General features: G+C 68.4%; 97 protein-coding genes (2 of these 97 only partly in view). 61 read left to right on the top strand and 36 right to left on the bottom strand.

Going from position 1 to position 114956, the window contains the following annotated elements:
* The 3 genes from AC1RLW_RS24670 to AC1RLW_RS24660 form a co-directional block, all read right to left on the bottom strand.
* Positions 1-886 carry the 5' portion of a sugar ABC transporter ATP-binding protein gene (locus tag AC1RLW_RS24670; RefSeq protein ID WP_493195590.1) on the bottom strand. The gene continues 632 nt to the left of window position 1, outside the view, so 886 of the gene's 1518 nt are visible here — the first part of the coding sequence; the start codon lies at positions 884-886; the stop codon falls past the left edge of the window.
* A 49-nt stretch (positions 887-935) separates the two neighbouring features.
* Positions 936-1856, bottom strand: a complete 921-nt coding sequence (locus AC1RLW_RS24665) for an ABC transporter substrate-binding protein (RefSeq protein WP_493195487.1) — start codon at positions 1854-1856, stop codon at positions 936-938.
* Between the two features lie 119 nt (positions 1857-1975).
* Positions 1976-2869 (bottom strand): helix-turn-helix domain-containing protein, encoded by an 894-nt coding sequence (locus AC1RLW_RS24660; RefSeq protein ID WP_493195486.1) that lies wholly within the window; start codon positions 2867-2869, stop codon positions 1976-1978.
* 307 nt (positions 2870-3176) lie between these two features.
* On the opposite strand from AC1RLW_RS24660, the gene AC1RLW_RS24655 reads away from it, so the two are divergent.
* Positions 3177-4415 carry a CaiB/BaiF CoA transferase family protein gene (locus AC1RLW_RS24655; RefSeq protein WP_493195485.1) on the top strand — a complete coding sequence of 413 codons (1239 nt, stop codon included), beginning with the start codon at positions 3177-3179 and terminating at the stop codon, positions 4413-4415.
* Positions 4416-4419: 4 nt separating this feature from the next.
* Here AC1RLW_RS24655 and AC1RLW_RS24650 read toward each other — a convergent pair whose 3' ends face one another.
* Positions 4420-4677: an acyl-CoA-binding protein gene (locus AC1RLW_RS24650; RefSeq protein WP_062476104.1), complete on the bottom strand. Its 258-nt coding sequence runs from the start codon at positions 4675-4677 to the stop codon at positions 4420-4422.
* Positions 4678-4951: 274 nt separating this feature from the next.
* Between AC1RLW_RS24650 and AC1RLW_RS24645 the strand changes: the two genes are divergently transcribed.
* The 3 genes from AC1RLW_RS24645 (at position 4952) to AC1RLW_RS24635 (ending at position 13394) form a co-directional block, all read left to right on the top strand.
* A complete protein-coding gene (locus AC1RLW_RS24645) occupies positions 4952-8041 on the top strand; it encodes a type VI secretion system Vgr family protein (RefSeq protein ID WP_493195484.1) in 3090 nt (1029 codons plus the stop codon).
* 80 nt (positions 8042-8121) lie between these two features.
* Positions 8122-13152: an RHS repeat-associated core domain-containing protein gene (locus AC1RLW_RS24640; protein ID WP_493195483.1), complete on the top strand. Its 5031-nt coding sequence runs from the start codon at positions 8122-8124 to the stop codon at positions 13150-13152.
* Complete coding sequence (locus AC1RLW_RS24635) at positions 13149-13394, top strand: hypothetical protein (RefSeq protein WP_493195482.1); 246 nt, start codon at positions 13149-13151, stop codon at positions 13392-13394. Before AC1RLW_RS24640 ends, AC1RLW_RS24635 begins: the two co-directional genes overlap by 4 nt.
* A gap of 276 nt (positions 13395-13670) precedes the next feature.
* Here AC1RLW_RS24635 and AC1RLW_RS24630 read toward each other — a convergent pair whose 3' ends face one another.
* The 5 genes from AC1RLW_RS24630 to AC1RLW_RS24610 all read right to left on the bottom strand — a co-directional run bounded on the left by AC1RLW_RS24630 (position 13671) and on the right by AC1RLW_RS24610 (position 17369).
* Positions 13671-14519 (bottom strand): hypothetical protein, encoded by an 849-nt coding sequence (locus AC1RLW_RS24630; RefSeq protein ID WP_493195481.1) that lies wholly within the window; start codon positions 14517-14519, stop codon positions 13671-13673.
* Between the two features lie 7 nt (positions 14520-14526).
* Entirely contained in the window at positions 14527-15234 is a 708-nt protein-coding gene (locus tag AC1RLW_RS24625) for a TetR/AcrR family transcriptional regulator (protein ID WP_070063441.1), read from the bottom strand.
* Between the two features lie 126 nt (positions 15235-15360).
* Entirely contained in the window at positions 15361-15849 is a 489-nt protein-coding gene (locus AC1RLW_RS24620) for a phasin family protein (RefSeq protein ID WP_062476098.1), read from the bottom strand.
* Between the two features lie 88 nt (positions 15850-15937).
* Positions 15938-16387: an acyl-CoA thioesterase gene (locus tag AC1RLW_RS24615; protein WP_062476095.1), complete on the bottom strand. Its 450-nt coding sequence runs from the start codon at positions 16385-16387 to the stop codon at positions 15938-15940.
* Positions 16388-16472: 85 nt separating this feature from the next.
* Positions 16473-17369: a LysR family transcriptional regulator gene (locus tag AC1RLW_RS24610; RefSeq protein ID WP_062476092.1), complete on the bottom strand. Its 897-nt coding sequence runs from the start codon at positions 17367-17369 to the stop codon at positions 16473-16475.
* A gap of 131 nt (positions 17370-17500) precedes the next feature.
* On the opposite strand from AC1RLW_RS24610, the gene gtdA reads away from it, so the two are divergent.
* From gtdA to AC1RLW_RS24550, 12 genes are all read left to right on the top strand, one after another.
* Positions 17501-18583: a gentisate 1,2-dioxygenase gene (gene gtdA, locus AC1RLW_RS24605; protein WP_493195480.1), complete on the top strand. Its 1083-nt coding sequence runs from the start codon at positions 17501-17503 to the stop codon at positions 18581-18583.
* A 70-nt stretch (positions 18584-18653) separates the two neighbouring features.
* The gene (locus AC1RLW_RS24600) at positions 18654-19358 is read left to right on the top strand and encodes a fumarylacetoacetate hydrolase family protein (protein WP_492743139.1); all 705 of its coding nucleotides are present in this window, start codon (positions 18654-18656) and stop codon (positions 19356-19358) included.
* A gap of 16 nt (positions 19359-19374) precedes the next feature.
* Complete coding sequence (locus tag AC1RLW_RS24595) at positions 19375-20589, top strand: 3-hydroxybenzoate 6-monooxygenase (RefSeq protein WP_493195479.1); 1215 nt, start codon at positions 19375-19377, stop codon at positions 20587-20589.
* A 55-nt stretch (positions 20590-20644) separates the two neighbouring features.
* The gene (locus AC1RLW_RS24590) at positions 20645-21625 is read left to right on the top strand and encodes a Bug family tripartite tricarboxylate transporter substrate binding protein (protein WP_159278818.1); all 981 of its coding nucleotides are present in this window, start codon (positions 20645-20647) and stop codon (positions 21623-21625) included.
* An 85-nt stretch (positions 21626-21710) separates the two neighbouring features.
* Positions 21711-22688: a Bug family tripartite tricarboxylate transporter substrate binding protein gene (locus tag AC1RLW_RS24585; RefSeq protein WP_493195478.1), complete on the top strand. Its 978-nt coding sequence runs from the start codon at positions 21711-21713 to the stop codon at positions 22686-22688.
* A complete protein-coding gene (locus AC1RLW_RS24580) occupies positions 22688-24049 on the top strand; it encodes an FAD-dependent oxidoreductase (RefSeq protein ID WP_493195477.1) in 1362 nt (453 codons plus the stop codon). Before AC1RLW_RS24585 ends, AC1RLW_RS24580 begins: the two co-directional genes overlap by 1 nt.
* A gap of 54 nt (positions 24050-24103) precedes the next feature.
* A complete protein-coding gene (locus AC1RLW_RS24575) occupies positions 24104-24799 on the top strand; it encodes a hypothetical protein (protein ID WP_240531275.1) in 696 nt (231 codons plus the stop codon).
* A 95-nt stretch (positions 24800-24894) separates the two neighbouring features.
* Positions 24895-25809 (top strand): acyl-CoA thioesterase, encoded by a 915-nt coding sequence (locus AC1RLW_RS24570; RefSeq protein WP_062476073.1) that lies wholly within the window; start codon positions 24895-24897, stop codon positions 25807-25809.
* A gap of 43 nt (positions 25810-25852) precedes the next feature.
* Positions 25853-26461 carry a glutathione S-transferase gene (locus tag AC1RLW_RS24565; protein ID WP_493195476.1) on the top strand — a complete coding sequence of 203 codons (609 nt, stop codon included), beginning with the start codon at positions 25853-25855 and terminating at the stop codon, positions 26459-26461.
* 3 nt (positions 26462-26464) lie between these two features.
* The gene (locus tag AC1RLW_RS24560; RefSeq protein WP_493195475.1) at positions 26465-27103 is read left to right on the top strand and encodes an SMI1/KNR4 family protein; all 639 of its coding nucleotides are present in this window, start codon (positions 26465-26467) and stop codon (positions 27101-27103) included.
* A gap of 33 nt (positions 27104-27136) precedes the next feature.
* Entirely contained in the window at positions 27137-27841 is a 705-nt protein-coding gene (locus AC1RLW_RS24555; protein ID WP_493195474.1) for an SDR family oxidoreductase, read from the top strand.
* A 17-nt stretch (positions 27842-27858) separates the two neighbouring features.
* Positions 27859-28467: a class I SAM-dependent methyltransferase gene (locus AC1RLW_RS24550; protein WP_493195473.1), complete on the top strand. Its 609-nt coding sequence runs from the start codon at positions 27859-27861 to the stop codon at positions 28465-28467.
* 22 nt (positions 28468-28489) lie between these two features.
* On the opposite strand, the gene AC1RLW_RS24545 is transcribed toward AC1RLW_RS24550, so the two are convergent.
* From AC1RLW_RS24545 to AC1RLW_RS24490, 12 genes are all read right to left on the bottom strand, one after another.
* A complete protein-coding gene (locus AC1RLW_RS24545) occupies positions 28490-29218 on the bottom strand; it encodes an ABC transporter ATP-binding protein (protein ID WP_062476058.1) in 729 nt (242 codons plus the stop codon).
* Positions 29215-29970: an ABC transporter ATP-binding protein gene (locus AC1RLW_RS24540; protein WP_159273561.1), complete on the bottom strand. Its 756-nt coding sequence runs from the start codon at positions 29968-29970 to the stop codon at positions 29215-29217. Before AC1RLW_RS24540 ends, AC1RLW_RS24545 begins: the two co-directional genes overlap by 4 nt.
* Complete coding sequence (locus tag AC1RLW_RS24535; protein WP_493195472.1) at positions 29967-30956, bottom strand: branched-chain amino acid ABC transporter permease; 990 nt, start codon at positions 30954-30956, stop codon at positions 29967-29969. The genes AC1RLW_RS24540 and AC1RLW_RS24535 overlap by 4 nt, the downstream gene beginning before the upstream one ends.
* Positions 30953-31873 carry a branched-chain amino acid ABC transporter permease gene (locus AC1RLW_RS24530; protein ID WP_062476050.1) on the bottom strand — a complete coding sequence of 307 codons (921 nt, stop codon included), beginning with the start codon at positions 31871-31873 and terminating at the stop codon, positions 30953-30955. Before AC1RLW_RS24530 ends, AC1RLW_RS24535 begins: the two co-directional genes overlap by 4 nt.
* Positions 31874-32003: 130 nt before the next feature.
* Complete coding sequence (locus AC1RLW_RS24525) at positions 32004-33209, bottom strand: ABC transporter substrate-binding protein (RefSeq protein ID WP_493195471.1); 1206 nt, start codon at positions 33207-33209, stop codon at positions 32004-32006.
* 157 nt (positions 33210-33366) lie between these two features.
* Complete coding sequence (gene atpE / locus AC1RLW_RS24520; protein WP_062476044.1) at positions 33367-33606, bottom strand: F0F1 ATP synthase subunit C; 240 nt, start codon at positions 33604-33606, stop codon at positions 33367-33369.
* A 145-nt stretch (positions 33607-33751) separates the two neighbouring features.
* Positions 33752-38473: an Ig-like domain-containing protein gene (locus AC1RLW_RS24515; RefSeq protein WP_493195470.1), complete on the bottom strand. Its 4722-nt coding sequence runs from the start codon at positions 38471-38473 to the stop codon at positions 33752-33754.
* 211 nt (positions 38474-38684) lie between these two features.
* Positions 38685-39536, bottom strand: coding sequence for a class I fructose-bisphosphate aldolase (locus AC1RLW_RS24510; protein WP_095950695.1), 852 nt, complete (start codon positions 39534-39536; stop codon positions 38685-38687).
* Between the two features lie 50 nt (positions 39537-39586).
* The gene (locus AC1RLW_RS24505; RefSeq protein ID WP_172438467.1) at positions 39587-40567 is read right to left on the bottom strand and encodes an aldo/keto reductase; all 981 of its coding nucleotides are present in this window, start codon (positions 40565-40567) and stop codon (positions 39587-39589) included.
* Positions 40568-40581: 14 nt separating this feature from the next.
* Positions 40582-41622, bottom strand: coding sequence for an ABC transporter permease (locus AC1RLW_RS24500; RefSeq protein ID WP_070063424.1), 1041 nt, complete (start codon positions 41620-41622; stop codon positions 40582-40584).
* Positions 41619-43154, bottom strand: coding sequence for a sugar ABC transporter ATP-binding protein (locus AC1RLW_RS24495; RefSeq protein WP_493195469.1), 1536 nt, complete (start codon positions 43152-43154; stop codon positions 41619-41621). The genes AC1RLW_RS24500 and AC1RLW_RS24495 overlap by 4 nt, the downstream gene beginning before the upstream one ends.
* A complete protein-coding gene (locus AC1RLW_RS24490) occupies positions 43151-44197 on the bottom strand; it encodes a substrate-binding domain-containing protein (RefSeq protein WP_056584185.1) in 1047 nt (348 codons plus the stop codon). Before AC1RLW_RS24490 ends, AC1RLW_RS24495 begins: the two co-directional genes overlap by 4 nt.
* Positions 44198-44377: 180 nt before the next feature.
* Here AC1RLW_RS24490 and AC1RLW_RS24485 point away from each other — a divergent pair, with 180 nt between their 5' ends.
* The 3 genes from AC1RLW_RS24485 to AC1RLW_RS24475 are packed head-to-tail and all read left to right on the top strand — an operon-like array spanning position 44378 to position 48400.
* Positions 44378-45865 carry an FGGY family carbohydrate kinase gene (locus tag AC1RLW_RS24485; RefSeq protein ID WP_493195468.1) on the top strand — a complete coding sequence of 496 codons (1488 nt, stop codon included), beginning with the start codon at positions 44378-44380 and terminating at the stop codon, positions 45863-45865.
* Positions 45862-47631: a glycerol-3-phosphate dehydrogenase/oxidase gene (locus AC1RLW_RS24480; protein ID WP_493195467.1), complete on the top strand. Its 1770-nt coding sequence runs from the start codon at positions 45862-45864 to the stop codon at positions 47629-47631. Before AC1RLW_RS24485 ends, AC1RLW_RS24480 begins: the two co-directional genes overlap by 4 nt.
* A 1-nt stretch (position 47632) precedes the next feature.
* Positions 47633-48400: a GntR family transcriptional regulator gene (locus AC1RLW_RS24475; RefSeq protein WP_172438465.1), complete on the top strand. Its 768-nt coding sequence runs from the start codon at positions 47633-47635 to the stop codon at positions 48398-48400.
* A 2-nt stretch (positions 48401-48402) separates the two neighbouring features.
* On the opposite strand, the gene AC1RLW_RS24470 is transcribed toward AC1RLW_RS24475, so the two are convergent.
* Together AC1RLW_RS24470 and uvrA are read right to left on the bottom strand one after the other, a co-directional pair.
* Positions 48403-49302 carry a DMT family transporter gene (locus AC1RLW_RS24470; protein ID WP_493195466.1) on the bottom strand — a complete coding sequence of 300 codons (900 nt, stop codon included), beginning with the start codon at positions 49300-49302 and terminating at the stop codon, positions 48403-48405.
* Positions 49303-49348: 46 nt separating this feature from the next.
* Entirely contained in the window at positions 49349-52432 is a 3084-nt protein-coding gene (gene uvrA, locus AC1RLW_RS24465) for an excinuclease ABC subunit UvrA (RefSeq protein WP_447740396.1), read from the bottom strand.
* Between the two features lie 184 nt (positions 52433-52616).
* On the opposite strand from uvrA, the gene ssb reads away from it, so the two are divergent.
* The 16 genes from ssb (at position 52617) to AC1RLW_RS24385 (ending at position 68474) form a co-directional block, all read left to right on the top strand.
* Positions 52617-53168: a single-stranded DNA-binding protein gene (ssb, locus tag AC1RLW_RS24460; RefSeq protein ID WP_493195465.1), complete on the top strand. Its 552-nt coding sequence runs from the start codon at positions 52617-52619 to the stop codon at positions 53166-53168.
* Between the two features lie 396 nt (positions 53169-53564).
* Positions 53565-54764, top strand: coding sequence for a pyridoxal phosphate-dependent aminotransferase (locus AC1RLW_RS24455; protein ID WP_493195464.1), 1200 nt, complete (start codon positions 53565-53567; stop codon positions 54762-54764).
* 7 nt (positions 54765-54771) lie between these two features.
* Positions 54772-55542, top strand: coding sequence for a 2-keto-4-pentenoate hydratase (locus tag AC1RLW_RS24450; protein ID WP_493195463.1), 771 nt, complete (start codon positions 54772-54774; stop codon positions 55540-55542).
* Between the two features lie 14 nt (positions 55543-55556).
* On the top strand, positions 55557-56336 hold the full coding sequence (locus AC1RLW_RS24445) for an SDR family oxidoreductase (protein WP_493195462.1): 780 nt from the start codon (positions 55557-55559) through the stop codon (positions 56334-56336).
* Positions 56337-56369: 33 nt separating this feature from the next.
* A complete protein-coding gene (locus AC1RLW_RS24440) occupies positions 56370-57158 on the top strand; it encodes an ABC transporter ATP-binding protein (RefSeq protein ID WP_070063414.1) in 789 nt (262 codons plus the stop codon).
* Between the two features lie 33 nt (positions 57159-57191).
* Positions 57192-57980: a transporter substrate-binding domain-containing protein gene (locus tag AC1RLW_RS24435; RefSeq protein WP_095950686.1), complete on the top strand. Its 789-nt coding sequence runs from the start codon at positions 57192-57194 to the stop codon at positions 57978-57980.
* A 44-nt stretch (positions 57981-58024) separates the two neighbouring features.
* On the top strand, positions 58025-58717 hold the full coding sequence (locus tag AC1RLW_RS24430) for an ABC transporter permease (RefSeq protein ID WP_062480466.1): 693 nt from the start codon (positions 58025-58027) through the stop codon (positions 58715-58717).
* A 2-nt stretch (positions 58718-58719) separates the two neighbouring features.
* A complete protein-coding gene (locus tag AC1RLW_RS24425; RefSeq protein ID WP_062480468.1) occupies positions 58720-59439 on the top strand; it encodes an ABC transporter permease in 720 nt (239 codons plus the stop codon).
* 13 nt (positions 59440-59452) lie between these two features.
* Positions 59453-60253, top strand: coding sequence for an inositol monophosphatase family protein (locus AC1RLW_RS24420; protein ID WP_218005417.1), 801 nt, complete (start codon positions 59453-59455; stop codon positions 60251-60253).
* A gap of 70 nt (positions 60254-60323) precedes the next feature.
* Positions 60324-61808 carry a MocR-like pyridoxine biosynthesis transcription factor PdxR gene (gene pdxR / locus AC1RLW_RS24415; protein ID WP_493195461.1) on the top strand — a complete coding sequence of 495 codons (1485 nt, stop codon included), beginning with the start codon at positions 60324-60326 and terminating at the stop codon, positions 61806-61808.
* A 247-nt stretch (positions 61809-62055) separates the two neighbouring features.
* Positions 62056-62436, top strand: a complete 381-nt coding sequence (locus AC1RLW_RS24410; RefSeq protein WP_062480474.1) for a hypothetical protein — start codon at positions 62056-62058, stop codon at positions 62434-62436.
* A gap of 300 nt (positions 62437-62736) precedes the next feature.
* Positions 62737-63342 carry a DUF6891 domain-containing protein gene (locus AC1RLW_RS24405; protein WP_307696902.1) on the top strand — a complete coding sequence of 202 codons (606 nt, stop codon included), beginning with the start codon at positions 62737-62739 and terminating at the stop codon, positions 63340-63342.
* Positions 63339-65135, top strand: a complete 1797-nt coding sequence (locus AC1RLW_RS24400; protein ID WP_493195460.1) for a VanW family protein — start codon at positions 63339-63341, stop codon at positions 65133-65135. The genes AC1RLW_RS24405 and AC1RLW_RS24400 overlap by 4 nt, the downstream gene beginning before the upstream one ends.
* Positions 65136-65151: 16 nt before the next feature.
* Positions 65152-65757 (top strand): hypothetical protein, encoded by a 606-nt coding sequence (locus AC1RLW_RS24395; protein ID WP_493195459.1) that lies wholly within the window; start codon positions 65152-65154, stop codon positions 65755-65757.
* Positions 65758-65775: 18 nt separating this feature from the next.
* Positions 65776-67440, top strand: a complete 1665-nt coding sequence (locus tag AC1RLW_RS24390; RefSeq protein ID WP_493195458.1) for an FxLYD domain-containing protein — start codon at positions 65776-65778, stop codon at positions 67438-67440.
* Positions 67441-67484: 44 nt separating this feature from the next.
* Positions 67485-68474 carry an LLM class flavin-dependent oxidoreductase gene (locus tag AC1RLW_RS24385; RefSeq protein ID WP_307636121.1) on the top strand — a complete coding sequence of 330 codons (990 nt, stop codon included), beginning with the start codon at positions 67485-67487 and terminating at the stop codon, positions 68472-68474.
* Between the two features lie 9 nt (positions 68475-68483).
* On the opposite strand, the gene AC1RLW_RS24380 is transcribed toward AC1RLW_RS24385, so the two are convergent.
* A complete protein-coding gene (locus tag AC1RLW_RS24380) occupies positions 68484-70202 on the bottom strand; it encodes a long-chain-fatty-acid--CoA ligase (protein WP_493195457.1) in 1719 nt (572 codons plus the stop codon).
* Between the two features lie 145 nt (positions 70203-70347).
* On the opposite strand from AC1RLW_RS24380, the gene mnmA reads away from it, so the two are divergent.
* Positions 70348-71448: a tRNA 2-thiouridine(34) synthase MnmA gene (gene mnmA / locus AC1RLW_RS24375; RefSeq protein WP_493195456.1), complete on the top strand. Its 1101-nt coding sequence runs from the start codon at positions 70348-70350 to the stop codon at positions 71446-71448.
* A 7-nt stretch (positions 71449-71455) separates the two neighbouring features.
* Here mnmA and AC1RLW_RS24370 read toward each other — a convergent pair whose 3' ends face one another.
* From AC1RLW_RS24370 to AC1RLW_RS24360, 3 genes are all read right to left on the bottom strand, one after another.
* Entirely contained in the window at positions 71456-71929 is a 474-nt protein-coding gene (locus AC1RLW_RS24370; protein ID WP_493195455.1) for an NUDIX hydrolase, read from the bottom strand.
* Between the two features lie 28 nt (positions 71930-71957).
* On the bottom strand, positions 71958-72386 hold the full coding sequence (locus tag AC1RLW_RS24365) for a DUF4019 domain-containing protein (RefSeq protein WP_493195454.1): 429 nt from the start codon (positions 72384-72386) through the stop codon (positions 71958-71960).
* Between the two features lie 83 nt (positions 72387-72469).
* Complete coding sequence (locus AC1RLW_RS24360; protein WP_062481504.1) at positions 72470-73192, bottom strand: response regulator transcription factor; 723 nt, start codon at positions 73190-73192, stop codon at positions 72470-72472.
* 402 nt (positions 73193-73594) lie between these two features.
* Between AC1RLW_RS24360 and AC1RLW_RS24355 the strand changes: the two genes are divergently transcribed.
* From AC1RLW_RS24355 to AC1RLW_RS24305, 11 genes are all read left to right on the top strand, one after another.
* Positions 73595-74725 (top strand): Re/Si-specific NAD(P)(+) transhydrogenase subunit alpha, encoded by a 1131-nt coding sequence (locus tag AC1RLW_RS24355; protein ID WP_139702225.1) that lies wholly within the window; start codon positions 73595-73597, stop codon positions 74723-74725.
* A 16-nt stretch (positions 74726-74741) separates the two neighbouring features.
* Entirely contained in the window at positions 74742-75104 is a 363-nt protein-coding gene (panD, locus tag AC1RLW_RS24350; protein WP_062481508.1) for an aspartate 1-decarboxylase, read from the top strand.
* 49 nt (positions 75105-75153) lie between these two features.
* Positions 75154-75483 (top strand): NAD(P) transhydrogenase subunit alpha part 2, encoded by a 330-nt coding sequence (locus tag AC1RLW_RS24345; protein WP_062481510.1) that lies wholly within the window; start codon positions 75154-75156, stop codon positions 75481-75483.
* Entirely contained in the window at positions 75480-76979 is a 1500-nt protein-coding gene (locus AC1RLW_RS24340; RefSeq protein WP_307636118.1) for an NAD(P)(+) transhydrogenase (Re/Si-specific) subunit beta, read from the top strand. The genes AC1RLW_RS24345 and AC1RLW_RS24340 overlap by 4 nt, the downstream gene beginning before the upstream one ends.
* A 100-nt stretch (positions 76980-77079) precedes the next feature.
* Positions 77080-78759 carry a long-chain-fatty-acid--CoA ligase gene (locus AC1RLW_RS24335; protein WP_493195453.1) on the top strand — a complete coding sequence of 560 codons (1680 nt, stop codon included), beginning with the start codon at positions 77080-77082 and terminating at the stop codon, positions 78757-78759.
* A 54-nt stretch (positions 78760-78813) separates the two neighbouring features.
* Positions 78814-79818, top strand: coding sequence for an ABC transporter permease subunit (locus AC1RLW_RS24330; protein WP_070063398.1), 1005 nt, complete (start codon positions 78814-78816; stop codon positions 79816-79818).
* Between the two features lie 4 nt (positions 79819-79822).
* Positions 79823-80731: an ABC transporter permease subunit gene (locus AC1RLW_RS24325; protein ID WP_493195452.1), complete on the top strand. Its 909-nt coding sequence runs from the start codon at positions 79823-79825 to the stop codon at positions 80729-80731.
* 17 nt (positions 80732-80748) lie between these two features.
* A complete protein-coding gene (locus tag AC1RLW_RS24320; RefSeq protein WP_493195451.1) occupies positions 80749-81774 on the top strand; it encodes an ABC transporter ATP-binding protein in 1026 nt (341 codons plus the stop codon).
* Positions 81771-82793 carry a peptide ABC transporter ATP-binding protein gene (locus AC1RLW_RS24315; protein WP_493195450.1) on the top strand — a complete coding sequence of 341 codons (1023 nt, stop codon included), beginning with the start codon at positions 81771-81773 and terminating at the stop codon, positions 82791-82793. The genes AC1RLW_RS24320 and AC1RLW_RS24315 overlap by 4 nt, the downstream gene beginning before the upstream one ends.
* 39 nt (positions 82794-82832) lie before the next feature.
* The gene (locus tag AC1RLW_RS24310) at positions 82833-84464 is read left to right on the top strand and encodes an ABC transporter substrate-binding protein (protein WP_070063394.1); all 1632 of its coding nucleotides are present in this window, start codon (positions 82833-82835) and stop codon (positions 84462-84464) included.
* 3 nt (positions 84465-84467) lie between these two features.
* On the top strand, positions 84468-85343 hold the full coding sequence (locus AC1RLW_RS24305; RefSeq protein WP_493195449.1) for a 5'-methylthioadenosine/adenosylhomocysteine nucleosidase: 876 nt from the start codon (positions 84468-84470) through the stop codon (positions 85341-85343).
* Here AC1RLW_RS24305 and AC1RLW_RS24300 read toward each other — a convergent pair.
* Together AC1RLW_RS24300 and corA are read right to left on the bottom strand one after the other, a co-directional pair.
* Positions 85249-86001 (bottom strand): YoaK family protein, encoded by a 753-nt coding sequence (locus AC1RLW_RS24300; RefSeq protein ID WP_159273585.1) that lies wholly within the window; start codon positions 85999-86001, stop codon positions 85249-85251. The genes AC1RLW_RS24305 and AC1RLW_RS24300 overlap by 95 nt on opposite strands.
* Before the next feature lie 56 nt (positions 86002-86057).
* A complete protein-coding gene (corA, locus tag AC1RLW_RS24295) occupies positions 86058-87044 on the bottom strand; it encodes a magnesium/cobalt transporter CorA (protein WP_056584267.1) in 987 nt (328 codons plus the stop codon).
* A 225-nt stretch (positions 87045-87269) separates the two neighbouring features.
* On the opposite strand from corA, the gene AC1RLW_RS24290 reads away from it, so the two are divergent.
* The 4 genes from AC1RLW_RS24290 (at position 87270) to hprK (ending at position 91763) form a co-directional block, all read left to right on the top strand.
* A complete protein-coding gene (locus AC1RLW_RS24290; protein WP_493195448.1) occupies positions 87270-89387 on the top strand; it encodes an ATP-dependent helicase in 2118 nt (705 codons plus the stop codon).
* A gap of 322 nt (positions 89388-89709) precedes the next feature.
* Positions 89710-90039 carry a ribosome hibernation-promoting factor, HPF/YfiA family gene (gene hpf / locus AC1RLW_RS24285; protein WP_013538898.1) on the top strand — a complete coding sequence of 110 codons (330 nt, stop codon included), beginning with the start codon at positions 89710-89712 and terminating at the stop codon, positions 90037-90039.
* A gap of 192 nt (positions 90040-90231) precedes the next feature.
* Positions 90232-90699: a PTS sugar transporter subunit IIA gene (locus AC1RLW_RS24280; RefSeq protein ID WP_042581318.1), complete on the top strand. Its 468-nt coding sequence runs from the start codon at positions 90232-90234 to the stop codon at positions 90697-90699.
* A 104-nt stretch (positions 90700-90803) separates the two neighbouring features.
* Entirely contained in the window at positions 90804-91763 is a 960-nt protein-coding gene (gene hprK, locus AC1RLW_RS24275; protein WP_062481041.1) for an HPr(Ser) kinase/phosphatase, read from the top strand.
* 64 nt (positions 91764-91827) lie between these two features.
* Here the strand turns inward: hprK and fur are convergent, their stop codons facing one another.
* Complete coding sequence (gene fur / locus AC1RLW_RS24270) at positions 91828-92247, bottom strand: ferric iron uptake transcriptional regulator (RefSeq protein ID WP_062481042.1); 420 nt, start codon at positions 92245-92247, stop codon at positions 91828-91830.
* A gap of 85 nt (positions 92248-92332) precedes the next feature.
* Between fur and AC1RLW_RS24265 the strand changes: the two genes are divergently transcribed.
* The 4 genes from AC1RLW_RS24265 (at position 92333) to AC1RLW_RS24250 (ending at position 95082) form a co-directional block, all read left to right on the top strand.
* Positions 92333-92893 carry an outer membrane protein assembly factor BamE gene (locus tag AC1RLW_RS24265; protein WP_062481043.1) on the top strand — a complete coding sequence of 187 codons (561 nt, stop codon included), beginning with the start codon at positions 92333-92335 and terminating at the stop codon, positions 92891-92893.
* Positions 92894-93072: 179 nt separating this feature from the next.
* Positions 93073-93873, top strand: coding sequence for a 4-hydroxy-tetrahydrodipicolinate reductase (dapB, locus tag AC1RLW_RS24260; RefSeq protein WP_493195589.1), 801 nt, complete (start codon positions 93073-93075; stop codon positions 93871-93873).
* A 27-nt stretch (positions 93874-93900) separates the two neighbouring features.
* Positions 93901-94596 carry a MotA/TolQ/ExbB proton channel family protein gene (locus AC1RLW_RS24255; RefSeq protein ID WP_095743304.1) on the top strand — a complete coding sequence of 232 codons (696 nt, stop codon included), beginning with the start codon at positions 93901-93903 and terminating at the stop codon, positions 94594-94596.
* 15 nt (positions 94597-94611) lie between these two features.
* A complete protein-coding gene (locus AC1RLW_RS24250) occupies positions 94612-95082 on the top strand; it encodes an ExbD/TolR family protein (RefSeq protein WP_493195447.1) in 471 nt (156 codons plus the stop codon).
* Between the two features lie 24 nt (positions 95083-95106).
* Here the strand turns inward: AC1RLW_RS24250 and AC1RLW_RS24245 are convergent, their stop codons facing one another.
* The 6 genes from AC1RLW_RS24245 to AC1RLW_RS24220 form a co-directional block, all read right to left on the bottom strand.
* Positions 95107-97590 (bottom strand): glycogen/starch/alpha-glucan phosphorylase, encoded by a 2484-nt coding sequence (locus AC1RLW_RS24245; RefSeq protein ID WP_493195446.1) that lies wholly within the window; start codon positions 97588-97590, stop codon positions 95107-95109.
* A gap of 43 nt (positions 97591-97633) precedes the next feature.
* On the bottom strand, positions 97634-99103 hold the full coding sequence (gene glgA, locus AC1RLW_RS24240) for a glycogen synthase GlgA (protein ID WP_493195445.1): 1470 nt from the start codon (positions 99101-99103) through the stop codon (positions 97634-97636).
* 8 nt (positions 99104-99111) lie between these two features.
* Positions 99112-100449, bottom strand: coding sequence for a glucose-1-phosphate adenylyltransferase (glgC, locus tag AC1RLW_RS24235; protein ID WP_493195444.1), 1338 nt, complete (start codon positions 100447-100449; stop codon positions 99112-99114).
* 88 nt (positions 100450-100537) lie between these two features.
* On the bottom strand, positions 100538-102616 hold the full coding sequence (gene glgX / locus AC1RLW_RS24230; RefSeq protein WP_493195443.1) for a glycogen debranching protein GlgX: 2079 nt from the start codon (positions 102614-102616) through the stop codon (positions 100538-100540).
* A gap of 754 nt (positions 102617-103370) precedes the next feature.
* Positions 103371-105551 carry a 1,4-alpha-glucan branching protein GlgB gene (gene glgB / locus AC1RLW_RS24225; protein ID WP_493195442.1) on the bottom strand — a complete coding sequence of 727 codons (2181 nt, stop codon included), beginning with the start codon at positions 105549-105551 and terminating at the stop codon, positions 103371-103373.
* Between the two features lie 5 nt (positions 105552-105556).
* The gene (locus AC1RLW_RS24220) at positions 105557-107215 is read right to left on the bottom strand and encodes an alpha-amylase family glycosyl hydrolase (RefSeq protein WP_493195441.1); all 1659 of its coding nucleotides are present in this window, start codon (positions 107213-107215) and stop codon (positions 105557-105559) included.
* Positions 107216-107345: 130 nt separating this feature from the next.
* On the opposite strand from AC1RLW_RS24220, the gene AC1RLW_RS24215 reads away from it, so the two are divergent.
* From AC1RLW_RS24215 to gshA, 6 genes are all read left to right on the top strand, one after another.
* Complete coding sequence (locus AC1RLW_RS24215) at positions 107346-108821, top strand: FAD-dependent oxidoreductase (RefSeq protein WP_493195440.1); 1476 nt, start codon at positions 107346-107348, stop codon at positions 108819-108821.
* Between the two features lie 87 nt (positions 108822-108908).
* Positions 108909-111539 (top strand): leucine--tRNA ligase, encoded by a 2631-nt coding sequence (leuS, locus tag AC1RLW_RS24210; RefSeq protein ID WP_493195439.1) that lies wholly within the window; start codon positions 108909-108911, stop codon positions 111537-111539.
* Between the two features lie 35 nt (positions 111540-111574).
* On the top strand, positions 111575-112096 hold the full coding sequence (locus AC1RLW_RS24205; RefSeq protein WP_062477729.1) for an LPS-assembly lipoprotein LptE: 522 nt from the start codon (positions 111575-111577) through the stop codon (positions 112094-112096).
* Between the two features lie 23 nt (positions 112097-112119).
* Positions 112120-113190 (top strand): DNA polymerase III subunit delta, encoded by a 1071-nt coding sequence (gene holA / locus AC1RLW_RS24200; protein ID WP_062477727.1) that lies wholly within the window; start codon positions 112120-112122, stop codon positions 113188-113190.
* A gap of 73 nt (positions 113191-113263) precedes the next feature.
* The gene (locus tag AC1RLW_RS24195; RefSeq protein WP_493195438.1) at positions 113264-114556 is read left to right on the top strand and encodes a glutamate-5-semialdehyde dehydrogenase; all 1293 of its coding nucleotides are present in this window, start codon (positions 113264-113266) and stop codon (positions 114554-114556) included.
* Positions 114557-114740: 184 nt separating this feature from the next.
* Positions 114741-114956: the 5' portion of a glutamate--cysteine ligase gene (gene gshA / locus AC1RLW_RS24190; RefSeq protein WP_062477724.1), read on the top strand. The gene runs 1101 nt beyond the window's last position; 216 of the gene's 1317 nt are visible here — the first part of the coding sequence; it begins with the start codon at positions 114741-114743; its stop codon lies beyond the right edge, outside the window.

The following is a 114956-nucleotide window of genomic DNA, read 5'->3' as shown; positions in this document are numbered from 1 at the left end:
GCGCGAGTTCGGTGCGTCCCGAGCCCACCAGCCCCGCGAAGCCGAGGATCTCGCCCGCGTGCAGGTCGAAGCGGTTGACCGGGCCGTCCTTCACGAGCTGGATCTCGGGCACATCGAGCACCTTGCGGCCATTCGGTGCGGGCTGCGGCTTGGGCGGAAAGCTCTGTTCGATGCGCCGGCCCACCATCATCTCGACCAGCGCGTCGACGGTCGTGGCGGCCACCTCGACATGCCCGGCGTTGGCGCCGTCGCGCAGCACGCTGATGCGATCGCACACCTCGAAGATCTCATCGAGGTGGTGCGAGATGAAGATCATCGCCACGCCCTTGGCGCGCAGTGCGCGCATCACCTTGAACAGGTGCTCGGCCTCGTTGGGCGTGAGCGTGGCGGTGGGTTCGTCGAGCACCAGCAGCCGCGCCTTCAGCGACAGCGCCTTGCCGATCTCGACGAACTGCTGCTGCGCCACCGAGAGCTGGCAGATCGGCACGCCGAGGTCGATCTGCACGCCCAGTTCGTCGAACACCGCGCGGGCTTCGCGCTGCATCGCCGCCTGGTCCATGAGGCCGAAGCGGTTCGTGCGGTAGCGGCCCAGGAAGATGTTCTCCACCGCGTTCAGGTACGGCACCAGGCTGAACTCCTGGAAGATGATGCCGATGCCGGCCGCGATGGCGTCGCCGTAGCCGGCGAAGTGGCACTCGGTGCCGTCGATGACGATGCGGCCCTCGTCGGCCTGGTGGATGCCGCCGAGGATCTTCATCAGCGTCGACTTGCCCGCGCCGTTCTCGCCGAGCAGCGCGTGCACCTCGCCCTGGCGCACCGAGAGGTCGATGTTCGACAGGGCCTTCACGCCCGGGAAGCGCTTGGACACGCCTTCCAGCCGCAGCATCTCCCGGGGTGGTTCGTACGTGACGGTCACGGGCGGCGCGTCCGGCAACTTACCAGCTGAAGGTCTTGGCGCCTTCGGCGTCGATGAGCTTCACGTCGACCGGCACGGCCGCGGGCACGTTGGCGCCCCACTTCTTGGCCAGCGCGATGCCGATGGCCAGGCGGATCTGGTCGCGCGGGTACTGCGCGGTGGTGGCGATGAACTTCGAGCCCGCCTTCTGCATCGCCTTGATGGCCTCGGGTGCGCCGTCCACGCTGGTGAGCTTCACGTCCTTGCCGCTGGCTTCGATGGCGGAGAGGGCGCCCATCGAGCCGCCGTCGTTCACGCTGAACACGCCCTTGAGGTTCTTGTTGGCCTGCAGGATGTTCTCGGTCACGGTGAGCGCGGTGGCGCGTTCCTGCTTGCCGTTCTGCGTGCTCACGACCTTGATGCCGGGGTACTTGGCCAGCGCTTCGCGGCAGCCCTTCACGCGCTCCAGGATCGGCACGACCGGAATGCCGTCGAGGATGGCCACGTCGCCCTTCTCGCCGATGTTTTTCGCCAGGTACTCGCAGGCCAGGCGGCCCGCGTCGAGGTTCTTGGAACCCACGAACGAATCGACCGGGCCTTGCGCGTTGGCATCGACCGCCACCACGATCACGCCGGCCTTCTTGGCCGAGCGCACCGCGGACTGCACGCCGGCCGAGTCGGTCGGGTTCAGCAGCAGGATGTCGATCTTCTTCTGGATCATGTCTTCCACGTCGCCGATCTGCTTGGCCACGTCATGGCGCGCATCGGTGGTGACCACGGTGGCGCCGATGCTGGCGGCGGCTTCTTCCAATGCCTGCTTCATCGTCACGAAGTAGGGGTTGTTCAGTTCCTGGAAGGTCATGCCGATGCGCAGCGGCTGCTTGGGCGCCTGTGCCAGTGCGGCGGTGGTGCCGCAGGCGAGGGCGGCGACGAGGGCGGTGGCTTTGAGAAGGCTCTTCATTGGGTTGTCTCCTTGAGGTTGGTTGTGTGACGGTCTGCAAAAAAACGCGGGCAAAGGGTCGCCCCGCGCGGCGCGCAAGGCGCCGCGCCAGGAACGACGCGGGGAACACGGGGGGCGCGCTACGGCGGGCTGTTGGCGGCGCGCGATGCAGCGAGCTGCATGCGATGGAAATGGCGGAACTTGGTCGGCGGCATGCGCTTGTGCAGCAGGAACTGCCGGTTGAAGTTCGACACGTTGTTGAAGCCCACGTCCATGCAGACGTCGAGCACGGGCTTGTCGCTGTTGGCGAGCAGTTCGCAGGCGCGGCCGATGCGCAGCCGGTTCACGTAGCGCACGAACGACTGCCCCGTGTGCTTGCGGAACGAGCGCGAGAACGCGCTCGGGCTCTGGCCCACCAGCTCGGCCAGCATCGGCTCGCGCAGCTCGTCGCCCAGGTTGGCGGCGATGTGGGCCAGCACGTTGTTGATCGCGTGCGACATGAAGGCCTTGGGGTCGGGCGTGAACGCGGGGCTGGCCAGCCGCTGGCGGTCGTCGCTGGTCACCAGCAGCTCGAACAGCGACAGCAGCAGCACCACGCGGCGCAGCCCGCGCGCCTCGAGCAGCGCTTCCATGATCGGCTTGGCCGCGGCGGCGGTGGCGGCCGAGAAGAGCAGGCCCGAGGCCGACTCGGCCAGCAGCGGCTCGATGCGGCGGAACTCGGGGAAGGTGGCCGCCATGTTGCGCACCAGCGCGGCCGGGAACTGGATCACGATGCCGCGGCGCTCGACGCTCTGGCCGGCGGGCACGTCGCTGATCCAGTTGTGCGGCAGGTCGGGGCCCATGAACACGAGGTTGCCCGGCTCGAAATGGCCGACGTGGTCGCCCACGAAGTACACGCCCTGGGTCTCGACGATCAGCTGGATCTCGTACTCGGGGTGGAAGTGCCAGCGCACCGTGCGATACGGATAGCCGTGCGCCCAGGCGGTGAACGATTCGTCACCTTGGACTTCGACGATTTCCAGATCGGGTTGCATGGCCGGCGGTCTTTCCTCTGTGTATGGCCCCCGGGTTGGGGGTGAGGCGGACTGTACGAATCGCTCCGGATGCCAACAACCAGCGTTGGGGTGCGCAACTGATACTTTTTTGAGTCGCGGTCCTGCCTGGTAGCGAAGGGCGCGACGACGCGCTGCGCTGCAGCAAACCCCTTTCTCCTCGGGGCGTGGCGCATGCCGGAGCGCAATTGCTGCGGTGCAAAAGAGTCGCTTCGCGCCGTGTCAAGATTTCATAGGTGTTTTCCCGGCCCGACCCGGCATCCGGGGCGGCACGGCACACTCCCAAGCCATGACGCAAAGCTCTCTTTCCCCTCCGGCCGCGGGTCCGCTGGCCGGCCTCAAGGTCGTCGAACTCGGGCAACTGATCGCCGGCCCCTTCGCGGCGCGCACGCTGGCCGACTTCGGCGCCGACGTGGTCAAGATCGAACCGCCCGGCGCGGGCGACCCGTTGCGCACCTGGCGGCTGCTGAAGGACGGCACCTCCGTCTGGTGGCAGGTGCAGTCGCGCAACAAGCGCTCGCTGGCGCTGGACCTGCGCCAGCCCGAGGCGCAGGCCATCGTGCGCCAGCTCGCGGCCGAGGCCGACGTGCTGGTCGAGAACTTCCGTCCCGGCGCGATGGAAGGCTGGGGCCTGGGGCCCGACGAGCTGCTGGCCGTCAACCCCGCGCTCGTCATGCTGCGCATCAGCGGCTACGGCCAGACCGGCCCCTACCGCGACCGGCCCGGCTTCGGCGTGGTGGCCGAGGCCATGGGCGGGCTGCGCCACCTCACGGGGGAGCCGGGCCGCGTGCCGGTGCGCGTGGGCGTGTCGATCGGCGACACGCTGGCCTCGCTGCACGGCGTGATCGGCGTGCTGATGGCCATGCAGCACCGCCATGCCACCGTGAGCGCCGAATTCCCCAAAGGCCGGGGCCAGGTGGTCGACGTCGCGCTGTACGAAGCGGTCTTCAACTGCATGGAAAGCCTGCTGCCCGAGTACGCCGAATTCGGCGCGGTGCGCGAGGCCGCCGGCAGCGCGCTGCCGGGCATTGCGCCCACCAACGCCTACCGCTGCGCGGACGGCGGCTACGCCATCGTCGCGGGCAACGGCGACAGCATCTTCAAGCGGCTCATGGCCTGCATCGGCCGGCCGGACCTCGCGGCCGACCCGGCGCTGGCCGGCAACACGGGGCGGGTGGCGCAGGTCGGGATGCTCGACGCCGCCATCGGCGACTGGGCCGCGCAGCGCACGGTGACCGAGGTGCTGGCCGCGCTCGACGCGGCGCACGTGCCCGCCGGGCGCATCTACACCATCGCCGACATCGCGGCCGACCCGCACTACGCCGCGCGCGGCATGCTGCAGCAGGTGGAGATGCCCGACGGCAGCGCGCTCGCGGTGCCCGGCTTCGTGCCCAAGCTGTCGCTCACGCCGGCTGGCCACCGGCGCAATGCGCCGGCGCTGGGGGCGGACACGCAGGCGGTGCTGGAGGAGATCGGATTGAGCGCCGAGCAGATCGCCGCGTTGCAGGAGCGCGGAATCGTCGGCTGATCGGTCAGCCTCGGAGGGATTCGATCAGGTCGATGTACTTCTGCTTCGCCTCGTCGGCCGTGGCGCCCTTCTGGGCGGTCCACGCGTCCCACTTGGCGCGCGCGACGATGTCGCTGAAGCTGGGCTTCTTGGCGGTGTTGTCGCCTTCGGTCGCCTGCTTGAACAGGGCGTAGATCTTCAGCAGCGTCGGGTTGTCGGGGCGCTCGGCCAGCAGCTTGGAGTTGGCCTGGGCGGCTTCGAATTGGGCGTTGAGGTCGGACATGGCGGTCGGGAAGAAGGTCGGAAACCGCGCATCTTAAATGGATTGGTACCAAGTGGTACCAATCGTGAGCTTGCAGGCCCTTCAGTCCGTCAGGCCGGCGCGCGCCAGCTCCACGTCCAGTTGCTCGCGAGCGTCTTTCGCTTCGGCGTCGTGAATTTTTCGCGCTCCTTTGAGTTGCTTGGTGTGTCGACGTCGGATTGACCATTGTTTGCAACGGTGCGGCGCGGGTGTGCCACAGACTTTTTGGATCCCTGTTTTGCCAGAGGTCCACCACGTGTCTCACACCCTTGCGGTCACAAGCCCTGCACTGCCCGATGCCCTCGAACCCATGCGCCTGTCGGGCCACGAAGGCCTCAATGCCTTGTTCGAATACGAGCTGCTGCTCAAGACCCCCGATGCGCTCAACTTCAGTTTCAGCCAGGCGGCCGACATTGACCTGGACGCCCTCATCGGCTGCGAGATCAGTTGCTCGATCGAGCTCGATGGCGCAGGAGAGTTTGCGGCAAGCGCCGTGGGCGGCAATGCAGGTGGGCTGGGCGCCGGCACACGGCAGATCAATGCGCTCATTGCCGGCGCGCAGCTGTGGGGCGAAGAAGGCCGCCACATTCAATACAAGCTCACGTTGCGTCCCTGGCTGCATCTGGCGACCCTGAGCACCGACTGCAAGATCTATCAGAACAAGACAGTCGTCGACATCCTGGACGAACTGTTCGCCGACTACTCCTTTCCCGTCGACAAGCACTTCGTCGAGACCTACCCGGCTCGGGACTACCAGACGCAGTTCAACGAGAGCGACTTCGCATTCTTCGAGCGCTTGTGTCAAGAGTGGGGAATTTCTTATCACTTCCGCCACAGCGACGGCAAGCACCGCCTCGTACTCACCGACAACATGGGCGCGCACCCGCCCATGGAGAGCGCTGCCTATCAGCTGGTGGCGTACCACCCCCCGGGCTGGAAAGTCGATGCCGAATACATCAGCAGCTTCGTTCCGCATCATCAACTCACCAGCGGCCGCTACGTCAGCCGCGACTACGACTACACCCGGCCCAAAGCCGATCTGAGCACCGAACAGGCCGCACCTCGCCCGACCGGGCAAGCGGACCTGGAGGTCTACCAGTGGCACGACAGCCGGGCCGGCAGCCACTACGTGCAACCGCGCGCAGGAACAGGCACCAACGAACCCCTTGCAGAAGGCAACCGCATCGCCCTGCTGCGCATGCAGGCCCTGCGCACCCACGGTGCGAGGGCCAAGGCCAGCGGTCAACTGCGCGGCATGGTTCCCGGCGGCACCTTTCAGTTGCAGAAGCATCCACGCGAAGCCGCCAACGTCCAGTACCTGGTGCTCGACAGCCGGTTCCTCATCGAGAACGTCGCGCAAGAAAGCCAGGGCATCGAAGCGGCTTCCCATCGCAAGCAGCAATGGCGCGTCGAGGTCGACTTCACGGCCCACCCGATCACCGAACCCCTGCGTCCGGCGCTGCTGCGGCACAAGCCGCACACGCAGGGCCCGCAGGTCGCGGTGGTGGTCGGGCCCGAGGGAGAGAACCTGTGGACCGACGACCTGGGCCGCATCAAGGTGCAGTTTCCGTGGGACCGCCTGGGGCAGAAGAACCAGCACGCCACCTGCTGGCTGCGCGTGAGCTCTCCATCGGCCGGCAACCAACTGGGCGGCGTGCAGGTGCCGCGCATCGGCCAGGAGGTGATTGTCGATTTCATCGGCGGCGACCCCGACCTGCCCATCTGCACCGGCCGGGTCCACAACCAGATGAACCTGCCGCCCTGGGAGCTGCCCGGCCAAGCCGCGCTGTCGGGGTTCAGGAGTCGGGAACTCGTCAAGGAGGGCGGCAACAGCGCAGGCGGGCGCTCCAACCATTTGGTCCTTGACGACACCGACCAGAAGATCCAGGCGCAGCTCAAGAGCGATCACCAAAGCAGTTCACTGAGCCTGGGCCATGTCACGCGCATCGACAGCAACGCAGGCCGGCTGGATGCCCGTGGCGAAGGTTTTGAATTGCGCACCGACGCCCATGGCGCCATCCGGGCGACACAGGGCCTCCTCATCACGACCGAAGCACGCCCCAACGCAAAGGCCCATCTGCTCGACAGTGGCGAGACCCGCCAGCGCCTCGTTGAAGCCCGCGATCTGCACGAGGCCGGCGCGCAAGAAGCGCAGAAGAACAAAGCCCAGGAGGGCAATGACCAGGCCGAGGTCGCCAAGTCGCTGCAGGAGCAGAACGATGCGGTCAAGGGCGATGGTGCCGCCGATGTCGAAGCCGGCCGGTTCCCCGAGCTGGCACAGCCGCACCTGGTGCTGGCCAGCCCCGCCGGCATCGAAACCACCAGCCAGTTCAGCACCCACATCGCCAGTGTCGAGCACACGGCGATCACGAGCGGCAAGCACACGAGCATCACCAGCGGCGACAGCCTGCTGGGCGTGGCCCTGCAGGCCATCAAGCTCTTTGCAGCGCAAAAGGGCATCAAGGTCGTCGCGGCCCAGGCCGACATCGACATCCAGGCGTTGAAGACCTGCATCAATCTGCTGGCCAAGGACGAAATCACCCTGCGGGCCGACAAGATCACGATCGAGGCCAAGACGCAGCTGCTGGTCAGCGGGGGCGGCAGCTACACCCGCTACAAGGGCGGCAGCATCGAAAGCGGCACCACCGGCCCGCACGTGCAGCGCGCCAGCGTGCACAGCATGGTCGGCCCCAGCAGCACAAGCCGGCCGAGCCTGCCCGAGGGGCTGAAGCCCGGCAAGGGACAGCTCGAACTCACGCACCGTTATGCAAACGGCGAAGGCTTGAAGGGCGCGGACTACAAGGTCACGGACTCGGCTGGTCAGGTCAAGACGGGCACGCTCGACGGCAAGGGCTTTGCGGCCGTCTCGGGGCTGGCACCGGGTGGTGCACGCATCGAGTTGGGCAAGGACCCTGCGGATCCGTGGGACGAGGCCAGCTACATCGGAAAACCGAGTTGGCCCGCGCGCGAAGGCTCGGCCGCCGACACGGGCGTGGCGCCGCTGAACGACATGCTCGATGGGCTGATGGCCCAAGCCGCAGATGCGGCGAAGGGCAAGGATGCGTTGGCTGCGACGCTCAAGGCAGGCCTTGCGGGTGGGGCCACTTCGGCAATCGCAGGGGCCCTGGGCGGACCGATGGGCGGTGCCATCACCGGACTCGCCTCAACGGCTCTCGGGGTCAACGCGCTCCGCGCGGCGAACGTGGCCACGAGCACGCGAGATCAAGCCTCAGGCGCAGCCACCACTGCATTGAGCGGCATCGCCCAAGGCGTGCCAGGGCTTGGTGCGCCTGCCGCGCCGTCGCGCCTGTCACCGGGCATCTTGCCCATGCACACCACCGTCTGACCCGCAGATCGCACGCCGATCTGCGCCCCCATTGCAACGACATCAAAAAAGGAGCGAACAGCTCCAGGGAGTCTAGTCACATGAGCACTTCGCAAACGGAGATCGAGAAGAGATCCGAAGAAAAAGTCCTGGTCGTCAAGCCGCTGGCGGACGTTCAGCCATCGGAGGTCGCGCAGGCGGCCGGCGAAGTGGACCAGTGGCTGCGCAGCATCAGCGACGGTTACGTCAATCTGGAGCGCATCAGGACCGTTGCCGGGGCACTGCCGGTCATCGGCAACATCATGTCGCTGGTCGATGCGCTGTGCGACATCATTGCCATCATCACCAAGAAGGCCAGCAACGAGGTCGAGGCCTTCTTCAACTGGGTCAGCCTGGCGATCAATCTGATCGGTATCGTGCCGGGCGCGGGTGGTCCCGTGCGCATGGGCTTGCGGCCTTTGATGCAAGTGCTGCGCCAGAAGCTTAAGACATCGACGCACGACATTGGCGTAACTGTGCTCGTGCTGTTGCAGGAGCATGTGAATTCCCAAGTGAAAGGTGAACTTGAGAAGTTCGTCACTACCGCACAGGACGAGCTCAATGGTCTGCTGGCCAAAGCTGGAATCCTGGGGCGGGGAATCACCGCAAGCTGGAGCGAAGGGCTGCGCAGGCTTTCGCAGGGAAAGCTCTTTGTCATCGACCCGCCGCCCGAGAAGTCGCGCTACGACCCAGGCGAGAAGTCCGAATACAGCAACTTCTTTGCCGCAGCCCTTGGCGCACTCTCGAACAGCGCAGAGGCAGTAAGTCAGAAGGCAAAGCAAGTCGCCAAGGAGCAGGCCAACGCTGTGTTCAAGCAGTTCGTCGTCGGGACTGCCATTGGCAAGGCGCTCGAGCGCAACGCAGACCTCCTCGACGTCCTCGGCACGCAGATCGAGCAGAAACTCAAGGAGCAAGGCGACAAGGCCGCCGAGCGTTCCGTTGGCTGGCTGCTGTTCACGCTCAAGGAGATACTGAAAAAAGGCGGCTCCCAAAAACTGGCGGCTGCACTGAACGGCAAAATCACCGCGCGGCGCGATGCGCAGAAGGCAGAGAGGCCGCTCGGTGTCGTCAGCCACGAGAACACCCAGGTCAAGAAAGACGGCAACTGCTGCACGGCCACGGGCGCAAAGGCGCCTGCAGCGCGTGGCAGGTCACGCCGCTCGATCAACTATGCCACCGGCAGCGAGACCTTCGTGCACACCGACTTCGTGCTGCCCGGTCTCATGCCCATCGTGTGGAGCCGCACCTACCACTCGCGCCTGGGCGCCTATGACAGCCCCGTTCTGCAAGGCAGCCATGCGGTGCCGGCCTACCTTGGCGCGCGCTGGACCACCGCGTACACCACACGCATCGAACAAGCCCAGGACGGAAGCCTGCGCTACTTCGGTGCCGACGGTCGCACGCACGAATTCCCCCGGCTCGCGGGGCCGTCCGAAGATGAGGCGGGCCAGACCCACCACGATCCCATCGAAGACTTGACCCTGGGGCGTGGCAACGATGGCCTCCTGATCCTCAGCCACGGGCGCGACTACATCGAGACCTTCGAGCTGGCCCCCGTGTTCTGGCACGACGGCAAAGCCCGCACGCGCAACAAAACCGTCTGCTACCGGCTGGCCTCGCAGCGCACGCGCGAAGGCCACACCACCGAGCTGGCCTACCGCCATGAAAGCGGCCAGCTCTCGGACATCGTCAGCGGCCAGACGCATGTCAGCACCGCCCTTGATGAACAAGGCCGTATCCAGAGCCTGTGGCTGGTGCAGGAGGCCCGGGCCGTGCGCCAACTGGCCACCTACGTCTACCGGGACCACGCCGATGGCAGCAGCGACCTCGTCGCCGCGCACGACGAGAACCAGGACATCTGGCACTACGACTATCTGCGCCACGCGGACAACAGCAGCACCCACCTCATCAGCCGCTACACCGACCGCACCGGTCGCGGCACGCACCTGCAGTGGATGCATGAAGACGGTTTCGCGGTTGTCATTGACAGCACCAACAGCGAGCGAGCCAAGGCCTGGCACGAACGCGCCGACGATGGCAGCTTCGACACCACCCTCATCTGGAACAAGCATGTCCGCCTGACCACCGTCGTCGATGCGCTGGGGGGAGAAACCCTCTACCACTACGACGAGCTCGGCTACATCTACCGCATCGTCTACCCCGGCATCACAGGCGTCGACGGCAAGATCATCGAGCACGAGGAGTGGTTCTTCCGCGATGCGCGCCGCAAGATCACCTCCCACCTGCATCCCGACGGCACCCAGGACAACTACAGCTACGACGCACACGGCAACCTCGCAAGCCATACCCAGGCCGACGGCAGCGTCATCCATTTCGCCTATGACGAGATGGACAACCTCACCGGCATCCGGGATGCCGAAGGGCATGCCTGGAAGCGTACCTACGACGGCACCCACCTGGTGGAAGAGATCGATCCGCTGGGTCACAAGACCGCGTACGCCTACAACGAGGCCGGTCTGCCGGTGGAAATCACCGACGCCAAGGGCGGCAAGAAGCAACTGGCCTATGACGCGGCCGGCCAGCTGACGGCCTACACCGATTGCTCCGGCAAGACCAGCAGTTGGGCCTACGACGAGCGCGGTCGCCTGGTCAAAGAGAGCAATGCGGCAGGCGAGGCCACCCAGTACCACTATGCGCGCGGCCAGCTGGCAGGTGTCACCCATCCCGATGGCGCCCAAGAGTACTTCGATCACGATGCCGAAGGCCGCTTGCTCGCGCACCGCGATGCCTTGCAACGCGAGACCCGCTACCAGTACACCGTGGCCGGCCAGATCGCCCAGCGCATCGACGCCAACCACCACACGCTCGACTACCAGTGGGATCGCCTGGGCCGGCTGGTCACGCTGCGCAACGAGAACGGCAGAACCCACAGCCTGCGCTATGACCCCCTGGGCAAGCTGTTGGCCGAAGTTCACTTCGACAACGTCAAGACCAGCTACGGCTACACGGCATCGACGGGCGTGCTGCACCAGGTCAACGAAGGCGATGCGGTCACGCAGCTCGAATTCGATCCCATGGGGCGGCTCCTGCGGCGCAGCGCGGCGCTGTACATCGAGCCCATGGACAGCCAGGGCCAGCCGACCGGGCGCACCCTGGACCGCGAGCATGCCCAGGCCGACCACTATGCCTACGACGGCAACGGCCGGCTCGTCGATGCGAGGAACGCCGGCATCCAGTTGCAGTGGTTCTACGATGCCGCCGGCAACACGAGGACCGAGCACCATCACTACCTGATCGACGACCAGGGCAAGCCGAGCAGCCAGCCGATGACGGCCGTCTGGCAGCACCGCTACGACGAACTGGGCAACCGCATCCAGACCACGCGCCCCGACGGGCACACCACCACCTGGTTGACCTACGGCTCAGGCCATGTGCACGGCCTGATGCTCGACGACATGGAGGCCCTGCAGATCGAGCGGGACGACCTGCACCGCGAGGTCAAGCGCACGCAAGCCAACGAGGTGGCACAGGAGCAGCAATACGACCCCGTGGGGCGGCTGAAGGCCCAGATGCTCAGCCGCGCCGAGCGGTTGGGTCAAAGTCCTGGTGCGCCTGCCTCCAACACCTCGGCGCTCGGCATCCGTCGCCAGTACACCTACGACCGGGCTGGCCAGCTCACCGACATCGGTGACAGCCGCCGCGATGGCCTGAGCTATCGCTACGACCCGGTGGGGCGGTTGCTGCAGGCGCAAAGCCGACTGGGCACCGAGACCTTCGCCTTCGATCCGGCCAGCAACATCCTGGACCCGATGACGCCGGTGGCCAAGGAGGCCGGGACGATCCACAACATCCCTGCCATCCTGAACAACCTGGTGAAGGACTACGCCGGCACGCACTTCACGTACGACGTCAGGGGCAACATGGTCGAGCGCCTGCACCAAGGCCAGCGCACGCGCTTTGCATGGGATGCCCTGGGACGCCTGAGAGAGGCGCGCACGCAGGACACCCGCACCTCATTCCTGTACGACCCGCTGGGTCGGCGCATTGCCAAGCGCAGCGAGCCGATCGTCATGAGCTCCGGGATGGACGGCAGCCACTACCACGCAGCCGAATACCAGCGCCAGATGGACGAACGTGGGCTGGGCACGGTGCTCTTCGGGTGGGATGGCAATCAGATGGCTTGGGAGTCGGACTCGGCGCGAAACCGGACAGTGCACTACGTCTTCGAGCCCGATAGTTTCGTACCGGTGTTGCAGGCCAGCGTACAGGGGCCCATCACGCGGAGCTTTCTGAAGCGACCCGCCAAGGCGACGAACGCGTACACCAACCAGGAAGGCAGCTACGACCTGGACCTGGACCCGCTCTACAACGGGGACTACGCGCCGGGCATCGGCGATGACGGGGAGCCGTCGAAGTCGCTGGAGAACATCCACTACTACCAGTGTGACCACCTCGGCACGCCGATGGAGCTGACCGATGAGGGCGGCAACATCGCGTGGGAGGCGAACTACAAGGCGTGGGGTGAGGCGAGGCTCACGATCAGCGAGGCGGGCAGGAAGGCGGGGCTGAGGAATCCGATTCGGTTCCAGGGGCAGTATCTGGACGAGGAGACCGGGCTGCACTACAACAGGTATCGGTACTACGATCCCAGAACAGGGCGGTTCATATCGAAAGATCCTATTGGCCTAGCGGGCGGGATCAACGGACATCAATACACGCAGAACCCGGTTGCTTGGGTCGATCCGCTAGGACTGACGGGAACTACTCTTTTTCGAGGAATGACTGTTGATAGCGATGGTGGCCCTGTTGTTTATTCTGGCTCGACAGGAGGTGGATCAAACGCGGCAAATTCGCTCGGGGTCAGGCCTGGCGAGCTTGGAATGTCAACTGATCCTGTTATTGGAAATATCCCGCCTCATCGCCGCCCGGTAGATTTCGGTGGCACTCAAAAAAATGCCGGAATGTTCGGCATAGATAGCGATGAACTTGGTGCGCATGGATTGATAGCTCAGTCAGATGGCAAGGGTAGCCGCACTCACGTCAGTATCACAACCGTCCAGGGCGTATGTACATGCGAACTGGGAGATCGGCTCGCAAAAACGAAATCACTCTGGAAAAGGACTGCTCCATGAATTGCATTATTTTCAGCGAAATAGAAAAAGCGCTGTCGCAAGATTTTTCAGTAGAAGCGTTGAGGCAGCTTGCAATTGATCTGCGAGAAAATGGAGTAAGCAAGGCGGAAATTTTGGAAAATTTCCGTGAATTCGATCTTGCCCTAAAAAACAATGAAAGAAATGAGGCGAGCGACTATGTGGAAGAGGTAATAGACATGATGACTGGTTACTATGTCGGGCGGAATCTTGATTTGAAGTGAAAATAGATGTGATTCAACGAGCAATTTCAAAAGATGCTGCTTGTGAACGGGATGTGGTGACAGTTGACGTGGGGCGGGGCATTGAATGCGGAGCCCGGCAAAAAAGTGACGGCTGTTTGGCGACAACCTCAAAAGCCACTGTGTTTGGAGGACCAAACGGGGCCATCACTGCATGCCCAGGACTTGAGCATTGATGCCAACAAGATCTCAGCCGATGAACGGCGTCGATGTCGTCCGCGAAGGGTGACGAGTCGAGAGCTACCCAGAAAGAACCCCTCAGTCCGTCAGCCCCGCCCGCGCCAGCTCCACGTCCAGCCGCTCCCGCGCATCCGCCGGCGTCAGCGTCGCCGCCTTCTCGTACAGCCCGTTCGCCTCGCCGAGGCGCGACTCGCCGTGCAGCATCAGCAGCGCACGCGCGTACTCCATCATCCCGGCCGCCGACTGCGGGTGCAGCGCCAGTCCGCGCTCGAACAGCTCGATCGAGGTCTCGGCGCGCACGCCGTAGGTCATGCGCCCGACCAGCGCGCCGACCTTGTCGATCACCTCGGCGTGGAAGGCGGCCAGCGCGAGGTGCGCGTCGCCGTGGTCGGGCTGCAGTTCGATCACGTGCTCCAGCGCGCCCTTGAGCTTGGTGCCCAGGCCCTGCGCCAGGGCGCGCGCCACGCTGATGCCCTGGCTGTAGCGGCCCAGGGCGTAGGCCTGCCAGTACAGCGCCTGGCAGTTGTCGGGTTCGGCCGCGACTTGCGCGCCGGCGCGTTCGATCACCTGGCGGAACATGGCGAGCCGCACGGCCTCGCGCGGCTCCAGGTAGTTGGCGTAGATGGCGGTCGCCTGGTTGGCGAGCGCCAGTCCGTCGGGGCCGTGCCGCAGGCCGAGGGCGGCGGCGCGTTCGAACTCGCCGCTGTGGTACAGCGCCCAGCCTTCGGCCAGCGGCGCGTCGGGCGCGGGCGGCGGCAGTGCGTGGCCGGCGTGCAGGCGCTGCCAGTGGGCGAGCAGGCTGCGCGCGTCGTAGCGGGGCACGTCGGGGTAGGGAAGGGGCGTCCAGGGTTCGGTGCCGGCGGTGGCCGTGGCCGCGGCAGGGCCGGCGGACAGCAGCGAGAGCGGTTTGAAATCGGAGTGGGGCATGGATGTTCTAGGCCGCCATATCGACAGTCGGTGGCACGGGGCTGGGGTTGCTGGCGGCGCTTTCGCCGTTGTAGGCATTGCTCAGCGCCAGCAGGTGGCGGCGCTGGTCGCGTGCGAGGTAGGGCGCGAGCAGATGCAGCGTGTGGTGGCCGCCGCGCATCAGCGCGCCCTGCGCGTGCGCGGGCTCCAGCGCCTGGCGCGGGTTGCGCACGTACTCGTAGCTGAGCCAGTAGGTCAGCACGACGACCATGCTCTGGGCCAGCGTGTCGACCTCGTGCGCATCGATGTCCAGGTGGCCGGCGCGGCTCAGGCCGGCGATCAGCTGGCGGATGGCGCGCGCCTTGTTCTTGAGCACGAGCTGGAACTGGGTCTCCAGGTGCCGGTTCTTGCTCAGCAGGTCGTTGAGGTCGCGGTACAGGAAGCGGTAGCGCCAGATCAGCTCGAACAGGCTGTGCATGAAGAACCAGGCGTCCTCCACGTCGTGCACGCCCTCGCTGGCGTGCAGCAGCTCGTTGAGCTCGGCTTCGTAGCCTTCGTAGAGCTTGTTGATCAGCTCTTCCTTGGCGGGGTAGTGGTAGTAGAGATTGCCGGGGCTGATGTTCAGCTCGCCGGCCACCAGCGTGGTCGACACGTTCGGTTCCCCGAAGCGGTTGAACAAATCCAATGCGGCTTCGAGGATGCGTTGCGCAGTGCGGCGTGGCGCCTTCTTTGCCATGTCGGTGCCCCCGTGGTTTCTCTTGGTCTTGGGGGCACTCTAGCGCATGTGCGCTGCACCATGAACGGTGCGGGACATGTTTTGCGGCGCTGATTTTTTGTGCAGTGCCGCAATTACAGAACGATGTCAGCCGGCCTTGGTGCGGCGCAGGGTCTTCTTGGCGGCGGGGGCGGGCGCGGCCTTGCGCGCGGCGGACTTGCGGGGCGCCGTGGCGGCGGTCTTGGCATCGCGCTGCTTGAGCTGGGCCTCGAGCGCCTCGACGCGCGCCTGCAGCGCAGCCACGTCGGCGGCCGAGGGCACGCCGAGCTTTTCGAGCGCGCGCGCCACGCGGTCTTCGAAGATGTTCTCGAGCTTGCCCCACTGGCCGGCGGCCTTGGTGCCGAACTCGCTGGCGAAGCCGGCCATGCGCTGCTGGGCCTGGGCCAGGGTTTCCTCGGCGGCCTGCTGGGTCTTCTTCTGCATGCCGGCGCCGTCCTTGACCAGCGCCTCGAAGGCCTTGCTGCCTTCCTGCTGCATCTTGGCGAAGGCGCCGAGGCCGGCCAGCCAGATCTGCTGGGCCGAGTCCTTGATGCGGTCGGTCTTGTCGTTGCTGTCGTCGTCTCGGGAGGTGGCCATGCGGTGTGTTCCTTGGGATGCAATCACACGACTCTAGCCGCCCGGGCGCGCCGTGGTTAGGGCGCGCCGCCTATCCCCGCGCCCGTGATCAGGGCGTGCCGCCGGCGGCGCGGCTGGCGTCCAGGTGCGCCTTGGCGCGCTCGGCCAGCGCCATTTCGCCGGGGGTGCCGGGCACGAAGGCTTCCACCGGCAGCGGCCGGCCGTGCGAGTCGACCGAGACGAACACGATCAGGCATTCGGTGGTCTTTTCCATCACGCCGCCCTTCATGTCGCCGCTGCGCACCTCGACCGAGATGTTCATGCTGGTCTTGCCGGTGTAGGCCAGGCGGGCCTCGACCTCGACCAGGTCGCCGATCATGATCGGCCGGTGAAAGCGGATGCTGCCGATGAAGGCGGTGACGCAGTAGCGCTTGGCCCAGCTGGTGGCGCAGGCGTAGCCGGCCTCGTCGATCCACTTCATGACCGTGCCGCCGTGGACCTTGCCGCCGAAGTTGACGGTGCTGGGTTCGGCCAGGAATCGGAGGGTGATGGAAGACATGGGGCGCCTTTTTTCTGTGGGCTGTGGGTGGGGAGCCGCGATTATGCGAGCGCCCGGGCGTCCTTTGGCGCCCGCCCGCCGCTGTTCAGCTGCCGCTGAACAGCTGGGCCAGCGTGCGGCGCAGCCAGGCGTTGCCCGGGTCGGCATGAAAGCGCTCGTGCCAGTGCTGCTTGACGGCGTAGGCCGGCAGCGTGAAGGGCGGCGCCAGCACCTTCACCGGCTCCTGCGTGGCCAGCACGTTGCCCAGGATGCGCGGCACCACCACGATCAGCTCGGTGTGGGCCACGATGCGCGCCACGCTCAGGAAGCTGGACAACCGCACCACCACGTTGCGCTTGAGGCCCAGGCGCGCGATGGTGGTGTCGACGATGGCGTGCCCCGTGCCCGAGCTGGACACCACCGCGTGCGCTTCTTCCTCGAAGCGCTTGCGCGTGAGCTTGGCGCCGATGCGCGGATGATTCTGCGCCGCCAGGCAGACGAAGTTCTGCATGAACAGCACCTGCTGGTAGAAGCCCGCGTCCAGCTGCGGCATGAAGCCCACGGCCAGGTCGACGTCGCCGTCCTGCAGCCGGCGGCCGCTGTGGGTGGAGATGATCTCGGTCTCGATGTGCACGCCCGGCGCCGCATGGCGCAGGTGGTCGAGCAGGCCGGGCAGCAGCACCACCTCGCTGATGTCGGTCATGCAGATGCGAAAGCGCCGCTGCGCGCGCGCCGGCTCGAAGCTGCTGCGGTTGCCCTGCGCCTGCGCCAGCTGCGCCAGCGCCTCGCGCAGGTTCGGGTAGATGCGCTCGGCGTGGGGCGTGGGCTGCATGCCCTGCGCGGTGCGGGTGAACAGGCGGTCGTCGAAGTGTGCGCGCAGCTTGTTCAGCGCCGTGCTGGCCGCGGCCTGCGCCATGCCCAGGCGCTCGGCCGCCTTGGTGACGTTGCCGGTCTTGTAGACCTCGTCGAACACGGCGAGCCATTCGAGATCGAGCTTGGACATGGGGTGAGGCGGGACGGAGCCCTGAAGGCGAAAGGCACCATTATCGAAATTTCAAATTCCGTGTATTGGCACGCGGTCTTGAGGAAATAGTGGTGCGGGTCAACAATGCCGCCAACGGAGACACCGACCCCATGAACCCCGCTTCTTCCCATGCCGCCAGCGCGCCGGCCAACGCCGCCGAGCGCCGCGACTACTACGCCCGCATCCGCCCGCTGAACCTCTCGCCGCTGTGGGAGTCGCTGCACGTGCTGGTGCCGCGCGAGCCCGCGAGCCCCTGCGTGCCCGCGCTGTGGCGCTACGACGAGATCCGCCCGCTGCTCATGGAGTCGGCCGACCTCATCACCGCCGAAGAGGCCGTGCGCCGCGTGCTGGTGCTCGAGAACCCGGCGCTGCCCGGCAACGCGTCGATCACGCAGTCGATCTACGCCGGCCTGCAGCTCATCATGCCGGGCGAGGTGGCGCCGTCGCACCGCCATGTGCAGTCGGCGCTGCGCTTCATCGTGGACGGCAAGGGCGCCTACACCACCGTGGGCGGCGAGCGCACGACCATGCACCCCGGCGACTTCATCATCACGCCCTCGTGGGCCTGGCACGACCACGGCAACGAAGGCATCGGCGGCGTGACCGAGCCGGTGGTCTGGCTCGACGGGCTCGACATTCCCATGCTGCGCTTCTTCGACGCCGGCTTCGCCGAGAACGACGACGCCAAGGTGCAGCACGTGGCGCGGCCCGAAGGCCACAGCCTGGCGCGCTTCGGTCACAACATGGTGCCGGTGCGGCACGACCACACCTCGGCCACCTCGCCGATCTTCAACTACCCCTACCTGCGCAGCCGCGAGGCGCTGGCCCAGTTGCAGAAGCAGGAGGCGCCCGACGCCTGGCTCGGCCACAAGCTGCGCTACATCAACCCGCTGACGGGCGGCTCGCCGATGCCGACCATCTCGACCCAGCTGCAGCTGCTGCCCAAGGGCTTCGCCGGCCAGGCGCACCGCGCCACCGACGGCACCGTCTACAGCGTGGTCGAAGGCCACGGCACGGCCGAGATCGCCGGCCAGCGTTTCGACTTCGGCCCGCGCGACACCTTCGTCGTGCCCTCGTGGGCGCCGTTGCGCCTGTCGTCGCCGAACGAAGACACCGTGCTCTTCAGCTTTTCCGACCGCCCCGTGCAGCAGGCCATGGGCATCCTGCGCGAAGCCTTCCTCGAAGACGCCTGAAAGCGCGGCGACCTTCTTTCCTTCTTTTTCTTGTTTGTCTGATGTGCCGTCCCACGCGGCAGGAGCTTCCATGTCCTTCGTCTTCACACCCCCTTCCATCGTCGGCTTGCCCATCGTCGGCTCCGACCGGCAGTTCCCCGTGCGCCGCGTCTACTGCGTGGGCCGCAACTACGCGGCGCATGCGCGCGAGATGGGCTTCGACCCCGACCGCGAACCGCCGTTCTTCTTCTGCAAGCCCAACGACGACGCCTCGGTCGTGCCCGTGGCCGAAGGTGCCACCGGCGCCGTGCCGTACCCCTCGCTCACGAGCAACTACCACTACGAAGCCGAGCTGGTGGTCGCCATCGGCAAGGGCGGCAAGGACATTCCTGTCGACCAGGCCGCCAGCCACATCCACAGCTACGCCGTGGGCCTGGACATGACGCGCCGCGACCTGCAGATGAAGATGCGCGAAGCCGGCCGTCCCTGGGAGATCGGCAAGGCCTTCGACTTCTCGGCCCCCATCGCGCCGCTGCGCACGCTGGCCGACGTGGGCGAGATCAACGCCGGCGCCATCACGCTCGAGGTCGATGGCCAGGTGCGCCAGAACAGCGACATCACGCACCTGATCTGGTCGGTGAACGAGGTCATCGCCAACCTCTCGACGCTGTTCGCGCTGCAGCCCGGCGACCTGATCTTCACGGGCACGCCCGAAGGCGTGGGCGCGGTGAAGCCGGGCCAGACGATCAAGGTCAGCATCGAGCGACTGCCATCGCTCACGGTCCGCATCGACTGAGCGTCCCGGCCCGCGCATGACCCTCTCGAAGCAACCTCCTTCCGTGCTGCTCGTCGGCGGCGGCATCGGCGGCATGGCGGCCGCGCTCGCGCTCGCACGCCTGGGCGTGGCCATCGACCTGCTCGAACAGAGCGCCGTCATCGGCGAGATCGGCGCCGGCCTGCAGCTCGGCCCCAACGCCTTCGCCGCGCTCGACGCGCTGGGCGTGGGCGAGGCCGTGCGCCGCAGTTCGGTGTTCACCGACCGGCTCGTGATGATGGACGCGGTCGACTGCAGCGAAGTCGCCTCGGTGCCCGTCGGCGAGGCCTTCCGCGCGCGCTTCGGCAATCCGTATGCCGTGAGCCACCGCGCCGACCTGCACGGCGCGATCCACGAGGCAGTGAAGCAGCATCCGCTGATCCGCTTCCACACTTCGGCGCAGGTCGAGGCGATCGACATCGGCGCGCACGGTGTCACGGCCGTCACGCGCGACGGCCGCCGTTTCCAGGCCGACGCCATCGTCGGCTGCGACGGCGTGAAGTCGGTGGTGCGCGCCAAGCTCATCGGCGACGCGCCGCGCGTCTCGGGCCATGTGGTCTACCGCGCCGTCGTGCCCGCGGCCGACATGCCCGCCGACCTGCAATGGAACGCCCCCGTGGTCTGGGCCGGCCCGAACTGCCACCTGGTGCACTACCCGCTGCGCCACGGCGAGCAGTACAACCTGGTCGTCACCTTCCACAGCCGCGATGCCGAAGAATGGGGCGTCACCGACGGCAGCAAAGAAGAGGTGTTGTCGTACTTCGAAGGCGTGCACGCGCGCCCGCGCCAGCTGCTCGACCGCCCGACCTCGTGGCGCCGCTGGAGCACCGCCGACCGCGACCCCGTCGAGCGCTGGAGCGACGGCCCGGCCACGCTGCTGGGCGACGCGGCGCACCCCATGATGCAGTACCTCGCGCAGGGCGCCTGCATGGCGCTCGAAGACGCCGTGACGCTCGGCGAGGCCGTGAAGGCCTGCGACTTCGACATGACCGCCGCCTTCCAGCGCTACGAACAGGCCCGCATCGCACGCTGCGCGCGCGTCGTGCTGTCGGTGCGCGAGATGGGGCGCCTGTACCACGCCCAGGGCGTGGAGCGCCTGGTGCGCAACAGCCTGTGGACCGGGCGCACGCCCGAACGCTTCTACGATGCGGTCGAATGGCTGTACGCCTGGCGGCCCGAGCACTGCCTGGGCGACACGCCCGCGCCGCGCTGACACGGTTTTTTCACCCGATCCCTACCAACGAGGCCGAAGGCCCAGGAGACACCCCATGAACTTTCCGCGCGCATTGCTGACGACCGCCGTCCTGGCCCTGACCGCCGCCTCCGGCGCCTGGGCGCAGGGCAGCGACTACCCGAGCAAGCCGGTGACGCTGATCACCCCGTTCGCGGCCGGCAGCGGCCCCGACGCGGTGCTGCGGCTCGTGTCCGACAAGCTCTCTCGCCTGTGGAACCAGCGCGTGGTGGTCGACAACCGGCCCGGCGGCGGCGGCTTCATCGCCATCGACCAGGCGCGCCGCGCCGCGCCCGACGGCTACACGCTGCTGCAGCTGGACAGCGAGCACATCGCCGCGCTGCCGCACCTGTACAAGTCGCGCAACTTCGTGACCCTGCAGCACTTCGACCCGGTCGCCTCGCTGTTCCGCACGCCCTTCTTCGTGGCCGTGGGCACCGAGTCGAAGTGGAAGACCATGGGCGACCTGATCGCCGCCGCCAAGGCCAACCCCGAAGGCGTGGTCTACGGCTCGTGGGGCGTCGGCAGCCCGGGCCACCTGGGCGCGCAGCAGCTCGAAGCGCTCACGGGCATCCGCATGCGGCACGCGCCGTACCGCGAGGTGTCGCAGCTGTATTCCAACGTGGGCACCGGCGAGGTGCCGTGGGCCTTCGCGAGCATCCCGTCGAGCCAGGGCATCTACAAGGCGGGCAAGCTGCGCTACATCGCCGTGGCCGCGCCCAAGCGCATCCCGCAGATGCCCGACGTGCCCACCATGGCCGAGGCCGGCGGCCCGGCCTCGCTGGAGGTCAATTCCTTCGTGTCGCTGCTGGCGCCCAAGGGCGTGTCGGCGGCCGTCAAGGCCAAGATCAACGCCGACGTGGCCAAGGTCATCGCCGACCCCGACATCCGCGCCCGCTTCGACACCTTCGCCTTCGAGCCGCTGGCCTGGTCGCCCGAGGAGATCGAGCGCAACGCCGAGGCCAAGTCGAAGGTGTACGGGGAGCTGGTGCGCCGGGGCAACATCAGCCTCGACTGACGAGGGGGCGCCTTGCCCAGGGCTCGGCGCGCCAGTTAAGCTGGCTCTCTTTGCATTTTTGTTTACCTTTTAACTGTCTTTTCCCATGCAAGCCACCAAGAGAGCCCTCCTGATCGCCTGCGGCCTGGCCGCCACCGCGGCGCTGCCGCTGTCCGCCAGCGCCGACACCCCCGCGTGGCCGACCAAGCCGATCCGCCTGCTGGTGGGTTTCCCGGGCGGCTCCACGCCCGACATCGCGGCGCGCACCATCGCCGAGCCGCTGTCCCGCGCGCTGGGCCAGCCGGTCGTGGTGGACAACAAGGCCGGCGCCTCGGGCAACATCGCGGCCGACCAGGTGGCCAAGGCCACCGACGACCACACGCTGGGCATCGTCATCAACGGCAACCTCACGTCGTCGAAGATGCTGTACCCCAAGCTGCCGTACGACCCGGCGAAGGACTTCACGTACCTCTCGCTCATCGCCACCGCGCCGCTGGTGCTCGTGGCGCAGAACAGCCTGCCCTCGGGCACCGCCTTCTTCGACGCCGCGCGCCAGGCCGGCGACAAGTGGAACTACGGCTCGGTGGGCGTGGGCTCGGTCGGCCACCTGGGCATGGAACTGCTCAAGAGCCGCGTGAACGGCTTCAAGCCCGAGCACGTGCCCTATCAGGGCAACCCGCAGGTCGTCACCGGCATGCTGGGCGACCAGGTGCAGATGGGCCTGATCCCGCCGGGCGTGGCCATGCCGCAGATCCGCGCCGGCAAGCTCAAGGCCGTGGGCCTCACGGGTGGGCGCAGCGCGCTGGTGCCCGAGATCGCCCCGCTGGCCGAAGCCGGCGTGAAAGACTTCAACCTCGAGGTGTGGGTGGCGCTGCTCGGCCCGGCCAACCTGTCGAAGACCGCGCAGGCCCGCATCAGCCGCGAGATCGAGATCGTCATGAAAGACCCCGACGTGCGCCGCAAGCTCTTCGAGCAAGGCTGGCAGGCCGTGGGCACCTCGCCGGACGGCATGCGCACGCGCGTGAAGGAAGAGGCGGCGATCATGAGCAAGATCATCGCCACCCGCGGCATCAAGATCCAGTGATGACAACGACGACGCAGCAACCCACCCTGACCGAACCGGCGCGCGCGCTGCCGGTGTTCGGCGACTTCGACGTGGTCGTGGTCGGCGGCGGCCCCGCCGGCATTGCCGCCGCCGGGAGCGCCGCGCGCCACGGCGCGCGCACGCTGCTGGTGGAGCGCTACGGTTTTCTCGGCGGCATGGGCACCGCGGGCGGCGTGACCAACTTCGCGGGCCTGTACGGCAAGCGCCGCGGCGAGATGACGCAGCTGGTGCGTGGTGTGGTCGACGACCTCATCGACCGCATCGCCGGCTTCAACGGCATGAACGCGCCGCAGAACGGCATGGGCGGGCGCATCTGCGTGCGCTCGTACGACACCTCGGCCTACAAGCTGGCCGCCGACCAGCTGCTCGAAACGGCCGGCGTGCAGATGCTGTTCCACGCGTATGCGGCGGCGGTGCTGCACGATGGCGCGCGCCTTGCCGCGCTGGTGGTCGAAACGAAATCGGGCCGCCAGGCGATCCGCGCCAACGCCTTCATCGACGCCAGCGGCGACGCCGACGTGGCGGCCTTCGCGGGCGTGCCCTTCGAAGTGGGCGACGGCCACGGCAGCGGGCTGTTCCCGACCACCATGTTTCGCATCGGCCAGGTCGACGCGCCGGCCGCGCTGGAAGCGGTGGGCGAGTTCTCGGCCATCAACGGCTTCATGGCGCGCGCCGAGCAGCAGCACCCGGGCAAGTACAGCTTTCCGCGCGAAGGCGCGATCCTGCGGCCCAACAAGGACCCGCGCGAATGGCGCGCCAACGTCACGCAGATCCGCAACGCCGAAGGCCGCGCGATGAACGGCGTCGATGCGCGCGAGCTCAGCGACGGCGAGCTCGAAGGCCGGCGCCAGATCGCTGCGTACTTCAAGTTCCTGCAGGCCGAGGTGCCGGGCTTCGCGCCGTCGGCCATCGTGGAGATCGCGCCGCAGGTCGGCATCCGCGAGACGCGGCGCATCCAGGGCCTGTACGCGCTGGGCCGCGAGGACATCCTCGGCTCGGCCACCTTCGACGACACCATCGGCCTGAACGCCTGGCCGATGGAAATGCACGCCGACGGCCGCATCGAGTGGGCCTTCCCGCGCGACGAAGCCAACGCCTACAACCACCTGCCGTGGCGCATGCTGGTGCCGCAGACGCTCGACAACCTGCTGGTGGCCGGGCGCTGCGCCTCGATGACGCACGAAGGCCAGTCGGCCGCGCGTGCCAGCGGCGGCTGTTTCGTCATGGGGCAGGCGGCGGGCACGGCGGCGGCCTCGCTGGGCAGCGGGCGCTTCGCGGCGATCGACGTGGCGGCGCTGCAGAAAAAGCTGGCGGCCGACGGCGTCGACCTGGACCGTTGAGGGCGGCGCGGCGCTAGAGTCCGGGGCTGGATGAACTCGAACCCCGGACACACCGTGCCTCTTTCTTCTTCGCTGTCGACCCCCGCGCGTCGGCTCTTCCTGGCGCTGGCCTGCGCCGCCTTCGGCCTGCTGCAGGTGGGCTGCGCCAGCACCCCCGAGGGCGACCCCGTCCACGGCAAGGACCGCGTGCTGAGCTTCGTCGCGGCCAAGGACGGCCGCAAGGTCGCCATCGCCGGCGACAAGTACCACTACGTGTTCGACGGCGACCCGTCCGTGGCCGCGCTGCTGCGCTGGGACGGCCGCACCAAAGTCACGCCCGCGCTCATCGGCGAACTGAAGGTGGCGCGCAACCAGAGCTTCGAAGGCCAGTACGTGCTGATGGCCTTCGACGCCGACCTGACCCCCGAAGACCGCAACTTCCTCGTCCAGACCGGCTTCGCGAAGGCCGAGGTGAAGTACGGCGACCGCACCGGGCCGGTGCTGCGCTACTTCGGCACGGTCTACGGCAAGCGCTACGCGGCGGTGGCGCTGAAGTCGGCCGACACGGTCGATTTCTCGCGGCGCCAGTACCTGAAGTACGTCGAGCAGGAAACGCTCAGCGGCCCCTTCACCCAGGCCGCGCGTTCGCCGCTGGCGTACGGCGCCGACGGCGCGATGCTGCTGGGCGGCGTGCCGGTGCGCATGGTGGACGGCGGCACCGACCACGGCTGCAGCCTGCGCCTGATGCTGGACATCTGCTTCTTCAAGTAGGCCCGCCGGGCGCCGCTGACCGGGCCGCGACAGCGCGCGGGCCCGGCCTTTGCTATCGTCGTGGATTGCTTTTCTGCGCCGAATCCCTTCCCCCGATGACCCCCGAACCCGTCCTTGCCGCCCGCCTCGTTGCCGACCTCGTCGCCCTCATGCAGCTCGAACCCCTGGGCGGCGACCGCTTCCTGGCCCAGAGCGAGGACATCGGTACGCCCGCCGTCTTCGGCGGCCAGGTGCTCGGCCAGTCGCTCATGGCCGCCAGCCTCACGGTGGGCGCCGAGCGCCCGGTGCATTCGATGCACGCCTACTTCCTGCTGCCCGGCGAGCACGCGCCCATCGAGTACAGCGTCGACCGCGTGCGCGACGGCCGCAGCTTCACCACGCGCCATGTGGTGGCGCGCCAGCAGGACCGCATCATTTTCGAGATGTCGGCCTCGTTCCAGACCGTGGACGAGGGTGTCGAGCACCAGTTCCCCATGCCCGCGGTCGAAGGCCCCGAGGGCCTGACCAGCGAGCTCGACCAGCGCATCGCGCTCGGCGACCGCCTGCCCGAACCCTGGCGCTCCAAGGCCATCCAGCCGCACGGCATCGAGTACCGGCGCGTCGACCCCGAAGACCTGCTGCGGCCCGAGGTGCGCCCGACCGAGAACCAGAGCGCCATCTGGATGCGCGCCATCGCGCCTCTGCCCGACGACCTGACGGTGCACCGCGCGCTGCTGGCCTACGCCTCCGACCACGGCCTGCTGCGCGCCGCCATGCTGCCGCACGGCCTGAGCTTCATGAGCGGCCAGGTGCGCCCCGCCAGCCTGGACCACGCGATGTGGTTCCACCGCGATTTCCGTTTCGACGACTGGCTGCTCTACGTGGTCGATTCGCCCAGCGCGGGCGGCGCGCGCGGCCTGTGCCGCGGCAGCCTCTACACGCGCGACGGCCGCCTCGTGGCCTCGGCGGCGCAGGAGGGCATGCTGCGCATCCGCAAGCCGGGGTCGCCGCGCACGCCGATCACGGGCTGAACGGCCTGCCTCCTTTTTCAACACCTACTCGATCGCTCCGGCCATGAAGATCTTCTTCTCTCCCGCGTCTCCCTTCGTGCGCAAGTGCATGGTCGTGGCCCACGAGCTGGGCGTAGCCGATCGCATCGAGAAGCTCCCGAGCGCCGCCGGCCCGGTGAAGCGCGACGCTCGCATCCTGCCGACCAACCCGCTGGGCCAGGTGCCGACCTTCCTCACCGACGACGGCCAGGCGCTGTTCGACAGCCGCGTGATCTGCGAGTACCTCGACACCGCGTACGCCGGCAGCCTGTTCCCGGCCACCGGGCCCGCTCGCTGGGCGCGCCTGACCGAGCTGTCATTGGCCGACGGCATGACCGGCGCCGCGCTGCTCGCGCGCTACGAGACCATGCTGCGCCCCGAGGCGCTGCGCTGGAGCGACTGGACCGACGGCCAGCTCGACAAGGTGCGCACCGGCCTCGAATGGCTGGAAGCGGCGGCGCCATCGTTCGGCGATCGCGTCGACATCGGCACCATCGCCTTCGGCTGCGCGCTGGGCTACATGGATTTCCGCTTTCCCTCGGTGGACTGGCGTGCCCAGGCGCCGAACAGCGCGAAGTGGTTCGCCGTGTTCAGCCACCGGCCGTCGATGCAGGCCACGTTGCCGACGGCCTGAACGATGACGTTCGACGATCTCTCGCGCCGCACCGGCATCGAAATTCCCCCACTGCTGCAACAGCTCCTCGCCAGCGGGCCGCCCGATCTGGTCGGCTTCCCCGACTTCGAGTGGCTGGACGCCGAGCAGGCGGCCAACGACCTCGATGAGTGGCTCGACGCCAAGTGGCAGGACGGCCGCCGCTTCCTGCCCTTTGCGCAATCGGGCGCGGGCGACGCCTACTGCCTCGTGCCGCTGGACGGCGGCGCCGTGGGCGTGGCCTTCGTGTGGCACGACAACGAGGAAAGCAGCGTCGGCCACGGCTCGTTCGCCGATTTCGTCTGCGCGAAATTCCTGGAAGCCTTCGTCGACCTGAGCTACCTCGGCGACTGGGACCTGTCCGAGCCCGAGATGGCCGAGCGCATCGCGGCCGACGTGGCCACCGTCACGGCTTTCATGGACGACACGGAAACCGCCGCCTACCTGCAGGCGCTGAGCCGGCAGCCGCTGGTGTCGCGGCCTTTCAAGACGGGCCCGCGCGCCAGGCCCGAGCAGGTGCCCTCGCTGATGCCGCAGGCCGGGTTCGACGAAGACCTGAAGCGCTTCACCCTGCAGGACAGCGCGCCTTTCCCCGTGAAAGCGCGCTGGGACATCGAGGGGTAGGCTACGGGGTTTCATCCGAAGGAGGAACCCACCATGTCAGATCAGAAAGTAGCCATCGTCACCGCCGGCGGCAGCGGCATGGGCGCCGCCGCGGCGCGCAAGCTCGCGGACGACGGCTTTCGCGTCGCCATCCTGTCCTCGTCGGGCAAGGGCGAGGCGCTGGCGCAGGAACTCGGCGGCCTCGGCGTCACCGGCTCCAACCAGTCGAACGACGACATCCAGCGCCTCGTGGACAAGGTCGTCGGCGAATGGGGCCGCATCGACGTGCTCGTGAACAGCGCCGGCCACGGCCCGCGCGCGCCGATCCTGGAGATCAGCGACGACGACTGGCACCGCGGCATGGACGTCTACTTCCTGAGCGCCGTGCGCCCCGCGCGCCTCGTGGCGCCGCACATGGTGAAGCAGGGCGGCGGCGCGATCATCAACATCTCGACCTTCGCCGCCTTCGAGCCCGACCCGGTGTTCCCGACCTCGGGCGTGTTCCGCGCCGGCCTCGCGGCCTTCACCAAGCTCTTCGCCGACCAGTACGCCAAGCACAACGTGCGCATGAACAACGTGCTGCCCGGCTTCATCGACAGCTTGCCCGAGAAAGAAGTGTTCCGCGAACGCATCCCGATGGGCCGCTACGGCCGCAGCGCCGAGATCGCCGCCACCATCGGCTTCCTGGCCTCCGAGGGCGCGGGCTACATCACCGGGCAGAACCTGCGCGTGGACGGCGGCATCACGCGCTCGGTCTGAACCCGGCAGAGGCGCCCATGACCGCCCCCACCCCGGTGCACGAGCACATGGACCGCACCCTTGCGTCCTACGAAGCGTCCGCGCGCGACTACAACGCGATCGTGGCGGGCCACCGGCCGCCCGAGATCGAGGACGCGGTGCGCCGCATGATGCAGCGCGTGCCCGCCGGCGGCTCCGTGCTCGAGATCGGCTCCGGGTCGGGGCAGGACGCCGACTTCGTCGAATCCCTGGGCGGCGTCGTGAGGCGCACCGATGCGGTCCAGGCGTTTCTCGACCTGCAGGCCGAGCGCGGCAAGAAGGGCGAACTGCTCAATGTCGTCACGGATGCGCTGGGCGGTCCCTGCGACGCGGTCCTTGCGATGTGCGTGCTGATCCATGTCGATCGCGCGCAGATCGCGCCGGTGCTGCGCAAGGTGTTCGACGCGCTCGCGCCCGGCGGGGTTTTCCTCGCGGCCATGCGCATCGGCGAAGGCGAGACCCTCGGCGACTACCAGACCGTGTACTGGGCGAAAGACGCGTTCGCCGACGCGCTGGCCGCGGCGGGCCTTGACCTGCAATGGGACAGCCAGTGGATCGGCCGCGACGACGTGACGTGGGCCAATTTCCTGGCGTGCCGTCCGCGCTAGCAGCGGACGGACGAACGCCGGCTCACACGCCCAGGTAGCGCGTCCACAGCGACCGGTCGGCGTCGAGCGCGGCCGAGTCGCCCTGCCACACCACGCGCCCGCGTTCGAGGATCACGTGGCGGTCGGCCAGCGGCAGCAGGCGCTGCACGTACTTGTCGACCACCAGGATCGCCTCGCCTTCCGACTTCAGCGTGGCGATGCAGTGCCAGATCTCCTCGCGGATCACCGGCGCCAGGCCTTCGGTGGCTTCGTCCAGGATCAGCAGGCGCGGGTGCGTCGACAGCGCGCGCGCAATGGCCAGCATCTGCTGCTCGCCACCCGAGAGCTGGTTGCCCGCGTTGGCCTTGCGCTCCGACAGGCGCGGAAAAAGCTTGTACAGCGCCTCCACGGTCCAGCGCGGCGCGCTGCCGGGGCGGGGCCGTGCGAAGGCGCGCAGGTGCTCGTCCACGCTGAGGTTGGGGAACACATGGCGCCCCTCGGGCACGATGGCCATGCCGCGCCGCGCGATGGCGTCGGGCCGGTGGCCACCGATGGCCGCGCCGCAGAACTGCACGCCGCCGCGCATCGGCGCGATCGTGCCGGTCAGCACCTTCAGCAGCGTGCTCTTGCCCATGCCGTTGCGGCCCAGCAGCGCCATCACTTCGCCCGCGCCGACGCGCACGTCGATGCCGAACAGCACCTGGCTGGCGCCGTAGCCGGCTTCGATGGCGGTGGCCTCGAGCAGGGTGGATGTCGTGGTCGTCGTGCTCATGCGTGTCCTTCCGCTTCGGTGCCGAGGTACACGGCTTGCACATCGGGGTGGCCCCGCACTTCGTCGGCCGTGCCGCTCATCAGCACCTTGCCCTGCACCAGCACCGTGAGCCGGTTGGCGAGGCGGAACACGGCGTCCATGTCGTGCTCGATCAGCAGGATGGCCATCGATGCGCGCAGCGATTCGATGAGATCGACCATGCGCGCCGATTCGTCGGGGCCCATGCCGGCCATCGGCTCGTCGAGCAGCAGCAGCTTGGGCTCGGCGGCCAGTGCCAGCGCCACGTCGAGCGCGCGCTGCGCGCCGTGCGGCAGCGTGCCCGCGATGCGGTGGCGCTCGCTGCCCAGGCCCACGCGGTCGGCCAGCGCGTGGGCGCGGTCGACCAGGTCGCGTTCGTTCGCACGCGGCGCCAGGAAGCGCAGGCTGCTCCCTGCATGGGCCTGCGCCGCGAGCATCAGGTTGTCGTGCACCGTTTCCTTGGCGAACACGCGCGTCACCTGGAAGCAGCGCGACATGCCGGCGGCCACGCGCTGGTGGTCCTTGTAGGCCGTGATGTCCTGCCCGTCGAGCATCAGCCGGCCCGCGTCGGCCTCCAGCAGGCCGGTGATGAGGTTCACCAGCGTGGTCTTGCCCGCGCCGTTGGGACCGATGAGCGCATGCACTTCGCCGCGCTCCACCGTGAGGCTCACGTGGTCGGTCGCCAGCAGGCCGCCGAAGCGCTTGACCAACCCTTCGATTCTGAACAGGCTCATGGCTTGGTGCTCCCTGCGGCAGTTGCAGCGGAAGCCGCTGCTGCTGCGACCGTGCGGCGTTTCGTCGACAGTGCGGCGAGGCCGCGCGGGGCCCAGAGGGCGACGGCGATCAGCAGCAGGCCCAGCGGCATGTGCCAGTGTTCGGTGTGCTGCTTGAGCACTTCCTCCAGCACCAGCCAGACCACGGCGCCCACCGGCCCGCCCCAACTGCGGCCCAGGCCGCCGATGACGACCATCACCACCAGAGTGGCCGACTGCGTCCAGTGCATGGTCGCGGGGCTCACGAAGCCGTTGCCGCCGGCCAGCAGCGCGCCGGCCAGCCCGGCGATCGCGCCCGCGATGGCGAAGGCCACGAGCTGCAGCCGGAACACCGGGTAGCCCAGTGCGCGCATGCGCGTCTCGTTGTCGCGGATGCCCATCAGCGCATGGCCGAAGCGCGCCTGCGTGGCGCGGTGCAGCCACCACAGCGCGAGCGCCACCACCACGAGCACCACCCAGTAGAAGGTCGACTCGTTGCCCAGGTCCAGGCCCGGCAGCAGCGTGGGGCGCGACATGAGCGTGTAGCCGTCGTCGCCGCCGTACTTGCGCAGCGACACGACGACGAAGTACAGCATCTGCGCGAAGGCCAGCGTGGTCATGATGAAGTACACGCCGCGCGTGCGCAGCGCCACCGTGCCGATCAGCGCGGCCACCAGGCCCGCCACCAGCGCGGCCAGCGGCCACAGGATCCAGGCCGACATCACGCCGGCGTCGCTGAGCGCCACCACCGTGTAGGCGCCCATGCCGATGAAGCCCGCGTGCCCGAGCGCCACCATGCCGCCGAAGCCGAGGATGAAGTTCAGGCTCGCGGCGGCCAGCGCGACGACGAGCACGCGCCGCACGAAGCCGATGTAGAAGTCGAGCCCGAACAGCGGCGCGACCAGCGGAAAGGCCGCGAGCGCCACGAGGAGCAGCCCGAGGCCGAAGGTGCGTGACGAGGGTTTCATGCGCGGGCGGAGAAAAGGCCCGAGGGCCGGAAGATCAGGACGACGACCATGAGCGCGTACATCGCCACTTCGGCGAACAGCGGCCCCAGGTCGGCCGCCGTGGCGGGCGGCAGCGTGGCGCGCAGCAGCATCGGCACGAAGGCGCGGCCGATGGTGTCGACCACGCCGACCAGCAGCGCGGCCACGAAGGCGCCGCGCACCGAGCCGATGCCGCCGATCACCAGCACCACCAGCGCCGGGATCAGGATGGCTTCGCCCATGCCCACCTGCACCGCGACGATCGGGCCCATGAGCGCGCCGGCCAGCGCGGCCAGCGCCGCGCCGAGCAGGAACACGCCGTTGAAGATGCGGCCCACGCGCACGCCCATCAGCTCGGCCATCGGCCGGTCGGACGCGCCTGCGCGCACCCGCATGCCGATGCGCGTGTGGTTCACCAGCACGTACAGCGCCAGCGCCATCAGCAGGCCGCCCGCGAGCACCACGAGGCGGTACGAGGGGTAGGGCAGGCCGTCCATCAGCTCGACCGGGCCCGAGAGCGCGGCCGGCGTGGGGGCCATCACGGGCGAGGGGCCCCAGATCATCTTGACGATGTCGTCGGCCACCAGGATCACGCCGAAGGTGGCGAGCACCTGCGCCAGGTGGTCGCGCTTGTAGAGGCGGCGCATCAGCAGCACCTCGATGAGCAGCGCCACCACCACGGTGACGAGCACCGCCACCACGATGGCGGCGGCGAACGAGCCGGTGCGCGTGTGCGCCTCGGCCGCCACGTAGGCGCCGGCCATGAACAGCGAGCCGTGCGCCAGGTTCAGCACGTCCATGATGCCGAACACCAGCGTGAGGCCCGCCGCCAGAAGAAAGAGCATCAGGCCGTAGCCGATGCCGTTGAGCAATTGCTCGAGGACAAGAATTCCGCTCATAGCATCCAAGGAGTGCCCGTATTCATTTCGGGAAACACCGAGGAACCGGCTTTGCCGGGCCTCAGGTGTTGCCCCCGGAAGGGGGTTGGCGAAGCGACACGAAGTGCGCGAAGGCTGGGGGAGAGCCTATTTATTTCATTGCGCACTTGCTGGCGTAGCTGTCGCCGTAGCTTGTCAGCACGGTGTTGATCAGCTTGTTCGTCACCTTGCCTTGCGCGTCCTTGCCGATCACGCGCAGGTAGAAGTTCTCGATGGGGAAGTGGTTGTTGGCGTACTTGAAGGTGCCGCGCGTCGAGGCGTAGCTGGCCTTCTTCAGGGCGGCCACCACGGCCTCGCGGTTCTGCGCGTTGCCGCCCGATTGCTTCACGGCGGCGTCCATCGCGAGGATCGCGTCATAGGCCTGCGCGGCGTACACCGACGGGTAGCGGCCGTTGTATTCCTTGCGGAACGCGGCCACGAAGGCCTTGTTGGCGGCGTTGTCCAGGTCGTGCGCCCAGTGCGAGGTGTTGAACAGGCCGAGCATGGGTTCGCCCACGGCACCGATCACGTCCTCGTCGGCCGAGAAGCCGCTGGTGACGAGCGTGATGTCCTTGGACAGGCCCGCGCCCACGAACTGCTTGATGAAGTTGATGCCCATCGCGCCGGGCAGGAAGAAGTAGATCGAGTCGGGCTTGGCCGCGCGCAGCTGCGCGAGTTCGGCGGCGTAGTCGATCTGGCCCAGCTTGGTGTACAGCTCGTCGGCCACCTGGCCCTTGAACTGGCGCTTGAAGCCGCCCAGCGCATCCTTGCCGGCCGGGTAGTTGGGGGCGATGAGCACGATCTTCTTGAACGCGCGGTCTTGTGCGAACTTGCCGGCGGCCTCGTGGAACTGGTCGTTCTGGTAGGCGGTGCCGAAGAAGTAGGGGCTGCACTGCGCGCCGGCGAACTGGCTCGGGCCGGCGTTGGCCGACAGGTAGGGCACCTTGGCGTTGAACAGCGTCGGGCCCACGGCCAGCGCCACGTTGGAGCCGATGGGGCCGCTGAAGATGTCGATCTTGTCGCGCTGGATCATGCGGTCGACCAGCTGCTTGGCCTGGTCGGGGCTGCCGGCCATGTCGGCCTGCACGAACTCCACGTCCTGCCCGCCGAGCTTGCCGTTCAGCTGCTTGATGCCGAGCGCGAAGCCGTCACGCGCCTCGGCGCCCAACGCCGCGAAAGGCCCCGAGATGTCAAGGGCCAAACCCACCTTGACCGGTGCGGCCACGGCCGACACCGAGGCCCCGAGGGCGGCGCCGCACAGCAGCAGCGAGATCAGGGTGCGCGGCAGCGCGGGCGATTTCAGGAACGTGGGGCGCATCGGGTTCTCCGGCTAGGGAAGGGTTGAGACAACTGAACTGTTGATAGTTAAATACTTTAGCCGTAAACAATTCGGTGTCAACGGTACTAGCACGAATGGTGCCAGTGAACCGTGTCGCCTTCGCCGCGCCGGACCCTCGCGAAAGGTTACGAAAACGTCAACCGAACGGACTTGCGGTGGCGAACCAGAGGCCGATGCCGGTCGCGATGATGAAGGCGCCGTCGGTCACGCCCGCCACCAGGAAGAACTTGGTCTGCAGCGTGTCGACCAGCTCGGGCTGGCGCGTCGTCCCTTCGAGAAACTTCTGGCCCACCAGCGCGATGCCGATGCACGACCCCAGTGCGGCAATGCCGATCAGCAGGGCGACGGCGAGCGGGAGGATGTTGAAGCCGGTCATGGTTTTTTCTCCTGGTTGATGAATCGATGGACCCACTGTTCCAGAACGGGTGCATCGAATCCATGACGCGGGAGGTCATGCGCCAGACGAAAAAAAGGCCGACCGTCGAAACGGCCGGCCTGGGCTCAGGCGCGAAGCGCAGGGCTTAGGGCAGCTGTGTCCAGTTCTGGTTGTTGCCGCCGTTGCAGGTCCAGGTGATCAGCGCCGTGTCCTGCGTGGTCGAACCGTTCGGCACGTCCAGGCACGAGCCCGAGGCGCGGTTGCGCACCGTGCCGCCCACCAGGCTCCACTGCGCCGTGTTGCCCGTCGAGCAGGCCACCTGCACAACAGCCGCGTTCGTGGTCGCCGTGCCGTTCTGTGCCAGGCACAGGCCGCTGTGCTCGGCGATGAACTGCACGTAGCCGCCGGTGACGGGCGTCATCGTGAACTTCTCGTTGCCCGCGTTGCCGCACGGCCATTGCACCGCCGTCGCGCCGCTGGTGGTCGAGGCGCCCTTGATGTTCACGCACATCGTCGGGTTGAGGTCGGAGCGCAGCCGCGTGACCACCGCCGGGGCGGTGTCCTGCGAGCGCACGTACTCGCGCAGCGCCACCACGTCGTTCGCCGGCAGGCTGGAGGCGTTGCCGTGGCCGCCCGCGAGCAGGTCCTGCAGCGTGGCCGCCTGGCCGTTGTGGAAGAACGCGGTGGTGTTCCAGGTGCCCGACAGGGTCGGCGTGTCGAAGCCCACGCCCGCCAGCGGCTGGTTGCTGCCCTTGCCCGACGAGGCCTGGATGGTGCCCACGTCGTGCCGCAGGCCGTCGCGGAAGGTGGCGCCCGTGTGGCAGGTGGCGCACTGGGCCGTGTTGAACACGGTCTGTCCGCGCACCGCGTCCACGCTCAGGCTGCCGTCCGCGGCGCGCGCCGGGCTGCGCATGTACTTGTTGAGCGAACCCAGGTACACGGCCAGGTCGTCCAGCTGCGCGCTCTTGCCGGCCTTCGGGGCGCCCAGCGGGGCCTGCGTGGCGGTCCAGTCGGCATTGCTCAGGAAGCCGGTGCCGCCGAACTCGTTGCGGATGTCGTTCTCGAAGTCCTGCACTTCGTCGAAGTTGGCCGTCCAGTGCAGCTTGCCGTGGCTGGTGCCGCGCCGCCCCTGCAGGCTGATGGTGCGGCGCAGGCCTTCGCCGCGCTGGGTGAAGTCCCACACCATGCCGTCGTCGCCGCCGTCCGCGTGGCAGCTGGCGCAGGAGATGTAGTTGTCCTTGCTCATGCGCCGGTCGGCCGCGTTGTAGAACACCTGCTTGCCGCGCAGCGCCGCGGCCGCCATCGGCTCCTGCGCCACGGTGGCCACGTTCTGCAGGAAGATCGCCGCGTTGGTCTCGGCCGACAGCACCTTCGCCACGTCGTGCACCGACACCGAGCGCGCCAGGAAGTTGTTCACGAACAACCGCTTGCGCGCCGCGTCCAGGTACAGGCCATGCGGGGCACTGCTGGCGTTGATCTCGCCGCGAATCGCGCGGGTGTAACTGTCGACGATGGCGACGCGGTTGCCTTCCATCTGCGCGACGAACAGGTAGTCGCCGGCCGGCGAGTACAGCGCGGCGCGCGCGGGGGCGCGGTCGTCGAAGTCGATCTGCTCGGAGAACACCTCGGCGGCGTTTTGCAGGTTCACCTGCGACAGGATGGAACGCACCGTCTGGTCGTGCGGCAGGTCCTTGCCGTCACGGAAGCGGCCGCGCACGATGTTGTCCTTCTTCGAAGGCAGCACGGCACGCGAGCCGTCGGGCGAGATCACCACCTGGCTCAGGTAGTTGGCCACGCCGCGCGCGCGGCTCTCGGTGTCGACGGTGGTGGTGTCCACCGGCAGCGGGATGGTCTGCAGCGCGGTCAGCGACTGCAGGTTCACCTTGTGCAGCTGGCCGCCCGTCATCTTCGACTTGAAGCGCGTGACGTAGGCCACCTGCGAGTCGGCGCTCACGGCGATGCCGCGCACGCCGCCCTCGAGCGCCAGCGCGCCGGTGGTGGCGCCGTTGCTGGGGTCGAAGCTCATGAGCACCGACTTGCTTTCCAGCGTGAGCAGGCCCTTGGCGCCGTTGGGCGTGAAGGCCACGCCGTAGGGGCCGCTGCCGTAGGCCAGCGGGATCGACACCGACTGCGAGCCGTCGGCGGCGTTGAGCGCCACCAGCTTGTCCTCGCCCTGCACCGCGACCCAGATGCGGCCGTCGGGGCCCACGGCCAGCGTCTTGGCCTCGTCACCCACGCGCACTTCCCACAGCTTGGCAAGGGTCTGCGCGTCGATGGCGGCCACCGTGCCGCTGTCGGGGTTCACCGAGTACACCCGGCTCGCATCGCCCGCGATGTTGGTCGTGTGCGTGGGCGCGGTCGCGGTGACCGGCGCGATGACGGTCACGTTGTAGGTGTAGTAGGTCTCGCGGCCGCTGCTGTCCTTCACCGTCAGGGTCACCGTGTAGTGGCCGGGGGTGGTGTAGGTGTAGCTGGTGTTCGGCTGGTTCGAGAACGCCGTCTGCGTGCCGTTGCCGAAGTTCCAGCGGAACTGCACGCCGCTGGCGCCGAGCGTCGCGGGGTTGAAGCTCAGCTGGCCGTTGACCAGCTTGGGTCCGCCGCCCAGGCCCGGGTCGCCGATGATGGCCTGGCCGCGCAGCGTGTCCACCTCGGCCTGGCCGAGCACGCGGCCGTACACGCGCACCTCGGCCAGCGTGCCCTTGAAGAGCGCGGTGTTGCCCTGGATCTGGCCCATGACCTGGAACTTGGTCGACAGGCCCTTGGTGCCGGTCGGCCCGGTCGACGTGGTCTTCACGCCGTCGACGTACACCGCCTGCGCGCCCGAGGCCGCGTCGCGCGTGAGCACCACGTGGTGCCAGTTGCCGTCGTTCACGGCCGCGGTGGAGGTGGTGCCGCCGTCGTTGCCCACCGAGAGCTTGATGCGCCCGCCGGTGTCCAGCCAGCCCCAGAACACGTCGTCGGTGCCGCCCGACTGGTCACGACCGAAGATGCCGGGCGCGGTCCACGAGTTGGCGGCGCCGGCCTGCGTGGTCTTCATGTAGAAGCTCAGCGAGGCGGTGCCGCCCAGCGCGCTGGCCACGGTGTCGTTCTTCAGCGGCACGCCGGCAGTGCGGTTCGCGAAGTTCAGGCCGATGCTCTCGAACGCGTCGCCGGTGGCGGGCGTGCCGTTGTTGGCGCCGATCTGGTCGCCCAGGTTGCCCGTCAGCGGCCAGTGGTGCATCAGGTTGATGTCGCTGGCGTTGCCGGTGTTGAAGGTGGAGCGGTAGTCGGCGCCGATGGCGTTGCCCGCATAGTCCTTCACGCCGTTGGCCGGCAGGAACACCTCATAGCTCGTGCCCGGCAGCAGCGGCTGCGCGGGATGGAAGTTGACGATGCCCAGCTGCACGCTGTAGGTGCCCGCCAGCGTGTTGCCGCCCACCGGACGCACGATGAAGGTGTTGCTGTTCACGCTCTCCGGCAGGATGTTGTCGGTCATGCCCAGGCCGATGCGCGAGCTGAGGGCCTGCTGCTTCGCACCGTTGGCGGGCGAGACCTGCTTCACTTCGGGCTTGGTGGTGTCGGGGTCCACCGCATGCACGACGAAGCCGCTGCCCGAGCCGTGGTCGTTGCCCACGAAGACGAGGTTGCCGAACATCGCGACCTGGCCGTTGTCCGAATGCGAGAAGTTCGGGTCGTCCTCGCGCAGGATGCTGCCGCGGCCCACCTCCACGTGGTTGAGCGGGTTGCTCACGTCCACCTTGTGGATGCGGGTCTGCGCGCCCTGGATGACGTAGTTGTCCTGCGTGGCGCAGTACAGCTGCTCGTCGATGACGAGCCGGTTGTCCTCGGCCACGAAGCGCGAGCGGTCGCTCAGGTCGTAGCTGTACATCTTGGCGCCGCTGCCGCGTGCCGACGCGTGCACACTCTTGCCGTCGAAGCAGGTCGCGTAATAGAACGGCGTGGCGCCGGCGATGGAATCGAGCACCTTGGGGTTGAGCGGGTCGGAGATGTCCAGGCTCGCGAAACCGCCGTTGCTTTCCATCGCGGTCAGCACCATGTGGTTGCCCATCGTGAAGATCGGGCCGAGGCGGAAGCCGCCGAGTTCGCCGGTGGGCACCGGGTTGGGCTTGCCGGCGCCGCGGTTGGCGACCACCGCGTTCGCGGGGTCCGTCGCGTCGACGATGAACATGCCCCGGCCGGCCGAGGCCACGTACAGGTAGGGCGCCTGCCACCACAGCTGCCAGGACACGTTCTCGTAGTCGCCCGAGTTGACGCCGGGTAACACCAGCTTCTTCACCTGCTTGATGTCGTTGATGTCGGTGAAGTCCCAGAACTCGACGCCGTTGATGCTGGGCAGCACGACGTAGGTCTTGCCGCCGATCTTCGCGGTGCCGAAGGAATGCGTCTCGCGGAACTCCTTGGTGCGGCCGCCTGTCGCGTCATCGGGCTCGTAGATCTTCTTGACGAGCCTGATCTGGCGCGGGTTCGACACGTCGTACAGCAGGAAGCCGCCGGGGCCGAGGCCGCTGTCCGGCGCGAAGGAGGTGAGGAAGTAGCCGTTGACCATGATGCCGGCGTTCATGCCGTAGTCCTTGCGGCCCGGGTACGTGGCGGGCACGTCGCGCGCCTCGTAGGCGTCGCTGTGCGCCGGGTCGAGCGGGTGCGCGGCGCTGGTGATCATCGACACCGGCTTGAACAGTTCCGCCGAGGTGTAGGTGAGGTTGCCCAGGCCCGGCCCTTGCAGCGGGAGCGGGTCGGCCACGACAGCGGCAGCCGCCGTGGCCATCTTGTTCAGGGTCGTCATCGGACTGACCCCGGTGATTGCCGCATGCGTCAGCAATGTGACGCACGGCACCAGGAACGCCATCAGGAAATACCGGATCTTCATCGTCGCCTCCAGGTTGTTTGAAGTTCGCAGGGAACCCTCTTGTCCTTGGTTCTCTCGAGTCACTCGGTCGCTTGCAGGGAAAGCGCACGCGCAGGCGCGCCCCCGGCGGGCAACGCATGCGTTGTCCGCCGTCCACTTCTTCTTCTGTCTTGCTCTCCCGCTGGTTGGCGCCGGCGCCTTCCGCGTGGAAGGCACCGGCGCCTGGGCGCTGTTACTTCACGCCGCCCGATTCGTAGATAGCCCAGGCCGCTTCGGCGCTGGCACCGTCGTGGATCATGGCCATCAGTGCGCTCACCACCGCCGAGGGGTTGGCGTGCTGGTAGACGTTGCGGCCGTACACCATGCCGACGGCACCCTGGTCCAGGAGCACGCGCGAACGCGCGAACACCTGCTGCAGGTCTTCGCGTCCGCCGCCGCGCACGAGCACGGGGCAGCGCGCGGCCTGCACCACGCGGTGGAAGTCGGTGGCGTCGGTGGTCGGGTCGGCCTTGACGATGTCGGCGCCCATCTCGCGCGCCAGGCGCGTGAGCGTGACGATCTTCTCGGCGTCGCCGTCCACCATGTAGCGGCTGGTGGCGGTGGGCGCCTGCATCACCAGCGGCTCGATCATGAGCGGCATGCCGTAGCGGTCGCAGTCGGCGCGCACGCGGGCGATGTTCTGCACGCACTGGCGGAACAGGTCGGGTTCGTCGGGCAGCATGAACAGGTTGACGACCACGCAGGCCGCGTCCCGCTGCACGGCGGGCAGCACCGGGTCGTCCTGGTTCTGCAGCACGGCCCACATCACGCGGTGGTGCACGGCGTTGTAGGGGTTGCCCATGTCCAGGCGCATCACCAGCGCGGGGCGATCGCGCCCGGGCCGGTCCTGCAGCAGGTCGGACTGCCCGTAGTTCAGCTGGATCGCGTCGGGCTTTGCGGCCACGAGCTTGTCGATCACGCCGGGCATGTCCTCCAGGCCGTCCAGGAAGGTGGGTTCGTTGCACACGCCGTGGTCCAGGGCGATGTCCAGGCAGCGGCCGTTGTGCAGCAGGCGGTTGAGCCGCGCGGTCTTGTCTTTCGACATGAAGGAAGAACTCCGTGTTGAGGAAAAAGGAAGGGAAGAAATGCGCGCGCTCAGGCGAGCGCGTCCAGGTGGCGCTTGGCCGCGGCGTCGATCAGCTGCAGGGCCTCGCTGTCGAGCACGACCGCACCGGCGCCGGCGTTTTCAATGGCCTGCTGGCGCACGCGCGCACCGCACAGCGCCACCGAGACGGTGCCGCGGGCCACGGTCCACGCGATCATCATCTGGCCGAACGAGCAGCCCAGGTGCGTGCGCAGCGGCTCCAGCGTGTCGAAGAAGGCCTTCAGCTTCGCGCGGTTGGCCTCGCTGAAGCGCGGGTTGGTGGCGCGCTGGTCGTCGCCCTTGAACTCGCGCGCGGGGTCGATGGGGCCGGCGAGCAGGCCCAGCGCCAGCGACGAGTAGCCCAGCACCGCGACGTTGTGCTCGGCGCACAGCGGCGCCAGCGTGGTCTCGATGCCGCGGTCGATGAGGCTGTAGAGCTCCTGCGCCGCATCGACGGGGCCGTGCTTCAGGTACTCCGAAAGAATCTCGGGCGTCGCGTTGCTCACGCCGATGGCGCGGATCTTTCCCTGCTTCTTGAGCGCCAGCAGCGCGTCCATGGTCTCGGCCACGGGCGTCGTGTGGTCCTGCCAGTGCGTGATGTACAGGTCGATGTAGTCGGTCTGCAGGCGCTTCAGGCTCTCTTCGCATTCATGGAAGATCGAGTCGCGCCCGAGGTAGCGGTACACCGGGTGGCCGTCTTCCTCGAAGAAGTGCGTGCCCTGCTGCGTGTGCCACACCAGGCCGCACTTGGTGGCGATCACGGCCTCGTGGCGACGGCCCTTCAGAGCGGTGCCGACGATGCTCTCGGAGCGGCCCAGGCCGTAGGCCGGTGCGGTGTCGATCAGGTTCACGCCCGCATCGAGCGAGGCCTGGATGGCGATCACGGCAGCTGCGTTGTCGCCGCCGCCCCACATCCATCCGCCCATGGCCCAGGTGCCCAGGCCGATGGCCGAGCTTTCGATGCCCGAGGGGCCCAGGGTGGTTTTCTTCATCTGCGTTGCGCTGCTCATCGCTTGGTCTTTCGGGTGTTCAGGATGTGGTCGATGGTCACGGCCGCGAGCAGGATCAAGCCCTTGATCACGTCCTGCCAGTAAGGCGACACGTCGAGCAGGATCAGCGAGCTGGTCACCACCGACAGCAGCGCCAGGCCGAGCACGGCGCCGAGCACGGTGCCCGAGCCGCCCTTGAGGCTGGCGCCGCCGATCACGGCCGCGGCAATCACGTTGAGTTCCATGCCCATGCCGAAGGTCGGCGTGGCGGCGCCGAAGCGCGCCGTGTAGATCACGCCGGCCAGGCCCGCCGAGGCGGAGCACAGCACCGTGACCCAGAACTTCACGCGGCCCACGCGGATGCCGGCGTACAGCGCGGCCTTCTCGTTGCTGCCGGTGTAGAACACGCGGCGCAGCAGGGTGGAGCGGCGCAGCACGAAGTCGCTCACGATCACGATGGCCAGGAAGATCAGGATCACGGCCGGCACGCCGAACAGCGTGCCCTGGCCGATGAACTTGAACTCGGCTGGCAGCGAGAACAGCGACTGCGGCGTGCCCTGCGTGAGCGCCAGGCACAGGCCGCGCACGATCACCATGAAGGCCAGCGAGGCGATGAAGTGGTTCAGCCCGATGCGCGTGACGCAGCCGCCGATCATGGCGCCGATGAGGCCGCTCGCGCCGATGGCCACCAGGCTCGCGAGCCACGGGTCCATGCCCATGAGAAAGAGCTTGCCGGTCACCACCATCGCGAAGCACACCACCGAGCCCACCGACAGGTCGATGCCGCCGACGATGAGCAGGATGGTCATGCCCACCACCACGATGCCTTCGATGGAGAAGGACAGCAGCATCGCGCGCACGTTGTCCCAGGTGAGGAAGTAGGGCGATGCGAAGCTCATCGCGACGCACAGCGCCACGATGATCAGCACCAGCCCGGCCTCGCGCATGCTCGTGAGCTTGTTGGCCTGCTTCACGGGGTCTCCTGTTCGGCGGGGTTGCAGGGAGCCGGCCGTGGCCGTGGCCGCGGCGCCTGCGTCGATTCTGGTCGGAAAGTTCATGCCATTGCCTCTTCGGGTTCGCAAAGTCCGGAGGCCAGCCGCAGCAGGGCTTCCTCCGTCATCTCGTCATGGGCCAGTTCGCCCGCCAATCGCCCTTCGCGGATCACCAGTGCGCGGTCGCACAGGCCGATGATCTCGGGCAGTTCGGAAGAGATCACCACCACGCCCACGCCCTGGTCGGCCAGGTCGCGCAGGATGTGATGAATCTCGGATTTCGCGCCCACGTCCACGCCGCGCGTGGGCTCGTCCATCAGCAGCACCGCGGGTTGCGTGGCCAGCAGCTTGGCGATCGCCACCTTCTGCTGGTTGCCGCCCGACAGGCTCGACACCTCGATCGCCACGCCGTCCGACTTCAGGTTGAGCTTGGCGCCCAGCTGCACCGCGAGCCGGTGTTCGGTGGCGCGCTGCAGCAGGCCCAGGGCCGAGCTCACGCGGCGCAGCGCCATCGACGAGATGTTCTGCGCGATCGGCAGGTCGAGGAACACGCCGGCCGCCTTGCGGTCTTCGCTGAGGTAGGCGATGCCTTCGCGCAGCGCGTCGCTGTACTTGCGGATGGCGAGCGTCTTGCCGTTCAGGCGCACGGCGCCGCGCCGCGCGGGGCGCAGGCCGCACACGGTCTCGGCCAGCTCGCTGCGCCCGGCGCCCATGAGCCCGGCAATGCCGAGGATCTCGCCACGCTTCAGCGTGAAGGAGATGCCGTGCACGCGATCGTCGTCGGCGATGCCGTCGACTTCCAGCACGGGACCGGCGTTCGCGTCAGCGGCAGCGCCGGCTTGCTTGGGCGGGTAGTAGTTGCCCAGGTCGCGCCCGACCATGCGGCGCACCAGCTCGTCGGGCGTCATGCCTTCGAGCGGGCCGTTGTGCACGTTGCGCCCGTCGCGCAGCACGGTGGCGCGGTCGCAGTGCGTGAAGATCTCGGCCATGCGATGGCTGATGTAGATGATGCCGATGCCCTGCGCCTTGAGGTCGTGCAGCACCCGGAAGAGCGCGGCCGATTCGTTGTCGGTGAGGGCGGCGGTGGGCTCGTCGAGGATGAGCACCTTGCAGTCGAGCGTGAGCGCCTTGGCGATCTCCACCAGCTGCTGGCTCGAAATGCTCAGGTCGCGCACCAGCGCGGCCGGGTCGATGTCCTGGCCCAGGCGCGCCAGCACTGTCGCGGCGCGCGTGTTCAGCGCGGAGAAGTTCATCCACGCCTGCTTGCCGGCGTTGATTTCCGGCATGAAGATGTTCTCGGCCACGGTGGCGTCGGCGCACAGGGCGATTTCCTGGTGCACCAGGCCGATGCCCAGGCGCATGGCGTGGGCGGGGCCGTCGATGACGACCTTCTGGCCGCACAGCACGATCTCGCCTTCGTCGGGCTGGTGGATGCCGTCGATGATGTTCATCAGCGTCGACTTCCCCGCGCCGTTCTCGCCGCACAGGGCGTGGATCTCGCCGGCCTGCAGCGAGAAGTCCACGCCCGAGAGCGCGCGCGAAGCGCCGAAGCGCTTCGCGATGCCGCGCAGTTCAAGCAATGCGGCAGGGGTGCTCACTCGCCGATTCCCTTGGTGCCACGGCGGGCGAGGTACTTGTCCCAGTAGAAGTCGTCGGCGTTGGCCTTGCTGACCACGGCCAGGCCGTTGTCCAGGAAGGGCACCGACATCGGGTTCGTGCCGTTGCGCTTGGCGTCGTTCATCGGGTCGATGAGGCCGGGGTTCTTGGCCAGGAACAGCATCATCATGCCCATGTAGCCCTGCATGCCCTGGTTCGGGTTGATGGCACCGAACACGTCGCCCGACTTGATCATGTCCAGGATCTTGGCGTTGACGTCGCAGCACATCACCTTGATGTTCTTCTTGGTCTCGACCTTGGCCTGCGCCGCGCCGAGCGCCGAGTTGGCTTCGGGCATGAACAGCGCGCCCAGGTTCGGGTTGGCCTGCGCCAGGCTCAGCACGGCCTGGTAGGCCTTGTTCGGGTCCTGGTTGCTGGCGGCGCGACCGACCAGCTTCATGCCCGGGTGCTTGGCCTTCATGCGGTTGACGAAGGCGGCGATGCGGCGGTCGTGGTTGTCCTGGCCCGGGTTCTCGAGCACGGCGTACTCGCCCTTGCCGTTCAGCGATGCGGCGATGGCGTCGGCGGCCTGGTTGCCTTCGCGGTCGTTGTCGGAGGTGATGAACGAGGTGCGCTTGGAGTTGGGCGAGTCGGCCGCGAAGGTCACGACCGGGATGCCCATCGCGGCGGCGCGGTTGATGGGTTCGATGAACGGGTCGGGGTTCATCGGGTGCAGCAGGATGCCGGCGGGCTTGCGCGCCAGTTCCTGCTCGAACGAAGCGAGCTGCTTGTTCACGTCGTACTCCGGCGTGCCGGTGTAGCGGGTGCGAACGCCCAGCGTGCGGCCGAGCTGCTTCATCATTTCGTAGACCGGGAACCAGTACTCGACGCCCGAGACCATCACGTTCATCACGTAGACGTCGCTGGCATTGCCGCGCAGGCCGGCACCTGCCGCGGGGGCTGCGGCTTGCTGTTGCGCGAACGCGCTCGCACCGGCCAGGCCGATACCGGCGGCGGCCGCGGACTTCAGGAAATTACGCCTCATTCTTTGTCTCCTCACGTTGACTGGCAGAGCTTTCGGCCCGCCGTTGCGTGGCGGACCTGTGGACCGTGGTGTCACGACAGTTGTTATGACAGGCTAGAATGTAATGGCGGGCCGTTTCTCCCGATAACTAGGGGAAACGCTACTGGTGACAGCCTTTTTTTCCGCCGAAGCTGTTATGACATGAAGACCAAAATACTGATCGGCATCGACATGGGCTCGAGCAGCCTGAAGGCGCTGGCCCTGGACGCGGGGAGCGGGCGCAGCCTGGCCGTGTCGCGCCTGCCCCTGCGGCATGCGCGGCTGCCCGGCGGCGGGTGCGAGGTGAGCGCGGCGGCGATCCGCGCGGGGCTGACCCACGTGCTCGGCGACGTGGCGCGCCAACTCGGCCCGCGCGCCGCGGACGTGTGCGCCATCGGCTGCACCGGCCACGGCGCAGGCCTGTACGCCCTCGATGCACACAACGAACTCGTGGGCGGCCGCGCCGTCGCCTCCACCGACCAGCGTGCCGATGCGCGCGCGCTCGCCCTCTCGGCACGCCACGGCGACCGGCTGTTCGCCGACGTCGGCTGCCGCCCCTGGCCCGGCCAGCCCACGGTGATCGCGGCCGAGCTGCTGGGCGCCGACGCCGTGCAGCGCGGCGAACTGCACCGCCTGCTGTTTGCCAAGGACTACCTCGGCTTCCTGCTGACCGGCGAGATCGCCACCGACGCGAGCGATGCCAGCACCGCCGGCCTGCTCTCGCTGGCCACCGGCGACTGGTCGCCCCTGGCCTTCGAGGTCGCGGGCATCGACGGCCTCGGGCCGCGTGCCTTCGGCCCGCTGGTGCCCAGCGGCCAGACCATGGGCCGGCTGCGCGCGGCCGAGGCGGCGCTGTGCGGCCTGCCCGCCGGCATTCCGGTGGCGATGGGCGCCATCGACCTGCTCGCCTCGATGACCGCCATCGGCGCTGAAGACCGCGGCCGCGCCGTGTCGGTGCTGGGCACGTGGTGCGTCAACGCCGTCATCGGCCCGGTGATTGACCCGCAGCCCGAGGTCGCCGCGCTCGTCAACTTCGGCCGCACGCGCGAGCGCCTGTACATGGAGAACAGCCCCTCGTCGATGGCCAACATCGCATGGCTGGCCGGCGCGCTCGGGCTGCCCGATGCGCGCGCCGTGGTCGACCTGGCCATGGGCGTGCCGCTCGGTGCGAACGGCCTGCGCTTCCTGCCTTTCATCAATGGTGGGGGCGGCATCACGGCCGGCTTCGTCGGGCTCAAGAGCCACCACACGCCCGCCGACATGGCGCGCGCCGTGGTCGATGCCGTGGCCGCGCTGCATGCGCGCCACACCGCGCGCCTCGCGTCGCAGGGCCTGCCGGTGTCGGCCTCCAGCGTGCTGGGCGGCGGCGCCAGCGATGCGCGCCTGGTGCGCCTGCTCGCGGCGCTGCTGGGCCACCCGGTCGAGCGCTGCGCCGACGACGAAACCGGCGCGCGCGGCGCCGCCCTCTATGCCGCGATGTCGCAGGACCTCGACGACGCGGGGCCTGCCAGCCCGCTGCGCGCGCCCTGCGAACTCATCGAACCCGACGCGCGTGACGCGCGGGCCCATGCCGATTTCAACGCCGAATTCAACGAACTGATCGATCGCATGTCTCCTGTCTTCAACCATCTGTCGGGCGGTGCGTCATGAGCGCGTGGCAACTGCCTTTTGTCCGTCCGGCTTCGCTGGAGGGCCGCCATTTTTCGACGGTGATCGTCGGCGCCGGCATCAACGGCGTGGGCGTGTTCCGCGACCTGTCGCTGCAGCGCGTCGATTGCCTCATCGTCGACAAGGGCGACTTCGGCGCCGGCGCCAGCAGCGCGCCCTCGCGCATGATCCACGGCGGCCTGCGCTACCTGGAAAACGGCAGCTTCTCGCTGGTGGCCGAGGCCACGCGCGAGCGCAACCTGCTGCTGCGCAACGCGCCGCACCTGGTGCAGCCGCTGAAGACCGTGGTGCCGCTGTCGAGCTTCTTCGGCGGGCTGCTGAGCAGCGCGCTCAAGTTCTTCGGCCGCACGCCGCCGCAGCGCACGCGCGGCCTGCTGGCCGTGGCCGCGGGCCTGCGCCTGTACGACCTGCTGGGCCGCCGCCAGCGCGTGATGCCGGGCCACCGCATCAGCCGCGTGCCCACCAACGACCGCCGCCTGTTCCGCGCCGCCATCCGTTGGACCGCCACCTTCTTCGACGCCTGGATCAGCCATCCCGAGTGGCTGATCCTCGAACTCATCGGCGACGCCTGCCGCGACCAGCCGCGCTCGGCCGCGGCCAACTACTGCCGCGTCACGGGCTGCGCGGGCAACATCCTCACGCTGCGTGACGAGATCACCGGCGCGCTGGTGCGCGTCACGGCCGACACCGTGGTGAACGCCACCGGCGCCTGGCTCGACCGCAGCGCGGCCGTGCTCGGCGGCGCCGGCCCGCGCGTGATGGGCACCAAGGGCTCGCACCTCGTGCTCGACCACCCGGCACTGCGCGACGCGCTCGAAGGCCGCATGGCCTACTTCGAGGCGGTGGACGGGCGCGTGTGCATCGTCTACCCCTTCCTCGACCGCGTGCTGGTGGGCTCCACCGACATCCCGGTGGAAGACCCCGACCAGATCGTCACCGAGCCGGCAGAGATCGACTACCTCATCGACGTGCTGCGCGAGGTGTTCCCGAACATGGCCTTCGACCGCCAGCACGTGATCTACACCTACGTCGGCGTGCGCCCGCTCGCGCGCTCCGACGCCGACAAGCCGGGCCAGATCTCGCGCGACCACTCGGTGGTGGTCGACCCGCCGAGCGCCACGCGCGACGTGCCCATCGTCGGCCTCGTGGGCGGCAAGTGGACCACCTTCCGCGCCCTGGCCGAAGAAGCCACCGACCACGTGCTGCGCCACCTGGGCCGCTCGCGCACCGCCTCGACCGAGTCGCTGCCCATCGGCGGCGGCGCCGAGCTGCCGGCCGACGCGGCCGCCATCGAGCGCTTCATCGACAAGATGACGGCCGGCTCGGGCCTGGGCCGCGCGCGCGCGCTGGGCCTGCTGCGCCGCTACGGCTCCAAGGCGCTGCCGCTGGCGCAGCGCCTCGCGGCCTCGGGCGACACGCCGCTGCGCCACGCGCCCGAGTACTCGGCGGCCGAGCTCTCGTACCTGTGCATGGAGACCGGCGTCGTGCACCTGGACGACCTCGTGATCCGCCGCACGCTGCTGGCCATCCGTGGGCTGGTCACCGACGACGCGCTCGCCGAGATCGCCGGCGTGGCCGCCGAAGCCCTCGGCTGGGACGCGGCCCGCGCCCACCAGGAACTCAGCGCCTGCGCCGCCGCATTGCGCGAGCGGCATGGCGTGCGCCTGCAGCCGGTGGCGGCCAATGAGCCGGCGCCTTCCGCTTTCGATGCATCATTGATGGCCAGCCCCGTCCTCGGCCCGACCTAACGTGACCCTTTCCACCGCCCCCGACACCGTGTCGACGACCTCGCTCGACCGCAACTCCGAATCGCCGCTGTGGGCGCAGTTCCGCGACGCCATCCGGCTGCAGATCCTGCAGGGCGTGCTGCCCATCGGCGCCAAGCTGCCGTCCGAGGCCGAGCTGGGCGAGCAGTTCGGCATCTCGCGCATCGTGGTGCGCGAGGCGCTGGCCGACCTGGTGCGCAACAACCTCATCTACAAGATCAAAGGGCGCGGCGCCTTCGTGTCGGCGCGCGAGCGCGACGAAGATTTCGTGTCCACCGTGCTGGGCTTTTCCGACGAGATGGAACGCAAGGGCCGCTCGGTGCGCACGCAGATCCTCGTGCAGGAGTTGCGCGCCGCCACCGCGCAGGAAGCCGCCGCGCTCGGCCTCACCGAAGACGCGCAGGTGGTCGGCCTCAAGCGCCTGCGCAGCGTCGACGGCGAACTGCGCCTCCTGGTCGAGACGGCGGTGCCGGCCGACCTCGCGCCGGGCCTGCACCGCACGCGGCTGGACGACCGCTCGCTGTACGACGTGCTGCGCCGCCAGTACGGCGTGCGGCTGGTGCGCGCCGAGCGCTGGATCGACGCCGTGCTGCCCGATGCGGAAACCTGCCGCCTGCTCGACCTGCCGCAGCCCGAGCCGCTGCTGCGCATCGAATCGATCGCCTACGGTGCCAACGGCCGGCCGCTGGAGCACTACCGCGCGCTGCACCGCTGCAAGACCAGCCGCCTGCACGTGCAGACGACGACCTGAGCTCAGGCCTTCGCGCTGCTGCTGCTGCTGCGTGAAGGCAAGAGCACCGAGGCGATGGCGACCATCATCAGCGCCACCGCCACCCAGTCCTGCCAGTGCACGACCTCGCCGAGCCACACGGCGCCGCTGAACACGCCGAGCACGGGAATGAACATCACGCTCAGGGTCGAGGCCACCGGCGGCAGGCCGCGCGCCAGGTAGAACCAGGCTGCGTGCGCGAAGCCGAAGATCAGCACCGCGTTGTAGGCGATCGATCCCCAGGTCACGGCGCCCGGCGAGCGCCATTGGTCGCGTTCGAACAGCAGCGACAGCACCGTCATCACCACGGCCGTCATGGCCGTCATCCAGAACGAGAGCGTGAGCGTGGGCAGGCCGATGCGCGTGTGGCGCAGCAGCTGCGTGCCCAGCGCCCAGGTGGCGGCGGCCACCAGCGCCAATGCCACGTAGCCGGGGCGGCCGGCGAAGTCGGTGAGCTCGTGCCACAGCAGCAGCCCGACGCCGATGGCGCAGGCGCCCACGCCGGTCCATGCGCGGCGCGTGAGCACGGCCGAGAACAGCAGCGCGCCGATGACGGCGGAGAACACCGGCATCGTGTAGCCCAGGATCGCGGCGCGCCCGCCCGAGAGCGCCTTCACCGCCAGGATGATGCAGGCGTGCCAGACGAACATGTTGGTCGCGCCCAGCCACACCAGCTCGGGCCAGGCGCTGCGCGGCACGCGGAACGGCACCTTCATCACCACCAGCGCGATCGCCAGCACAGGCACGCCCAGCCAGATCGAAATCGCGCGGAAGGCCAGCGGCGGGTAGTCGGCTACGCCGAGCTTCATCACCGGCCAGTTGAAGCCCCACGCGAGGGTGAGGAGCACGAGAAGAACGAACTGGCGCGGGGTGAAGGAAGGCATGGGCCGCGATTGTGGCGCGGCCCGTGCATTCGTGCTGGCGGCGCGGCTACAGCAGGCGCTTCAGGTAGCGCCCCGTGTGGCTCGCCTCGTTCGCTGCGATGTCTTCCGGCGTGCCTTCGCCCACCACCGTGCCGCCGCCGGCACCGCCCTCGGGGCCCATGTCGATGAGCCAGTCGGCGGTCTTGATGACGTCCAGGTTGTGCTCGATGACGACGATGGTGTTGCCCGCGTCGCGCAGCTGGTGCAGCACCTTGAGCAGCAGCTCGATGTCCGCGAAGTGCAGGCCGGTGGTCGGTTCGTCGAGGATGTAGAGCGTGCGGCCCGTGTCGCGCTTGCTGAGTTCGAGCGCGAGCTTCACGCGCTGCGCCTCGCCGCCCGACAGCGTGGTGGCCGACTGGCCGAGCTTGATGTACGAGAGGCCCACGTCGAGCAGCGTGCGCAGCTTGCGCTCGATGGTCGGCACGGCTTTCAGGAACTCGTGCGCGGTCTCGACCGTCATCTCGAGGATTTGCGCGATGTTCCGGCCCTTGTACTGGACCTCGAGCGTCTCGCGGTTGTAGCGCTGGCCGTGGCAGACCTCGCAGGGCACGTACACGTCGGGCAGAAAGTGCATCTCGACCTTCACCACGCCGTCGCCCTGGCAGGCCTCGCAGCGGCCGCCGGCCACGTTGAAGCTGAAGCGGCCCGGGCCGTAGCCGCGCTCGCGCGCGGTGTTGGTCTCGGCCATCAGCTCGCGGATCGGCGTGAAGAGGCCCGTGTAGGTGGCCGGGTTGCTGCGCGGCGTGCGGCCGATGGGCGACTGGTCGACGTTGATGACCTTGTCGAAATACTCGATGCCCTCGACCGACTCGTGCGCGGCCGGCTCTTCGTGCGCGCGGTACAGCGTGCGCGCCACGGCGGTGTAGAGCGTGTCGTTCACCAGCGTCGACTTGCCCGAGCCCGACACGCCGGTCACACAGGTCAAGAGGCCCACGGGGAAGGCCACGCTCACGTTCTTCAGGTTGTTGCCGGTGGCGCCGACCACGCGGATCTCCTGCAGGTCGGTCTGCGAAGCCAGATGGGCCGCCTCACGCGCGGCGCGGCGTTCGGCCGCGGGGCTCTGCGGAAAGCGCGAGGGTTTCTTGCCTTCGTTGAAGGCCGGCTTCTTCACGGCCGGCAGCCAGGCGGTGCGGTGCTTGGGCACCTCGATCTTCTTCACGCCCGAGAGGTACTGGCCGGTGAGCGACTCGGGGTTGGCCGACACCTGGGCGTAGGTGCCCTGCGCCATCACGCGCCCGCCGTGCACGCCGGCACCGGGGCCCATGTCGATCACGTGGTCGGCGGCGTGGATCATGTCCTCGTCGTGCTCGACCACGATCACGCTGTTGCCGATGTCGCGCAGGTGCTTCAGCGTGCCGATGAGGCGGTCGTTGTCGCGCTGGTGCAGGCCGATGCTGGGCTCGTCGAGCACGTACATCACGCCCGTGAGGCCCGAGCCGATCTGCGACGCGAGGCGGATGCGCTGCGCCTCGCCGCCCGAGAGCGTCTCGGCGCTGCGGTCCAGGCTCAGGTAGTTCAGGCCCACGTCGTTCAGGAACTTGAGGCGCAGGCCGATCTCGCGCACCACCTTGTCGGCGATGTCGGCCTTGGCGCCGCGCAGCTTGAGCGTGCTGAACCAGGCGTAGGCGTCGCGCAGCGTGAGGTGGCTGAGCTCGAAGATCGCCATGCGCGGCGGCTCGCCGCCGTTCGCGCCCACGTGCCCGGCATCGTCCACCAGGAACACGTTGCGCGCCTCGCGCCGCAGCCGCGAGCCGCCGCAGTCGGGGCAGGGCTGCTGGTTGCGAAAGCGCGCGAGGTCTTCGCGCACCATCACCGAGTCGGTCTCGCGGTAGCGCCGCGTCATGTTCGGGATGATCCCCTCGAAGGGGTGCTTCTTCGTGAGCTTCTTGCCCGCGAAGTTGCCCGACTCCATGGTGTAGTTGAACTTGATCTCTTCGCCGCCCGAGCCGTGCAGCAGCGTCTGCTGCACCGAGGCCGGCAGCGACTCGAAGGGCGCGTCGACGTCGAACTTGTAGTGCTTGGCGACGCTCTCGACCATGCTGAAGTAGTAGCCGTTGCGGCGGTCCCAGCCCTTGATGGCGCCACTGGCGATCGACAGCGACGGAAACGCCACCACGCGCACCGGGTCGAACACCTCGCGGTGGCCCAGGCCGTCGCAGCTGGGGCAGGCGCCCACGGGCGAGTTGAACGAGAACAGGCGCGGCTCGAGCTCCGACAGCGAGTAGTGGCAGATCGGGCAGGCGAACTTGGCGTTGAACAGGTGCTCCTTGTCGGGCGCCCCCGCAGCGCCATCGGCGCTGCCTTCCGGCTTTGCGCCCAGCTCCAGCGCAATGGCGCGGCCCTCGGCCAGGCGCAGCGCGGCCTCGAAGCTCTCGGCCAGGCGCTGCTGCATGTCGGGGCGCGCACGCAGGCGGTCGATGACCACGTCGATGTCGTGCTTCTCGGTCTTCTTGAGCTTGGGCAGGTCGTTGTATTCGTAGGTCTGCCCGTCGACGCGAAAGCGCACGTAGCCGGCGGCCTGCATCTCGGTGAAGAGCTCGAGGAACTCGCCTTTTTTCTCGCGGGCCACGGGCGCCAGGATCATCAGCCGCGGCTCGTCGGGCAGGGCCAGCACCGCGTCGACCATCTGCGACACCGTCTGCGCCTGCAGCGGCAGGTGGTGGTCGGGGCAGAAGGGCGTGCCGGCGCGGGCGTACAGCAGGCGCAGGTAGTCGTGGATCTCGGTCACCGTGCCCACGGTCGAGCGCGGGTTGTGGCTGGTGGCCTTCTGCTCGATGCTGATGGCGGGCGACAGGCCCTCGATCACATCGACGTCGGGCTTGTCCATGAGCTGCAGGAACTGCCGCGCATAGGCCGAGAGGCTTTCCACGTAGCGCCGCTGCCCCTCGGCATACAGCGTGTCGAACGCCAGGCTCGATTTGCCCGAGCCCGACAGGCCGGTGATCACCACCAGCTTGTTGCGCGGGATGTCGAGATCGACGTTCTTCAGGTTGTGGGTGCGCGCGCCGCGGATGCTGATGCGCTGCTGGGCGAGCAGGGCGCCAAGGTAGGCGTCACGCTCCGGGGTGTCTTCAGTGGTGGGTGAATTCAAGGGGTGCGGTCGTCCGAGGGCAACCGGACATGATAGAGGGGCTGGCTCCGCCTGTCATGACCAGGGGATGGACGGCGGCGGACGCCCCCGCCCAGGCTGGCCGGCGCCGGGCCGATTTCGGCTCAGGCAGAATGGAGGGTTCCTCTCAACCTCCTCCTTCATCTACTTATCAGGGGCAGTGCATATGGCATCGGTCAATAAAGTCATCGTCGTCGGCAACCTGGGGCGCGACCCCGAAATGCGGACCTTCCCGAGCGGCGATCAGGTCGCAAACGTCACCGTGGCCACCACCGATCGCTGGAAAGACAAGCAAAGCGGTGAGATGCGCGAAGCCACCGAATGGCACCGCATCGTGTTCAACGGCCGCCTGGCCGAAATCGCCGGCCAGTACCTGCGCAAGGGCTCGCAGGTGTACGTCGAAGGCTCGCTGCGCACGCGCAAGTGGACCGACAAGGACGGCATCGAAAAGTACACCACCGAAATCCGCGCCGACCAGATGCAAATGCTGGGCAGCCGCCAGGGCCAGGGCGGCCCGTCGGGCGGTCCGGAAGACGACGGCGGCTACTCGCAAGGCGGCGGCGGTGGTTATTCGCAAGGTGGTGGTGGTGGCGGCGGTGGCGGCTACGCCCCGCGTGCTCCCGCAGCCGCACCGCGTGCCCCGGCACCGGCGCCGCGCCAGGCTCCGGCCAAGTCGTCGTCGGGCTTCGACGACATGGACGACGACATTCCGTTCTGAAACCGGCTCCTTGAGCTTTTCAATGAAGGCCTGCCTTTTCGAAGGCAGGCCTTTTTTTTGCCCTTTTTATTTCGAATTCTCTCCATGGGCGGTCGCGCCCGGGAAAGTGCTGTTTTGCCAAGGAAGTGCAGCCTCTGTGTTCGTCTGGCCGTTGAGCGCAGGGGAAGCGTTTGACGGGAGCCCCTTTTCGACGGCAATGACTGTGTTCAGAGGGGCAATTCCCGGCGGCAATCAACCCATTGGCTCCGGCCGTTCTGCTGAATAGCGCCGTTCAGCAGCGCATCGCCGTCGGCCGGTTCGCCGCGATTGGTCCGCCTCGGCGCGCGGAATTGGTCCTTGTCCCGCACCGTGCGGCGTCGGAGCATGCAGGCCATAGAACACCGAGACAAGCACGACATGCAGAGCGCCGCTTCCCATTGCCCGCCATCGACCGTCGCACGCGCCGAAGTCCAGGCCCTGCGATCCTCGAAGATCCGCGAGGTCGCCAATGCGGGCATGGACCGCAAGGACATCCTGCCTTTCTGGTTCGGCGAGCCCGACGAGGAGACGCCGGACGAGATCTGCGGCGCTGCGATCGCCGCCCTCGAGAACAGGCGCACCTTCTACGTCCAGACGCTGGGCGAGCCCGCGTTGCGCGAGGAGATCGCCCGGTACCTGTCGCGCTGGCATGGCCCGATCGGCGTTGAACGGGTGGCGGTGACGAGTTCGGGCACGCATGCGCTGATGCTGGCCCTGCAGGCGCTGCTGAACCCCGGCGACCGCGTCGTGGCCGTGACGCCGTTGTGGCCCAACCTGGTCGAGATGCCCAAGGTGCTGGGTGCGCACGTCGAGACCGTCGCATTGCAGTTCACCGCGGCGGGGTGGGTGCTCGACGAGCAGCGCCTTCTGGAAGCGCTTCGGCCGGGCACCCGCGCGCTGCTGCTGAACGCGCCCAACAACCCGACGGGCTGGACGCTCTCGCGCGAGATGCAGGAAGCCATCCTCGCGCACTGCCGGCGCCTGGGCATCTGGATCGTCAGCGACGATGTCTACCAGCGCATCAGCTTCGATGCGCCGTGCGCGCCGTCCTTCCTGGACATCGCGACGCCCGAGGACCGGGTCATCAGCTGCAACTCCTTCTCCAAGGCCTGGCGCATGACCGGATGGCGCCTGGGCTGGATCGTCGTGCCGCCGGCGATGCTGGGCGACATCGGCAAGCTGATCGAGTACAGCAGCACCTGCGCGCCGCCCTTCGTCCAGGCGGCGGGGGTGGTCGCCCTGGCGCGCGGGGAAGATGCCATTGCCCGGACGGTCGAGCGGTTGCGCCAGGGCAGGGACCATCTGGCGGCGCGCCTGGGGAGCGTGCCGGGGGTCGAGCTCGCCGCGCCCGCCCGCGGCGCGATGTACACCTTCTTCCGTGTCGAAGGCGTGACGGACAGCCTCGCGTTCTGCAAGCAGCTCGTGGCCGAGGCCGGGCTGGGGCTGGCGCCCGGCGTGGCCTTCGGCCCCGAGGGCGAAGGCTACCTGCGCTGGTGCTACGCCAGCGGCACGGCGCGCCTGGACGACGGCGTTCGCCGCCTGGCCGCCTACCTGGAACACCACCCAACCACACGATGAGGATGCGATGAACACCCAAGACATTGCGAGCGCCCTTTGGCAAGCCATGGAGGACGGACGCCACATGCCGTCGGAATGGGCCGGGAAGTTCTCCCTGCAGCAGGGCTACGAAGTGCAGCTGGCCCTGTTGCACAAGCGCCTGGCCAGGGGCGAGCGGCAGACGGGCTGGAAGGTCGGCCTCACCGCCGAGGCCATGCGCGTGCAGCAGCAGGTGCACGAGCCCTGCTTCGGCTATCTGCTGGAAAGCGGCCGGCATGCGAGCGGCCAGGCCTATCGCTTTTCCGAGCTGATCGCGCCGGGCTTCGAGAACGAGCTGTGCCTGACCATCGGCAAGACGCTGCGCGGACCCGGCGTGAGCCTGGAGGAGGTCGCTGCCGCCGTGACGCACGCGGCGCCGGCCCTGGAGATCGTGGAGGTCCGCGGTCCGTTTGCCGGCAACCTGGCGCTGGCCATGGCGGACAACGCGCAGCAAAAGGCCTATGTGACGGGGGCGGCCGTGCCGCTGACGGCAGACAACCGCGACCTCGCCGGCGCCAACGTGACGGTGCAGGTCGATGGCGCCGTCAGCGAGACGGCCTCCGGCTCGGCGGTCATGCAGGGCGGCGGGCTGCTCTCGGTGCTGTGGCTGGCGAACAAGCTGGCCGAATTCGGCCTGGCCCTCGAGGCGGGGATGCAGGTGATGTCCGGCTCCTTCACACGGCAGTACCGCGCCTCGCAGGGCATGCGGGTGCATTCCTCGTTCGACCGCTTCGGCACGGTCGCCGCGAACTTCATCTGAGGCAAGAGGTCGCCATGGATCTGGGTATCAAGGGCAAGACGGCGCTGGTCTGCGCCGCGAGCAAGGGGCTGGGCCGGGCATGCGCGTTCGCGCTGGCGGAAGACGGCGCATCGCTCACCATCGTGGCGCGCGGTGCGCAGGCGCTCGAGGCCACCGCCAACGACATCCGCGAGGCCACCGGCGTGCACGTGCGCACGGTGGCCGCCGACGTCACGACGGTGCAGGGGCGGGCGCTCGTCCTCGAGGCCTGCCCCGCGCCGGACATCCTGGTGACCAATGCCGCGGGGCCCAAGCCGGGCGACTTCCGTCAATGGACGTGCGACGACTGGATGGTGGCGCTCAACGCCAACATGCTGACACCTATCGAGCTGATCAAGGCGACGGTGGACGGCATGATGGATCGCGGCTTCGGCCGCATCGTCAACATCACCTCGTCCTCGGTGAAGGCGCCCATCGACATCCTGGGCCTGTCCAACGGCGCGCGCAGCGGGCTCACCGGTTTCGTGGCGGGCCTGGCGCGGCGCACGGCGCATCGCAACGTCACCATCAACAACCTGTTGCCCGGTTCGTTCGCCACCGACCGCCTGCGCGCCACGGTGGAGGCTGCCGCGGCCGGGTCGGGGCGCTCGTTCGAGGCGGAGCAGACCGAATGGCAGGGCCGCAGCCCGGCCGCGCGCTTCGGCGATCCGGTGGAGTTCGGCCGTGCCTGCGCCTTCCTGTGCAGCGCCCATGCCGGCTACATCAACGCACAGAATCTGCTGCTCGACGGCGGGGCCTATCCCGGGACCTTCTAGGCGAAGCGCCAGCACCGTTCAAAAGGAACTCACTTGAGCGACCCCCAACGACAACAGGGCAGGCAGATCGTGTCTGCCACCGGCATCGAGAAACGCTTCGGCGCGCTGGACGTGCTGCGCGGCATCGACCTGTGCGCCCACGAGCACGACGTGGTCACGCTGATCGGCGCCAGCGGCTCGGGCAAGAGCACCTTCCTGCGCTGCCTCAACCTGCTCGAAGTGCCCGACGCCGGCACCGTCGCCATCGATGGCGAAGAGATCCGCATGCGCCGTTCGTCGGCAGGGCAGGCGAGCCCTGCCAGCAAGAGCCAGGTGAACCGGTTGCGCGCGGGCATCGGCATGGTGTTCCAGAACTTCAACCTGTGGAGCCACATGACCGTGCTGGAGAACGTGGCCATGCCGCCCATGAAGGTGCTGGGGCTGTCGCGCCGCGAAGCGACGGAACGGGCCGAAGCACTGCTGGCGAAGGTCGGGCTCGGCGACCGGCTGCGGCACTACCCGGCCCACATCTCGGGCGGCCAGCAGCAGCGCTGCGCCATCGCCCGCGCGCTGGCCATGGAGCCCAAGCTGCTGCTGTTCGACGAGCCCACGTCGGCGCTCGACCCCGAGCTCGTGGGCGAGGTGCTGAAGGTGATCCGCCTGCTGGCCGAGGAGGGGCGCACCATGGTGATGGTCACCCACGAGATGGCGTTCGCACGCGAGGTCTCGACCGAGGTCGCCTTCCTGCACAAGGGAAAGATCGAGGAACGCGGGGCCCCGGCCGACGTGTTCGGCAACCCGCGCAGCGAGCGTTGCCGCAAGTTCCTCGACAGCGTTCTGTAGCCACGACATCACGAACCAAGAACTGGAGACGAAATGAAGAAATGGTTGTTCGCAGGCCTGCTGGCCGCGTGCTCCGTCGCCGCCATGGGCCGCGAGATCAAGGCCGGGGTGCAGTGCACCTATCCGCCCTTCAACTACCGCGATGCGTCGGGCGAGCTGAAGGGTTTCGAGATCGACATCGCCCGCGAGATCGGGCGGCGGATGAACGCCAACGTGCAGTTCGTCTGCCTGGGGTTCGACGGGCTGATTCCCGCGCTGCTTTCCAGGAAGATCGACATCGTCGCCTCGAGCCTGTCGATCACCGAGACGCGCAAGAAGAGCATCGACTTCTCCGTTCCCTACCGGGCCTCGACGGCGCGCTTCGTGGGCCGCAAGAACGGGGGGCTGCTCCCGATGAAGCCCGACAACACGCCCAACGCCGGCGCGCTCAAGGGCAAGGTGGTGGGCGTGCAGCGGGCCACCACGAACGACAGCTACCTTGCGGGCGAGTTCTCCGGCGTCGAGATCACGCGCTACGACTCGGCCGAGAACATGCTGCTGGACCTCGTGGCCGGCCGCATCGACCTCATGCTCGTGAGCCCCATGAAGGTTCGCACCGACTTCCTGGAGAAGCCGGAAGGGCGCAACTACGAGTTCGTCAGCCCCGAGATCGAGGCGCCCAAGTACCTGGGCGAAGGCGTGGCCGTCGGCTTGCCCAAGGGGGCCACGGCGCTGCGCGACGAGATCAACGCGGCGCTCAAGGGCATGTTTGCCGACGGGACCTTCAAGGCGATCAACCAGAAGTACTGGAGCTTCAGTGTGCTGCCTGCAGTCTGGCACTGACGCCGTCGTGCCGCCGAATCCGCTCATCGATTTCTGACGACACCATGGACATGTTCAACGGCTGGGGGCCGACCATCGCGCAGGGCGCCTGGACGACCGTGGAGGTGGCGCTGGTGTCGTCGGTGTTCGGCATCGCGCTGGGGCTTCTGGGCGCGGCGGCGTGCCTGTCCCGCTTCAAGGCGGTGCGCTGGCTGGCCGAGGCCTACATCACGGCGATACGGGGCATCCCGCAACTGCTGCTGATCCTGATGGTGTACTTCGGCAGCACGGTGGTCTTGAGCCGGCTGCTCGCGCTGGTCAGGCCCGACGCGGGCATGGTCGAGATCCCGCCGTATCCGGCGGGTGTGTTTGCACTGGCACTGATCTTCGGCGGCTACGCCTCGGAGGTGTTCCGCGGCGCGCTCACGGCCATTCCCCGCGGGCAGGTGGAGGCCGGCATGGCCGTGGGCATGGGCACCCTGCAGATCTTCTTCGTGATCCAGTGCCCGCAGATGCTGCGGCTGGCGCTGCCGGGCCTGGGCAACATCTGGATCTCGACGCTCAAGGACACCTCGCTGATCTCCATCGTGGGGCTGAGCGAGCTGATGAAGGCCTCCGAACTGGCCACCAGCGACACGCGCCGCGCCCTGTTCTTCTACCTCAGTGCCGGCGCCATCTACCTCACGCTGACCGTGCTGAGTTCGCTCGTGCTGCATCAGCTCGAGCGCCGCGGCGCCCGTGGTGAAAGGACGGCCTGACCATGGATGTCGAACTCATTGTCGAGAGCCTTCCGGTGCTCTGGCAGGGCGCGCTGCTCACGCTGGAACTCTTCGCGATCACGATGGTGCTCGCGACGCTGCTGGCCGTGCCGCTGGCCATCGTGCGCGTCCAGAAGGCCTGGTGGCTGCGCTGGCCCGTCGAGGTGTTCTCGCAGGTCTTCCGGGGAACGCCGCTGCTGGTGCAGATCTTCATCGTGTACTACGGCATTGCCCAGATCGATGCGGTGCGCGACAGCTGGGCCTGGCCCTACCTGCGCAAGCCCTATTGGTGCGCCGTCATCACCTTCGTGCTGAACACGACGGCCTACGCCGTGCACATCTTCCGCGGGGCGATCCAGGCGGTGCCGCACGGGGAGGTCGAGGCCGGGCAGGCTTTCGGACTGTCCTTCGGTGCGCTGTACCGCCACGTCATCCTTCCGCGGGCGATGCTGCTGGCGCTGCCGGCCTACGGCAACGAGGTGATCAAGACGATCAAGCGCACGTCGCTGGCCAGCGCCATCACGCTCTCGGAGCTGACGGGCGTGGCCAACACCCTGGTGGCGCGCACCTTCGCCCCCTACGAGATCTTCATTGCGGCCGGGTTGATCTACCTTGCCTTCGCGTTCGCCGCCAACCACCTGGTGCGGCGGCTGGAGCACCGCATGTCTCGCCATCTTCGCCACTTGCCGGCGCAGCACGGCACCGGGCCCATGCCCACTTGATCCAGGAGACCGCGTGTCCACTTCTTCCGTTCCCGAGTCGGCCATGGCCGAATTCCTCGCCTTCGCCCATGGCCTGGCCGACGCCAGCGGCGCCATCCTGCGCGAGAACCTGTACAGCCGCAGGGGCTTCGAGTCCAAGGAGGACGACAGCCCCGTCACCGTCGTGGACAAGCATGTCGAGCAGACGCTGCGCACGCTGATCCGCCACCGCTATCCCTCGCACGGCATCCTCGGTGAGGAGTTCGAGGGCCAGGACCTCGATGCCGAGTACGTCTGGGTGCTCGACCCGATCGACGGCACCAAGGCCTTCATCACGGGCATTCCCATCTACGGGACGCTGATTTCGCTGGCGCGCCACGGCACGCCGATCATCGGCGTGATCGACCATCCGATCACCAACGACCGATGGGCCGGGGCGCAGGGCCAGCCGTCCACCTTCAATGGCCAGCGCATCCGCAGCCGCGAGTGCCCGTCGCTGGCCGACGCGCTGGTGTCGTGCAGCAACCCGGAGCCCTTCGGGCCGCGCGAGCGCGAGGCGTTCGAGACGCTGCGCAGCGCCGCCAAATGGTGCGTGTACGGATCGAGCTGCTATGCGTACGGCTGTATCGCCAACGGAACGATCGACATCGGCATCGATTGCGGCCGCCACCGCGAGGTCGACTACTGCGCGCTGGTGCCGGTGATCGAAGGCGCCGGCGGCGTCATCACCGATTGGGAGGGGCGTCCGCTCACGATCCATTCCGGCAACCGGCTGGTCGCGTCGGGCAACCCCCGCCGCCACGAGGAGGTCCTGCGCATGCTTGCGGGCGCCTAGCGCGGGCGACCGGGCCGTATATTCGAAGGCCGCCGCAGCCTGTCCGGCACGGGCGGCATGGAGATCTCGTATGCCGCGGCACTTCAACTACCCGACCTGGAGTTCGCTCTCGCTGGACCGCAGCGGGTCCGATCCGCTGCACGTCCAGGTGTTCGAGCAGATCCGCCAGGCCATCGTGCAGGGCCGGATCTCCAAGAACTCGCGGCTGCCGCCCACCCGCCAGCTGGCCGCGGAACTCGGCGTGTCGCGCAACACCGTGGTCCTGGTCTACGAACGGCTGCTGGCCGAGGGCTATGTCAGCGGCCGCGTCGGGGCGGGCACCTACATTGCCGCCGTGCTGCCCGAGGAGTGCAGCGCGCCGGCCGGGGCACCGTCGAACGCACCTGTCGCCGCGCCGGCGCCCCGGCACATCTCGCGGCGCGCGCAGGCAATGTCCGAGCTGGCGCTGCCGCCCGAGCGCAATGCCACGTTCGACCTCAGCCCGACCGTGCCCGCGCTCGACCAGCTGCCGTTCGAGCAGTTCGCCAAGGTCTCGTCGCAGTACTGGCGCTCGGCGCCGGCTGCGGAGCTGGGCTACGGCTCGCCGATGGGGCTGCCCGAACTGCGCCAGCAGATCGCGGACTATGTGGGCGAGGCACACGGCATTTCCTGCCTGCCGGACCAGGTGCTCGTGGTCGACGGCACGACGCAGGGCTTCGTGCTGGCAGGCCAGGTGCTGACCGACCACGGCGATCGCATCATCGTGGAAGACCCGGGCTACATCACGCGGCTTGCCGCCTTGATGGGCTTCGGCGCGGACCTGGTGCCGGTGCCCATCGACCTGCAAGGCCTGGACAGCAGCCGGTTCGACAGCCATGCGCCCGACGCGCGGCTGATCGTGGCGTCACCCACCAACCAGTTCCCCTTCGGCAGCACGATGCCCCTGGAGCGGCGCCTCTCGCTCCTGCAGTGGGCGCACGAGCGCAATGCCTGGGTGATCGAGTACGACTTCAACAACGCCTTCCATTTCCGCGGCAGGCCGCTGCCTCCGCTGGCGGCGCTGGACCATGGGGGGCGGGTCATCTACATCGGGAACTTCAACCGTTCCATCTCGCCCGCGCTCAACCTGGCCTACCTGGTGGTCCCGCCCGACCTGGCGGACGCTTTTGCCTGCGCCACGCAGATCTTCTCGTTCAAGGCCTCCATGCCGACCCAGGGCGTGGTGGCCGACTTCATGGCGAGCGGGCAGTTGGCGGCCCACATCCGGCGCATGGGCGTGCGCTATCGCGAACGCGCGCAGCTCATGGAGCACTGCTTCAGGACGCTGGTGGGGCGCGATTTCGAGCTGTCGACCACCGGCTCGGGGCTGCACCTGTCGGCCATCTCGCGCACGCCGATCGACGATGCGGCGGTCTCCCAGGCGCTGCTGGCGCACCGCATCGATGTGCCCGCGATCTCCGCCTATTGCCTGAGCGAGCAGGTCCGCACGGGCTTCGTCTTCGGCTTCGGCAACACGCCCGCCGAGCGGATCGCCCCGGCGTTGGCGCTCTTTGGCAGTGCGGTCGCGAACGCCTGACGGCCACCCGCTTCCCCTCAATTGTTTCGAATCCGTGAACACCGCGGTTCGTTTTGCTACGGGTTTTTACCTAGATCGAGGCGCACAATTCATCTCACGGACCAGCCCTCAAAGCTGATCTGGGTGAACAGGGCCCCGAGCGAGGTGGCCGCCCTCCGAAAAAGAACAGAGGGGCGGTGACCCACCCAAGACCGGTTCGACATCCGAAGCAAGAACTTGAACTGAATTGAAGAAGGAAGAAATCCAAATGACCGCCTCGAAGATCCTCTCCGCCGTTGCTGTTGCCCTGATGGCCGTTGCCGGCGCCGCCCATGCCGAAAGCTATGAAGGCGTGCATCAACTGACCTCGGCCGCCAGCCGCGCCGATGTCGCCGCCCAAGCCGTCGTGGCCGCGCACAGCGCCAACCCCTACGCCACCGGCGCCAATGCAGGCCCCGCACAAGTGATCGTGTCGACCGCCAGCCGCGCCGCCGTGCGTGCCGACGCTGTCGCCGCCGCACACAGCGCCGACCCGTACGCCGAAGGCGCTTCGTCGGGCGTGGCCCCGATCGTCGCCAGCACCGTCGACCGCGCTGCGGTTCGCGCCGCAGCCCGCGCTGCCGCCCACGGCGACGCACTGCCGCTGTAAGCAACAGTCCGAACGCTTCGCCGACGGGATCGGCGAGCGTTCCAGGTCTTCATGAAAGCCGGCCCTGCCAACGCAGGGCCGGCTTTTTTCATGGGCCATGACCGTGAATTCTTGGCCGAAAGTCACATTGCCTTGGCCTTGCGCATCCCTCATGATTTGGGCGCGGGAGGGATGGCCGCCAGAGCGCATGCTTTCGCATTAACGCATCGCCGTGGTGCGGACACGCGAGAATCGAGCGTCGTTCCGACCGCGAAAAATGAAAGCACGATCCGTCGCCAACCAAGCGACGACCCACTACGCATGGCCCTCACTCTCGACCCCGAAGACACGCGCGGACGCATCCACGACCTGGTGTGGAGCGGCTTCCATGCCGATGCCGACATCGGCTGGATGATCACCGACGAGTACCTCGATCCGGATGAGCTCACGCCCGAGGACCGCGCCTGGATCAAGGCCGAAACCACGCGCGCCTGCGCCGCCAAGCGCGCCGCCGAGGCGCAGTGGCCCGCGCAGACCGAGTACGACCGGCTCGAGGCCGTGTTCGCGCAGCTGCGCAGCGAAAAGATCATCGCCCTGCACCGCGCCGGCAACACGCTGTCCGACGGGCACGACGACGTGCGCGAGCAGTGGCGTGCGGCGGGCCGGCTCGAGTCCGGCATCCGCGGCTGCTGCTTCTATCACGCACAGGACCTGGACGGCGCCGTGCGCAACGGCCGCCTGTACCTCGCCTTCAGCGGCGGCATGATCCCCGAGATCGCGCAGCGCGAAGCCAACACCGTCGTGGTCGGCCGCCGCATCGTCGAGCTGCTGCGCGACGCCGGCTTCGGCGCGCAATGGAGCGGCAACATCAACGAGCGCATCGAAGCCGACCTCGGCCAATGGCGCAAGCGAGGCCCCGCCGCGTGAGTGCGCAGGCCTGGCAGCCGCCGCGCCGCATCGACGCGATCGACTTCTGGCTGCGCTCGCGGCTGCTCGCCACGGCCCACGCCCTGCGCGAAACCCTGCGGCCCTCGGCCCGGCGCTGGCCCACAGGCCAACACGCACTGGCCGACGCGCCCGTGCTCGCGCAGCACCGAACCCCCTTGTGGTCCGACGGCCGGGCCGATGAATTCCCGCTGGTCGCCGGCAAGGTGCACAACCTGCGCGTGGCGCGGCCGGCCTTCGACGCCATCGAGGTGCCGGCCGGCGAGGTGCTGAGCTTCTGGCGCCAGCTGGGGCGACCGGGCGCCGGGCGCGGCTTCGTGGTCGGGCGCGAGGTGCGCGGCGGCTGCGTGGTGCCGACGCTGGCCGGCGGGCTGTGCCAGCTGTCGAACGCACTGGCCACCGTGGCCGTGCGCGCGGGCTTCGAGCTGGTCGAGCGCCACGGCCACACGGCGCGCATCGAGCAGGCCGGCGCGCCGGACGGCGACGCCGTCGATGCGACGGTGTTCTGGAACTACGTCGACGTGAAGCTGCGCGCCCGGCACGCCTGGCGGCTCGAAGTGGCATTGACCGACACCGAGCTCGTGGTGCGCATCCGCGCGCGCACGCCGCGGGCGGTGCCGGCCGAGCCCGTCACGCTGCGGCGCACGAACGACGACGCGCCCACCGCGCTGCCGCTGGCGCGCGGCTGCCTGAGCTGCGACCAGACGGCGTGCTTTCGCCACCGTCCGCCGGTCGATGTCGGCGCCGAAGGGCGCACCGCCGTGCTCGTCGATGGCTGGACGCCGGAGTTCGCACGCCACCTGCGCGAGGCGCATCCGCAGGCGCAGCGCATGCAGCCCGTGCCGCTGCGGCTTGCGTTCTGGCGCGTGCCTGCTGCCGGCTGGCATCGCGAGCCTGCGACGAACGCAGCGGTGACCACCGCGTGGGCCGCGAGCCTGCGCCGCGCCGTGTGGCAGCGGCTCTGGGCGCGGCAGGCAGGCCGGCGCCAGGCCAGCTTGATCGACGGCCAGCGCTGGCTCGCGCAGGCCTTTGCCGCGCGGCTGGCGCCTGCGCACACGCACCTGGTGGTCGAGCAGTCGCTGCTGCCGCACCTGCAGCGCCTCGGCGTGCTCGACGGGCGCCGCATCACCGTGCTGGCCAGTGCCTTGCCGATGGTCGACATTGAAAAGAAGCTCGATGCCGCCTCGCAGCGCTGGCCCGGCGACGCTACCTTGCGCGACTTCCGCGCCGGTGCCTCGCTGGTGCGCGATGAAGCGCTGGCGCTCGCGCGCGCGGCAGTCGTCGTCACGCCGCATGCCGCGGTGGCGCAGGCCATGGCGCAGTACACGCCGCAGGCCACGCTGCAGCGGATCGACTGGGCGCTGCCGCAGGTGAAGGCCACGCACGGCAAGCGCGAAGAACCGCCGCTCGTCGTGTTCGCCGCCAGCGCGCTGGCGCGCAAGGGCGCGCGTGAACTTGCTGCCGCGCTGCAAGGCTGGCCGTGCCGCCTGCGCGTGCTGGGCGCGCCATCGGACGACGCGCGGCTCTGGCGGGGCATCGAACCCATTGAACACATGAACTGGCAAGGCGACTGGCTGGCCGGTGCGAGCGTCGTCGTGCTGCCCGCGCACGTCGAGCACGCCCCGCGCGCATTGCTGCGCGCCGTGGCGGCCGGCGTGCCCGTGGTGGCATCGACGGCCTGCGGCCTGGCCGGCGTGCCGGGCGTGCACGAGGTCGCACCCGGCGACATCGACGCACTGCGCACCGCATTGCAGCAGGCCGCCCGCCTGACCTGAACGGAGAACAACCCCCGTGGCATCGATCGAACAGGCCCGCGCGGCCCTGGCTTCCCATGGCGCGCTGGCGCCGCAATCCGCCGCCGAGCACTGGCACGGCGAGCTGGCGCTGCCCGCCGCCCTCGCCACCTTCTACGAACAGGTCGGCCCGCTCGGCGAGTGGGTCAACGAGCGCGTGGGCTACGCGGGCCTCACGGTGCCGACCACCGGCAACCCGTTCAGCATTCCCGCGCTCTCGCGCCTGTGGCAGTTGCAGGCGGGCTACCGCTGGCACGGCATCACCGGCGAGCGCATCGCCGACTGGCCCGACCATTGGCTGGTGGTGGCCGACCAGGGCGCCGATCCGTTCATCTTGGACCTGCGCACCGGCGCGATCCAGTTCGCGATGCACGGCACGGGCGCCTGGGAGGAAGACGAACCGCTTTTCGCCGACATCTTCGAGATGGCCGCCTGCCTGGGCACCATCGGCCAGGTGTGGGACGAAGCGGGCGACGCCATCTTCACCGACGAGGACGACTGCGAGGTCGACCCGGTGCACCGCGCGCGCCTGGTCGAGCGCCTCGTGCCGCTGCTGGGCAGTGCCGCGGCGGCCGAAGGCATCGTCGACGTGTTCGGCTGGTAAGGGAAAAAAGAAAAACACATGAGCATCGACCTGCAGACCCTCAAATGCGGCGAGTGCGGCAGCAGCGCACTGCGCCGCACCGGCCTGAACGAATACACCTGTTCGCACTGCGGCTCGATGTCGCTGGTGGAAGACGACGTGTCCGACCGCCTGGAGCGCGTGCTTCAGCAGGTCAAGCACCACGCCGGCCAGCAGATCGCCGCTGAACAGGCGCTGCGCCAGAAGCAGATGCTGCGCACGGTCGGCTTCGTCGTGATCGGCTTTCTCGGCGTGGCAGTGGCCGTCCAGGTCGCGATGCTGCTGTTCGGCTCCGGCAAGCGCAGCGATACGCCTTCGGTGGCGCGCGCGATCGTCGATCGCACCATCGCGACCGACGGCCTGAAGCTCTCCGAGCCGCGCCAGGTGCTGGTCGGCGAGCGGCCGAAGCTGCTGGTGCTGGCGCGCAACGAGACCGGCCGGCCGCTCGAGCGGCCCGGCCTGAAGGTGGTGTTCCACGACGGCGACACGCGGCTGAACGAGCGCAACGAATCCCTGCCGATCGATGTGCTGATGCCCGGCGAGTCCGCGCCCGTGCTGGTCGACCTGCCCTTGGGCCAGAACGTCACGCGGCAGGACGTGACGGTCGAGAAGCTGTCCGAACCCCGCAGCGCTGCCGAAGGGCCGCGCCTGGCGTTCTCGCGCGTGCGGCTGGTGCAGCAGGGCGAGCGCGTGCGCCTGGTCGGGCGCCTCGTGCATGCGGGCGCCGCGGGTGCGCCGGCGTTCGGCAGCATCGAGGCGCTGGTCACGCTGTACGACGACGCGGGCCAGGTGATCGGCGTCGGGCGCGGCCATGCGCCGGGGTCCGAGCTGGCGCCCGGCGCACGCACGGCGATCGATGTCGATCTCAGCCGCTTCGGCCGCGGCGCCGCCATCGCGGCGTGGGACTACCGCATCGGCTACCGCACCGTCACGCCCTCGGGCGCGCGCACGACGGTGCTGAGCGCCGACCGCGTGATCCGCACGGCCGGCGCGCCGGAGGCCTTCCACCCCGACCTGCGGCTGGGCACCGAAGACCTGCTGGCCGACGACAGCGAGCGCTTCGACCCGCGGCAGCTCGAACTGCTGCCACTGGTGGCGGGGCGCAGCACGATCCAGCGGCCGCTGTTCATGACCGAGCTGGTGAACCGCAGCACCGACGCCATCGCCATCGCGCCCGGCGCCGTGATCTCGCGCTTCGGCGGCAGCACGGCCGACGGCACCACGCGCCTCGATGCGCTGGCCTCCCTGTACCCGGGCGAGCGCTTTCCGATCCTGCTGGAGCCCAAGGCCGTGGACCGCATCACGCAGACCCGCGTCGAGTGGAAGCCGATGCGCCGCGCCGCATTGCCCGGCCCGCGCAAGCCGCTGGAGGTGCAGGTGACGGGCACGCAGGCAGGCACCGGCAGCGTGCTGCTCAACTTCAGCCAGCGCTTCACCTACAAGAGCGTGGAGGTCACGGGCACGGTGAAGAACCCCGGCACGGCCATCGCGGCCAAGGTGCGCCTGTGGGTGAGCCTGCGCGACCGCAACGACCAGCTGACCGGCTTCAAGCTGATCGAGAACCTGCCGGCCATTGCGCCGGGCGAGAGCGTGCCCTTCCAGGTCCACGTGACGCAGCACGGGCGCGATTTCGCGAGCGTCGCGACGCTATACCAAACCGAATAGCCCCGCGCGCGACGGCATCGGGCGGTTCGCGCCATGATCGCGCCATGATTCCGCTTTCGATCCTCGACCTTTCCCCGATCACCGAAGGCAGCGATGCCGCGCAGTCGTTCCGCAACTCGCTGTCGCTGGCGCAGCACGGCGAGAAGCTGGGCTACACGCGCTACTGGCTGGCCGAGCACCACGGCATGCCGGGCATCGCGAGCGCGGCCACGGCCGTGCTGCTGTCGCACGTGGGCGCGGGCACCTCCACCATCCGCATCGGCGCCGGCGGCGTGATGCTGCCCAACCACTCGCCGCTGGTGATCGCCGAGCAGTTCGGCACGCTGGAGTCGCTGTACCCGGGGCGCGTCGACCTGGGCCTGGGCCGCGCGCCCGGCTCCGACCAGCGCACCGCGCGCGCCCTACGGCGCAACCTGGAGTCGGACGCCGACCAGTTCCCGCAGGACGTGATGGAGCTCATGGACTTCATGTCGAAGAACCCGCAGCAGGCCGTGCGCGCCGTGCCCGGTGCGGGGCTCGAGGTGCCGGTGTGGATCCTGGGCTCGAGCACCTTCGGCGCGCAGCTGGCGGCGCACCTGGGGCTGCCGTATGCCTTTGCCTCGCACTTCGCGCCGCAGCAGATCATGCAGGCCATCCAGATCTACCGCGAGACCTTCAAGCCCTCGGCGCAGCTGCAGAAACCGTACGTGATGCTGGGCTTCAACGTGTTCGCGGCCGACACCGACGCCGAGGCCGAGTTCCGCGCCACCTCGTGGCAGCAGGCCTTCGTGAACCTGCGCAGCGGCCGCCCGGGGCGCCTGCCGCCGCCGGTGGAGAACTACCGCCAGAAGGTCGGCCCGGCCGAGAACGCGCTGCTCGACTCGGTGCTGTCGTGCTCGGCGGTGGGCTCGGTCGAGACCGTGAAGCAGGGCGTGGAAGCGTTCGTGGCGCGCACCGGCGCCGACGAACTCATGATCACCTCGCAGGTGTTCGACCACGCAGCCCGGTTGCGCTCCTACGAGCTGCTGGCCGAAGCGTTCGGCCAGAAGAAGTAAGACGCTGTCCTAGGCCCGCTTGCGGGCTTCCTCGTCCACGAGGTCTTTCTTCGAGAGCTTGCCCACGGCGGTCTTGGGCAGCTCGGCGCGGATCTCGAGCGCGCCGATCATCTCGTGCTTGCCCAGGCGGTTCTTCAGGAAGGCCTTGAGCGCGTCGAGCGTGAGGTCGTCCGCGCCGTCCTTCAGTTTCACGAAGGCCTTCGGCGACTGGCCCCGGTACTCGTCCGGCACGCCGATCACGCAGACCTCGGCCACCGACGGGTGTTCGTACACCGCCTCCTCGAGCACGCGCGGGTACACGTTGTAGCCGCCGCACAGCAGCATGTCCTTGGTGCGGTCGACGATGTACAGGTAGCCGTCGGCGTCCATCTTCGCGACGTCGCCGCTGCGGAAGTAGCCGTCGGCGGTCATCGACTCGGCGGTGGCCTTCGGGTTGTTCCAGTAGCCCTTCATGACGTTCGGGCCCTGCACGCACAGCTCGCCGGGCTCGCCGAACGCGGTCACGTCCTTCGTCGGGTCGTCCAGGCTCACGAGCTTGATGCGCACGCGCGGCAGCGGCATGCCGCACGAGCCGGCCTTGCGCACGCCGCGCGCGGGCGTGAAGGTGCCCACGGGCGAGGTCTCGGTCATGCCCCAGCCTTCGTTGAGGTGGCAGCCGGTGAGTTCGAAGAAGCGCTGCTCCACCTCCACCGGCAGCGGCGCGCCGCCCGAGCCGCAGAACTTCAGCGAGCGCAGGTCCATTTCTTTCGCCTTGGGGTGCGCAAGGATGGCGGTGTACATGGTCGGCACGCCGGGGAACACGCTGATCCGGCTGGCCGCGAGCTCGTTCATCACCGCGTCGACATCGAAGCGCGTGTGCAGCACCAGCGCCGCGCCCAGGCGCACGCCCAGCAGCATCGCGGCGCTGAGCGCGAAGATGTGGAACAGCGGCAGCACGACCAGGAAGCGTTCCTTGCCTTCGTCGAGGATCGGCGGCTCGCCGCGCGTCGATTCGTAGTACTGCGCCGAGGCCGACGTGAGGTTGGCGTGCGTGAGCATCGCGCCCTTGGGCAGGCCGGTGGTGCCGCCGGTGTACTGCAGCACGACGATCTCTTCGGCCAGGTCGCCCAGCGGGTAGGTCTGGTGCGTGCCTTCGCTCTTGAGCAGGTCGGTGAAGCGCACGTGCCGGTCGTCGGTGGGCACCGGTGCGATCTGGCCGGCGGCCTGCAGCTGCGCCTGCACCTTGTCGCCCGCCGCGCCGTAGTCGCCGAGGCTGCCGACCACCAGCGTCTTCAGGCGCGAGCTGTCGAGCAGGCGCGCCATCAGCGGGTAGAGGTTCACGAGGTCGAGCGTGACGAGGATGTCGGTGCGGCTGTCCTCGATCTTGTGGGCCAGCACGCGCTCGGCGTCCAGCGGCGAGTAGTTCACCACCGTGCCGCCGGCCTTGAGCACGGCGAAGAAGGCGATCGGGTAGTGCGGCGTGTTCGGCAGGTACAGGCCGACATGCACGCCCGGCTTCACGCCCAGGTCCTGCAGGCCCTTGGCGGCGCGGTCGACCGCTGCGCCGAGCTGGGCGTAGGTGAGGACCTGGCCCATGAACTCCACGGCCGAATGGCCGGGCCAGCGCGCGACCGCTTCGTCGAGCATCTGCTGCACCGGCTTGACCGGCAGGTCGGCGTCCCAGCGCATGCCGGGCGGGTAGTTGCGCGTCCAGGGGGTGGGGTCGCCAGAAAGGGAAGGGGTCGCCATGCGTGTTGTCTCCGCTGTGTTTCGGGGCACTGTAGCGCCGGCCTTTCGCATCGTGGAGTGGCGGCTGACAAGCCGGCGACACGGGTTTTCCCGATTTCCCACACGCCGGATGCCCCTGTCGCCGGGCTGGGACAATGGCGGGCTTATGGCAAAACAACGGATCGTGGTCGGGCTGAGCGGCGGGGTGGACTCCGCGGTCACCGCGCACCTGCTCAAGCAGCAGGGGCACGAGGTGGTCGGCATCTTCATGAAGAACTGGGAAGACGACGACGACAGCGAATACTGCTCGTCGAACATCGACTTCGTGGACGCCGCCAGCGTGGCCGACGTGCTGGGCATCGAGATCGAGCACGTCAACTTCGCCGCCGACTACAAGGACCGCGTGTTCGCCGAGTTCCTGCGCGAATACAAGGCCGGCCGCACGCCCAACCCCGACGTGCTGTGCAACGCCGAGATCAAGTTCAAGGCCTTTCTCGACCACGCCATGCGGCTGGGCGCCGAGAAGATCGCCACCGGCCACTACGCCCGCGTGCGCCTGAACGAGGCCACGGGCCGGCACGAGCTGCTCAAGGGGCTGGACAACTCGAAGGACCAGAGCTACTTCCTGCACCGCCTGAACCAGGCGCAGCTGTCGAAGACGCTGTTCCCGGTCGGCGAGCTGCACAAGACCGAGGTGCGCCGCATCGCGGAAGAAATCGGCCTGCCCAACGCCAAGAAGAAGGACTCGACCGGCATCTGCTTCATCGGCGAGCGGCCGTTTCGCGACTTCCTGAACCGCTACATCTCCAAGGAGCCGGGCCCGATCAAGGACGACCGCGGCCGCAAGCTCGGCGAGCACCAGGGCCTGAGCTTCTACACGCTGGGCCAGCGCCAGGGGCTGGGCATCGGCGGCGTGAAGGAGAAGGGGGCACAGCGCGGCGCGGGCGACCATTCGCCCTGGTTCGTGGCGCGCAAAGACGTCGAGAAGAACACGCTGTGGGTGGTGCAGGGGCACGACCATCCGTGGCTGCTGTCGTCCGAACTGAAGGCGGACGATGCGAGCTGGGTCGCCGGCGAGGCGCCCGGCGCGGGCGCCTACGGTTCGAAGGCGCGCTACCGGCAGGCCGACGCGGCCTGCGAACTGGGCGAGGGCGCCAACGGCGCGTTCAGCCTGCGCTTCGGCGCGCCGCAATGGGCGGTCACGCCGGGGCAGTCGGCCGTGCTGTACGACGGCGAACGCTGCCTCGGGGGCGGCGTCATCGTCTGAACAGGCCTCAGCGGGGCTGCCGCACGCTGTCTTCGGTGTGGATCAGCGCGAGCGGATGGCGCTTGCCAGCGAGGTAGTCCTCGACACAGCGCAGCAGCAGCGGGCTGCGATGGCGCGCCGCGCTGGCACGGATCTCGTCCACGCTCATCCACAGCGTGCGCACGATGCCTTCATCGAGCGCACGACCTTCTTCGCGCGCGCCCAGTTCGCCGGTGAAGGCAAAGCGCATGTAGGTCACGTCGGGCTGCTCGGCCGAGCGCGCCATGTACACGCCCAGCAGCGCGGTCGGCGTGAAGGCGTGGGCCGTTTCCTCGAGCGTCTCGCGGATGCAGCCGTCCTCGGGCGACTCGCCGGGGTCGAGGTGGCCGGCCGGGTTGTTGAGCTTCAGGCCGTCGTCGGTCTGCTCTTCGACAAGCAGGAAGCGGCCGTCTTGCTCGATCACCGCGGCCACGGTGACATTGGGTTTCCAGCGTGTGGGCATCGTGGGCGCGAGTCTATCGGCATCTCGGCTATCGCACGACATAGCCGCTGAAGCGCCAGATGCGGTCGGCGTCGAGCCGGAAGCTCACCAACTCGCGCAGGGTGCGGTGGGGTTGATTGCCGAAGCGGGTCTCGTACTCGACGCTGACGTACTGGCCGGCCGCATCGGCGTCCGGGTCGGTCACGACCTGCCGGTGCACGGCCACCCAGGTGCGCTGCTGCGGTCCGCCGAGCGGGGCGCGGCTCCTGGCCACCTTGCTGGCGAAGTCGGTGCGGGTGATGCGCTTGCGGGTGGCGGGCGTGGCGCCGTCCCACAGTTCGCCGGCCTCGTTCCGGTCGATCATCTGGATCGCCTGCAGGCCGCCGCGCACCATGTCGCTGGCCTCGACGTCTTCAGCGAGGGCGGGGAACAGGCCGCTGCACAGCAGGAGCAGTGCGGCCAGGAGGAGCCGGGGCATGGGGAAGGGCACTTGTTCGGACGGAACAAGTTGGAGGCCGACGGGGAGGAGGGGTTCCCCGCCTGGCCTGCCGGGGCGTGCGCTCAGCGCGCGTTGGAAGCTGCAGCGGCGGGCCGCGTGTCGACCTCGATGGTTTCCAGTCGGTAGCCCAGACCGTACACGGCCAGCAGCAGGAAGCCGTTCGACGGACGCAACTCGAGCTTGGTGCGCAGGCGCGACACGTGGGTGTCGAGCGAGCGCGACAGCGCCTCGACCCCCAGCCCCCAGACCGCCTCGTGCAGGTGCTCGCGCGAGAGCAGGCGCCCCAGGTTCTGGAACAGGAAGAGCGCGAGTTCGTACTCGCGGTTCTTCAGCTCGACCAGCTCGCCGTGGACCCGGATGGTGCGCGAGGGCGGAAAGAAGTGGTACGGGCCGAACACCATTTCGGGCTCGTTGCGCGAGGGGTAGGCGCGGCGCAGCAGGGCGTTGATGCGGGCCTCGAACTCGATCGGGCGCAGCGGCTTGGCCATGAAGTCGTCGGCGCCGACATTGAGGCCTTCGACCATGTCGCTGTCGTCGTGGTGCTCGGTCACGAACAGGATCGGCATGCGGCTCTTGTAGTCCTGCCGGATCGTCTTGACGACGTCCGGGCCGTTCATGTCCGGCAGGCGCCAGTCGAGCACCAGCAGGTCGAAGGTCTCGCGGCGCATGGCGTGCAGCAGCGCCTTGCCGGCGGCGTACGTGTGGCACTCGTGACCGAGGCTCGCCATGGATTGGTTGATCAACCGGAGTTGGTCCGGCTCGGTGTCGAGTACTGCAATGCGCATTCCATTCCCTTGTTCCGCCCTGTGTGGACCTCTATGTGTCCGCAATATGAATCGAAGTGTATCTATCTGCGTCTGAAATCATTGCTGTGAATTGCTATTAATTCACGCAAATTGATTTTATGTATGTGGTTCAATTGCTAATTGAACCCAATTGGTGTTAGTTGATTGCAATCTAGAGCCAGAGCGAGCGAAGGCGCCACAAGCGCTTCTGCGGCGGTCACCCGTGTTTCCCCCGGGGTCGCACCGGTCGCCAATTTGCTATCAATTAAATAGCTACATGTGCAGTGCCTGCGGGCGTTGAGACGCAAAAAGAACGCGGCATTCTGGCGACAGGTGCGCTTGTAATCTTGCTGTAAGCTCTGCCCGCAATCCGTGCTGCCCCTTCCCCCTGAGGAGAACTCTATGTTGATAGGCGTGCCTGCCGAGACAGCGGCTGGCGAAACCCGAGTGGCCGTTACACCCGAAACGGTGAAGAAACTGGTGGCCTCCGGGCATACCGTGCGTGTGCAGGCCGGTGCCGGCATTGCAGCCAGCGTCACCGACGCGGCGTACCAGACGGCAGGCGCCGAGATCACCGATGCGGCCGGGGCGCTCTCCGCCGACATGGTGCTCAAGGTGCGCACGCCCAGCGACGCCGAAGCGGCGCAGCTGAAGGCCGGCGCGGTCGTCATCGGCATGCTCAATCCTTTCGACGCGGCCGGCCTGCAGCGCCTGGCCGCCGCGGGTGTCACGGGCTTCGCGCTCGAAGCCGCGCCGCGCACCACGCGCGCCCAGAGCATGGACGTGCTCAGCTCGCAGGCCAACATCGCCGGCTACAAGGCCGTGATGATCGCGGCCGACAGGTACCAGCGCTTCTTCCCCATGTTGATGACCGCCGCCGGCACCGTGAAGGCCGCGCGCGTCGTCATCCTGGGCGTCGGCGTGGCCGGCCTGCAGGCCATTGCCACGGCCAAGCGCCTGGGCGCCGTCATCGAGGCCTCGGACGTGCGTCCGAGCGTCAAGGAACAGATCGAGTCGCTGGGCGGCAAGTTCATCGACGTGCCCTACGAGACGCAGGAAGAGAAGGACGCGGCCGAAGGCGTCGGCGGCTACGCCCGCCCGATGCCCGCCAGCTGGCTCACGCGCCAGCAGGCCGAGGTCGCCAAGCGCGTCGCGCTGGCCGACGTGGTCATCAGCACCGCGCTCATCCCGGGCCGCGCCGCGCCCACCCTCGTCACCGAGGACATGGTCAAGTCGATGAAGCCGGGCTCGGTGATCGTCGACATCGCGGCCGGCAAGGGCGCCGACGGCATCGGCGGCAACTGCCCGCTGTCGGAGGCCGACAAGACCGTGGTCAAGCACGGCGTGACCATCGTCGGCGAGACCAACCTCGCGGCGCTGGTGGCGGCCGACGCGTCGGCGCTGTATGCGCGCAACGTGCTCGACTTCCTCAAGCTCGTCGTCACGAAGGAAGGCGCGCTCAAGATCGACCTCGAGGACGACATCGTCGCCGCCTGCCGCGTCACGCAGGACGGCCAGGTCACGCGCAAGTAAGAGCAGGCTGCCTTCCATGAATCGCACCATGCTCCGCGCGAAGCTGCATCGCGCCACCGTGACCGAAGCCGACCTGCACTACGAGGGCTCGTGCGGCATCGACGAAGACCTGCTCGACGCGGCCGACATGCGCGAGTACGAAAAGATCGAGCTGTACAACGTCAACAACGGCGAGCGCTTCTCGACCTACATCATCAAGGCGGCGCGCGGTTCGGGCGCCATCTCGCTCAACGGCGCGGCGGCGCGCAAGGCGCATGTGGGCGACCTGCTCATCATCTGCACCTACGCCCCCATGACCGAGGCCGAAGCCGCCGACTACAAGCCGAAGGTGGTGCTGCTTGGCGATGCCAACCGCATCAACGAAGTCAAGAAGCTCTGACAGAGCCCGGGACCAAGAGACAGAGACCGAACGAGGAGAACACAACACCATGGAAATCGTTTCGCACACCGTCATCAACCTGACCATCTTCGTGCTGGCCATCTACGTCGGCTACCACGTGGTCTGGACCGTCACGCCCGCGCTGCACACGCCGCTCATGGCCGTGACCAACGCCATCTCGGCCATCGTGATCGTGGGCGCCATGCTGGCCGCCGCGCTCACCACCACGCCGCTGGGCAAGACCATGGGCGTGCTCGCCGTGGCGCTGGCCGCGGTGAACGTCTTCGGCGGCTTCCTGGTCACGCGCCGGATGCTCGAGATGTTCAAGAAGAAAGACAAGAAGGCCGCCCCCAAGGCCGCTGAGGGAGCCGCCAAGTGAGCATGAACCTCGTCACGCTGCTGTACCTCGTTGCCAGCGTCTGCTTCATCCAGGCCCTGAAGGGCCTGTCCCATCCCACCACTTCGATCCGCGGCAACATCTTCGGCATGACCGGCATGGCGATCGCCGTGCTGACCACCATCGCGCTGGTTCACGGACAGGCGCGCGCCCTCAACGTCGACTTCACCACCGGCATCGCCTGGGTGCTGGCCGCCGTCGTGGTCGGTGGCGGCCTGGGCGCCTTCATGGCCAACAAGGTCGAGATGACCAAGATGCCCGAGCTGGTCGCCTTCATGCACAGCATGATCGGCCTGGCCGCGGTGTTCATCGGCGTGGCCGCGGTGGCCGAGCCCTGGGCCTTCGGCATCACGGCCGCACCCGTGGCGGCTGTCGTCGGTGCGCGCACGCCCGACGGCGCGGTCCTCTTCGAGGGCTTCGTGCGCCATGCCATTCCCTATGGCAACCGGCTCGAGCTGTTCCTGGGGGCGGCCATCGGCGCCATCACCTTCAGCGGCTCGGTCATCGCCTTCGGCAAGCTCTCGGGCAAGTACAAGTTCCGCCTGTTCCAGGGCGCGCCGGTGCAGTTCTCGGGCCAGCACATGCTGAACCTGGTGCTGGGCCTGGCGACCATCGCCCTGGGCCTGGTGTTCGTGGCCACCGAAAGCTGGCCGGCGTTCTTCGCCATGCTGGCGCTGGCCTTCGTGATGGGCGTGCTCATCATCATCCCGATCGGCGGCGCCGACATGCCGGTGGTGGTGTCGATGCTCAACAGCTACTCGGGCTGGGCGGCGGCCGGCATCGGCTTCAGCCTGAACAACGCGATGCTGATCGTGGCCGGTTCGCTGGTGGGCTCTTCGGGCGCGATCCTGAGCTACATCATGTGCAAGGCCATGAACCGCTCGTTCTTCAACGTGATCCTGGGCGGCTTCGGCGGCGAGGCGACCACGGCCTCCAGCGGCGACAAGGAGCAGCGCCCGGTCAAGAGCGGCAGCGCCGACGACGCGGCCTACATGCTGTCCAACGCCGAGACGGTGATCATCGTGCCGGGCTACGGCCTGGCCGTGGCGCGCGCCCAGCACGCCGTGAACGAACTGGCCGAGAAGCTCACGCACAAGGGCGTCAAGGTGAAGTACGCCATCCACCCCGTGGCCGGCCGCATGCCGGGCCACATGAACGTGCTGCTGGCCGAGGCCGAGGTGCCCTACGACCAGGTGTTCGAGATGGAGGACATCAATGGCGAGTTCGCGCAGGCCGACGTGGCGATCATCCTGGGCGCCAACGACGTGGTGAACCCGGCCGCGCTCACCAAGGGCACGCCGATCTACGGCATGCCGATCCTGGAAGCCTACAAGGCCAAGACCGTCATCGTGAACAAGCGCTCCATGGCCGCCGGCTACGCGGGCCTGGACAACGAGCTCTTCTACATGGACAAGACCATGATGGTCTTTGGCGATGCGAAAAAAGTAGTGGAAGATATGGGCAAGGCCATCGAATAGGCCGAAGGTCCGTGCCCGCGATGCGGGCCTGATCGTCGCGGCGCCTCACGTGCGCCGTTTTCGTTTTTAAAAACTCATCCGACTCCGAGGAGACACATCCATGACCGAACGCCCCTGGCTCAGCAGCTACCCGCAAGGCGTGCCCGCCGACATCGACGCGTCGCACTACCCGTCGCTGGTGGCGCTCATGGAGGAGAGCTTCACCAAGTACGCCGACCGCACGGCCTACAGCTTCATGGGCAAGGACGTGAGCTACGGCGAGACCGACAAGCTCAGCAAGGCCTTCGCGTCTTACCTGCAGGGTCTGGGCCTCGTGAAGGGCGACCGCGTCGCCGCGATGATGCCCAACTGCCCGCAGTACCCGATCGCGGTGGCGGCCATCCTGCGCGCCGGCCTGATCCTGGTGAACGTGAACCCGTTGTACACGCCGCGCGAGCTCGAGCACCAGCTCAAGGACTCGGGCGCCAAGGCGATCATCATCATGGAGAACTTCGGCACCACGCTGCAGCAGTGCATCGCGAGCACGCCGATCAAGCACATCGTGCTGGCCTCCATGGGCGACCGGCTCGGCTTCCTGAAGGGCGCGCTGGTCAACTACGTGGTGCGCAACGTCAAGAAGCTGGTGCCGCACTTCAGCCTGCCGGGCGCCGTGCGCTTCAACGATGCGCTCGACAAGGGCGCGGGCGGTTCGCTCAAGCCCGTGGCCACCGGCCCCGACGACGTGGCCGTGCTGCAGTACACCGGCGGCACCACCGGCGTGTCCAAGGGCGCGGTGCTGCTGCATCGCAACGTGATCGCCAACGTGCTGCAGTCCGAGGCCTGGAACGAGCCCGTCATGGCCAAGGTGCCGGCCAACGAGCAGCCCACCAGCGTGTGCGCGCTGCCGCTGTATCACATCTTCGCGTTCACGGTCGGCATGATGCTGAGCATGCGCACGGGCGGCAAGCTGATCCTGATCCCGAACCCGCGCGACATTCCCGGCGTGCTCAAGGAATTGTCGAAGCACACCATCCACAGCTTCCCGGCCGTCAACACGCTGTTCAACGGGCTGGCGAACCACCCCGACTTCAACACCGTCAACTGGAAGAACCTGAAGGTCTCGGTCGGCGGCGGCATGGCGGTACAGGCCGCAGTGGCCAAGCTCTGGCTCGAGAAAACCGGCTGCCCCATCTGCGAAGGCTACGGCCTCTCGGAAACCTCGCCCTCGACCACCTGCAACCCGACCAACAGCACGGCCTACACCGGCACCATCGGCCTGCCGCTGCCGAGCACCTGGCTCAAGCTGCTCGACGACGACGGCAACGAAGTGCCCACCGGCGAGCGCGGCGAGATCGCCATCAAGGGCCCGCAGGTCATGGCCGGCTACTGGCAGCGCCCAGACGAGACCGCCAAGGTCATGACGCCCGACGGCTACTTCAAGAGCGGCGACATCGGCGTGGTCGACGAGCGCGGCTACTTCAAGGTGGTCGACCGCAAGAAGGACATGATCCTGGTGTCGGGCTTCAACGTGTACCCGAACGAGATCGAGGACGTGGTGGCGATGCTGCCCGGCGTGCTCGAATGCGCCGCGGTCGGCGTGCCGGACGACAAGACCGGCGAGGCCGTGAAGCTCGTCATCGTCAAGAAGGACGAGTCGCTCACCGAAGCGCAGGTGCGCGAGTACTGCCGCGCCAACCTCACGGGCTACAAGCAGCCGCGCGTGATCGAGTTCCGCACCGACATGCCCAAGACCCCGGTGGGCAAGATCCTGCGGCGTGAACTGCGGGATAGCAAGAAGTAGTAAGGGTTCCGCCCGGGTGGGGCCGGGGCATCGATCTTGCATATTCGCGGGTCGATGCTCAGATTCATTTACGTTCGTCTAGGCTTGCTCGTGCCGACTTTCATCGGCATGACGCTGCTGGCCTTCTTTCTCATCCGGCTGGTGCCGGGTGACCCCATCGAGACGATGGCCGGCGAGCGCGGCATCGACCCCGCGCGCCACGCCGAGCTGCGCACCGCCATGGGCCTGGACAAGCCCCTGCTCGTGCAATACGGCATCTACATCGGCCGCGTGCTGCAGGGCGACCTGGGCAAGTCGCTCATCACGCAGGACACCGTGATGAGCGAGTTCCTCGCGCTCTTTCCGGCCACCGTCGAGCTCGGCGTGTGCGCGATTCTTTTCGCGCTGTTGCTCGGGCTGCCGGCCGGCATCGTCGCGGCGGTGCGGCGCAACTCCATCTTCGACCACGGCGTGATGGCCACGTCGCTCACCGGCTACTCGATGCCGATCTTCTGGTGGGGCCTGCTGCTGATCCTGTTCTTCTCGGTGCAGCTGGGCTGGACGCCGGTGTCGGGCCGCATCTCGGTGCAGTACTTCGTCGAGCCGCAGACCGGCTTTTTGCTGATCGACGCGCTGCGTGCCGGCGAGACCGAGGCCTTCTGGTCGGCGCTGCACCATCTCATTCTTCCGGCCATCGTGCTGGGCACCGTGCCGCTGGCCGTCATCGCGCGCATGACGCGCTCGGCCATGCTCGAGGTGCTGGGCGAGGACTACATCCGCACCGCGCGCGCCAAGGGCCTGTCGCGCTTTCGCGTGGTGGGCCTGCATGCGCTGCGCAACGCGCTGATTCCGGTCGTCACGGTGATCGGCCTGCAGATCGGCGTGCTCTTCACCGGCGCGATCCTCACCGAGACCATCTTCTCCTGGCCCGGCGTCGGCAAGTGGCTCATCGAGGCCATCGGCCGGCGCGACTACCCGGTGCTGCAGGGCGGCATGCTGCTGCTGGGCGGCATCGTGATGCTGCTCAACCTGCTGGTGGACATCGCCTACGGCGTCATCAACCCGCGGATCAGGCATTGAGTCGATGACGAGCAACACCCACGCAGTCCCCCCCAGCTCGCAGGCCTCGGCGCCTCCCGGTCCCTGGCGCGAGTTCTGGACCGCCTTCTCGGCGAACCGGGGCGCGGTCATCGGTCTGGTCACCATCGTGGTGCTGTTGCTGGTGGCGCTGTTCGCACCGTGGATCGCGCCGCATGCACCGAACGAAACCAACGCCGCCGCGTTCCTCAAGCCGCCGGCCTGGCAGGAGGGCGGCTCGTGGACCTACCTGCTGGGAACGGACGCCATCGGTCGCGACATCCTGTCGCGGCTCATGCATGGCGCGCGGCTGTCGCTGTCGATCGGCGTCGCGGTGGTGGCGCTGTCGGTGGTGGTGGGCGTGGTGCTCGGGCTCGTCGCCGGCTTCTTCCGCGGCGCGCTGGAGATCGCGATCATGCGGATGATGGACATCATCCTCACGATGCCCAGCCTGCTGATGGCCATCGTGATCGTCGCGATCCTCGGGCCGGGGCTCGTCAATGCCATGCTCGCGGTGGCCATCGTGGTGCTGCCGCACTACGTGCGCATCACGCGCGCCACGGTCATCGCCGAGGTCTCGCGCGACTACGTGACCGCGGCGCGCGTGAGCGGCGCCAGCACGCTGCGCCTGATGTTCCGCGAGGTGCTGCCCAACTGTTCGGCGCCGCTGATCGTGCAGGCCTCGCTGGGCGTCTCGACCGCCATCCTCGACGCGGCGGCGCTCGGCTTCATCGGCCTGGGCGCACAGCCGCCGTCGCCCGAGTGGGGCACGATGCTGGCGGATGCGCGCGAGTTCGTGCTGCGCGCATGGTGGGTCGTGACCTTCCCGGGGCTCGCCATCCTTGCGGCCGTGCTGGCCTTCAACCTGCTGGGCGACGGGCTGCGCGATGCGCTCGACCCCAAGCTCAAGCGCTGACGCAAAGGAGAGCACAGATGCCTTTGCTGGACATCAAGGACCTGCACGTCGAGTTCCCCACGCAAGGCGGCGTGCTGCACGCCGTCGACGGCGTGAGCCTCACGCTCGAAGAGGGCGAGGTGCTCGGCATCGTCGGCGAATCGGGTTCGGGCAAGAGCGTCACGATGATGGCGCTCATGGGCCTCGTCGGCTTTCCGGGCCGCGTGCGCGCCGATCACATGCGCTTTGCAGGCAAGGACTTGCTCGGCATCTCCGACAAGGCGCGCCGCACGCTGGTCGGCAAGGAGGTCGCGATGATCTTCCAGGAGCCGACCACCAGCCTCAACCCCTGCTTCACCATCGGCTTCCAGCTGATGGAAACGCTGCGCCTGCACCTGAAGCTCGACAAGCGCGAAGCGAAGAAGCGTGCGACCGAACTGCTCGAACAGGTCGGCATCCCCGCCGCCTCGTCGCGCCTGGGCAGCTACCCGCACCAGCTCTCGGGCGGCATGAACCAGCGCGTGATGATCGCGATGGCCATCGCCTGCAACCCGCGCCTGCTGATTGCCGACGAGCCGACCACCGCGCTCGACGTGACCATCCAGGCGCAGATCCTCGACCTGCTGCGCGACCTGCAGAAGGAGCGCGGCATGGCACTCGTGCTCATCACGCACAACATGGGCGTGGTCAGCGAGATGGCGCAGCGCATCGCCGTGATGTACGCGGGGCAGGTGATGGAGCACCAGCGCGTCGACCGCCTCTTCGCATCGCCGCAGCATCCCTACACCGAGGCGCTGCTCGCGGCGCTGCCCGAGCGTGCCGCGCCCGAGGGCCGGCTCGCCACCATCAGCGGCGTGGTGCCCGGCGTGCACGACCGGCCCGCGGGCTGCCTGTTCGCGCCGCGCTGCGGCTACGTCACCGAGCGCGCCTGCCAGGTGCGCCCGGCGTTGCGTGCGTGGCAGGGCGCCGAGGTGCGCTGCCACTTTCCGCTCGGCGAGCCGGGGCGCGCCGAAGCCATCGCGCACGACCCGTCGCGCGCGGCCATCGCGGAGGTGCTGCCATGAGCGACGCATCGCCACCGGAGATCGTCGCCGAGGCGCGCAACCTGCAGCGCACCTACGCCGTGCGGCGCGGGCTGTTCCGCGCGCCGGCGCAGCTGCGCGCCGTGGGCGACATCTCGTTCCGCCTCGAACGCGGGCGCACGCTCGCGGTGGTGGGCGAATCGGGCTGCGGCAAGTCGACGCTCGCGCGCATGGTCGCGCTGATCGAGAAGCCCACGGCCGGGCAGCTGACGCTGATCGGTGCCGATGCCGTGAGCCCGCCGCATGAACGCAGGCGCGAGCTGCGCCAGGCCGTGCAGCTGGTGTTCCAGAACCCGTACGGCTCGCTCAACCCGCGCAAGAAGATCTCGGCGGTGCTCGAAGACCCGCTGGCCATCAACACCACGCTGAGCAAGCCGGAGCGCGCCGAGCGCGCGCGCGAGATGCTGGCCCGCGTCGGCCTGCGCCCCGAGTACGCCAACCGCTACCCGCACATGTTCTCGGGCGGCCAGCGCCAGCGCATCGCCATCGCGCGCGCGCTCATGCTGTCGCCGCGCCTGCTGGTGGCCGACGAGCCGGTGTCGGCGCTCGACGTGTCGATCCAGGCGCAGGTGCTGAACCTGCTGGCCGACCTGCAGGCCGAGCTGGGCCTGGCCTACCTCTTCATCTCGCACGACCTGGGCGTGGTGCGCCACATCGCGCACGACGTGCTCGTGATGTACCTGGGCCACGCGGTGGAGCAGGGCCCCAAGTCGCGCATCTTCGCGCGGCCGCTGCATCCCTACACGCAGGCGCTGCTGGCCTCGACGCCAGGGCTGAGCAGCCAGCGCATCGTGCTCAAGGGCGAGCTGCCGTCGCCGCTGGACCCGCCTTCGGGCTGCGTCTTCAGCACGCGCTGCCCGCACGTGCAGCCGCGCTGCCGCGAAGAGCGCCCCGCGCTGCGCGCGCTCGACGAACGGCTGGTGGCCTGCCACTACGCCGAGCAGTTTCTCGATGGCGCGCCGGCCGTGCGCGCCGATGGTCCCGTGCTCGCCGCGTCCTGAGACGCTGCGAATTTTTCAACCCTGTCTCGAGGAGTCCCCATGAAGACCCAGTCCTCCGTTTCGCGCCGCTCACAAAAGCTGGCGCTCCTGGCACCGGCAGCGCTCACGGCCCTTACCCTGGCCTGCGGCGCCGTGTCAGCCAAGACGTTGGTGTACTGCTCCGAAGGAAGCCCGGAAAACTTCTATCCGGGCATGAACACCACCGGCACGTCCTTCGACGTGACCACGCAGGTCTACAACACCATCGTCGAGTTCGAGCGCGGCGGCACCAAGGTGATGCCGGGCCTGGCCGAAAAATGGGACATCTCGGCCGACGGCACCGTGTACACCTTCCACCTGCGCAAGGGCGTGAAGTGGCACACCACGAGCAAGAGCTTCAAGCCCACGCGCGACTTCAACGCCGACGACTTCATCTTCATGCTCGAGCGCCAGTGGAAGGAGAGCGACCCCTTCTTCAAGGTCACGAGCCAGAACCACTCCTACTTCAACGACATGGGCATGCCCAAGCTGCTGAAGTCGGTGGACCGCATCGACGACCACACGGTGAAGATCACGCTCAACCAGGCCGAGGCGCCGTTCCTGGCCAACCTGGCGATGCAGTACGCCGGCATCCAGTCGAAGGAATACGCCATCGCGATGCTGAAGGCCGGCACGCCCGAGAAGGTCGACCAGGACCCGGTCGGCACCGGCCCGTTCTACCTCGTGCAGTACCAGAAGGACGCGATCATCCGCTTCAAGGCCTTTCCGCAGTACTGGGGCGGCAAGGCCAAGATCGACGACCTCGTGTTCGCGATCACGCCCGATGCCTCGGTGCGCTGGGCCAAGCTGCAAAAGGGCGAGTGCCACGTCATGCCGTACCCGAACCCGGCCGACCTCGATGCGATCCGCAAGGACCCGAACGTGCAGGTGCTGGAGCAGCCCGGCCTGAACGTGGGCTACCTCTCGTACAACACGACGAAGAAGCCCTTCGACGACGTGCGCGTGCGCAAGGCCATCAACATGGCGATCAACAAGAAGGCCATCATCGACGGCGTGTACCTCACGACCGGCGTGGCGGCGAAGAACCCGATTCCGCCGACGCTGTGGTCCTACAACGATGCCGTCAAGGACGACCCGTACGACCCCGAAGCCGCCAAGAAGCTGCTGGCGCAGGCCGGCTTCCCCGACGGCTTCAGCACCGACCTGTGGGCCATGCCGGTGCAGCGCCCGTACAACCCGAACGCCAAGCGCATCGCCGAGCTGATGCAGGCCGACCTGGCCAAGATCAACGTCAAGGCCGAGATCAAGAGCTTCGAGTGGGGCGAGTACCGCAAGCGCCTGCAGGCCGGCGAGCACCAGATGGGCATGCTGGGCTGGACCGGCGACAACGGCGACCCGGACAACTTCATGTACACCCTGCTGGGCTGCGCCTCGGCCAAGTCGGCCAGCGGCAGCAACATCTCGAAGTTCTGCTACCAGCCGTATGAAGACCTCGTGGTGAAGGCCAAGAGCGCGACCAAGCAGTCGGAGCGCGATGCGCTCTACAAGAAGGCGCAGGTCATCTTCAAGGAGCAGGCGCCGTGGTTCACCATCGCGCATGCGGTGCAGCTGAAGCCGGTGCGCAAGGAGGTCGTCGACTTCAAATTGAGCCCGTTCGGCCGCCACACGTTCTACGGCGTGGACATCAAGTAAGCCATGGTCGCTGCGCCCATCGCCATCGTCGCGGCCATGCACGAGGAGCTCAGTGCGCTCCTCGCGCGCATGCCCGACGAGCAGCGCGTGCGCGTGGCTGGCCGCGACTTCTGGGTCGGCCACCTGCAGGGCCAGCCCGTGGTCGCGGTGCTGTCGCGCATCGGCAAGGTCGCGGCGGCGGTCACGGCCACGGTGCTGCTCGAGCGCTTCGGCGTGCGGGCGATCGTGTTCACCGGCGTGGCGGGCGGACTGGCGCCGGGCGTGAACGTCGGTGACGTGGTCGTGGCGACCGAGCTGCTGCAGCACGACATGGACGCCTCGCCGATCTTTCCGAAGTACGAGGTGCCGCTGATGGGGCGTTCGCGCTTCGCGGCCGATGCGGCCATCGGCGATGCGCTGGCGGCGGTGGCCGAGGGCACGCTGCGCGATCCGGTGGGCCTGGTGGGGCAGAAGGCGGTCGATGAATTCCATCTGCGTGCACCGAGGGTGCATCGCGGCCTGCTGATCAGCGGCGACCGCTTCGTGTCGACCACCGCGGAGTGCGGGGCCCTGCAGCGTTCGCTGCCCGACGCACTCGCCGTCGAGATGGAAGGCGCTGCGATGGCGCAGGCTTGCCACGACTACGGCGTGCCCTTCGGGGCGCTGCGGACCATCTCGGACCGCGCCGACGATGCCGCGCACGGCGACTTCACGCGCTTCGTGGCCGAGGTGGCGAGCCGCTACAGCCTCGCGCTCGTCGACGCCTGGCTCGCCTCCCTGCCGCGCCGCGGCCTGAAGAACCCGCCTACGGCGCGAGCCGGCGCAGCTGCGGCAGGTCGCGCAGCAGCGGCGGGATCGACAGCGCCAGCAGCAGCGCGGCCAGCGGCACGACGCAGATAAAGCCCACGTGCTTGAAGCCCAGCGCGCCCACGGCGCCGCCGAGCACGAACATGCCGACCAGCCCGCCGCAGCGGCGCAGTCGGCTGCGGTCGTGGCGCACCGGCAGCGGCGTGGACGGCGCGCGCCGGTTCCAGTAGAGCATCTTGCCCAGCTCGATCCCCACGTCGGTGATGTTGCCGGTCATGTGGGTGGTGCGGGTGCTGCCGCCCGAGGTCTTCGACGCCACGGCGTTCTGCAGGCCCATGATGAACGACAGCAGCAGCACCGTGAGCGGCACAGCGAACGGCGTGGCCCAGGTCAGCGTGATGGCGCCGGCGAGCCCGAACGGGAACATCAGCGCGGCCTCCAGCAGCAGCGGCAGCGCGTACACGCCATGCAGCCGGTGCTGCCGCGCCCAGTTCACCAGCACCGCGCAGACCGCGGCGCCGCTCACGAACGCCAGGATCGCGCCCAGCGCGTTCAGCAGCAGCGTGAGGTTGCCCAGCACCATGCCGTCCGCCAGCTGCGAGGCGAAGCCGGTCATGTGCGAGGTGTACATGTGCAGCACGAGGAAGCCGCCCGCATTGATGGCGCCGGCGTTGAAGGCCAGCAGCAGTCCGAGCGCGGTGTTCGTCGACGGCGCGCGGTGGCGGTTGGTGAGGAAACGAAGTCTGCGCACGGGGCTCTCCAGGTCAGCTGCCTGCCGACAGCCACTCTAGCACCCAGTGTGAAGAGCTACTTGAGCCAGCCGCGCCGGCGGAAGTACCACATCGGCACCAGCGCGCTCGCGGCCATCAGCGCGATGGCGTAGGGGTAGCCCATGGCCCAGTCGAGCTCGGGCATGAACTTGAAGTTCATGCCGTAGATGCTCGCGATCAGCGTGGGCGGCAGCAGCGCGACGCTGGCCACCGAGAAGATCTTGATGGTCTTGTTCTGGTTGATGTTGATGAAACCGACGGTCGCATCCATCAGGAAGTTGATCTTGTCGAAGAGGAAGGCCGTGTGGTTGTCCAGCGACTCGATGTCGCGCAGGATCTGCCGCGCCTCCTCGAACTGCTCGGCGTTGAGCATCTTGCTGCGCATCATGAAGCTCACGGCGCGGCGCGTGTCCATCACGTTGCGACGGATGCGGCCGTTCAAGTCTTCCTGGCGCGCGATGGCGCCGAGCACCTCGCCGGCCAGCTCGTCGCTGACGTTGCCCGACAGCACCTTCTTGCCCGCCACCTCGAGCTCGTCGTAGATGTTCTCCAGCGTGTCGGCCGAGTACTCGGCGTCGGCGTCGAAGAGCTTGAGCATCACTTCCTTGGCGTCTTCGATCAGCCCCGGCGCGCGGCGTGCGCGCATGCGCAGCAGGCGGAACACGGGCACGTCTTCGTCGTGGATCGAGAACAGCACGCCGCGGCTGCGCAGGTCGGTGTTGTGCTGGTTCAGGATGAAGGCGACGCGCACCGTGCGCGGGTCTTCGTCGTCGTCGATCAAGAAGTCGGAGCGGATGTGCAGTTCGCCGTTGTCTTCCTCGTAGAAGCGGGCCGATTCCTCGATGTCCTCGTCCATCGCGTCTTCGGGAATCGAGAGGCCGTAGTACTGCTTGATCCAGCGCTTTTCCTCGAGCGTGGGCGACTCGAGGTCGACCCAGATCGGCTGGAACTTGGAGAGCTCTTCGAGCGACTCGATCTCTTCCTGGACGAGGCGGCCGTTGGCGAGCGTAAAGATGTTGAGCATGGGCTCACTCCCGGGGGTGACTGAACGATGGGCGAGGGCGGGGCGCTTTCAATTCCCGCGAACCCGGCGTCAGTACATCACGCGCAGCGTCGCCAGGGAGTTGAAAGCTGCCGAGACGGGGCGGTTTCCATGGGGAGTCTCCGGTTGCAGCGAGGCGCGATTATGTCACCGGCCACAGGGCGACAAGGCACTCGAACTGGACGGACATACAGTAAAGTCGTGCCCATGCAGACCCCTGCGTCCCACGTTCTTTCCACCCCCCCGAAGACGCAAGCCGAGCGCCTGGCCGCGGCGCTCGCCGCGCTCAACGACGACCAGCGCGCGGCGGTCGAGCACGGCGTGGGCGCGGCGGTCGGCGCCGACCACCGGCCGCTGCTCGTGATCGCCGGTGCCGGTTCGGGCAAGACCAGCACGCTGGCGCACCGCGTGGCGCACCTGATCGCGGACGGGGTCGATCCGCAGCGCCTGCTGCTGCTCACCTTCTCGCGCCGCGCCGCGCAGGAAATGGAGCGCCGCGCGGGCCAGGTGCTGGCGCGCGTGCTGGGCCTGAAGTCGGAGCGCCCGCCCGCGCTGCCCTGGGCTGGCACCTTCCACGGCATCGGCGCGCGGCTGCTGCGCGAATACGCCGCGCAGATCGGGCTGGACGAGAACTTCACCATCCACGACCGCGGCGACGCCGAAGACCTCATGGGGCTGGTGCGGCACGAGCTGGGCCTGTCGTCCACGGTCAACCGCTTCCCGCGCAAGGGCACCTGCCTGTCGATCTACTCGCGCTGCGTGAACACGCGCGCGCCGCTGGCCGTTGTGCTGAAAGACAGCTTTCCCTGGTGCGCCGAGTGGGAGGCGCAGCTCAAGACGCTATTCGGCGCCTACGTCGAGGCCAAGCAGCAGCAGAACGTGCTCGACTACGACGATCTGCTGCTCTACTGGGCCGAGATGGTCGCCGAGCCCGCGCTGGCCGCGCACGTCGGCGCGCGCTTCGACCACGTGCTGGTCGACGAGTACCAGGACACCAACCTGCTGCAGGCCGAGATCCTGCGTGCGATGAAGCCCGACGGGCGCGGCGTGACGGTGGTGGGCGACGACGCGCAGTCGATCTACTCGTTCCGCGGCGCCACGGTGCGCAACATCCTCGACTTTCCCTCGCAGTTCTCGCAGGCCGCGCGCATCGTCACGCTGGAGCGCAACTACCGCTCGACGCAGCCGATCCTCGACGTGTCGAACCGCGTCATCGCGCAGGCCGCCGAGCGGCACGCCAAGACGCTGTGGACCGACAAGCCCTCGGCCGGCAAGCCGGTGCTGGTGCTCGTGCCCGACGAGGCCGGGCAGGCGCGCTGGGTGGCCGACAAGATCCTGTCGCATCGCGAGGGCGGGCTGGCGCTGAAGTCGCAGGCGGTGCTGTTTCGCACCTCGTCGCACAGCGCGGCGCTCGAACTGGAGCTGGCGCGGCGCAACATCCCGTTCGTGAAGTTCGGCGGGCTCAAGTTCCTCGAGGCCTCGCACGTGAAGGACCTGCTCGCCGTGCTGCGTTTCGCGCAGAACCCGCGCGGGCGCATGGCGGGTTTCCGGGTCACGCAGCTCATTCCCGGCGTGGGGCCGGCCACAGGCACGCGCCTGCTCGACGCGATGGACCAGGCGGGCGACCCGGCCGCGGCGGTGCGCGACTTCGTGCCGCCGTCGGCCGCGCGCGAGCAGTGGGCCGACTTCGCCCAGGCCTATGCCGCCTTGCGCGCGCCGTCGCTGCAGTGGCCGGCCGATGTGGAGGTGGCCATGCAGTGGTACCAGCCGCACCTGGAGCGGCTGTACGAAGACACCTCGGGCGTGCGCCGTGCCGACGTCGAACAGCTGGCGCGGCTGGCGGCCGGCTATGGCTCGCGCGAGCGCTTTCTCACCGAGCTCACGCTCGACCCGCCCGAAGCCACGAGCGACCGGCCTGGCCCGCCCTCGCTCGACGAGGACTACCTGATCCTGTCGACCATCCATTCGGCCAAGGGGCAGGAGTGGAACTCGGTGCATGTGATCAACGTGGTCGACGGCTGCATGCCGGCCGACGTGGCGCAGGGCGCGCACGAGCTGGAAGAAGAACGGCGCCTGCTCTACGTGGCGATGACGCGGGCCCGCGACCACCTGCACCTGGTGATGCCGCAGCGCTTCCACATCACGCAGCAGGCGGCGCGCGGCGACCGGCACCTGTACGCCAACCGCACCCGCTTCATCACGGAGTCCGATCTGGCGGGCTTCGAGCTGCAGACCTGGCCGCCGCCGCCGGTGCTGCCGCCCGCGGTGCCGCCGCCGGCCGCGGTGATCGACCTGCGCAACCGCATGCGCGCCGCCTGGCGCTGAACGGGCCGGCCCTTCGGGCGTGAGGGTCACTGCGCGCTGCACATGGAAACACTTGCTTCCAATGTGCCGCAACGGCATGCCACTGCACGGGGGCAGCTATGGAATCAATAGCGGATTAGGGCATGCAATACACCGGCCCGTCACTCGGGCAAGCCCCGGTATTGCAATACCGTGACAGCTTGGGCATAGTGAATCCGACCGCCCCCTTTCTTCATCTCCCTTCCTCTTCTCTCCCTCTCTCCCAACCTCACCTGTTTCGCCGGCCACGCTTCATCCCGGAGCGCGGTCATTTCCCCAACCGTCAATTCTCAGGAGGTCATTCATGAATTTGACGATCAGCGGTCATCACCTCGACGTCACACCTGCCTTGCGCACCTACGTCACGAGCAAGCTGGACCGGATCACGCGACATTTCGACCAGGTGGTCGATGTCAAGGTGATCCTCACGGTGGAAAAGCAGAAGGAAAAGGAACGCCGCCAAAGGGCGGAGTGCAACATTCACGTCAAGGGCAATGACATGTTCGCGGAATCGAGCCACGCTGATCTGTACGCCGCGGTTGATGAGCTGGTCGACAAGCTCGACCGCCAGGTGGTCCGCCACAAGGATCGCCTGCAGGACCACCATCACGTGGCGCCCAAGCGCGTGATGTAAACGCCGGGCCCCGCGCCCCGCATCTCAGGCCGCCTTCGGGCGGCCTTTTGTTTGTCCGACCACATTGGTGGGGCTTTGCAAGGGCCTCCAGAGGAAGCGACGCCTCACGGCAACACATGTAGACGAAAGTAATTAGGGGGACTGGGGGTTTTTACCGAGGAGGTGCATAATCGCCCCCGCTCTGACCCCACCATGAATCGCCTCGCGTCCATCCTGCCGCCCGCTCAAGTGCTCGTGAGCGTTGACGCCACCAGCAAGAAGCGTGCTTTCGAAGAAGCCGGCCTGCTGTTCGAGAGCCTTCACGGTCTGGGCCGTGCCCTCATCACCGACAGCCTGTTTGCGCGCGAGCGCCTCGGCTCCACCGGTCTGGGCCACGGCGTCGCCATTCCACATGGCCGCATCAAGGGCCTCAAGGCGCCGATGGCCGCGGTGTTCCAGCTGGCGAACCCCATCGGCTTCGACGCTCCCGACGAGCAGCCCGTGGCGCTGCTGATCTTCCTGCTGGTGCCCGAAGCGGCCACGCAGAAGCATCTTGAAATCCTGTCCGAAATTGCCGAGCTGCTGAGCGACGCCGGCCTGCGCGAGCAGATCAAGTCCAGCACCGATGCCGCCGCGCTGCACGGCCTCATCGCCGGCTGGCAGTCGACCCAGGTCGCCTGAGCGCCCGTGCCGGGCCTGCCGCTGCTGCTGATAAGCTGCGGCGACGCTTTTCTCTCCCTCCATCCTGACCAGAATGCCGGCGCCCCGCGCCGGCCGCCGCACGCATGAAGCCGACCGTCATCAGCGCCGATGCCATGTTCGAGGAGTTCCGCGGGTCGCTCCGCTGGGAATGGCTCGCGGGCCTGGGCGCCTCGGAGCGCCAGTTCGACCCCGACGTCATCAGCCGCGCGCAGTCGGCCGCCGACCTGGTCGGCTACCTGAACTACATCCACCCGTACCGCGTGCAGATCCTCGGCGCGCGCGAGGTGGCCTACCTCACGCGCGGCAGCAAGGAAGACTGCGTGCGCCGCATCGGGCGCATCGTCACGCTGGAGCCGCCGATGCTGGTGCTGGCCGACGGCCAGGCCGCGCCCGACGAGCTGCTGTCGATCTGCGAACGCGCCCAGCTGCCGCTGTTTGCCACGCGCGAGTCGTCGGCCTTCGTGATCGACCTGCTGCGCGCCTACCTGTCCAAGCACTTCGCCGAGCGCACCTCGATGCACGGCGTGTTCATGGACATCCTGGGCATGGGCGTGATGATCACGGGCGAGTCGGGCCTGGGCAAAAGCGAGCTCGGCCTGGAGCTGATCTCGCGCGGCAACGGCCTGGTGGCCGACGACGCGGTCGACCTGTACCGCATCAACCAGAACACCATCGAGGGCCGCTGCCCCGACCTGCTATTGAACCTGCTGGAGGTGCGCGGCATCGGCCTGCTGGACATCCGCGCGATCTTCGGCGAGACGGCCGTGCGCCGGAAGATGCGCCTGAAGCTCATCGTGCACCTCGTGCGGCGCGACAGCTTCGAGCGCGACTACGAGCGCATGCCCTCGGCGCCGCTCACGCAGGACGTGCTGGGCATCCCGGTGCGCAAGGTCATCATCCAGGTGGTGGCCGGACGCAACATCGCCGTGCTGGTGGAAGCCGCGGTGCGCAACTCGATCCTGCAGCTGCGCGGCATCGACACCTATGCCGACTTCGTGGCCCGCCACCACAAGGCGATGGAAAGCGGGCGCGATCCGGACTGAGACAGGCAAGAAAAAAGCCCTTCGAAACGAAGGGCTGCTTTCTGCTTTCGCGGGGTGGCTGGCGTCAGCGCTTCTTGACGCAGTCGCCGCACAGGCCGTACAGCGACATGGCGTGGTCCTGCAGGACCCAGCCCTTGTCCTTGGCGATCATCTGCTGGCGCCGTTCGATCTCGGCGTCGTAGAACTCCTCGACCTTGCCGCACGAGGTGCAGACCAGGTGGTCGTGGTGCGTGCCTTCGTTCAGTTCGTAGACTGCCTTGCCGCTTTCGAAGTGGCTGCGTTCCAGGATGCCGGCCTGCTCGAACTGCGTGAGCACGCGGTACACCGTGGCCAGGCCGATGTCGGAGTGTTCGTTGAGCAGCACGCGGAAGACGTCTTCCGCGGTCATGTGCCGCTGGCTGCCGGTCTGGAAGATCTCGAGGATCTTCAGTCGCGGCAAGGTGGCCTTGAGGCCGGTGTTCTTGAGTTCGTCGATGTTGGCCATGATGGTTCCTGCGCCCTGGGCTGAGGCCGGGCCTTCAGGCTCGGCCGCTACAATGTTCGATCATATCGCTACCCCCTCTTCTCCCATGCCTGCCATCCTCCAACGCCGGCCCTGGTTGCTGGTTGCTGCCATTGCGGCGACGCTCGCCCTCGGTGCCTGCAGCGGTTTCAGCGAACGCACGCGTGGCGCGCTGTCTGCCGTCACCCCCTACAAAGTCGAAGTGGTGCAGGGCAATTTCGTGTCGAAGGAACAGGTCGCGGCACTCAAGCCCGGCATGTCGCGCCAGCAGGTGCGCGAGATCCTCGGCACCTCGCTGCTGAACGACGTCTTCCACGCCAACCGCTGGGACTACGTCTTCACGATCCGCCGCCAGGGCGTCGATCCGCAGGAGCGCCGCCTGACCGTGTTCTTCAACGGTGAACTCATGGACCGCTTCGAGGGCGATGAAATGCCCAGCGAAGAAGAATTCGTCGCCACGCTCGACACCCGCCGCAAGAGCGGCAAGGTGCCGCAGCTCGAGGCCACCGAAGAAGAGCTCAAGAAATTCGCGCCCAAGGCCGACAAGAAAGCCGACACCACCGGCACCCCGGCAGCCCCCATGCCCGCGCTGCCGGCCGCCTACCCCCCGCTCGAAGCCGCGCGCTGAGCGTGCGCGGCACGGGCTCCGGCGGCGGCCACCCCTCCTGCGGGCGGTGCCCGCCGGACCGGTGGGGCGGCTTTCGTCGGTGTCCATGGCTCCCGTAGGGACTTTTCAACGACCGAATCCCCGTGACTGAACCGACCACCACCCCCACCTCCGTTTCCGATTCTTCCTCCGCTCCCGCGCTGCGCCGGGTGGCGATCGCCGGCGCCTCGGGCCGCATGGGCCACATGCTCATCGAAGCCGTGCGCAACGCGCCCGACTGCCGCCTGGCCGGCGCGCTCGACATCGCAGGCAGCGCCGCCCTCGGCGCCGATGCCGCGGCCTTCCTGGGTTTCACCAGCGGCGTGCCCATCGTGGCCGACCTGCGCACCGGCCTGCAGGACGCCCAGGTGATGATCGACTTCACCCGCCCCGAAGGCACGATGGCGCACCTGGCCGTGTGCCGCGAGCTGGGCGTGCAGGCCGTGATCGGCACCACCGGCTTCAGCGACGCGCAGAAGGCCGAGATCGCCGAGATCGCGAAAGACGTCGCCATCATGATGGCGCCCAACATGAGCGTGGGCGTCAACGTCACGCTCAAGCTGCTCGACATGGCCGCCCGCGCGATGGCCACCGGCTACGACATCGAGATCGTCGAGGCCCACCACCGCTTCAAGGTCGACGCGCCCTCGGGCACCGCGCTCAAGATGGGCGAGGTGATCGCCGATGCGCTGGGCCGCGACCTCAAGGACTGCGCCGTGTACGGCCGCGAAGGCATCACGGGCGAGCGCGACCCGTCGACCATCGGCTTCGCTACCATCCGCGGCGGCGACATCGTGGGCGACCACACCGTGCTGTTCGCGGGCATCGGCGAGCGCATCGAAATCTCCCACAAGTCGTCCAGCCGCGTGACCTACGCGCAGGGCGCGCTGCGTGCGGTGCGCTTCCTGAGCGGCCAGCGCAGCGGCCTGTTCGACATGTTCGACGTACTCGGCCTGCGTTAAGCCAGGCGCACAAAACCAAGGACGCGGATGAGCGTGCTCGAACTGCTGACCCACGGTGACGGCGTCAGCCGTTCGGTGGCCGCGCTGCTGCTCGCGATGTCGATCGCCAGCTGGGTCGTGATCCTCTGGAAAGCCTGGCTGCTGCGCGGCGGCACGCGCGACGTGCTGCGCAGCATCGCGGCGTTCTGGCAGTCGGCCACCCTGGTCGAGGCCGAGCAGAAGCTCCAGGCCTTCGACCGCGCCGAACTCGTGCGTCCCGCCGTGGCCGCGTTGCGCCAGGCCGCCACCGAAGCGCCCGGCGGCACGCTGGGCGCCACGGTCGACCGCAACCAGCGCCTCACGCGCGTGCTGCGTGGCGCGCTGCACGGCGCGCTGCGGCGCCTGCAAGCCGGGCAGATCCTGCTGGCCACCGTGGGCGCCACCGCGCCCTTCGTCGGCCTGCTCGGCACCGTCTGGGGCATCTACGGTGCCCTGGCGGGCATCGCGGGCCAGACCGGCGGTTTCACCATCGACAAGGTGGCCGGGCCGGTCGGCGAGGCGCTCGTCATGACGGCCTTCGGCCTCGCCGTCGCCATTCCGGCCGTGCTGGCCTACAACGTCTTCGGCCGTGTGGTGGGCCGCGTCGAAGCCGAGCTCGAAGGCTTCGCGCACGACCTGCTCGGCAGCTTCGGCGAAGCGCCGGCACCCGCCGCACCGCCGCCCGCGCGGCCGATGCCCGTCTAAGGCGCAGCACGCACCATGGCCTTCGGACGCATCTCACTGGGCAGCAGCGCCGCAGGCGGCGGGCGGGCCATGGGCGCGGGCGGGCAGCGGCCGCTGTCCGACATCAACGTCACGCCGCTGGTCGACGTGATGCTGGTGCTGCTGGTGATCTTCATCATCACTGCGCCGCTGATGGCCAGCTCGATCAAGCTCGACCTGCCGCAGACCGACGCGGGCCAGCCCAACGACACGCCGAAGTTCGTGAGCCTGTCGGTCGATGCCTCGGGCAAGGTCTTCCTGAACGACAAGCCCGTGACCGACGACGAGCTGACCGCCCAGCTCGAAAAGGCCGCCGCCGACAGCAAGGACACCGAGGTGCAGTTGCGCGCCGACCAGACCGTGCCCTACGGCAAGGTGGTGGCGCTCATGGGCATCGCGAACAAGGCCGGGCTGAGCCGCATCGGCTTTGTCACCGAGGCCGAGGCGGCCCCCGCCAAACCGCGCTGATCTTGCGGGCCCGGCCCGCCCGCCTCAGCCGAGCATCACCGGCTTGGTGTGCCAGATCTCGTGGGCGTACTCCGCGATCGTCCGGTCCGACGAGAACGCCCCCATCCCCGCCACGTTGAGGATCGCCATGCGCGTCCACGCCTCCGCGTCGCGGTACAGCGCATCGACCTCGGCCTGCTTCGCGACATAGCTCGCGTAGTCGGCCAGCAGCAGGTAGTGGTCGCCCCAGTTCACGAGCGCGTCGTAGATGCCCTGGTAGCGCGCCGGCTCGCCCGGCGAGAACGCGCCGTCGCGGACCGCGTCGAGCACGCGCTTGAGTTCGGCGTTCTCTTCGTAGATCTCGCGTGGCTGGTAGCCGCGGGCGCGGATGTCGGCCACCTCGGGCGTGGTGTGGCCGAAGATGAAGATGTTCTCGGGACCGACGTTCTCGCGCATCTCGACATTGGCGCCGTCGAGCGTGCCGATGGTGAGCGCGCCGTTGAGCGCGAACTTCATGTTGCCGGTGCCTGACGCTTCCGTGCCCGCGGTGGAAATCTGCTCCGACAGGTCGGCCGCCGGCATGATGATCTCGGCCAGGCTCACGCTGTAGTTCGGCAGGAACACCACCTTCAGCAGCTTGCCCACGCGCGCGTCGGCGTTCACGGTGGCCGCCACGTCGTTGATGAGCCGGATCACCTGCTTGGCCATCGCATAGGCCGAGGCCGCCTTGCCCGCGAACACGACCACGCGCGGCACGATGTCGACCGGCGCGCCGTTGGCCTGCGCATCGAGGATGCGGTGATACCGCGCGATCACGTGCAGCACGTTGAGCAGCTGCCGCTTGTACTCGTGGATGCGCTTGACCTGCACGTCGAACATCGCGTCGGTGTCCAGGTCGAGCTTCAGGTGCTCGCCGACCCAGTTGGCCAGCCGCAGCTTGTTTTCGCGCTTGGCATGGCGAAAGGCGCGCACGAAGGCGGGCTGCGCGACCATCGGGCGCAATGCCTCGAGCTGCGACAGGTCGCGCCGCCAGCCCTTGCCGATGCGCTGGTCGAGCAGCGCGGCCAGCGGCGGGTTGGCCTGGGCGAGCCAGCGGCGCGGCGTGACGCCGTTGGTCTTGTTGTTGAAGCGCTCGGGAAAGATCTTCGCGAAGTCGGCAAAGATCGACTGCTTCATCAGCTCCGAGTGCAGCCCCGACACGCCGTTCACCGAATGACTCGCGAGCACCGCCACGTAGGCCATGCGCACGCGGCGCTCGCCGGTCTCGTCGATCAGCGAGAGGCGGCGCACCAGCTCGACGTCCTGGCCGTGCGTCTGCGTCACGGCGGCCAGGAACTTCGCGTTGATGTCGTACAGGATCTGCAGGTGGCGCGGCAGGATGCGCCCCAGCATCTCGACCGGCCAGGTTTCCAGGGCCTCGTGCATCAGCGTGTGGTTGGTGTAGCTGAACACCTTCTGCGTGTGGCCCCAGGCCACGTCCCACGCCAGGCCGTGCTCGTCGAGCAGCAGGCGCATGAGCTCGGGCACGGCCAGCACCGGGTGCGTGTCGTTCAGGTGGATGCTGACCTTGTCGGACAGCTGGTCGAAGCTCGTGTGGTTGCGCAAGTAGCGGCGCAGCAAATCCTGCACGCTGGCGCTGCAGAAGAAGTATTCCTGGTGCAGCCGCAGCTCGCGGCCCGAGGGCGTGGAGTCGTCGGGGTAGAGCACGCGCGAGACGTTCTCGGAGTGGTTCTTGCTCTCCACCGCCGCCATGTAGTTGCCGCGGTTGAAGGCCGACAGGTCGATCTCCTCGGTGGCGCGCGCCGACCACAGCCGCAAGGTGTTGGTGGCCTGCGTGCCGTAGCCGGGAATGATGGTGTCGTAGGCCACGGCCAGCACGTCGTGCGTGTCGACCCAGTCGGCCGCGCCGTAGGGCGCGTTCTTGCCTTCGCGCTTTTGCACGTGGCCGCCGAAGCGCACGCGGTAGTTCACCTCGGGCCGCTGGAACTCCCACGGGTTGCCGCGCGTGAGCCAGTAGTCGGGCGTTTCGACCTGCTGGCCGTCGACGATGCGCTGGCGGAACATGCCGTACTCGTAGCGGATGCCGTAGCCCATGCCGGGCACGCCGAGCGTGGCCATCGAATCGAGAAAGCAGGCCGCGAGTCGCCCCAGGCCACCGTTGCCGAGCGCCGCATCGGGCTCGCGCTCGGCCAGCGCCGCCATGTCGACGCCGAAGTCGGCCAGCGCCTCGCGCACGGTGCCGTACAGGTCGACGGCGAGCAGCGCGTTGGTGAAGGTGCGCCCGATGAGGAACTCCATCGAGAGGTAGTACACGCGCTTGAGGTCCTGCGCGTAGTTGGCGCGCGTGGTCGTCATCCAGCGCTCGACGAGCTGGTCGCGCACGGCCAGCGCGGTGGCGTGCAGCCAGTCGTCGGGGCTGGCGGCCACGGGGTCCTTGCCGACGGCGTAGATCAGCTTGTTGGCCACCGCGCGCTTGAAGGCGGCAACGTCGCGGTCGGGGTGGTCGTAGGCGAAGTCCTTGATCGTCATGGGGGCGTTCCCGGAGTGGGTGGTGGGGTGTGGGGCGGGGGCTTCAGGCCAGCGCCCGTTGGTACACATCGATGTACTGCGCCGCTGCCGTGCCCCAGTCGGCGGGGCGCCGCATGGCGTTGCCGCGCACGCGGCGCCAGTCGGGGGCGCGCTCGTACAGCGCGAAGGCGCGGCGCAGGGCGCGGTCGTAGTCGGCGTCCTCGAAGCGGTCGAACACGAAACCGGTGGCGGCGCCGCTGGCCATGTCTTCCAGCGTGCAGTCGACGACGGTGTCGGCCAGCCCGCCCACGCGACGCACCAGCGGCAGGCTGCCGTACTTCAGGCCGTACATCTGCGTGAGGCCGCAGGGCTCGAACAGCGAAGGCACGATCGTCACGTCGCCCGCGCCGAAGAGCTGGTGCGCCAGCGTCTCGTCGTAGCCGATGGTGACGCTCACCGAGGCGGGCGCCGCCGCCGCGCGCTGGCGGAAGGCCTCTTCGAGCCAGCCTTCGCCGCTGCCCAGCAGCGCGAGCTGGCCGCCCTGCGCGAGCAGCGTGTCGAGGCCACCGAGCACGAGGTGCAGGCCCTTCTGCTCGGTGAGCCGGCTCACCACGATGAACAGCGGCGCGTCGGGGCGCTCGGCCAGCCCCAGCTGGCGCTGCAGCACCGACTTGCAACGCGCCTTGCCGGCCATGTGGCGGCCCTCGGGCGCCTGGTAGCCCTGCACCAGCGCGGCGTCGGTGGCCGGGTTCCAGACCTGGTCGTCCACCGCGTTGAGGATGCCGCGGAGCACGCCGGCGCGCTGGCGCAGCAGGCCGTCGAGGCCGCAGCCCTGCTCGGGTGTCTGGATCTCGAGCGCGTAGGTCGGACTCACGGTGGTGAGCTGGTCGGCGAAGTAGAGGCCGCCCTTCATGAAGGAGATCTGGCCGTGGTACTCCAGCCCGTTCATGTGGAAGGCCGGCGCCGGCAGCCCGAGTTCGGCGAAGTGCCAGGGCGCGAACACGCCCTGGTAGGCCAGGTTGTGCACCGTGAACACGCTGCCCGTGCGCGGGCCGCCCGCGCGCCGCGCGAAGGCCAGGTAGGCGGGCGCGAGCGCCGCGTGCCAGTCGTGCGCGTGCACGATGTCGGGCCGCCAGCCGGGGTCGAGCCCCTGCGCGAGCTGCGCCGCCGCCCAACCCAGCAGCGCGAAGCGCCGGTGGTTGTCGCTGTAAGGCTGGCGCGTCGTGTCTTCGTACGGATTGCCGGGCCGGTCGTAGAGCGCGGGCGCGTCGATCACGTAGGTGGGAATCGGCGGCGCGCCGGCGATGGCGACGTGCCCGGCGCGCAGGCCGAAGCGCTCGCCCCAGGGCGCGGTGAACTCGGCCACCGGCACCAGGTCGCGCACGCCGGCCACGATGGCGGGAAAGCCCGGCAGCAGCGCGCGCGCCTCCTGCCCCGCGGCCATGAGCGCCAGGGGCAGGGCGCCGGCGATGTCCGCCAGGCCGCCGGTCTTCAGGAGGGGAAACAGCTCGGCGCTGACCTGGAGGATGCGCATGGTGTGGATCAGGAAGCGGCCGTGGGAACAGGGTCGGGCGCCAGCCGGCGCAGCATTTCGCGCGTGACCAGCACCACGCCCGTTTCCGTGCGCTCGAAGCGCGCGGCATCAGCCTCGGCGTCTTCGCCGATGACCGTGTCGTCGGGGATCACGCAGCCGCGGTCGATCACCACGCGGTTCAGCCGGCAGCCGCGGCCCACTTCCACATCGGGCAGCAGCACGGCTTCGTTGATCTCGCAGAAGGAGTGGATGCGCACGCCCGAGAACAGCACCGCGCTGCTGATCTTCGAGCCCGAAACGATGCAGCCGCCCGAGACGATGGTGTTGACCGTCATGCCATGCTTGCCCTCGCGGTCGAGCACGAACTTGGCCGGCGGCAGCTGCCGCTGGTAGGTCCAGATGGGCCAGTCCGTGTCATAGATGTCGAGCTCCGGGGTGATCGAGGCCAGGTCGAGGTTGGCTGCCCAGAATGCATCAATCGTGCCCACGTCGCGCCAGTAGGCCCTGGCGTCGGGCCCGCGCGAGGCGCGCGTGACGCAGGACATGCTGAACGGATGCGCCAGCGCGCGGCCCTCGGCCACGGCGCGCGGGATGATGTCCTTGCCGAAGTCGTGGCTCGAGTCGGGGTTGGCGTTGTCTTCCTCGAGCAGCCGGTACAGGTAGGCCGAGTCGAAGATGTAGATGCCCATGCTGGCCAGCGCCAGGTCGGGGTGGCCGGGCATGGCGGGCGGATCGGCCGGCTTCTCCAGGAAGCTGGTGATCTGCCGGCCGTCGTCCACCGCCATCACGCCGAAGGCCGTGGCCTCGTGGCGCGGCACCTCGATGCAGCCGACCGTGCAGCCCAGGCCGCGCTCGGCGTGGTCCTTGAGCATGATGGAGTAGTCCATCTTGTAGATGTGGTCGCCGGCCAGCACCACCACGTAGTCGTGCGGCGTGGAGCGGGTGCTGATGATGTCCAGGTTCTGGAACACCGCGTCGGCCGTGCCGCGGTACCAGTGCTCGTCGCCCATGCGCTGCTGCGCGGGCAGCACGTCGACCATCTCGTTGAGCTCGGCGCGCAAGAAGCTCCAGCCGCGCTGCAGGTGGCGCATGAGCGAGTGCGACTTGTACTGCGTGACCACCGCCATGCGCCGGATGCCGGAGTTCAGGCAGTTGGACAGTGCGAAATCGATGATGCGGAACTTGCCGCCGAAGTACACGGCCGGCTTGGCGCGCCGGTCGGTGAGCTGCTTGAGGCGAGAGCCCCGGCCGCCGGCCAGCACCAGCGCGATGGTGCGGCGGACCAGTTGATGGGCCTGCAGGGGCGCTTGCGGGGCTTGTGCGCCCTGGGTGTTGAGCTTGTCCATCTGTGTCTCCGTTCGTTCGTTCGCTTGTTGAGTTCGTCGTCGTCAGAGTGTCCGCACCGAGTCTGGCACTGCGCCGTGGGCTTGGCTCCTACGTTCTTGCAAGCCAGAGGCTCGAAACCGGCACCTGCGCCGTGCGGCCCAGCGGGCGGGGCGCGGTGCGCAGGGCGTCGGGGTCTTCGGCATCGGTCGCCAGGCAGCAGCGCCAGTCTCCATTCGGCAGCGTGAAGGTGACGGGGCTCGGGCCCGCATTCACCAGCACCAGCCAAGCGCCTTCGGCATCCCCGAACAGGATCGCAAGGGCCGTGCCCGCGTGCCAGTCGGCCGGCGCCATCGGCTGGCCGTCGGGGCGCAGCCAGCGCAGGCCCGGCGGTGCGCCGTCGGCCGGCGGCTCGGCCGGCCACCAGCGCGTGCTGCGCAGCGCCGGCGCCTCGCGCCGCAGCGCGGTGAGCCGCGCGACGAAGGCTGTCAGGCGCGCGCGTTCGCTGGCCGGGTCGGACAGCCCGATCCAGCCGAGCCAGGTGGTCTCGTTGTCCTGGCAGTAGGCGTTGTTGTTGCCGTCCTGGCTGTGGCCGAGTTCGTCGCCGGCCAGCAGCATCGGTGTGCCTTGGGACAGCAGCAGCGTGGCGAGCAGCGTGCGCTGCAGGCGCGCGCGCATCGTGCGCACGGCGGGGTCGTCGCTCGGGCCTTCGACGCCGCAGTTGGTGCTCAGGTTGTGCGCATGGCCGTCGCGGTTGTCTTCGCCGTTGGCGAGGTTGTGGCGCTGTTCGTAGCTCACGAGGTCGCGCAGCGTGAAGCCGTCGTGCGCGGTGATGAAGTTGACGCTCGCGGTCGGTGCGCGGCCATCGTGCGCGAAGCTCGCGCTGGACGCGGTGAAGCGGTGCGCGAAGTCGCCCAGGCCGGCGGCGCCCTCGCGTCCCTGGCGCAGCCAGAAGCCGCGTTGCGTGTCGCGGAAGCGGTCGTTCCATTCGAGCCAGCCGGGAGGAAACTCGCCGAGCCGGTAGCCGCCGGGGCCGAGGTCCCAGGGCTCGGCGATGCGCAGCGTGCGCGACAGCACCGGGTCTTGCGCAATGGCCGCGAAGAAGGGCGCGCGCGCCTCGAAGCCGCGCTGCGTGTCGCGGCCCAGCACCGGGGCGAGGTCGAAGCGGAAGCCGTCGACGCCCATCTCGCAGGCCCAGAAGCGCAGGCTGTCCATCACCAGTTGCAGTACGCGCGGCTCGCCGAGGTTCAGGCAATTGCCCGTGCCGGCCCAGTTCTCGTACAGGGCGCGGTCGTCCGGGCGCAGGTGGTAGTACAGGGCGTTGTCGATGCCGCGCAGCGAGAGCGTGGGGCCGAGTTCGTCGCTTTCGGCGCTGTGGTTGTAGACCACGTCGATCACCAGCTCCATGCCGCGCGCATGCACCGCATCGGCCATGGCGCGGAACTCGCTGGCAGGCGTGGTGCCGGGGCGGGCGCTCCAGAAGCGCGCCTCGGGGGCGAACCAGCCGATGGTGTTGTAGCCCCAGTGGTTGGTCAGGCCCTTGGCGAGCAGGCGCTGTTCGTCGGCGCGGTGCTGCACGGGCATGAGGCTGAGGGTGGTGATGCCCAGGCGTTGCAGGTGGTCGAGGAGGGCGGGTTCTGCGAGGCCTGCGTAGGTGCCTCTGAGCGGTTCGGGAACGCCGGGGTGCTGGTGGGTGAGGCTGCGGATGTGGAGTTCGTAGAGGACGCGGTCGGTGGGGGGGATGTGAGCCTGGCCTGCTGTTCTTGGGGCGTTGGCGGGTGCTGTGACGCGGGCCTTGAGGGCGATGGGGGCGTTGTCCCTGTGGTCGCGTTGGGTCGGGTCTGTGGGGGCGTGGCCCAGGAAGAGGTCGCTGCCGTTGTAGTGGCCGAGGATTTCTCGGGCGTAAGGGTCGAGGAGGAGCTTGGCGGGGTTGAAGCGCTTCCCCTCATGGGGTGCCCACGGGCCGTGGACTCGGTAGCCGTAGATCAGGCCGGCTCTTGCGTTGGGAAGCAGGCCGTGCCAGATGCCGTCGGTGCATTCTGGGAGTGGAAGGCGCTGTTGTTCGCTCTTGCCTGTGCTGTCGAAGAGGCAGAGTTCTACTTTGCTGGCTGATGGCGCTGTGAGGGCGAAGTTGACGCCTTGCTGCGTGAGTGTTGCGCCTAGGGGGTGGGGGTGGCCTGGGCTCAGCATGTTGTGGGCCTCCCCGTGGGTTTGTTTTCCGAGGCCGGGACTCGCCCCGGCGGGCGACTCACTTTCTTTGCTTCGCCAAAGAAAGTAAGCAAAGAAAGGCGACCCCACTGTCTGCGACCCTCCGCTTCGCTACGGGCAACCTGCGGTGCTCGCGTTTCGCGGGGTCTCGCAGAACTCGCTTCGCTCAAACAGCTGCGAGCCCTGATCCGCGAAACGCTGCGCTCCTCGGCGCAGCCAGAGGGGCTTTGATACCGGGAGGGCCGTCGCTTCGCTCGGCCCGGGAATTTCCAACGGCCAAATCCCGTGCTCGTGCTCGTGCTCGTGCTGGTGCTGGTGCTGGTGCTGGTGCTGGTGCTGGTGCTGGTGCTGGTGCTCGTAGGTACATCTGCACCCGCGCCTGCGCCCGCGTTCATGCTCCAACCAACGCCGCGACCAATCCCAGCCGCAGCAGGCGCGCAGCGCCTGCTGCGGCCCACTGGCCGAGCGAAGCGATGGCCCGTTGGTATCCCAACCCCTTCTGTATGCGCCGAGGAGCGCAGCGTTTCGCGGATCAGGGCTCGCCCTTGTTTGAGCGAAGCGAGTTTGGGCGAGACCCCGCGAAACGTGAGCACCGCAGGTTGCCCGTAGCGAAGCGAAGGGACGCAGACAGCAGGGTCGCCTTTCTTTTGCCTACGTTTCTTTGGCGAAGCAAAGAAAAGTAGGTCGGCCGCCGGGCCGAGACCCGGCCTCGGGAAGCAAACCAGCCCAGAGCGTTTCAAGCCACCACCCACATCAAAGTAGCAAGTGGCGGCACGCTGATCACGATCGAATCGCTCTTCCCATGCCATCCCACCGGAGAACTCTCAACCACCCCATTCCCCACACCACTCCCACCGTAAACCACCCCATCGGTATTGATGACCTCCCGGTAAGAACCAGCCACAGGCACCCCCAACCGATACCCAAGCCGAGGCACAGGCGTGAAGTTGCAAACCACCACAACAACCCCTCCATCCCGAGCCCGCCGAACAAACGCAAACACCGACTGCGCCACATCGTCATGCACCAACCACTCGAACCCGGACCCTTCATGGTCCAGCTCATGCAAAGCAGGAAAGTGCCGATACACGTTGTTCAGGTCGCGCACCAACCGCCGCACCCCTTGATGCGCCGCATGCTCGAGCAAGTGCCAGTCCAACCCGCGGTCCGCATTCCATTCCGCGTACTGCGCAAACTCCCCGCCCATGAACAGCAGCTTCTTCCCCGGATAAGCCCAGAGGTACCCATACAGGTTGCGCAACCCCGCGAACTTCTGCCATTCATCGCCGGGCATGCGCCCGATCATCGACCCCTTGCCATGCACCACTTCGTCATGCGACAACGGCAACACGAAGTTCTCGCTGTGCGCGTACATCAGCCCGAAGGTGATCTGCTGGTGATGGTGCTTGCGGTAGACCGGATCGGTCCCGGCATACGCCAGCGTGTCGTTCATCCACCCCATGTTCCACTTGTAGTGAAACCCCAGCCCGCCGTCTTCCGGCGGTCGCGTCACACCAGGAAAGCTCGTCGACTCTTCAGCGATCGTCACTGCGCCCGGACGCTCCACGCCCACCACGCGGTTCATGCGGCGCAGGAAATCGATGGCCTCCAGGTTCTCGCGCCCGCCCTGCGCATTCGGCACCCACTCGCCGGCCTTGCGGCTGTAGTCGCGGTACAGCATCGAGGCCACCGCATCCACGCGCAGGCCGTCCACGCCGTAGCGCTCCAGCCAGTACAGCGCATTGCCCACGAGGTAGTTGCGCACCTCCGTGCGGGCGTAGTTGAAGATCAGCGTCTGCCAGTCGTTGTGAAAGCCTTCGCGCGGGTCGGCGTACTCGTACAGCGCGGTGCCGTCGAAGTTGCCCAGGCCGTGCGCGTCGGTCGGGAAGTGCGCGGGCACCCAGTCGAGGATCACGCCCAGCCCCGCGGCATGCGCGGCTTCGACGAAATGGCGGAAGTCGCCGGGCGTGCCGAAGCGCGAGGTCGGCGCATACAGGCCGATGGGCTGGTAGCCCCACGAGCCGTCGAAGGGGTGCTCGGTGATGGGCAGCAACTCTATGTGCGTGAAGCCCATGTCGCGCACATAGGGCACGAGCGTGTCGGCCAGCTCGCGGTAGTCCAGCCATTCCTGCCCATGGTGCTTGCGGCGCCACGAGCCCAGGTGCACTTCGTAGATGCTGATCGGCGCCTGGTGCGCGTTGGCCTCGGCGCGCCCGGCGGGCATCGGCACGGGCGCGGGCAGCGGTGCCACGACACAGGCGGTGCCGGGGCGCAACTGCGACGAGAACGCGAAGGGGTCGGCCTTGCGCAGCACCTTGCCCTGCGCCGACAGAATCTCGAATTCGTAGCTGTCGCCGGTCGCCACGTGCGGCGCGAAGATCTCCCACACGCCGCACTCGCGGCGCAGCCGCATCATGTGGCGCCGGCCGTCCCAGTTGTTGAAGTCGCCGACCACCGACACGCGCCGCGCATTCGGCGCCCACACGGCAAAGGCCACGCCCTTCACGCCGTCGATTTCGCGCAGGTGCGCGCCCAGCCGCTCCCACGGCCGCAGGTGCGTGCCCTCGGCCAGCAGCCAGACGTCGGTCTCGCCGAGCACGAACGGAAAGCGGTACGGGTCTTCGAGCCGCGAGGCGTGCCCGTTCTCCCAGTCGACCTGGAACGAGTAGCCCATGCGCGCCTCGGCCGCGGGCACGAGGCCGCTGAACAGGTCGGAGCCCTCGTGCCGCGCAAGGATCGACAGTGGCCAGCCGGTGCGCGAATGCACCACGGCCACCTGCCGCGCGCCGGGCATCAGCGCGCGCACCTCGAGGCCGTCGGCGGTCTCGTGGGGGCCGAGCACGGCGAACGGGTCACCGTGTTCGGCGCGCATCAGCGCATGGATGTCGGCAGCTTGGAGGAAGGGAGAAGGGGGCATGGGGTTCAGCGTCCTCCTGCTTCGGCAGGCGTGCCGAAGCACACGCCATAAGGCGCCAATGTCAGCAGGGGCTTTGGAGCGGCGGTGACCGTTGCGGTCGGCGCGAGCGGGTGGCCGGCCAGCGGCACCAGCGGCTCGGGCAGCGGAATCGACACCGGTTCGCTCCCCGTATTGAAGATCGCATGCAGCACCGTGTCCCCGTCGCTGCGCACGATGTGCAGCAGCGGCGCGGGCGCATCGACGAACGCCAGCGCGCCCGTGCGCAGCAGCGGCTGGGTGCGGCGCCAGTGCAGCAGCGCGCGGCTGAAGGCGAGCATCGAGCCGGGGTCGGCCTCCTGCTGCGCGACGGCCAGCGGCAGGTGGGCGCCGTCCACCGGCAGCCAGGGCGTGCCGGTGCTGAAGCCGGCGTGGGGCGCGTCGGTGGTCCAGGGCATCGGCGTGCGGCAGCCGTCGCGGCCCTTGAACTCGGGCCAGAAGGCGCGGCCGTAGGGGTCCTGCAGCAGTTCGAAGGGCACGTCGGCCTCGGGCAGGCCGAGCTCTTCGCCCTGGTAGAGGCTGGCGCTGCCGCGCAGCGCGAGCAGCAGCGCGAGCCAGAGCCGATCGCGGCGGGTGTCGGGCGCGGCGCCGTCGCTCCAGCGCGTGGCGACGCGCGGCACGTCGTGGTTCGACACCGCCCAGCAGCCCCAGCCGCCCGTCACGGCCAGTGCGGTGTCGAGCGATTCGACCTGGTGGCGCAGGTGCTTCGGGCTGTGGTCGGCCGTGAGCAGGCTGAAGCTGTAGGCCAGGTGCAGGCGCTTGCCGAGTTCGGTGTACTGCGCCATGACCGGCGGCGCGTTCTCGTCGCCGACCTCGCCCAGTGCGACCGCGCCGTAGCCGTCGAGCAGCCGGCGCAGGCGTTCGAGGAACACGAGGTTCTCGGGCTGGCTCTTGTCGTATAGGTGCTGCTGCATCGCATACGGGTTGTCGGCGCGCACGGTGCTGACCTCGTCGATCGACGCAGTCGTGGCCGGCGGGTTGTCGCGCAGCAGCGCGTCGTGGAACTGGTGGTTGCAGGCGTCGAAGCGAAAGCCGTCCACGCCGCGCTCGCACCAGAAGCGCACCTCGCCGAGCAGCGCGTCCTGCACGTCGGCGCAATGGAAGTTGAGATCGGGCTGCTCGGCCAGGAAGCTGTGCAGGTAGTACTGCCGCCGGCGCGAGTCCCACTGCCAGGCCGAGCCGCCGAAGACCGAGAGCCAGTTGGTGGGCGGCGTGCCGTCGGGCTGGGGATCGGCCCAGACGTACCAGTCGGCCTTCGGGTTGTCGCGCGAGCTGCGGCTTTCGGCGAACCAGGCGTGCTGGTCGGAGGTGTGCGAGAGCACCTGGTCGATGATGAGCTTCAGGCCCAGTGCGTGCATGCGTGCGCGCATCGCGTCGAAGTCGGCCAGCGTGCCGAACAGCGGATCGACCGCGCGGTAGTCGGCCACGTCGTAGCCGAAGTCCTTCATGGGGGAGCGGAAGAAGGGCGAGACCCAGACCGCGTCGACGCCCAGGCGGGCGACGTGGTCGAGCTTCGACGTGATGCCGGGCAGGTCGCCGACGCCGTCGCCGTTGCTGTCCATGAAGCTGCGCGGGTAGATCTGGTAGATCACCGCGCCCCGCCACCATTCGCCGTTGCTGCCGCTCATGCCTGCCCCTGTGGTCGAAATTCATTGTGGCATGCGAAATCCGGGCCAGCGGTACGCTGTGGCAGGCGGGCGCCGCGCGGAAGTGGGTAAATTCAGCAGGGCGGGGCGCTGCCGCCCCGACCCCCGACCGATGACCACCGACGACACCGCCTTCTCCCCCTCCGCCCCACCCATCGGCCTCGCCGCGCTCGAGCGCCGGCTCGCCCAGGACCTCGACTACCTCGGCTGGCCCGCCCGCGCCTGGGTACCGCCGCGCCAGGTCGACGGCGAGCCCGTGCTCGACGTGGCCATCATCGGCGGCGGCCAGGCCGGGCTGGCCGCGGCGGGCGCGCTGGCGCAGCAGGGCATCCGCGCGGTGGTCTTCGACCGCGCGCCGGCCGGGCGCGAAGGCCCCTGGGCCACCACGGCGCGCATGGAAACCCTGCGCTCGCCCAAGGAGCTCACGGGCCCGGCGCTGGGGCTGCCCTCGCTGACCTTCCGCGCCTGGTTCGAGGCTCAGTTCGGCACCGAGGCCTGGGCCGCGATGGACAAGATCCCGCGCCTGCAATGGATGGACTACCTGGTCTGGTACCGCCGCGTGATGGGCGTGGATGTGCGGAACGACACCGCTGTGACTGGCTTGCAACCGCTGCCCGACGCCAGCGCCGTGCGCCTGGACCTGCGCACGCCGGACGGCGAACGCCGCGTGCTGGCGCGCCGCGTCGTGCTGGCCACCGGTCGCGACGGCCTGGGCGGCCCGGCCGTGCCCGCCTTTGTCGACGGCCTGCCGCGTGCCAAGTGGGCGCATTCCTCCGACGAGATGGACTACGGGCGCCTGAAGGGCCTGCGCGTGGGCGTGGTCGGCGCGGGCTCCTCGGCGATGGACAGCGCCGCCACCGCGCTCGAGGCCGGCGCGCACAGCGTCGAGCTGCTGATCCGCCGGCCCGACCTGCCGCGCGTCAACAAGGGCAAGGGCGCCGGCGTGCCGGGGCTCACGCAGGGGCACTACGACCTGTCCGACGAACTGAAATGGCGCATCCGCCACTACATCAACGTGCTGAACGTGCCGCCGCCGCACGGCAGCACGCTGCGGGTGTCGCGGCACGCCAACGCTTTCTTCAACTTCGGCTGCCCCATCCTAGCCGTGGCGCCGCGGGGCGAGGCGCTGCGGGTGACCACGCCCAAGGGCGACTTCGAATTCGACTTCCTGATCGTGTCGACAGGTTTCCAGGTCGACTGGGCCGCCCGCCCCGAATTCGCGGGCATTGCCGCGCACATTCGTACCTGGAAAGACCGTTTCACGCCCGCGCCCGGTGATGAAGACCGCGAGCTGACCGATTCGCCCGACCTCGGGCCGGCCTTCGAATTCCAGGAAAACGCGCCCGGCGCCTGTCCGGGGCTGGACCGCATCCACTGCTTCTGCTACCCGGCGGCGCTGTCGCACGGCACGGTGTCGGGCGACATTCCGGCCATCAGCGACGGCGCGCGGCGCCTGGCGGCGGGGCTCGCCAGCCTGTTCTACCGGGAAGACGCGGCCCACCACTGGGCGAATCTGGAGGCCTACAGCGAGCCGGAACTGTTCGGCGACGAGTGGACGCCCGCCCCGCCGCCGCAGGAAAGGGCCTGATTCCGGCATGGAGCCCGGGGGACGATCACGCACGGCGCGATAATCCGCCTTCCCGGCCGCCGTCGAGCCGGGCCCTGCCGAGATGTCATGAACCCCAGCTACAAACCCAGCGACGTCGAGTCCGCTGCCCAGGCGCAATGGCGCGCCGCCGATGTCTACCGTGTCACCGAGGACGCGAGCCGCAAGAAGTACTACGCCTGCTCGATGCTGCCGTACCCCAGCGGCAAGCTGCACATGGGCCACGTGCGCAACTACACGATCAACGACATGCTCACGCGCTACCTGCGCATGAGCGGCTACAACGTGCTGATGCCCATGGGCTGGGACGCCTTCGGCCTGCCGGCCGAGAACGCGGCGCTGAAGAACGGCGTGCCGCCGGCCAAGTGGACCTACGAGAACATCGCCTACATGAAGGGCCAGCTCCAGGCCATGGGCCTGGCCATCGACTGGAGCCGCGAGATCGCCACCTGCGATCCGAGCTACTACAAGTGGAACCAGTGGCTGTTCCTGAAGATGCTCGAAAAGGGCATCGCCTACCGCAAGACCCAGGTCGTGAACTGGGACCCAGTCGACCAGACCGTGCTGGCCAACGAGCAGGTGATCGACGGCAAGGGCTGGCGCACCGGCGCCACGGTCGAGCGCCGCGAGATCCCCGGCTACTACCTGAAGATCAGCGACTACGCCGAAGAACTGCTCGAGCACACGCAGCACAAGCTGCCGGGCTGGCCCGAGCGCGTCAAGCTGATGCAGGAAAACTGGATCGGCAAGAGCGAAGGTCTGCGCTTCGCCTTCACCCATGACATCCGGGACGCGAGCGGCAAGCTCATCCAGGACGGCCGCATGTACGTGTTCACCACGCGTGCCGACACCATCATGGGTGTCACCTTCTGCGCCGTCGCGCCCGAGCACCCGCTCGCCGCGCACGCCGCCACGCTCGATCCCAAGGTCGCGGCCTTCATCGAGGAATGCAAGGGCGGCGGCACGACCGAAGCCGAGCTCGCCACGCAGGAGAAGAAGGGCGTGCCCACGGGCCTGACCGTCAAGCACCCGATCACCGAGGAGCAGGTGCCGGTGTGGGTGGGCAACTACGTGCTCATCGGCTACGGCGACGGCGCCGTGATGGGCGTGCCCGCGCACGACGAACGCGACTTCGCCTTCGCCAACAAGTACGGCATCGAGATCATCCAGGTCGTGCTGGTCGACGACGAGCCGCACTTCGACTATCACAAGTGGCAGGACTGGTACGGCGACAAGCAGCGCGGCGTGACCATCAACTCCGACAACTTCAGCGGCATGACCTACAAGGAGGCCGTGGCCGCCGTGGCGCATGCGCTGGGCCAGAAGGACCTGGGCGAGCTGCAGACCACCTGGCGCCTGCGCGACTGGGGCGTGAGCCGCCAGCGCTACTGGGGCACGCCGATCCCGATCATCCATTGCGAAGAACACGGCGCGGTGCCGGTCCCCGAAAAGGACCTGCCCGTGGTGCTGCCCACCGACTGCGTGCCCGACGGCTCGGGCAACCCGCTGGCCAAGCACGAAGGCTTCCACGCCGGCGTGGTGTGCCCCGTGTGCGGCAAGGCCGCGCGGCGCGAAACCGACACGATGGACACCTTCGTCGATTCGTCGTGGTACTTCATGCGCTACTGCGACCCGACCAACGACAAGGCCATGGTCGCCGAGGGCGCGGACTACTGGATGCCGATGGACCAGTACATCGGCGGCATCGAGCACGCGATCCTTCACCTGCTGTACGCGCGCTTCTGGACCAAGGTCATGCGCGACCTGGGCCTGGTGAAGGCCGACGAGCCCTTCGCCAAGCTGCTCACGCAGGGCATGGTGCTCAACCACATCTTCTACAAGCGCAACGAGAAGGGCGGCAAGGACTACTTCCCGCCGCTCGAAGTCACGGCGGTGCTCGACGCGCAGGGCCGCATCACTGGCGGCACGCTGGCCGACGGCACCAAGGTCGAGTACGGCGGCGTGGGCAAGATGGGCAAGAGCGAACGCAACGGCGTCGATCCGCAGGACCTGATCGAGAAGTACGGCGCCGACACCGCGCGCCTGTACACCATGTTCACCGCGCCGCCCGAAGCCACGCTCGAGTGGAACGACGCGGCCGTCGAAGGCAGTTACCGCTTCCTGCGCCGCGTGTGGAGCTACGGCGTGGCCCAGGCCGACGTGGCGCCCGTGGCGCTCGCCGGCCAGAGCTTCGGCAAGCCCGCCCAGGCCCTGCGCCGCGAGGTGCACACCGTGCTGCGCCAGATCGACTACGACTACCAGCGCATGCAATACAACACGGTGGTGTCGGGCGCGATGAAGCTGCTCAACGCGCTCGAGGGCTTCAAGTCCGACGGCAGCGCGGGCGACGCGGCCGCCGCGCGCGAGGGCTTCGGCATCCTGCTGCGCTGCCTCTACCCGGCCACGCCGCACATCGCGCATCAGCTGTGGCAGCAGCTCGGCTACGACAAGGCATCGGGCGACCTGCTCGACGCCCCCTGGCCCGTGGTCGACGTGGCCGCGCTGGCGCAGGACGAGGTCGAGCTCATGCTGCAGGTCAACGGCAAGCTGCGCGGCAAGCTGCTGGTGCCCGCCGGTGCCTCGAAGGACGAGATCGAGCGGCTGGCGCTCGCCTGCGACGACTTCGTCAACTTTGCCGAAGGCGCGCCGGCCAAGCGCGTGATCGTGGTGCCCGGGCGCCTGGTCAACGTGGTCATCTGAACCCGACACTGCAGAACGACGGAAACGACAGACGCATGAACATTCGCAATGCCTCGCAGCCGCGCCGCGGCTTTCTCCTGGGCCTCGGCGTGGCAGGCGCTTCGCTGGCCCTGTCCGGCTGCGGCTTCGCGCTGCGCAAGGCGCCGAACTTCGCGTTCAAGACGCTGTCGCTCGAAGGCAATACGGCGCTCATCAATCAGCTGCGGCGCGAGCTGCGCGCGGCCGGCAACGTGACGCTGGTCCCCAAGGAAGAAGCCAGCACCGCCGACGCCGTGCTGGTCGTGCTGGGCGAGGACCGCGACCGCTTCGTGATCTCGACCAACTCCGCCGGCCTGCTGCGCGAATTGCAGCTGCGCCTGCGCGTGCGCTTCAGCCTGCGCACGCCGGGCGGCAAGGAATTGCTGCCCGCGTCCGAGGTCTCGCAGACGCGCGACCTGAGCTTCAACGAGACCAACGCGCTGGCCAAGGAAGGCGAGGCCGACCTGCTGTTCCGCGACATGCAGGCCGACATCGCGCAGCAGCTGATGCGCCGGCTGGCCGCGGTGCAGTCCCTGTAAGCGTCGCTTCCGTTCTTTTTTCAATGCAACTTGCCAGTGCCCAGCTCGGCGCCCACCTGCAAAAGGGCCTGAAGCCGCTTTACACGATCCACGGCGACGAGCCGCTGCTCGCGCAGGAGGCGGCCGACGCCATCCGCGCCGCCGCGCGCGCCCAGGGCCACACCGAGCGCAGCTCGTACACCGTGGCCGGCGCGCACTTCGACTGGAGCGCGGTGCTGGCGGCCGGGGGCTCGCTCTCGCTGTTCGCCGACAAGCAGATCGTCGAGATCCGCATTCCCTCGGGCAAGCCCGGCAAGGACGGCAGCGTCGCGCTGCAGCAGCTGGCCGAGGGCGCGCCCGGCAACGACAGCACGCTCACGCTGGTGATGCTGCCGCGCCTGGACAAGGCCACGCGCACCGGCGCGTGGTTCTCGGCGCTCGAGAACAACGGCGTGAGCATCCAGGTCGACCCGATCGAGCGCGCCGCGCTGCCGCAATGGATCGCCCAGCGCCTGGGGCTGCAGAACCAGCGCGTGATGCCCGGCGACGAAGGCCAGCGCACGCTGCAGTTCTTTGCCGACCGCGTCGAAGGCAACCTGCTCGCCGCGCACCAGGAAATCCAGAAGCTCGCACTGCTGCATCCGGCGGGCGAGCTGAGCTGGGAGCAGGTCGAGGGCGCCGTCAACAACGTGGCGCGCTACGACGTGTTCAAGCTCTCCGAGGCCGTGCTGGCCGGCAACCCGCAGCGCGTGGCGCGCATGCTCGACGGCCTGCAGGCCGAGGGCGAGGCCGAGGTGCTGGTGCACTACACGATCGCCGAGGACATCCGCGCCCTCAAGCGCGTGAAGGACGCCATGGCCGCCGGCCGCCCGCTGCCGATGGCGCTGCGCGAGAACCGCATCTGGGGCCCGCGCGAGCGCGCCTTCGAACGCGTGCTGCCGCGCCTGGACGACCGCATGCTGACCCGGCTGCTGCGCGCAGCCCACCTGGTCGACGGCATCTGCAAGGGCCTGAAGCAGCCCGACTGGCCCGCCAGCGGCTGGCAGGCGCTGCAGCGGCTGGCGCTGATGCTGTGCCGCGCCTGCAGCACGGCCGCGGCGCCGCGCCGGGCCTGACGCTCCCGCCGTCGATCGCCATCAAAAGGCCCGCGTCAGCCGGGCCGAAGGTCCGCGTGGGAAAATGCGCGCCATGAACGCGTTCAACGTCAGCGAGCACATGCAGACCCTCGGTCTGCAAGCCAAAGCCGCTGCATTCCTCATGGCCCGTGCGGATGCAGCTACCAAAAACAGAGCACTGAAGGCGCTGGCCCGGCGCCTGCGCGAAGCCGGCCCCGCGCTGGCTGTCGCCAATCAAAAGGACCTGGAGCGCGCCACGGCCGCCGGCCTGTCGGCCCCGATGGTCGACCGGCTCAAGCTCACGCCCAAGGTCCTCGACACTGTGGCCGAAGGCTGCGAGCAGCTGGCCGGCATGGCCGACGTGATCGGCGAGATCATCGGCATGAAGCAGCAGCCCAGCGGCATCCGCGTGGGCCAGATGCGCGTGCCGATCGGCGTCTTCGGCATGATCTACGAGAGCCGTCCCAACGTGACCATCGAGGCCGCGAGCCTGGCGATCAAGAGCGGCAACGCCGCCATCCTGCGCGGCGGCTCGGAAGCCATCGACTCGAACAAGGCGCTGGCGCTCCTGGTGTCCGAGGCGCTGGCCGAAGCCGGCCTGCCGGTCGATGCGGTGCAGCTGGTGCAGACCACCGACCGCGAGGCCGTGGGCCAGCTGATCGCCATGCCCGAATTCGTCGACGTGATCATTCCGCGCGGCGGCAAGGGCCTGATCGAGCGCATCAGCCGCGACGCCAAGGTGCCCGTCATCAAGCACCTGGACGGCAACTGCCACGTCTACGTGGACGACACGGCCGAGTTCGACATGGCGCTGCGCATCGTCGACAACGCCAAGACCCAGAAGTACAGCCCCTGCAACGCCGCCGAAGGCCTGCTGGTGGCGGCCTCGGTGGCCGACCACTTCCTGCCCGAGATCGCCGCCATCTTCGCCGCCAAGGGCGTCGAGATGCGCTGCGACCCGGCCGCCGCCGCGATCCTGCGCGCCAGCGAGGCGCACCATCCGCAGGCGAAGGTGATCGATGCGGTCGAGTCCGATTGGTCCGAGGAGTACCTGGCCGCCGTCATCAGCATCAAGGTGGTGGCGGGGCTGGACGAGGCCATTGCGCACATCAACCGCTACTCGAGCCACCACACCGACGCCATCGTCACGCGCGACCACATCAACGCCCAGCGTTTCCTGCGCGAGGTCGATTCGGCCAGCGTGATGGTGAATGCGAGCACGCGCTTCGCAGACGGCTTCGAGTACGGGCTGGGCGCCGAAATCGGCATCAGCACCGACAAGTTCCACGCGCGCGGCCCGGTCGGCATCGAAGGCCTGACCTCGCTCAAGTACGTGGTGCTGGGGCAGGGCGAAGTCCGCGGTTAATCGGGGTCCGAAGGGCCGGGGCCATCGGGCCGGCGGCGCGGCGAGGCCCGTGCCGCGGTGTTCTTGCAACGTGTGTTGTGGATTGGGGTGCTTTGTTCTCTTTGGCTGCTTGTCATCGGGCGCGCCATCCCCAAATCCTACAATTCCACTCCACCTTTAAGCACAAAACCAACAAGGCCGCTGCATGGTTCCGCATCTCGTCACTGCCCTGACCGGCCCGATCAACGAACTGGAGCAGCGGGTGCTCGACTCGATGCCCGCCATCGAGCGCTGGTTCCGCCTCGAGTGGATGGAGCACACGCCGCCGTTCTACAGCGCCGTCGACATCCGCAACGCGGGCTTCAAGCTCGCTCCGGTCGACACCAACCTGTTCCCGGGCGGCTGGAACAACCTCACCAAG

It is taken from the genome of Variovorax sp. GW822-FHT04A09, assembly GCF_058801005.1.
The sequence above is the reverse complement of the archived record's forward strand: the minus strand, read 5'-3'. Positions and strand labels throughout refer to the sequence as shown.

Bases quoted from the DNA above. Each gene is read 5' to 3' on its own strand.
- AC1RLW_RS24290 (WP_493195448.1), top strand. From the start codon at position 87,270: ATGCAGACCCCTGCGTCCCACGTTCTTTCCACCCCCCCGAAGACGCAA.
- AC1RLW_RS24600 (WP_492743139.1), top strand. From the start codon at position 18,654: ATGTCCTTCGTCTTCACACCCCCTTCCATCGTCGGCTTGCCCATCGTC.
- glgB (WP_493195442.1), bottom strand. From the start codon at position 105,551: ATGCCCCCTTCTCCCTTCCTCCAAGCTGCCGACATCCATGCGCTGATG.
- AC1RLW_RS24315 (WP_493195450.1), top strand. From the start codon at position 81,771: ATGAGCGACGCATCGCCACCGGAGATCGTCGCCGAGGCGCGCAACCTG.
- AC1RLW_RS24450 (WP_493195463.1), top strand. From the start codon at position 54,772: ATGAACACCCAAGACATTGCGAGCGCCCTTTGGCAAGCCATGGAGGAC.
- AC1RLW_RS24195 (WP_493195438.1), top strand. From the start codon at position 113,264: ATGAACGCGTTCAACGTCAGCGAGCACATGCAGACCCTCGGTCTGCAA.
- AC1RLW_RS24525 (WP_493195471.1), bottom strand. From the start codon at position 33,209: ATGCGCCCCACGTTCCTGAAATCGCCCGCGCTGCCGCGCACCCTGATC.
- AC1RLW_RS24250 (WP_493195447.1), top strand. From the start codon at position 94,612: ATGGCCTTCGGACGCATCTCACTGGGCAGCAGCGCCGCAGGCGGCGGG.
- AC1RLW_RS24220 (WP_493195441.1), bottom strand. From the start codon at position 107,215: ATGAGCGGCAGCAACGGCGAATGGTGGCGGGGCGCGGTGATCTACCAG.
- AC1RLW_RS24385 (WP_307636121.1), top strand. From the start codon at position 67,485: ATGATTCCGCTTTCGATCCTCGACCTTTCCCCGATCACCGAAGGCAGC.
- AC1RLW_RS24510 (WP_095950695.1), bottom strand. From the start codon at position 39,536: ATGTCGAAAGACAAGACCGCGCGGCTCAACCGCCTGCTGCACAACGGC.
- AC1RLW_RS24565 (WP_493195476.1), top strand. From the start codon at position 25,853: ATGAAGATCTTCTTCTCTCCCGCGTCTCCCTTCGTGCGCAAGTGCATG.
- AC1RLW_RS24650 (WP_062476104.1), bottom strand. From the start codon at position 4,677: ATGTCCGACCTCAACGCCCAATTCGAAGCCGCCCAGGCCAACTCCAAG.
- AC1RLW_RS24540 (WP_159273561.1), bottom strand. From the start codon at position 29,970: ATGAGCCTGTTCAGAATCGAAGGGTTGGTCAAGCGCTTCGGCGGCCTG.
- glgX (WP_493195443.1), bottom strand. From the start codon at position 102,616: ATGCTGAGCCCAGGCCACCCCCACCCCCTAGGCGCAACACTCACGCAG.
- AC1RLW_RS24365 (WP_493195454.1), bottom strand. From the start codon at position 72,386: ATGCCCCGGCTCCTCCTGGCCGCACTGCTCCTGCTGTGCAGCGGCCTG.
- atpE (WP_062476044.1), bottom strand. From the start codon at position 33,606: ATGACCGGCTTCAACATCCTCCCGCTCGCCGTCGCCCTGCTGATCGGC.
- gtdA (WP_493195480.1), top strand. From the start codon at position 17,501: ATGAACCCCGCTTCTTCCCATGCCGCCAGCGCGCCGGCCAACGCCGCC.
- AC1RLW_RS24660 (WP_493195486.1), bottom strand. From the start codon at position 2,869: ATGCAACCCGATCTGGAAATCGTCGAAGTCCAAGGTGACGAATCGTTC.
- AC1RLW_RS24425 (WP_062480468.1), top strand. From the start codon at position 58,720: ATGGATGTCGAACTCATTGTCGAGAGCCTTCCGGTGCTCTGGCAGGGC.
- AC1RLW_RS24305 (WP_493195449.1), top strand. From the start codon at position 84,468: ATGGTCGCTGCGCCCATCGCCATCGTCGCGGCCATGCACGAGGAGCTC.
- AC1RLW_RS24515 (WP_493195470.1), bottom strand. From the start codon at position 38,473: ATGAAGATCCGGTATTTCCTGATGGCGTTCCTGGTGCCGTGCGTCACA.
- AC1RLW_RS24580 (WP_493195477.1), top strand. From the start codon at position 22,688: ATGACAACGACGACGCAGCAACCCACCCTGACCGAACCGGCGCGCGCG.
- AC1RLW_RS24570 (WP_062476073.1), top strand. From the start codon at position 24,895: ATGACCCCCGAACCCGTCCTTGCCGCCCGCCTCGTTGCCGACCTCGTC.
- AC1RLW_RS24665 (WP_493195487.1), bottom strand. From the start codon at position 1,856: ATGAAGAGCCTTCTCAAAGCCACCGCCCTCGTCGCCGCCCTCGCCTGC.
- glgA (WP_493195445.1), bottom strand. From the start codon at position 99,103: ATGCGCATCCTCCAGGTCAGCGCCGAGCTGTTTCCCCTCCTGAAGACC.
- corA (WP_056584267.1), bottom strand. From the start codon at position 87,044: ATGCTCAACATCTTTACGCTCGCCAACGGCCGCCTCGTCCAGGAAGAG.
- AC1RLW_RS24545 (WP_062476058.1), bottom strand. From the start codon at position 29,218: ATGAGCACGACGACCACGACATCCACCCTGCTCGAGGCCACCGCCATC.
- AC1RLW_RS24630 (WP_493195481.1), bottom strand. From the start codon at position 14,519: ATGCCCCACTCCGATTTCAAACCGCTCTCGCTGCTGTCCGCCGGCCCT.
- AC1RLW_RS24625 (WP_070063441.1), bottom strand. From the start codon at position 15,234: ATGGCAAAGAAGGCGCCACGCCGCACTGCGCAACGCATCCTCGAAGCC.
- AC1RLW_RS24380 (WP_493195457.1), bottom strand. From the start codon at position 70,202: ATGGCGACCCCTTCCCTTTCTGGCGACCCCACCCCCTGGACGCGCAAC.
- AC1RLW_RS24595 (WP_493195479.1), top strand. From the start codon at position 19,375: ATGACCCTCTCGAAGCAACCTCCTTCCGTGCTGCTCGTCGGCGGCGGC.
- AC1RLW_RS24500 (WP_070063424.1), bottom strand. From the start codon at position 41,622: ATGAACTTTCCGACCAGAATCGACGCAGGCGCCGCGGCCACGGCCACG.
- AC1RLW_RS24560 (WP_493195475.1), top strand. From the start codon at position 26,465: ATGACGTTCGACGATCTCTCGCGCCGCACCGGCATCGAAATTCCCCCA.
- pdxR (WP_493195461.1), top strand. From the start codon at position 60,324: ATGCCGCGGCACTTCAACTACCCGACCTGGAGTTCGCTCTCGCTGGAC.
- AC1RLW_RS24590 (WP_159278818.1), top strand. From the start codon at position 20,645: ATGAACTTTCCGCGCGCATTGCTGACGACCGCCGTCCTGGCCCTGACC.
- AC1RLW_RS24485 (WP_493195468.1), top strand. From the start codon at position 44,378: ATGAAGACCAAAATACTGATCGGCATCGACATGGGCTCGAGCAGCCTG.
- AC1RLW_RS24430 (WP_062480466.1), top strand. From the start codon at position 58,025: ATGGACATGTTCAACGGCTGGGGGCCGACCATCGCGCAGGGCGCCTGG.
- fur (WP_062481042.1), bottom strand. From the start codon at position 92,247: ATGGCCAACATCGACGAACTCAAGAACACCGGCCTCAAGGCCACCTTG.
- hprK (WP_062481041.1), top strand. From the start codon at position 90,804: ATGAAGCCGACCGTCATCAGCGCCGATGCCATGTTCGAGGAGTTCCGC.
- AC1RLW_RS24635 (WP_493195482.1), top strand. From the start codon at position 13,149: ATGAATTGCATTATTTTCAGCGAAATAGAAAAAGCGCTGTCGCAAGAT.
- mnmA (WP_493195456.1), top strand. From the start codon at position 70,348: ATGGCAAAACAACGGATCGTGGTCGGGCTGAGCGGCGGGGTGGACTCC.
- AC1RLW_RS24535 (WP_493195472.1), bottom strand. From the start codon at position 30,956: ATGAAACCCTCGTCACGCACCTTCGGCCTCGGGCTGCTCCTCGTGGCG.
- AC1RLW_RS24480 (WP_493195467.1), top strand. From the start codon at position 45,862: ATGAGCGCGTGGCAACTGCCTTTTGTCCGTCCGGCTTCGCTGGAGGGC.
- AC1RLW_RS24330 (WP_070063398.1), top strand. From the start codon at position 78,814: ATGCTCAGATTCATTTACGTTCGTCTAGGCTTGCTCGTGCCGACTTTC.
- AC1RLW_RS24310 (WP_070063394.1), top strand. From the start codon at position 82,833: ATGAAGACCCAGTCCTCCGTTTCGCGCCGCTCACAAAAGCTGGCGCTC.
- AC1RLW_RS24370 (WP_493195455.1), bottom strand. From the start codon at position 71,929: ATGCCCACACGCTGGAAACCCAATGTCACCGTGGCCGCGGTGATCGAG.
- AC1RLW_RS24620 (WP_062476098.1), bottom strand. From the start codon at position 15,849: ATGGCCACCTCCCGAGACGACGACAGCAACGACAAGACCGACCGCATC.
- AC1RLW_RS24280 (WP_042581318.1), top strand. From the start codon at position 90,232: ATGAATCGCCTCGCGTCCATCCTGCCGCCCGCTCAAGTGCTCGTGAGC.
- ssb (WP_493195465.1), top strand. From the start codon at position 52,617: ATGGCATCGGTCAATAAAGTCATCGTCGTCGGCAACCTGGGGCGCGAC.
- panD (WP_062481508.1), top strand. From the start codon at position 74,742: ATGAATCGCACCATGCTCCGCGCGAAGCTGCATCGCGCCACCGTGACC.
- AC1RLW_RS24585 (WP_493195478.1), top strand. From the start codon at position 21,711: ATGCAAGCCACCAAGAGAGCCCTCCTGATCGCCTGCGGCCTGGCCGCC.
- AC1RLW_RS24555 (WP_493195474.1), top strand. From the start codon at position 27,137: ATGTCAGATCAGAAAGTAGCCATCGTCACCGCCGGCGGCAGCGGCATG.
- glgC (WP_493195444.1), bottom strand. From the start codon at position 100,449: ATGGACAAGCTCAACACCCAGGGCGCACAAGCCCCGCAAGCGCCCCTG.
- AC1RLW_RS24410 (WP_062480474.1), top strand. From the start codon at position 62,056: ATGACCGCCTCGAAGATCCTCTCCGCCGTTGCTGTTGCCCTGATGGCC.
- AC1RLW_RS24615 (WP_062476095.1), bottom strand. From the start codon at position 16,387: ATGTCTTCCATCACCCTCCGATTCCTGGCCGAACCCAGCACCGTCAAC.
- AC1RLW_RS24320 (WP_493195451.1), top strand. From the start codon at position 80,749: ATGCCTTTGCTGGACATCAAGGACCTGCACGTCGAGTTCCCCACGCAA.
- AC1RLW_RS24470 (WP_493195466.1), bottom strand. From the start codon at position 49,302: ATGCCTTCCTTCACCCCGCGCCAGTTCGTTCTTCTCGTGCTCCTCACC.
- AC1RLW_RS24245 (WP_493195446.1), bottom strand. From the start codon at position 97,590: ATGACGATCAAGGACTTCGCCTACGACCACCCCGACCGCGACGTTGCC.
- AC1RLW_RS24390 (WP_493195458.1), top strand. From the start codon at position 65,776: ATGAGCATCGACCTGCAGACCCTCAAATGCGGCGAGTGCGGCAGCAGC.
- holA (WP_062477727.1), top strand. From the start codon at position 112,120: ATGCAACTTGCCAGTGCCCAGCTCGGCGCCCACCTGCAAAAGGGCCTG.
- AC1RLW_RS24435 (WP_095950686.1), top strand. From the start codon at position 57,192: ATGAAGAAATGGTTGTTCGCAGGCCTGCTGGCCGCGTGCTCCGTCGCC.
- AC1RLW_RS24265 (WP_062481043.1), top strand. From the start codon at position 92,333: ATGCCTGCCATCCTCCAACGCCGGCCCTGGTTGCTGGTTGCTGCCATT.
- AC1RLW_RS24505 (WP_172438467.1), bottom strand. From the start codon at position 40,567: ATGAAGAAAACCACCCTGGGCCCCTCGGGCATCGAAAGCTCGGCCATC.
- AC1RLW_RS24640 (WP_493195483.1), top strand. From the start codon at position 8,122: ATGAGCACTTCGCAAACGGAGATCGAGAAGAGATCCGAAGAAAAAGTC.
- leuS (WP_493195439.1), top strand. From the start codon at position 108,909: ATGAACCCCAGCTACAAACCCAGCGACGTCGAGTCCGCTGCCCAGGCG.
- AC1RLW_RS24215 (WP_493195440.1), top strand. From the start codon at position 107,346: ATGACCACCGACGACACCGCCTTCTCCCCCTCCGCCCCACCCATCGGC.
- AC1RLW_RS24405 (WP_307696902.1), top strand. From the start codon at position 62,737: ATGGCCCTCACTCTCGACCCCGAAGACACGCGCGGACGCATCCACGAC.
- AC1RLW_RS24335 (WP_493195453.1), top strand. From the start codon at position 77,080: ATGACCGAACGCCCCTGGCTCAGCAGCTACCCGCAAGGCGTGCCCGCC.
- AC1RLW_RS24655 (WP_493195485.1), top strand. From the start codon at position 3,177: ATGACGCAAAGCTCTCTTTCCCCTCCGGCCGCGGGTCCGCTGGCCGGC.
- AC1RLW_RS24610 (WP_062476092.1), bottom strand. From the start codon at position 17,369: ATGTCCAAGCTCGATCTCGAATGGCTCGCCGTGTTCGACGAGGTCTAC.
- AC1RLW_RS24530 (WP_062476050.1), bottom strand. From the start codon at position 31,873: ATGAGCGGAATTCTTGTCCTCGAGCAATTGCTCAACGGCATCGGCTAC.
- AC1RLW_RS24325 (WP_493195452.1), top strand. From the start codon at position 79,823: ATGACGAGCAACACCCACGCAGTCCCCCCCAGCTCGCAGGCCTCGGCG.
- AC1RLW_RS24445 (WP_493195462.1), top strand. From the start codon at position 55,557: ATGGATCTGGGTATCAAGGGCAAGACGGCGCTGGTCTGCGCCGCGAGC.
- AC1RLW_RS24345 (WP_062481510.1), top strand. From the start codon at position 75,154: ATGGAAATCGTTTCGCACACCGTCATCAACCTGACCATCTTCGTGCTG.
- hpf (WP_013538898.1), top strand. From the start codon at position 89,710: ATGAATTTGACGATCAGCGGTCATCACCTCGACGTCACACCTGCCTTG.
- AC1RLW_RS24205 (WP_062477729.1), top strand. From the start codon at position 111,575: ATGAACATTCGCAATGCCTCGCAGCCGCGCCGCGGCTTTCTCCTGGGC.
- AC1RLW_RS24255 (WP_095743304.1), top strand. From the start codon at position 93,901: ATGAGCGTGCTCGAACTGCTGACCCACGGTGACGGCGTCAGCCGTTCG.
- AC1RLW_RS24455 (WP_493195464.1), top strand. From the start codon at position 53,565: ATGCAGAGCGCCGCTTCCCATTGCCCGCCATCGACCGTCGCACGCGCC.
- AC1RLW_RS24355 (WP_139702225.1), top strand. From the start codon at position 73,595: ATGTTGATAGGCGTGCCTGCCGAGACAGCGGCTGGCGAAACCCGAGTG.
- AC1RLW_RS24550 (WP_493195473.1), top strand. From the start codon at position 27,859: ATGACCGCCCCCACCCCGGTGCACGAGCACATGGACCGCACCCTTGCG.
- AC1RLW_RS24360 (WP_062481504.1), bottom strand. From the start codon at position 73,192: ATGCGCATTGCAGTACTCGACACCGAGCCGGACCAACTCCGGTTGATC.
- AC1RLW_RS24490 (WP_056584185.1), bottom strand. From the start codon at position 44,197: ATGAGGCGTAATTTCCTGAAGTCCGCGGCCGCCGCCGGTATCGGCCTG.